The following is a 113,038-nucleotide window of genomic DNA, read 5'->3' on the forward strand; positions in this document are numbered from 1 at the left end:
GCCACAGCAACCAGCCGAGCAGCGGCAGCAGCAACAGCCACCAGGGGCGCAACCAGTGCGGCCACAAGGCGATCATCGACGCCTCCGCAAGCGCAGGCGCTTGAGGCGCTGGCGCCATTCCGGGCTCTGTGGCAGGAACATGCCCTTGCTCGACAGTTTGGTGTACAGCCGCTGCAAGGCGTTGTTCGGCCAGCGTTCGTGCACCACCAGCAACAGGCTGAGGAGCAGCGCCAGGGCCAGCGGGCCGCTGTACAACGCGTGGGCCGGGCGGGCCTGGGTGGGCTGCTGTTCGACGGGCTCGAGGGTGTCGAGGGTGGTCTTGACCTGTTCCAGCTCGTTGCCATCGCGGGCGCGGAAATACTGGCCGCCCGTCGCCTCGGCGAGGGCCTTCAGCGCCGGTTCGTCGAGGTCCAGGCTCGGGTTCACGCCGAGAATGCCCAGGGAGCCGGTTTGCTCAGGGTCGGCGCCGATGCCGATCGGGTAGATTTTCACGCCTTCTTCAGCGGCCAGGCGCGCGGCGGTGAGCGGGTCGATTTGCCCGGCGTTATTGGCGCCGTCCGTCACCAGGATCAGCACGCGGCTTTGCGCCGGGCGCTGGCGCAGGCGTTTCAGGGCCAAGCCGATGGCGTCGCCGATGGCGGTGTTCTTGCCGGCGATGCCGATGCGCGCTTCATCCAGCCAGGTGCGCACGGTGCGCCGGTCGAAGGTCAGCGGCGCTTGCAGGTAGGCCTGGCTGCCGAACAGGATCAGGCCCACGCGGTCGCCTTCTCGGCCCTCGAGAAAATCCCCGAGCAAGTGCTGGACCAGCGCCAGGCGGCTGACGTCCTCGTCCTGCCAGTGCATGTCGGGAAAATCCATGGAGCCGGAGACATCCACCGCCACCAGCAAGTCGCGGCCACTGGCGGCAATCGGCAGCGGCTCGCCGAGCCATTCCGGGCGGGCGGCGGCGGTCAACAGCAACAGCCACAGCACCACGAACGGTGCCTGCTGGCGCCAGCCCGGCAGGTTCACCCGGGCGCGACGCCGGGCCAGGCTTTCGAGGTCGTTGAGGTAGCTGACTTTCAAGGCGGGTTCGCCACTGTCGGCCGCTGGCAGGACCAGGCGCATCAACCACGGCAACGGCAACAGGGTGAAGATCCACGGCCAGGCGAACTCAAACATGTTTGCGAATCCAGGTGTCGACGGCTTGGGTCAGGCCCGCGATGGCCTTGTCGTCGAGTTTGCACTCGGGCTTGTAGGCGCCTTCGACCAGCACCATCCAGCGCGTGAGGCCGGCGGCGGGGCAGCGGTTATCGAGGAACGCCAGCCATTTGCGGCCGTTGAGGGTGTGGCTTTGGCTGTAGGGATAGTCGTTGCGGCACAGGCGCTTGAGCAAGCCATTGAGTTGCTGCAGCCAGGCTCCGGCGGGCGCGCCGTCATAGGGTTTGGGCATCAGCGCCAGCTCGGCCAGGGCGGCAATGCGCAGCGGGTCCAGCGGTTGTTCGGCGCGGGCCACGGGGCGGCGCGTGGGCAGGAAACGGCGCAGCCACCACAGGCCCCAGCCCAGCATCGGGAGCAGCAGCAACAGCAGCCACCAGCCCGGCGCGGGCGGCCAGAAGCCGATGGCTGGCGGAGCGATCAGCGGTTGCAGTTGGTCAAGGCTGCTCATTGTTTTCTGACCGGGCGCTGTGGGTTGAGGTATTCACGCAGTTGCTCGACCATTTCACTCTGGGTGCTCAATGGCATCAACAGCACGCGCAATTTTTGCGCAAGCAGCTCCCAGCGGGCGATGCGTGCTTCGGCCTGAGCCTTGTAGGCCTGGCGCAAATCGAAATTGAGCGTATCGAGTTCCAGTTGCGCGCCTCGTTGCGCGAAGCGCAGCAGCCCGGCGGCGGGCAGGGCGTGGTCCAGCGGGTCGGAGATGGGCAGCAGCAACAGGTCGCAATGGCGCGACAACAGGCTCAACTGCTGCTCGGCGCCTTCAGTCAGCGCCCGTTCATCACAGATCACAATGCCCAGGCTGCCGGGGCGCAGCACTTCGCGGCCACGGCGCAGGGCCATGCCCAGCGCGTCGGCTTCAGGAAGGCTTTCGGTGTTCAGGCTCTGGTTGACCCGCACCAGGCGGTTAAGCAGTTGCAGCAGGCTTTGCTTGCTGCGCCGGGGTTTGATTTCGTAATGCTCGCTGTCGCCGAACACCAGGCCGCCCACGCGGTCGTTGTGCCCCAGCGCGGCCCAACCGATCAGGCTGGCGGCTTGTGCGGCGAGCACCGACTTGAACATCTGCCCCGAGCCGAAGAACAGCCGGCAGCTTTGCTCGACCATGATGAAAATCGGCCGCTCGCGCTCTTCGTGGAACAGCTTGGTGTGGGGCTCCTGGGTGCGCGCGGTCACGCGCCAGTCGATGGTGCGCACGTCGTCCCCGGCCTGGTACACGCGCACCTGGTCGAAATCCACACCGCGCCCGCGCAGCTTGGAGTGGTGCAGGCCGATCAGCGGGCTGCGCTGGCCGGGGGTGGAGAACAATTGCACTTCACGCACGCGATGGCGCATCTCGATCAGCTCACTGAGCGTGACGTGGATACCCGCGCTCGCGTTCATCGGCTTCAAGCGACGGCAACGACGTCAAGAATGCGTTGCACCACGCGGTCCTGGTCAACGCCTGCGGCTTCGGCCTCGAACGACAGAATGATGCGGTGGCGCAACACGTCGAACAGCACTGCCTGGATGTCTTCGGGGCTGACGAAGTCGCGCCCGGCCAGCCAGGCATGGGCGCGCGCGCAACGGTCGAGGGCAATGGAGCCGCGCGGGCTGGCGCCGTAGGCGATCCACTCGGCCATTTCCGGGTCGAACTTGGCCGGGGTGCGCGTGGCCATGACCAGCTGCACCAGGTATTCCTCCACCGCATCGGCCATGTACAGGCCGAGAATTTCCTTGCGCGCGGCAAAGATCGCCTGCTGGCTGACGCGGCGCTCGGGCTTGGTTTCGCCGTTGAGCGCTTCGCCACGCGCCTGCTGCAGGATGCGCCGTTCGACGGCGGCATCCGGGAAACCGATCTTGACGTGCATCAGGAAACGGTCGAGCTGGGCCTCCGGCAGGGGGTAGGTGCCTTCCTGCTCGATGGGGTTTTGCGTGGCCATCACCAGAAACAGCGGCGACAGCTCGTAGGTGCTGCGGCCCACGCTGACCTGGCGCTCGGCCATGGCCTCAAGCAGCGCAGATTGGACCTTGGCCGGTGCGCGGTTGATTTCGTCCGCCAGCACCAGGTTGTGAAAGATCGGCCCCTGCTGGAAGACGAAGCTGCCGGTTTCCGGGCGATAGATTTCGGTGCCAGTGATGTCGGCGGGCAACAGGTCGGGGGTGAACTGGATACGATGGAACTGCGCTTCGATACCTTCGGCCAGCTCTTTGATGGCCTTGGTCTTGGCCAGGCCCGGTGCGCCTTCGACCAGCATATGGCCGTCGGCGAGCAGGGCGATCAGCAGGCGATCGATGAGTTTTTCCTGGCCGAGAATCTGCGTAGAAAGAAAGGTTCGCAGCGCAAGCAGCGCTTCACGATGTTCCATCGATGACGGTTCCTGGAAAGATGAGCCCGGGTGTCAGGGAAAAACACCGGCCTGGGGCGCTTACTTTAATGCATCGTGGGGTGCGGCGACTAACGGCGTGACGGGTATTTTTGGCAAAACTTGTAGGAAATTTGTGTAGGTGGTGCGCTTTCTGTTGTGAAGGCCGTCAATGTGGGAGGGGGCTTGCTCCCGATTGCGGCGGGCCAGTCATATAGAAGTGCCTGACACACCGTCATCGGGGGCAAGCCCCCTCCCACATTGGATTTCTGGTGGTCTTAAATCCGCGTGTAGGTGCCAGTGCCTTTGAGGATGTTCTGCAGGGTTTCTTCGACCTCGGCCAGGTCGGAGGCGGCCGTGGCGTGGGTGATCTGCAACTGATCCTTGCCCCCCAGCGCATCCGCATCGCCGGCCGCCAGTTCGATCAATAAGCTGGTGTCGCCCAAGGTGACTTTCAGCCCATCCAGGGTCGAAGGCTCGTAATCCCAGGTCAGTTCCACCTCGTCTTCATCCGGATACCGGCTCAGCATGAACATCTCGCCGTTCTTGCCGTGGCAGCAGAGCATGGCCATGCGGTCTTCTTCGTCGTCGCACGGCGTCGCTATCAGGGCATCGGTTTTCAGCTGCAGCATGGGGAATCCTGTGTGGAGGAGGGCGTTTGCGCCGGGCAATTGTGCCATTTCGGCGAATTTTATGCTGCATTGTGTGTCAGACCGAGTGCATGACCTGGCGGGCCAAAGCAGTCATTTTTGATACTGGCGGGCCTGAATATTGCCGGTTGCCCAAGTCGCAACCCCACACCTGCTTACCGATGACCGAATATGTCGCAGCACCGCAAGCAGCGGGCTTCCTACACTCGTTAAGCTGCGCAACGGATGTGCCCCGCGTCAGGCGCCTGACCTGCCCGTCGTACCGTCACCCGGCGCGGTGTGCATCTTGTGGAAGTTGTATGTGACCTGACTGTCTTGTCCAGCTTCACCCACCTGTCACTCTGATTGGTTTATGGTGCTTGTCATCACTACCAGAACAGAGCTGACGGTCTCCCCGCAAGGGGATAACACGCGACGCTTCCATCAATAACAAGCCCAAGCGGAGTACCACAGATGGCGTTCTTCACCGCAGCCAGCAAGGCCGACTTCCAGCACCAACTGCAAGCGGCACTGGCGCAGCACATCAGTGAACAGGCACTGCCACAAGTGGCGCTGTTCGCTGAGCAATTCTTCGGCATCATTTCCCTGGACGAACTGACCCAGCGTCGCCTTTCCGACCTGGCCGGTTGCACCCTGTCTGCCTGGCGCCTGCTTGAGCGCTTCGACCACACCCAACCGCAAGTGCGGGTCTACAACCCCGATTATGAACGTCATGGCTGGCAGTCGACCCACACCGCGGTCGAAGTGCTGCACCATGACCTGCCATTTCTGGTGGACTCGGTACGTACCGAGCTCAACCGCCGTGGCTACAGCATCCACACCCTGCAAACCACCGTGCTCAGCGTGCGCCGTGGCAGCAAGGGCGAGCTGCTGGAAATCCTGCCCAAGGGCACCCAGGGCGAAGGCATCCTGCAAGAATCGCTGATGTACCTGGAGATCGACCGCTGCGCCAACGCCGCCGAACTGAATGTGCTGAGCAAAGAGCTTGAGCAGGTGCTGGGCGAAGTGCGCGTGGCCGTGGCCGATTTCGAGCCGATGAAAGCCAAGGTCCAGGACCTGCTGGCCGGTGTCGACGCCAGCGCGTTCGTGATCGACGGCGAAGAAAAAGCCGAGATCAAGAACTTCCTTGAATGGCTGGTGGGCAACCATTTCACCTTCCTTGGCTACGAAGAGTTCGTGGTACGTGACGAGGCGGACGGCGGTCATATCGAATATGACGCCAGCTCTTTCCTCGGTCTGACCAAACTGCTGCGCGCCGGCCTCACCGCCGAAGACCTGCGCATCGAAGACTACGCCGTGGCCTACCTGCGCGAACCGACCGTGCTGTCGTTCGCCAAGGCTGCACACCCCAGCCGTGTGCACCGCCCGGCTTATCCGGACTACGTGTCGATCCGCGAGATCAGCGCCGACGGCAAGGTCATCAAGGAACACCGCTTCATGGGCCTGTACACCTCCTCGGTGTACGGCGAAAGCGTGCGGGTGATCCCTTACATCCGCCGCAAGGTCGCGGAAATCGAGCGCCGCTCGGGCTTCCAGGCCAAGGCGCACCTGGGTAAAGAACTGGCCCAGGTGGTTGAAGTACTGCCGCGTGACGACCTGTTCCAAACCCCGGTCGATGAGCTGTTCAGCACGGTGATGTCGATCGTGCAGATCCAGGAGCGCAACAAGATCCGCGTATTCCTGCGCAAAGACCCGTACGGCCGTTTCTGCTACTGCCTGGCCTATGTGCCGCGTGACATCTATTCCACCGAAGTGCGCCAGAAAATCCAGCAAGTGCTGATGGATCGCCTGAAAGCCTCGGACTGCGAATTCTGGACCTTCTTCTCCGAATCCGTGCTGGCCCGTGTGCAGCTGATCCTGCGGGTTGACCCAAAGAATCGCCTGGACATCGACCCGCTGCAGCTGGAAAAAGAAGTGGTGCAGGCCTGCCGCAGCTGGCAGGACGACTACGCCAGCCTGGTGGTGGAAAGCTTCGGCGAAGCCCACGGCACCAATGTGCTGGCGGACTTCCCGAAAGGTTTCCCGGCCGGCTACCGCGAGCGTTTCGCCGCGCACTCGGCCGTGGTCGACATGCAGCATCTGCTCAGCCTCACCGAAGCCAACCCGCTGGTGATGAGCTTCTATCAGCCGCTGGGCCAGGTTTCCGGCCAGCGCGAGCTGCATTGCAAGCTGTATCACGCCGACACCCCGCTGGCGCTGTCCGACGTGCTGCCGATCCTGGAAAACCTCGGCCTGCGCGTGCTGGGTGAGTTCCCGTATCGCCTGCGCCACGCCAACGGCCGTGAGTTCTGGATCCATGATTTCGCGTTCATCGCCGCCGAAGGCGTGAACCTGGATATCCAGCAGCTCAACGACACCCTGCAGGACGCGTTCGTGCATATCGTCCACGGCGATGCCGAGAACGATGCGTTCAACCGCCTGGTGCTCACCGCCGGCCTGCCATGGCGTGACGTGGCGCTGCTGCGCGCTTACGCCCGTTATCTGAAGCAGATCCGCCTGGGCTTCGACCTCGGCTACATCGCCAGCACCCTGAACAACCACACCGACATCGCCCGCGAGTTGACCCGGTTGTTCAAGACCCGCTTCTACCTGGCGCGCAAGCTCACCGCCGATGACCTGGAAGACAAGCAGCAACGCCTGGAACAAGCGATCCTCAGCGCCCTGGACGACGTTCAGGTGCTCAACGAAGACCGCATCCTGCGTCGCTACCTCGACCTGATCAAGGCGACCCTGCGCACCAACTTCTACCAGTCTGACGCCAACGGCCAGAACAAGTCGTACTTCAGCTTCAAGTTCAACCCCCATGCAATCCCCGAGCTGCCCAAGCCGGTGCCGAAGTTTGAAATCTTCGTCTACTCGCCACGCGTCGAAGGCGTGCACCTGCGCTTTGGCAACGTGGCCCGTGGCGGCCTGCGCTGGTCCGACCGTGAAGAAGACTTCCGTACCGAAGTGCTCGGCCTGGTAAAAGCCCAGCAAGTGAAGAACTCGGTGATCGTGCCGGTGGGCGCCAAGGGCGGCTTCCTGCCGCGTCGCCTGCCGTTGGGTGGCAGCCGTGACGAGATCGCGGCCGAGGGCATCGCCTGCTACCGCATCTTCATTTCCGGCCTGTTGGACATCACCGACAACCTCAAAGACGGCGCCCTGGTACCGCCGGCCAACGTTGTGCGCCATGACGACGATGACCCGTACCTGGTGGTGGCGGCGGACAAAGGCACTGCGACCTTCTCCGACATCGCCAACGGCATCGCCATCGACTACGGCTTCTGGCTCGGTGACGCGTTCGCCTCCGGCGGCTCGGCCGGTTACGACCACAAGAAAATGGGCATCACCGCCAAGGGCGCGTGGGTCGGCGTGCAGCGTCACTTCCGTGAGCGCGGCATCAATGTGCAGGAAGACAGCATCACCGTGGTGGGCGTCGGCGACATGGCCGGTGACGTGTTCGGTAACGGCTTGCTGATGTCCGACAAGCTGCAACTGGTCGCGGCCTTCAACCACCTGCACATTTTCATCGACCCGAACCCGAACCCGGCAACCAGCTTCGTCGAGCGCCAGCGCCTGTTCGAACTGCCGCGTTCGGCCTGGACCGACTACGACACCAGCATCATGTCCGAAGGCGGCGGTATCTTCTCGCGCAGCGCGAAGAGCATTGCCATCTCGCCACAGATGAAAGAACGCTTTGACATCAAGGCCGACAAACTGACCCCGACCGAACTGCTCAACGCCTTGCTCAAGGCGCCGGTGGACCTGTTGTGGAACGGCGGTATCGGTACCTACGTCAAGGCCAGCACCGAAAGCCACGCGGATGTGGGCGACAAGGCCAACGACGCGCTGCGCGTCAACGGCAACGAGTTGCGCTGCAAGGTGGTGGGCGAGGGCGGTAACCTGGGCATGACCCAGCTGGGGCGTGTGGAATTCGGCCTCAATGGCGGCGGTTCCAACACCGACTTCATCGACAACGCCGGTGGCGTGGACTGCTCCGACCACGAAGTGAACATCAAGATCCTGCTCAACGAAGTGGTGCAGGCCGGCGACATGACCGACAAGCAACGCAACCAGTTGCTGGCGAGCATGACCGACGAAGTCGGCAGTCTGGTGTTGGGCAACAACTACAAGCAGACCCAGGCCCTGTCCTTGGCCGCGCGCAAGGCTTACGAGCGTGCCGCCGAGTACAAGCGCCTGATGAGCGACCTGGAAGGCCGTGGCAAGCTGGACCGCGCCATCGAGTACCTGCCGACCGAGGAGCAGCTCGCCGAGCGCGCTGCAGATGGCAAGGGCCTGACGCGTCCAGAGCTGTCGGTGTTGATTTCCTACAGCAAGATCGACCTCAAGGAAGCGCTGCTCAAGTCCCAGGTACCGGATGACGAGTACCTGACCCGTGACATGGAGACCGCGTTCCCGCCGAGCCTGGTGGCCAAGTTCTCCGAGGCCATGCGTCGTCACCGCCTCAAGCGCGAGATCGTCAGCACCCAGATCGCCAACGACCTGGTCAACCACATGGGCATCACCTTCGTTCAAAGGCTCAAAGAGTCGACCGGCATGAGCCCGGCGAACGTGGCTGGCGCCTATGTGATCGTGCGCGACATCTTCCACCTTCCGCACTGGTTCCGTCAGATCGAAGCCCTGGATCATCAGGTGTCCGCCGATGTGCAACTGGAGCTGATGGATGAGCTGATGCGCCTGGGCCGTCGCGCCACGCGCTGGTTCCTGCGCAGCCGTCGCAACGAGCAGGACGCCGGGCGTGATACCGCGCATTTCGGTCCGCACCTGGCGGCGCTGGGCCTCAAGCTCGACGAACTGCTGGAAGGCCCGACCCGTGAAGGCTGGCAGAACCGCTACCAGGCCTACACCCAGGCCGGCGTACCGGAGTTGTTGGCGCGCATGGTTGCAGGCACGACCCACCTGTACACCCTGCTGCCGATCATCGAAGCCGCCGACGTGACCGGGCATGACGCCGCCGAAGTGGCCAAGGCCTACTTCGCCGTCGGCAGCGCCCTGGACCTGCCGTGGTATCTGCAGCAGATCAGCGACCTGCCGGTGGCCAACAACTGGCAGGCCCAGGCCCGCGAAGCCTTCCGCGACGACGTGGACTGGCAGCAACGGGCGATCACCATTTCGGTACTGCAAATGGCCGACGCGCCACAAGACATGGAAGCCCGCGTGGCCCTGTGGCTTGAGCAGCACCAGGACATGGCTGATCGCTGGCGCGCAATGATGGTGGAAATTCGTGCAGCGGTTGGCACGGACTACGCCATGTATGCAGTGGCCAACCGTGAGTTGCTGGACCTGGCGTTGAGCGGTCAGTCGGTGTTGCAGCCGGCGTGATGCGTTTGTAGTACCCATGTGGAAGGGGGCTTGCTCCCTCCCACACTGATCGTTCCCACGCTCTGCGTGGGAATGCCTCCCGTGACGCTCCGCGTCGCCCGCTCTCAGTCGGGACGCGGAGCGTCCCCAGCGGCATTCCCACGCAGAGCGTGGGAACGATCAGCTCAAGGGTGTTTGAGCAATTTGCTTTCCAGGTGATCCAGATGCTGGGTCATCAAGCCCACCGCAGTGCTTATGTCGCGCTGCTCGATCGCATCCACAATCGCTACATGCTCCTGCCACGCGCAATACGTGCAGGCTTTCGCTTCATATTGGGCAATCACCAACGACGTCAACGGCACCAGGCTGTTGAGGAACTGGGCCAGCGGGCCATTGCCTGCGATAGCGGCCAATAACAGGTGAAACTCCCCGGACAAACGCAGCGCAGGCCCGCGCTGGTCACGCTCGATGCAGTCGCGTTCGCGGCCGATCAATTCCCGTAACTGACGTAGTTGTGCACCGGTGGCCTGGGCGCACACCAGTTGCACCACGGTAATTTCAGTCAGGCGCCGCGCTTCGAGGATCTGCCGCGTCTGGTGCGGGTCCGGCGCCGCCACCTGGGCGCGCTGGTTGGGGCGCAGGATGATCACTTGCTGGTGGGACAGTTTGGCCAGCACCCGACGAATCACACTGCGGCTCACCCCAAAGGTTTCACCCAGGCTTTCTTCGGTAAAGCGGCTGGCCGGGGCGATGCGCTGCTCAAGGATCGCATCGAACAGGCGTGGGTAGATGTCATCCACCGAGGGCTTTTTGCCCGCTACCAGACGCAGTGCGGGGAGGAGGGGGTCGCGTTGCAGCGCGTGAGCGTTCATGGCTGGTCTCCAGAGTATCAACTGCCCAGATGGTCGTCCGGGATGTTCAAGCGGATGCCCATGCGCAGGCCTTCCTGCAGGATGTGCCGACGCATTTCGGCACTGGCCAGGGCGCTGTTCTTGTTACGGATGGCTCGCACCACCGCCTCGTTCTCGCGCAGGCGCTCGGCCAGGTGTTCAGGGGAATTGCGCAGCACCTGGGCGCTTTGCTTGAGCGCATTGCTGGTTTGTTGCACCACGTTCTGGAAGATCGGGTTGGAGGTCAGGGCGAACAGTTCTTCGTGAAAGCCGATATAGGCGTTCATGCCGGCTTCGGCATCGTCGGCATCGAGGGCTTCGCGCATGTCCATCAGGGTCAGGCGCAGTTGGCCAATTTCCTTGCTGCTGATGGACTGGGCGACCAGGCCGACGATGAAGGGCTCGAGGGTGTAGCGCAGTTGCAGGATGTCTTCCAGGCTGGCGTCGGCCACCGCGTCGCTCGACTGCGGCCCGCTGACACTGGTTTCCAGCACCACCACGCCTTTGCCAGGCATGGAGCGCACCAGGCCGAGGGTCTCCAGCACGATCACGGCTTCACGCAGGCTCGGGCGGCTGATGCCCATCTGCTCGGCCAGTTCACGCTGGCCGGGCAGCATTTCCCCACGCCGCCACTGGCCGCGCGCCAGGGCGGCGCGCAGTTTTTCTACGACTGAATTGACGACGGTTGAGGTGCTGATCACGTCGTTATCTCCTTAATGTTGCGAATACGGCAGTAAATCTTGTGATGAACCAATGTGGGAGGGGGCTTGCCCCCGATAGCGGAGTGTCAGACAACACTTCTGTAACTGAACTACCGCTATCGGGGGCAAGCCCCCTCCCACAGTTGATAGGTGTGGTACATGAGATCAGTTAGAACTCCTGACGCGCCGGCACCACCGGCTTCTTGGCCTGGAAGGCATATCCTTGCTGGCCGTCGAGCACCTTGTTGGCACGCTGGATATCAATGTCTTTTTCCCAGCGCGCAATCGCCACGGTAGCGACGCAGTTGCCGATCAGGTTAGTCAAGGCGCGGCCAATGCCCATGAACCAGTCCACCGCCAGGACCAGCACCAGGCCGACCACCGGAATCGCCGGGATCGCCGTAAGCGTTGCCGCCAGAATCACCAGCGCCGAGCCCGGAATACCGTGGGCACCTTTGGACGTGATCAACGATACCAGCAGGATGGTCAGCAGGTCGGTCATCGACAGCGGGGTGCCGGTGGCGTTGGCGATAAACACGATGGCCAGGGTCAGGTAGATCGAAAAGCCATCCAGGTTGAACGAGTAACCGGTAGGAATCACCAGGCCAACGGTGGAGCTGCCGATACCCAGATGCTCCAGCTTGCGCATGATCTGCGGCAGCACCGCGTCGGAAGAAGCCGTGCCCATCACGATCAGCAGTTCTTCGCGCAGGTACTTGAGCAGCGGCAACATGCGCAGTCCGGAAAGGCGCATCACCAGGCCCAGGATCAGCCCGACGAAGGCAAAGCAGGTCAGGTAGAACAGGCCCACCAGGCTGCCCAGGTGTTGCAGGGAGTCCAGGCCGTAGGTGCTGGTGGTGAACGCGATTGCGCCGAACACGCCAATCGGCGCCAGGCGCACGATCATGCCCATGATGCGAAAGATCACATGGCTCAATTCATTGATCAGCCGCGAGATCCCGGAAGCCGCTTCACCTACCAGGTTCAGCGCGCTGCCGAACAACACGGAGAACAACAGCACCTGCAGCACGTTATTCTCGGCAAAGGCACCGATCACTGAGTTGGGAATCAGGTCCATCAGGAACTGGCTGGTGCCGCGAATGTGCTGGCCCTTGTCGGCCAGTTCATTCAGGCCGGCGGAGGACAGTTGCTCCAGATGAATATTCGCGCCGCTGCCGATGCCGGTGCTGAAGGCCATGATCAGGCCAAGCACCAGGGCGACGGTGGTCAGCACTTCAAAGTAGATCACTGACTTCAAGCCGATGCGCCCGACTTTCTTCAAGTCGCCGGCGCCGGAAATGCCGCTGACCACTACGCAGAACACGATCAGGCCGATCAGCATTTTGATCAGCTTGATAAAGCCATCACCCAGGGGTTTGAGTTGCGAGGAGAATTCGGGAAGGGCCAGGCCGCAAATGACGCCGAGCATCAGGCCAATCACGACTTGCAGGAAAATCGAACGCGAGCACCATCTGAGCATGGGAAGGATCTCTATTCGGTGCCCTGGTGGATCCAGGGCTTAATTGTTGTGGTCTTACCGGTAAGTCCAGTGCGCGGCCAGTCTACGCTCGGTTTTTTTCAAACCACAAGCAAATATTCCGCGGTCGACGGATGCCGGTCTGACCAGTGCGCCTGCAACCGCGATGCTTGAGCGGTTGACGGGGCGCAAATTTTTTTGCGTATCATCCGCGCTCGGCATGCGAGGTGATAAATGGACCCATCAGGGCTGACAACGGACGAAACCGGGCGCACCCACTGCGCTTGGCGCAACGCCGCGCCGCAATACCCGCAGTACCACGACCACGAGTGGGGCGTGCCGGTGGCGGATGACATCCAGTTGTACGAGAAGATTTGCCTGGAAGGTTTTCAGGCGGGTATGGCCTGGATCACCATCTTGCGCAAACGCGAGCAGTTTCGGCAGGCATTCGACGGCTTTGATTTTCACAAGGTGGCGCAGTACGGCGAGGCGCAGATCGAACGCTTGATGAACGACCCCGGTATCGTGCGTAACCGGGCGAAGATCCTGTCCACGATCAACAATGCGCGCCGCGCCTGTGAGCTGGTCAGCGAGACCGGTTCCCTGGCGCGCTGGGTATGGTCTTTCGAGCCCGGCCCCGAGGAGCGCCCGGCGCTGGTGGACATGGCGTACTGGACGGCCAACCCGACGTCACCGGCTTCGGTGCGACTGTCCAAGGCGCTGAAGAAACGTGGCTGGACCTTTGTCGGCCCGACCACGATGTATGCGTTGATGCAGGCGATGGGGATGGTCAATGATCATCTGCAGGGTTGCGTTCGCCGTGAGCAAATCGAAGTGCTACGCCGCCAATTCGAACGACCCTGAGTCATTGCCTCAAAGATATTTGAGCCAAGTGATATCCCTGCGCCGCGCCTTAAGCCCGGCAAACCAGCGCACCGGCCGATACAACGCCAGGGGCAGCGCCAACGCCGCCAACCACACGGCGCCCATGCTGTCGAAACCGAAGTAATTGCCGTGGTTAAGCCCAAACACCGCGACAGCAGCGACATACAACAGTTTGAGCACATACAGGTGCAACAGATAAAAGAACATCGGCGCCGCGCCAAATACCGCAAGGATGCTGATCCAGCGTTTCTGCCCGGGCCGTTCGAACGCCAGCAGCAATAGCAGGCCGACGCCCAGCGTCAGCGCCAGGAACAACAGCGAAGGCGGGTATTTGGTGATGTTCAAGAAGCTCATCACTGTCTGCACGCCGCTGTCATAGGCCTGCCAGGGTTTTTCGCCATAGCCGTTGGCCGCCCGCAGCAGCACAAAACCCAGCAACGCACCGGCACCCGCCAGCAGCAAATAACGCTGGCGTATGGCGGGCAGGGCGGCATTTGCAAACCATGGGCCGAGGCCGTAGCCCAGGGCGATCACGCCGATCCACGGCAGCACCGGGTACGTCACGCGCAGGCGCAGGGTATCGGACACCTCGATCCAGCTGCGCTCATGCAGGATCGACCAGGCAACCTGCAGGGCCGATCCGGGCGCGAAATGCACGCCGTCGAGCAGGTTATGCCCGGCGATGATCGCCAGCGCCAGGGTGATCAGCAACGGGCGCGGTAACCACACCAGCGCGGCGAGGGCGAGCATGCTCACGCCAATCGCCCAGATCACCTGCAGGTAAATCACACTGGGCGGCAACTGGAAGGTCCAGGCGAAGTTGACCAGCGTGAACTCCAACACCACCAGAAACAGACCCCGCTTGAACAAAAATGCCGACACCGCGCGCCGGCCCTGGTATTTCTGCCCATACAGCCAGGCCGACAAACCGGTGAGCAGCACAAACACCGGCGCGCACAAATGGGCGAGGGTACGGCTGAAAAACAGCGCCGGCTCGGTCGTGTCGATGCTCATCGGGTCGCCCACCTGGCGATGCAGCAGGAAGGTTTCGCGCACATGGTCGAGCAACATGAACAGGATCACCAGGCCGCGCAGGGCGTCAATGGAAAGCAAGCGTGGGCGTAGCGCAACGGCATCAGTCATGGGGCGGTTCACAAGGCTGGGCGGAAAAGAGGCGTTATTCTATAACATTAAGCAGCACCTTGCCGTGCTGCGCAGGGGCACGCTCCGGCGCGCTTAATCAGCTTTTGCACTATTCCCACCAGGAATGCCCCCATAAAAACCGCGCATTGTCTTTATCGTCCCGGATCTCGTAGCGTTAGGCCTCATTTCAAGGAGATCGTCCATGAGCCACCGTCCGCTGCGCCTCTACGTTGATTCGCTGTTTACCAGCCCTTATGCCCTGTCGGTGTTCGTCGCGCTGCAGGAAAAAGGCTTGGCATTTGAAACCCTGCCGATGGACTTGGGCGCCGGCCAGCATCAGGCTGCGCAATACGCGCGTTTGTCGCTGACCCAGCGGGTGCCGACGCTGGAGGACGGCGAGTTCTCCCTGTCGGAATCCTCGGCAATCACTGAATACCTGGACGAAGCCTACCCCGAGACGAGCGTTTACCCCGTCGACCTGCAGCAGCGGGCGAGGGCGCGGCAGGTGCAAGCGTGGCTGCGCAGTGACTTGCTGCCGATCCGCCAGGAGCGTTCGACGCTGGTGGTGTTCTGCGGGCAGAAGATGCCGCCCTTGTCGCCACTGGCCGGCGCGGCGGCAGACAAGTTGATCAGCGTGGCGCAGGGGTTGCTGGCGGGTAACCCGGATTACCTGTTCGGCAGCTGGTCGATCGTCGACGTGGACCTGGCGCTGATGCTCAATCGCCTGATCCTCAACGGCGACGCAGTGCCTGCCGAGCTGGTGGCGTACGCGCGGCGTCAGTGGCAAAGGCCATCGGTGCAGGCGTGGGTCAACCAGCCACGCCTTGGGGTGTAGCGCTCTTGTTGATTTGCGCGACGCGCCGGTCCAGGTCTTCCCAGTCGGCCATGCCCAGCACGCGCGTGGTATTCAAGCCGCGCAGGTAGCCACGCAGTTGCTGGGCACTGGAGGCTTGCTCGTCGGCGCCACTGGCCTCGTTCAGCAGCACATTTTCATATTCGACCAGGTAATCGGCGACCCGCTCGCGAAACTCCGGCAATACGGCTTCGCGGATGCGGTCGAAGGTTTTCTGGTGAGGCTTCATGGCGTCGTCCTTATAGGTTTTATGGGGCTGGGCTGCCTGACACTATCGGTTCAAATGATAGTCACCATCAAGGATCACAAGTTCTGTTTTTATGGCAAAGGCGCAGAATCCGCTCATCGAAACGCTGCTCAAGGAACTGCGCGATGAGGACAATAATCCAGCTGGCTTTGATGACTCTGATGCTCGGCACTGTGGTGCTGGCCAACCCGGCGATTGCCGATGAGCTGCGTACAGGCCATTTGCTGCCACTCGTTGCTAGCGTAGACTCCCTGCAGCGCGCGCAGTCGGTGGGGGTGTTGTACAGCGAAAACACGCGCGACAACCTCAGCTACCTCGAGCGCTACCACGCCATGGCGCTCAATGGCGCCAAGGATGCCCTGGATGCACGCATTCGCGAGGCGTTCGTCAACAGCTCCGATCCGGAACTGGCCATCGACTGGCTGATGCATTCGCTGCAAGGCACATTTGTCTCGGTCACGGTCTATGCCAGCCTGGATGACTTGGTGCAGGCGCATCCGGACGTGGTGGTGGTGCTCGATACCCATAACCAGCTGCTGACCCCGCGTAATGACGTGGTCGAGGCGCGCTTTACCGCGCGGTTCTATGACGCCGACCTGCAATACATCGCCAAGGCCGAAGGCTCGGTGGATAAGCAGGTGCCGTCGGTGTGGGTGCATGACAAGTCAGCACTCGAGATTGCCGCGCAGATCGAGCAGCAGCGAGATGTACAACAAGATGCCTTGAAGCAGTTCGATGCGTCGCTAAAAGCCTTGGTCCGCGCCGGTTGATACGCGGGCCGATGCAAACCTATCTGTTATTTTCAGGAATGTTTATGCGCTCTTTTTTCGCCCCGGCCCTGGCCTTTGCTTCGCTGCTGCTGACCGGTTGTATCACGGCGCCCAATGCTCCCTCGCTGACCCTGCAAACCACCAAGACCCCCGAAGGCTATGTGCAATGCGTATTGCCCAAGCTTGAAAAGCACGGCATCACCTCGACCGTGACCCAGAACTCACGCCACGCCAAGGTGCTGTTGACCAGCAAGGTCGCGGCCGATGATGTGCTGGAAGCCTACAAATCCCAGGATGGCACTAAGGTGTTCCTGTATGAGCGCAAGCCCCTGGCTTCGGCACTCAAGCCGTCGCGGCTCGAGCAGGCGGCGCAGGATTGCCAGTAATCTCAGCCACTGCACAAACAAAATGTGGGAGGGGGCTTGCTCCCGATGGCGGTGTATCAGCTATACATAAGCTGACTGACACACTGCTATCGGGAGCAAGCCCCCTCCCACATTTACTGTGTACTTAGCTAGGGTTTTGCTTCGTTGCTGAAGTTGTTCACCGTTTTGACCAACCCTTGCGCCGCCAATGCCACTAATTCACCGCCTTTCTCCACCGTCGCCAATGCCGGGTCCGAGCCCATGCGCCCGTCGGGGAAGCGTGCGCGGAAGTCCAGTGCTTCGCGGATCGGGCCGGTGTTGGCGATTTTCGGCGAGTAATCGGCTGACTTGATCGAGTCCGGGTAGGCCCATTGCGTCACGGCAATCTCCGACGGCGTCGCGTGGCTGCCATGGCCCACCGGGAACTGGCGCTGCGCCAGGTCGGTGACGCCCTCCAAATCCCACCAGTTGACCAGCTTCAGCGCGAAGCCGGCCGGGCGGCGGGCATAGCTGGCTTCGGCATAGAGCTCGGAAAACGCCGCTTCGATGGTGGCAATATTGCCGCCGTGGCCGTTCAGGAACAGGATCTTGTCGAAGCCATGCCCGGCCAGCGAGCGCACCCAGTCGCCGATTGCGGCGATAAAGGTGGAAGGGCGCAGCGAGATGGTGCCGGGAAAGCCCAGGTGGTGCTGGGCCATGCCGATATTGAAGGTGGGGCCGACCAGGATGTCGGCATTCTTCTGCGCCTCGACGGCGATGATCTCCGGGCACATCCAGTCGGTACCCAGCAGGCCGGTGGGGCCGTGTTGTTCGTTGGAGCCGATGGGGATCACCACCGTGCGGCTGCGCTCCAGAAACTGTCCGATCTCGATCCAGGTGGATTTATGTAGAAGCATGCGACGCTCTCTTTTATCTGTGGGGACAGGCTATCCGCCACGGATTGTACGACTACTCGCCACCTGTTGGGGTTTGCAATTGAGATAGGTCGAAGACTTCAACCAGCGCTGGTCGGGGTACCAGGAGAACATGAACTGCCCGTCCTTGAGCTTGTCCACCACTTGGCGCGCGACTTGCGGGCGCACCGCCGGGCAGCCCTGGCTGCGGCCGATACGGCCTTCGCGCTTGCTCCACAACGGACTGACGTAGTCGGCGGCATGAATCACGATAGCGCGGTCGCGGGCCAGGTCATTGAAACCGGGCTCCAGGCCGTCCATGCGCAGCGAGTAGCCGTGGGTGCCGAGGTAACTTTCCTGGGTGCGGAACAGGCCCAGGCTGGACTGGTGGCTGCCTTCGAGATTGGAAAACGCGGTGGCGAAGTTTTCACCGGACTTGGCACCGTGGGCCACCAGGTCGCGCAGGACCAAGGTTTTTTTGCGCAGGTCGAAGATCCACAGCCGACGGGCGGTCGAGGGCTGGGAGTAGTCAATCACCGCCAGGCGATCGGAACGTTCCTCGCCATTACTGACCGCGCACTGCACCGCGTTCAGCGCGCTTTTCAGCACGATGGGATTGAGTTCTGGAGCCGAGCGCGCCAGGCTGCTATACAAAGAAGGAGGGGGGCCATTGGCGGCGAGCGCAACATTGCTCAGTAACGCCAGGCTCCCGGTGATCAAGCCCAGTTTGGTGATGCCGAGCCGGCGGATAAAAGTCAGCATCTACAGTCGATTTCCCCGCTGTGGAGTGGAGCTAAGTCAATTGTTCAAAAAACACGCATGTTACTTGAGCATTTGCCTGCTCGTTACACCACTGGTCGCCACAGCCGAAACGCTGCCGCTGGAACCGCTGCCGGTCACGACGCCTGCGCCGGTTGACCTGGCGCCGCTGCAACAGGCGCTGGCGCAGTTGCCCAGTGTCTGCCCGCAGCTCGCGCCGCGTATCGATGCCACCGCGCAATTGCGTCTGCAAGCCTTTTACCAGCAGCAGGGCGACACGCCGCTGTGGTCGGATGATGCGCGCCGGCAAGCCTTGCACAGCCAGTTGTTGATGCTGGCCGACGACGGCCTGGACCCCACCCACTATAGCTTGCCTACCGCAGATGCCACGGCCAACGTGCTGTGCAGCGATATCGCGGTCAGTCAGCAGTACCTGCAAGCCCTGCAGGACTTGCATTACGGGCGCCTGCAGCAGTCGCGCTTCGAACCGCTGTGGCACGCCCAGCCGCCGGCCGTCGATCCAAACACCGCGTTGCTTGCCTTCGCCGCCACCGGCCTGCGGGACATGGCCCAGGCGTTCGACCAGGCGCGGCCCAGCGCGGATTTGTATCGCAGCCTGCGTAACGCTTATTCCAGCGTGCGCCAGCAGCCGTTGCCGCATTGGGAGGCGGTCGGCGACGGGCCGCTGTTGCGCCCAGGCATGGAAGACCCACGGGTGCCGGAACTGGCCCGGCGGCTCTACAGCGGCGGTTACCTGACCCAGGAACCCAAGGGCAGCGCCAAGCAGTACCGCGCCGAATTGGTCGCTGCGGTCAAGGCCTTCCAGCTCAGCCATTCCTTGCAGTCCGACGGGGTGATCGGCGCCGGCACCGTGGCCGAACTGAATATCAGCCCGGCGATGCGCCGCGACCAGTTACGCATCAACCTCGAGCGGTTCCGCTGGCTGGCCCAGGACCTGGAGCCCGAAGGCGTGGTGGTCAACGTCGCGGCCGCGCAACTGAGCGTGTACCAGAGCGGTATTCCAGTGTGGCAAACCCGCCTGCAAGTCGGCCGCGCCGAGCGCCAGACACCGTTGCTCAAGTCACGTATCACGCGGTTGACCCTCAACCCCACATGGACCATTCCACCCACCATCATGCGCGAGGACAAGCTGCCGGCCATCCGCCTCAACCCGGAATATCTGCGCCAGCAGAACCTGCAAGTGCTCGACGCCGAAGGGCACCCGCTGGCACCCGAGCAGGTCGACTGGGCTCACCCTGGCAATATTTTGCTGCGCCAGGAGGCGGGGCCGCGTAACCCGTTGGGCAAGATCGTGATGCGCTTTCCCAACCCGTATTCGGTGTACCTGCACGACACGCCGAGCCAGCCGCTGTTTACCAAGGGGCCACGGGCGTTCAGTTCGGGGTGCGTGCGCGTTGAGCAACCGTTGTTATTGCGCGACCTGCTGGTCAGCCCGGCCGAACGCACGCGCACCGACGAGTTACTGGCCACCGGCGTGACCCATGAATTCAGGCTGGCCACGCCGGTACCGGTGCTGCTGGGCTATTGGACGGTGGAAGTGGATCGCCAGGGCAGCCTGGTGTACGCGCCGGATATCTACGCGCGCGACCCGGTGTTGATCAAGGCGATGGGGGTTGTGCTGTAGAACTGAATGGCTTGGTAGCAATATGGAAAAGGGCTTGTGTGGGAGGGGGCTTGCTCCCGATTGCGGTATGTCAGTCAGTTTATCTGTAGCTGACACACCCTCATCGGGAGCAAGCCCCCTCCCACATTTGGATCTGTGTTCATTCAGTTAATTATTCCGGCATCAGTTGCTGACGGCATTCCAGCACAAGCCGTGCGCCGCCCAGTTCGCTGGTGCCGACCTCCAGCTTGAAGCCGTGCAGGTTGATGATCGCCGCGACAATCGACAAGCCCAGGCCAAAACCGCCTTGCTGATCACTTTCATCGACCCGGTAAAAGCGCTGGAACACCGACGCGCGTTCGGCGGCCGGAATGCCTGGCCCGGAGTCGAGGACGTCAATCCGCGTGCTGCCCAGGTCATTGACCGCGCGCAGGATCACCTTGCCTTGGGGCGGGGTGAATTTGATCGAATTGCTCAGCAGGTTGGCCAGGGCCTCGAACAACAGGGCGCGGTCGCCGGTAATCCAGGGCAGTGAGTCCGGGGTCTGCAGCACCAGTTCCAACTCACCTTCTTCTGCCAGGGGCAGGTAGAAGTCGTGCAGTTCGCGCAACAGCGGCAGTGGGTCCATCAGCAAAAAGCCGGAACGGCGCTGGTGGTCTTCCAGTTCGGAAATGCGCAGTAATCCGCGAAAACGTGCCATCAGCGTGTCGGTTTCGGCAATCGCGTCATCGAGTTTCACCGCATGGGCCGAGTCTTCCTCCGCCTGCTGCTTGATGCGGTACAGCTGCGCGCGCAGGCGCGTCAGCGGGGTGCGCAAATCGTGGGCGATGTTGTCGCACACGCCCTTGACCTCGTTCATCAGCTTTTCGATGCGGTCGAGCATGGCGTTGACGATGGCCGCGAGCATGTCCAGCTCGTCGCGCCGGTCGGACAGGGGCAGGCGGTGCGTCAAGTCGCCGGCGACGATGGCTTCGGCGCTGGCCTGGATCCCGCGAATGCGGCGCAGCGGACGCCGACGCAGCAGGTGCCAGCCGGCGGCGCCGGGGATGATGGTCAATGACACGGCCCACAGCAGGGCATGCCAGATGATCCGGGTCACCCCAAACAACGAACCGTTGGCGCGCACCAGCACCAGCCAACGGCCGTCTTCGGTGTGGGTGGCCACGGCGTCGCAGCTGTCCTTAGGCAGTTTCGGGTCATCGGAGTCGACGCAGTTGGCCAGGGCGTGAATCTTGCCATCCAGGGGCAGGTCGGGCGGTACGGCGCGGATCGGCCCGCTCAAGGGACGAAACTGCTCGTCGAACAGGCCATAGGCATCCACGCCCTTCATGTCGAAGGTCATGCTGGTGGTCAGCGCGTCTACCAGTTCTTCCCCGTCGAAATGCTGGAATAAATGCTGGCGCTGCATCAGCGAATGGCGCGACAAGTCGCTCAGATACCCCGACACTTCGTAATACAGCACCCCCATGAGGATGCAGCTCCACGCCACGAACAGCGAACTGTACAGCGCCAGCAAGCGGCTGCTGGAAGAGCGCCAGCCCTTAGAGGGGTTCAGCAATGACATAGCCCGAGCCTCGTACCGTGCGGATCAGCGGCGGCAGGCCCGGTGGGTCGATTTTCTTGCGCAGGCGACCGATGTGCACGTCGATCAGGTTGGTGCCGGGGTCGAAGTGATAACCCCAGACTTCCTCGAAGATCATCATTCGCGACAGGATCTGCCCGGTGTTGCGCATCAGAAATTCGAGCAACTTGTACTCGGTGGGCAGCAGGCTCAGCGGCTGCTCGGCGCGGCTGGCTTCGCGGCTGATCAGGTTCAATTCGAGGTCGGCCACGCGCAGTGCGGTTTCGAATTCCTTGACCGTGCTTTTACGCCGCAGCAGCACCTCGACGCGGGCGGCCATTTCATCGGACGCGAAGGGTTTGGTCAGGTAATCATCGCCGCCGGCGCGCAGGCCGCGCACGCGTTCGTCGACATCGGAGAGGGCGCTGATCATCAGGATCGGCGTCGATACCCCGATGGTGCGCAGAGTGGTGACGATGGCCAGGCCATCCAATTCGGGCAACATGCGGTCGAGGGTGATCAGATCGTAATCACCACTCACGGCACGGACCAGGCCTTCGCGGCCATTGTCCACCCAGTCTACGTCCAGTCCATGGCTACTCAGCTCGGCGACGATCTCGCGGGCCGTTACGGCGTCATCCTCGATGGTCAAAATGCGGGTCATAGGATTACCTGGTGAGCGTTCACACTAGAAGTGCGGACATTTTGCCAAGAAGTTGCTGAATGTTTCCTAAATAAAACTTCATCTACGCAAATCGGTACTTCCAAGCCTTGCCCAATTCAGTGTGGGAGGGAGCAAGCCCCCCTCCCACAGGGAATGCATAACGCCCGCTCTCTATAGGCAATTCTTGCAACTTGCATGACTTTAGGAAGTTCAATTTAGTTAACTTGCTGAAATATAAGGATTTTATTTTTTGTTTGCACTGGCACGCTGCCTGCACTGTCCTTTTTGAGACTTGTAACACTATTTTTCATGCCTGGAGCAAAACAACAATGATCACATCCTCATCCACGCTGCAAGAGTCGAGCGCGCTCTCCGGGGTTTCCTGGGGGGCGATTTTCGCTGGTGCCGCTGCGGCGGCTGCGCTGTCCCTGATCCTGGTGCTGCTGGGCTTCGGCCTGGGCTTTTCGGCGGTATCGCCGTGGGCCGACAGCGGCATGAGTGCCAAGGGGCTTGGCATTTCCACGATTGTCTGGCTGGCTTTCACCCAAATCGTCGCGTCGGGCCTGGGCGGCTATATTGCCGGCCGGTTGCGCGTGAAGTGGGCCAACATGCATGGCGATGAAGTGTACTTTCGTGACACCGCCCACGGGTTCCTGGCCTGGGCAGTGGCGACGCTGATTACCGCGATGCTGGTGGTCGGTTCGGTCAGCAGTGTGGTCAGCGGCGGCGTCAAAGCCGGTGCCAGCGTTGCCTCGGGTGCCGCCAGCAGCATGACTCAAGCCGCCGGCAACGCAGCAAAAGGCGCGCACAGCGGTGATTTTGGCTACTACGTCGACAGCCTGTTCCGCGATGATCGCCCGGCAGCTGTCAGCGATGACGCCGCCCATGCCGTGGTCGGTCGCATCTTCGCTCGCACCCTGAGCAATGATGGCCAACTCGCACCGGAAGACCGTACCTACCTGGCCCAGCTGATCAGCCAGCGCACCAACCTCAGTCAGGCCGATGCCGAAGCGCGTATCGACAAGGTGTATGGCGATGCCCGCAAAGCCATCGAAGATGCCAAGGTCAAAGCCAAGCAAGCCGCTGATACGGCCGCCAAAGTGGCTGCCTACACGTCGCTGTGGACCTTCGTCGCCCTGCTGATCGGCGCATTCTTCGCCAGCTTCGCCGCCACCTTCGGCGGTCGCCGCCGCGATGCTGTGGTGTACGTCGAAACCGAAACCTACGTTCGTTAATTCAAGGAGAACATGATGCGCTCATTACTGCTGTGGTTCCTCGGCATTCCAATTCCGTTGATCATCCTGATCGCAATTTTCATGCACTAAACCCGAGCATTACTCGGTCCCATGTCGGAGGGGGCTTGCTCCCGATGGCGGTGGAACAGTCGATGCTGCAAGCGACTGACACACCGCCATCGGGAGCAAGCCCCCTCCCACATTTGGTTTGCGGTGAGCCTCGCTTCAGTCGTCGAACCCTACCTGCTCGTGAATCTCATCCACCTTCAGTTCCAAGCGATACGCCACCGCGATGAACAGCGCCTGGCACAGGCACAACGTTGCGCTCAGTGAGCGGAAGGCGAACGACGAGCCTTCATTGACCAATAACACCGCGTTGGCCCGCTTGGCCAGGGGCGACAGGTTGCTGTCGGTGATGATCAGGGTCTTGGCCTGATGGTGCTGGGCGATGCGCAGGCAGTGCTGGGTCTCTTTGCCATAGGGCGTGAAGCTGATGGCGATCACCAGGTCATTGGCGCGCACGCTGCGCATCTGTTCGCGGTAGCTGCCGCCCAGGCCCGAGATCAGGTGGATACGCTTGTTGGTGTGCTGCAGGTTGTACACCAGGTAATCGGCCACCGCGAATGAGCGGCGCACGCCGACCACGTAGATATTGTCGGCATTCACCACCAGGTCCACGGCCTTGTCGAAGGCCACGTCGTCGAGCTCCATCCCCAGGCGTTCGATGCCCGACAGCGTTGCGTTGACGCATTCACGCGCCAGGTCGCCGCCGCTGGCCTTCTGCGACTTGTTGGCGATCATGCTGCGGATGCGTTGCTGATAGTTCTGCACCGGTGTGGTCTTGTGGGTGTACGCCTCGCGAAACAGCGCCTGCATCTCACTGAACCCACTGAAACCGAAGCGCTGGGAAAAGCGCACGATGGCCGAGGGATGCACTTCGCATTCACGGGCGATGTCGCTGATGCGGTCGACCATGATCCGGTCGCTCTGCTGGCTCATGTAGCTGGCGATGCGCTTGAGTTGGCGCGGCAGGCTTTCGTATTCGTCGGTGATCAGCTGCAACAGGCGTTCGGCATTGATCGGAGGGCTGGCGATCGTATCTTCCAGGTGGGTCTCGGGATCGGTGCGGGACATGGGCAATCCTTCTGGCGTGTTCGTCTGGTGCGCTGATGGGTGGCGCAAGTCTACAGGGTAGGCGCAAAAAAATACCTCGGCATCACGGCCCGCCTGGGCTGCTGAAACGATGCACGACGGCTATCGCAGCATTATGCTGGCTTATTGGAAAAAATATTCCACTAAAAATAATTATGGAATAAATATTGATTGCCGCCGCCGGACGTTCTAGTCTGCTCCACCAAGAGCGTTTGCCGTCGCCACGGCGGCACAACGCAGGCTGATAAAAATAACAGGAGCCAGCATGGGCCAGACTCGTTTTGCCAGTGGGCGTCAATTGGATCTGATTTGCCTCGGACGCCTGGGCGTCGACCTCTATGCGCAGCAAGTGGGGGCGCGGCTTGAGGACGTGTCCAGTTTCGCCAAATACCTCGGCGGTTCCTCCGCCAATATTGCCTTCGGCACGGCACGGCTGGGGCTCAAGTCGGCCATGCTCAGCCGCGTGGGCGACGACCACATGGGCCGCTTCCTGCTGGAATCCCTGGCCCGTGAAGGCTGCGACGTCAGCGCGGTCAAGGTCGACCCGGAACGCCTCACCGCCCTGGTGCTGCTTGGCCTCAAGGACCGTGAAACCTTCCCCTTGGTGTTCTACCGCGAAAACTGCGCCGACATGGCCCTGCGCGCCGAAGACATCAGCGAAGCCTTCATTGCCTCCAGCAAGGCGCTGTTGATCACCGGCACGCATTTCTCCACCGATGGCGTTTACAAGGCCAGCATCCAGGCGCTGGACTACGCGGCCCGGCATAACGTCAAGCGCGTGCTCGACATCGACTACCGCCCGGTGCTGTGGGGCCTGGCCGGCAAGGCTGATGGCGAGACCCGTTTCGTCGCTGACCAGCAGGTCAGTGAGCATGTACAGAAGATCCTGCCGCGCTTTGACCTGATCGTCGGCACCGAAGAAGAATTCCTGATCGCCGGCGGCAGTGAAGACTTGCTCACCGCGCTGCGCAAAGTGCGTGAACTGACGCCCGCGACCCTGGTGGTCAAGCTCGGCCCACAGGGCTGCACCGTGATTCACGGCGCGATTCCTGCGCGGCTCGAAGATGGCGCCATCTACCCCGGCGTGCGCGTGGAAGTGCTCAATGTACTCGGCGCGGGCGATGCGTTCATGTCGGGCTTCCTCAGCGGCTGGATCAATGATGCCAGCGATGAGCGTTGCAGCCAGTTGGCCAATGCCTGCGGCGGCCTGGTGGTGTCGCGCCACGCCTGCGCACCGGCCATGCCCACCCCTGTCGAGTTGGAATACCTGTTCAACAGCCCGGTGCCGATCACCCGGCCTGACCAGGACGCGACCCTGCAACGCCTGCACCGCGTCAGCGTGCCGCGCAAAACCTGGAAGCAGCTGTTCGTGTTCGCCTTCGACCACCGCTGGCAGTTGGTGGACCTGGCTCAACGCGGCGGCCAGGACGTGGCGCGCATCAGTGATGCCAAGCAACTGTTTATTCAGGCCATCGAACGCGTCGAGAAAAAACTGGCTGATCAAGGCATTGAAGCCGACGTCGGCCTGCTCGCCGACCAGCGCTTCGGCCAGGACGCGCTCAATGCGGCCAGCGGCCGGGGCTGGTGGATCGCCCGCCCGGTGGAAGTGCAGAACTCGCGGCCCTTGGCGTTCGAACATGGCCGCTCCATCGGCAGCAACCTGATCGCCTGGCCCCAGGAACAGATCATCAAGTGCCTGGTGCAATTTCATCCCGATGACGCGCCGCTGCTGCGCCTGGAGCAGGAAGCGCAGCTCAAGGCAGTGTACGAAGCGTCGATCGTCAGCGGGCATGAACTGCTGCTGGAGGTCATCCCGCCCAAGGATCACCCCTCGACCTATCCCGACGTGCTCTACCGCAGCCTCAAGCGCCTGTACAACCTGGGCATCTACCCGGCGTGGTGGAAGATCGAGGCGCAATCGGCCGAGGACTGGAAAAAACTCGACGAACTGATCGAAGAACGTGACCCGTACTGCCGTGGTGTGGTGCTGTTGGGCCTGAACGCCTCGGCCGAATGCCTCGCCGACGGCTTCCGGCAAGCCAGCCAGAGTACGACCTGCCGAGGATTTGCCGTGGGCCGCACGATCTTCCAGGAACCGAGCCGCGCGTGGATGGCGGGGGAGATTGATGATGAGGTTCTGATTCAGCAAGTCCAGGCCACGTTCGAACAGCTCATCAACGCCTGGCGCAGTGCCCGAACCTGATCACAGGTCTAAATGTGCAAAGCAATTCCAATGTGGGAGGGGGCTTGCTCCCGATAGCGATAGTTCAGTTACAGAAGTGTTGCCTGACACTCCGCTATCGGGAGCAAGCCCCCTCCCACATAGAGCAGATCTCATGCAACTTTGAAAAACAATAAGGTGCAGCCATGCCCGCAATCCGAATTGGCATCAACCCGATCTCCTGGAGCAACGACGACCTGCCGGCCCTCGGCGGTGAAACGCCGCTGAGCACCGCCTTGAGCGAAGGCAAGGAAATCGGCTACGAAGGTTTTGAACTCAACGGCAAATTCCCCAAGGACGCCAAAGGTGTCGGCGACGTACTGCGCCCCTACGATCTGGCGCTGGTGTCCGGCTGGTATTCCAGCCGCCTGGCGCGGCGTTCGGTGGCTGAAGAAATCGAGGCCATCGCCGGCCACGTCGAGTTGCTCAAACAGAACGGCGCGAGCGTATTGGTCTACGGCGAAGTCGCCGATTCGATCCAGGGTTCGCGCATCCGCCTGATCGAACGCCCACGCTTTCACAGTGAACAGGCGTGGCAGGATTACGCCGATAAGCTCACCGAACTGGCGCGGTTCACCCTGTCCCAGGGCGTGCGCCTGGCCTACCACCACCATATGGGCGCCTATGTCGAATCCCCCGAGGATATCGATCAGTTGATGGCACGCACCGGCCCGGAAGTCGGCCTGCTGTTCGACTCGGGCCACTGCTACATGGGTGGCGGCGAACCCCTTGAGGTGCTGCGCAAACATATCGCGCGCATCTGCCATGTGCATTTCAAGGACGTGCGCAAACCGGTGGTGCAACTGGCGCGCAACCAGATGTGGAGCTTTCCCGACTGCATCGTCAACGGCACCTTCACCGTGCCCGGCGACGGCGATATCGACTTTGCCGAATTGCTCGATGTGCTGTTGGCCGCCAACTACGCGGGCTGGCTGGTGGTCGAGGCCGAGCAGGACCCGGCCGTGGCGCCCAGCTACATCTATGCAAAAAAGGGCTATGACACCTTGCGTGCGCTGCTCAACGAGAGGACTTAACCATGAGCTTGCTGGTCAAGAGCAATAAACGTGGGCAGACCATGGTCGCCCTGGAAGCCGGGCGCTTGGAGTATGTGGGTTTTAGCGCCTATCGCCTGAGCCTGGGCGAAACCCTGCCGGTCAGCGCGGGTGATAAGGAGCTGTGCCTGGTGCTGCTCAGCGGCCGGGTGAATATCGAAGGCGAGGGCTTCGACTGGCAGAACCTGGGGACCGTCAATCGGTGTTCGAGGACAAATCCCCGTTCGCCGCCTACTTGCCGCCGGGCACCCAGGCCCAGGTCAGCGCCTTGAGTGACGTGCAGATCGCTGTCTGCGCCGCGCCCGGTGCGAGCGGTTACACACCGCGCCTGATCCGCCCGGAGCAGTGCAAGCGCAGCGTGCGTGGCAAGGGCGCCAACACCCGCTACGTGTGCGACATCCTGCCCGACAGCGAGCCGGCGCATTCGCTGCTGGTGGTGGAAGTGCGCACGCCGTCCGGGCATTCGTCGAGCTACCCGCCGCACAAGCACGACACCGATGACCTGCCGCACCAGAGCTTCCTGGAAGAAACCTACTACCACCAGGTCAACCCGCCCCAGGGCTTCGTGTTCCAGCGGGTGTACACCGACGATCGCAGTATCGACCAGGCCATGGCCGTGGAAAACAGTGACCTGGTAGTGGTGCCCAAGGGCTATCACCCGGTCAGCGTGCCGTACGGCTACGAGTCGTATTACCTGAACGTCATGGCCGGCCCCAAGCGTGCCTGGCACTTCCATAACGACCCGCAGCACAGTTGGCTGCTGGACCTCTGAACGGTTTTGCACGGAGAACAACAACAATGAAGTCGCCGTTACGTTTTGCCCTTAACCGCATGGTCGCGCCCAACCTGTCCCTGCCGGAGTTCATCCAGTTGGCCGTGGCCTTGAAGTGCGATGCCATCGAGATCCGCAATGACCTCAAGGACCGCCAGATCGAATACGGCGCCCCGGCCAGCCGCGTGCGCCAATTGTGCGCAGCCCAGGGCATCACGGTGCTGTCGATCAACGCGCTGTACCCCTTTGATGTGTGGAATGACCAGCGCCGTGCCCAGGCGATCGAGCTGGCCACCTATGCCCGGGAATGTGGCGCGCAAGGCCTGGTGATGTGCCCGTTCAACGAGCCGGGCGACACCCGCAACGAAGCCCAGCGCGCCGCCGGTTTGCGCACGGCGTTAAGCGAGTTGGCGCCGATCCTGCGCGAGCACGGGATTCTCGGTTTTATCGAACCGCTGGGCTTCGAAGAATGCGCCATGCGCCGCAAGTGCGTAGCGGTGGACGCGATCCAGTCCATCGGCGGCCTGGATGTGTTCCGCCTGGTGCACGACACCTTCCATCATCACTTGGCCGGCGAGCACGAGTTCTTCCCTGAGCTGACCGGGCTGGTGCACATCTCCGGCGTGGAAGATGCCGAGGCGCCGCTCAATTCGATCCGCGACGGCCACCGCGTACTGGTGGGCGAGGGCGACATCCTCGGTAACGCCGCGCAGATCGACACTTTGCTCAGCACTGGCTACAGCGGCTACCTGTCGTTCGAGCCGTTTGCCACAAGTGTGCATGAACTGGCGGATATCCAGCAGGCCTTGGGGGCAAGCATCGCCCACCTGCAAAAACGTTAAGGGGCGCGACATGACCACAACCCGACTGACCATGGCCCAGGCCCTGGTGAAGTTCCTGGATAACCAATACATCGAAGTCGATGGCGTGCAGAGCAAGTTCGTCGCCGGGGTGTTCACGATATTCGGCCACGGCAATGTGCTGGGCCTGGGCCAGGCGCTGGAGCAGGACAGCGGCGACCTGGTGGTGCATCAGGGCCGTAACGAGCAGGGCATGGCCCACGCTGCCATCGGTTTCGCCAAGCAGCACCTGCGGCGCAAGATCTACGCGTGTACCGCATCGGTCGGGCCCGGCGCGGCAAATATGCTCACCGCTGCGGCGACCGCGACCGCCAACCGTATTCCGTTGCTGCTGTTGCCGGGCGATGTCTACGCCAGCCGTCAACCGGACCCGGTGCTGCAACAGGTCGAACAGTTCCACGACTTGAGCATCAGTACCAACGATGCGTTCCGCTGCGTGAGTAAATACTGGGACCGTATCAACCGCCCCGAGCAGTTGATGACGGCGGCGATCCAGGCCATGCGCGTGCTCACCGATCCCGCCGACACCGGCGCGGTGACCCTGGCGCTGCCTCAGGACGTGCAGGGTGAAGCCTGGGACTATCCCGACTATTTCCTGCAAAAGCGCGTGCACCGTATCGAACGTCGCCCAGCCACCGCCGCAATGCTTGGCGATGCGCTGGCGGCCTTCAGCGGCAAGCGCAAACCATTGATCATCTGCGGTGGCGGGGTCAAATACTCCGGCGCGAATGCCGCGTTGCAGGCCTTTGCCGAGCGCTTCGAGATTCCCTTCGCCGAAACCCAGGCGGGCAAGAGCGCGGTGGTGTCCAGCCACCCGCTGAACGTTGGCGGCATTGGTGAGACCGGCTGCCTGGCGGCCAACCTGCTGGCACCCGAGGCGGATCTGATCATCGGCATCGGCACGCGTTATACCGACTTCACTACGTCGTCCAAATCACTGTTCAAGCACGCCGAGGTGAAGTTTCTCAACCTCAATATCTGCCCCGGCGATGCGTTGAAACTCGACGGCGTGCAAGTGCTGGCCGACGCCAAGGTTGCCCTCGAAGCGTTGGCCGATGCCCTCGGTGATTACCGTTCCGGCTGGGGCGAGCAGATTGCTGACGCCAAGGCGCAGTTGGATGCCGAGGTCGACCGCGTGCATCAGGTCGAATACCACGGTGATGACTTCGTGCCGGAAGTCGACGACCACCTGGACCGCGCCGTACTGCGCGAATTCATCGAGCTGACCGGCTCATGCCTGACCCAAAGCCGTGTGCTCGGCGTGCTCAATGCGACGCTCGCCGATGACGCAATCATCGTCGCCGCCGCCGGCAGCCTGCCCGGCGACCTGCAGCGCGCCTGGCGCAGCAAGGGCGTTAATACCTACCACGTCGAGTACGGCTATTCGTGCATGGGCTACGAGATCAACGCCGCCCTAGGTGTAAAGCTGGCCGAGCCGGGCAAAGAGGTGTACGCGCTGGTCGGCGATGGCTCCTACATGATGCTGCATTCGGAGCTGGCCACCTCGATCCAGGAGCGCCGCAAGATCAACGTGGTGCTGCTCGACAACATGGCCTTCGGTTGCATCAACAACCTGCAGATCGGCAACGGCATGGACAGCTTCGGCACCGAGTTCCGCTATCGCAACCCCGAGAGCGGCAAGCTCGACGGCGGCCTGGTACCGGTGGATTTCGCCATGAGCGCGGCGGCTTACGGCTGCAAGACCTACAAGGTCAGCAGCGTGGAACAGCTTGAAGGGGCTCTGGCCGATGCGCGTACTCAAACCGTGTCGACCCTGATCGATATCAAGGTGCTGCCCAAGACCATGGTGCACGGCTACCTGTCGTGGTGGCGGGTGGGCGTGGCGCAGGTGTCCACCAGCGAACGCACCAACGCCGCCGCGAAAAAACTCAATGAACACCTGGCCAAGGCCCGGCAGTACTAATAACAAGAGGAGTGTTTGTATGTCGTTGAAGCTTGGAGTGATCGGTACCGGTGCCATCGGCCGTGACCATATTCGTCGTTGCAGCCAGACCCTGCTCAACAGCCAGGTGGTGGCAGTCACCGATATCAACCTGGAACAGGCGGCCAAGGTGGTCGCCGAGTTGAAGCTGGACGCCGAGGTGTACCCGGACGGCCACGCGCTGATCAACTCGCCGCAGGTGCAAGCCGTGCTCGTGACCTCGTGGGGGCCGAGCCACGAGGAGTTCGTGCTCGCCGCCATCGCTGCGGGTAAACCGGTGTTTTGCGAGAAGCCCCTGGCCGTCACCGCTGAAGGCTGCCGCAAAATCGTCGAAGCCGAAGTCGCCCACGGCAAACGCCTGGTGCAAGTCGGGTTCATGCGCCCGTACGACGAAGGTTATCGCGCCTTGAAGGCCGTGATCGACAGCGGCCAGATCGGCGAGCCGCTGATGCTGCACTGCGCGCATCGCAACCCGACGGTGGGCGAAAACTACAACACCGACATGGCGATTACCGACACCCTGATTCACGAACTGGATGTACTGCGTTGGCTGCTCAACGACGACTACGTCTCGGTGCAGGTCGTGTTCCCGCGCAAGACCAGCAAAGCCCTGGCCCATCTGCGCGACCCGCAGATCGTGCTGCTGGAGACCGCCAAGGGCACGCGCATCGACGTCGAAGTGTTCGTCAACTGCCAATACGGCTACGACATTCAGTGCGAAGTGGTGGGGGAGAGCGGCATCGCCAAATTGCCCGAGCCTTCCCAGGTGCAACTGCGCAGCGAGGCCAAGCTGTCGAATGCGATTCTGATGGATTGGAAGGATCGCTTCATTGGCGCTTATGACGTGGAATTGCAGGCGTTCATTGACAGCGTGCGGGCCGGGCAAGTGGGCGGGCCGTCGGCGTGGGATGGCTATGCGGCAGCGGTGGCGGCGGATGCGTGTATCGAAGCGCAGGGCAGTGGGCAGATTGTGCAGGTTAGCCTGCCGGATCGCCCGCATTTCTACGGCTAACACTCGGTCAATGTGGGAGGGGGCTTGCTCCCGATTGCGGTGTGTCAGTTGGCAAATCAGGTGACTGATCCACTGCCATCGGGAGCAAGCCCCCTCCCACATTTGATTCAGTTTCCACTTCCAGTAAGGAGTGACTTCATGCGAATCGGACTGGTCGGCTATGGCCATGGAGGGCGCTTTTTTCATGCGCCACTGATTGCAACATTGCCGGGCGCCACGTTTGTGGGGGTGGTGACCCGTTCACCCGAGCGGCGTCAGCAACTGAATACCGATCTGCCAGGGGTAAAGGCCTTCGACAGCATCGGCCAGATCGTCGAAGCCGGCGTCGATGCCCTGGTCATCTCCACCACCCTCAAGGGCCGCCCGGCGCTGGTGCTGGAAGCCATCGAACACGGCGTGGCGGTGGTCAGCGACAAGCCCTTCGCCGCCAACGCCGAGCAGGCCCAGGCCTTGATCACCGCCGCTGAACGCCAAGGCACGCTGCTCAGCGTCTATCAGAACCGACGTTGGGATTCGGATTACCTGACCCTGCGCAAACTCATCGATGCCGGTGCCTTGGGTGAGATCACCCGTTTTGAGTCCCGTGTCGAACGCTACAGCCCGCAGGCAGTGGGCAATGCCAGCGGCGGCGGCTGGTTGCGCGACCTCGGCAGCCATTTGGTGGATCAGGCCCTGCAATTGTTCGGCCCGGTGGACAAGGTATTCGCGCAATTGCAATTCACCCCTGAGCACCCCAACGTCGATCACGGCTTCTTCGTGTCCCTGACCCACGCCAACGGGGTGGTCTCCCATTTGTGGGGCAATGCCTTGCAGAACTGCCAGGCCCCACGTTTTCGCGTCAGCGGCACCTTGGGTTGTTACACCGTGGACGGGCTGGATGGCCAGGAAGAAGCACTGATGGCCGGCAAGTCGCCGAAAACCGAAGGCGAGCACTGGGGCGCGGAAGAGCATCGACGCTGGGGCTGGTTCGAACAGGGGCCGGAGCGTGAACGGGTGCCCTCTGAAAAGGGCTGCTGGACCCAGTTCTATCGGCAGTTGCAAACGGCGGTGCAAGGCCAGGGCCCATTGCCCGTGGACGCCTATGACGCGCTGGAAACCACCCGTATATTGGACGCCGCACGCCTCAGCGCCGAGCGCCAGCAGGTGGTTTCAACAAAAATAGAATAAAATTCTAAAACAGGTTGATATGGAAATTATTTTCCAATAAAGTCTTTTCCAGGTTGCATAAAGTACGTCTTGGGCTCGACCCCGGCGACTCAACAAAAACAAGATCAAAAACAACCAGGTACCGTCAGATGAAAATCTTCAACGCTGTACTGCGAGTTTTACGCCCTGCCCACACGCCACGCGCACTGCCCCGCGCCCGGCCGTTCTACTTCTCCTTCCTCAATGTGCTGTGCGTCGAAAACCAGGGCGCGCTGGTCTGCTGCATTCCAGGCGCGCCGGTGGTGCGGGTGCCCGCTGAACGCTGATAAAACGCAACGTCCATAAAACCAACAAGAAAGTGGAGACAGACCGTTCATGAAGACCCCGATCCGTTTTACCGCGCTGGCCCTGTCGATGCTGCTCGCCAGTGGCGTCGCCACGGCCGCCGACATCAAGGTGGGCGTGAGCATGTCCGCCTTCGATGACACCTTCCTCACCTACCTGCGCGAAGACATGGACAAGCAAGCCAAGTCCTATCCCAAGGGCGACGGCGTGCAACTGCAGTTCGAAGACGCCCGCGCCGATGTGGTCAAGCAACTGAGCCAGGTCGAGAACTTTATCAGCCAGAAAGTCGACGCCATCATCGTCAACCCGGTGGACACCGCCTCGACAGCCAACATCATCAAGGCCGCCACCGCCGCGAAAATTCCGCTGGTGTTCGTCAACCGCCGCCCCGACCAGAAAGACTTGCCCAAGGACGTGGTCGCGGTGACGTCCGATGACGTTGAAGCCGGCAAGCTGCAAATGCAGTACATCGCCGAAAAACTCGGCGGCAAGGGCAAGATCGTGATCCTGCTCGGCGATCTGGCGAACAACTCCACCACCAACCGCACCAAGGGCGTGAAGGAAGTGCTGGCCAACTACCCGGGCATCAAGATCGAGCAGGAACAGACGGGTACCTGGTTGCGCGACAGGGGCATGACCCTGGTAAACGACTGGCTGACCCAGGGCCGTGAGTTCAATGCCGTACTGGCCAACAACGACGAGATGGCGATTGGCGCGGCCATGGCGCTCAAATCCGCAGGCACCAAGCCCGGCACCGTGTTGATCGCCGGGGTCGACGGCACGCCGGACGGCCTCAACGCAATCACCAAGGGTGAGATGGCCGCCTCGGCGTTCCAGGATGCCAAGGGCCAGGCCGTCGGCTCGGTGGAAGCGGCGCGCAAGATGGCCAGGAACGAGCCGGTGGAGCAGAACGTGGTGATCCCGTTCAAGCTCATCACCCCGGACAACGTCAAAGACTTCAAGTAGCCCTGACCTCACAACCCTAAGCTGGCAGGGCGGTCACGGCCGCCCTGCAGATGGAGTACCTTCCTATGCTCGCTCATGCCACTGTCTCGCAGCCGCCGGGTATCCAGCCGCTGGCGCAGGACGAACCCTACCTGCTGGAAATTCTCAACATCAGCAAAGGCTTTCCCGGCGTCGTGGCCCTGGACGATGTGCAGTTGCGGGTGCGCCCCGGCACGGTGCTCGCGCTGATGGGCGAGAACGGTGCGGGCAAGTCGACGCTGATGAAAATCATCGCCGGCATCTATCAGCCCGATGCCGGCGAAATTCGCCTGCGCGGCAAGCCGATTGTGTTTGAAACCCCCCTGGCGGCCCAAAAGGCCGGGATTGCGATGATCCACCAGGAACTTAACCTGATGCCGCACATGAGCATCGCCGAGAATATCTGGATCGGCCGTGAGCAGCTCAACAGCCTGCACATGGTCAACCACCGCGAAATGCACCGCTGTACCGCCGAGCTGCTGGCGCGGCTGCGCATCAACCTCGACCCGGAAGAACAGGTCGGCAACCTGAGCATCGCCGAGCGGCAGATGGTCGAGATCGCCAAGGCCGTGTCCTATGACTCCGATATCCTGATCATGGATGAACCGACCTCGGCGATTACCGAGAAGGAAGTCGCCCATCTGTTTTCGATCATTGCCGACCTCAAGTCCCAGGGCAAAGGCATCGTCTACATCACGCATAAAATGAACGAAGTGTTCGCCATCGCCGATGAAGTGGCGGTGTTTCGCGACGGCCAGTACATCGGCCTGCAGCGTGCCGACACGATGAACAGCGACAGCCTGATCTCGATGATGGTCGGCCGTGAGCTGAGCCAGTTGTTCCCGGTACGCGAGACGCCGATCGGCGACTTATTGCTGTCGGTGCGCAACCTGAGCCTGGACGGTGTGTTCACGGACGTTTCGTTTGACCTGCACGCCGGCGAAATCCTCGGCATCGCCGGGTTGATGGGCTCGGGCCGCACCAACGTGGCGGAAACCATTTTCGGCATCACCCCAAGCAGCAGCGGGCAGATCACCCTCGACGGCAAACCGGTGCGCATCAGCGACCCGCACATGGCCATCGAGAAGGGCTTTGCGCTGTTGACCGAGGACCGCAAGCTCAGCGGCCTGTTCCCGTGCCTGTCGGTGCTGGAGAACATGGAAATGGCGGTGTTGCCGCACTATTCGGGCAACGGTTTCATCCAGCAGAAAGCCCTGCGCGCCTTGTGCGAAGACATGTGCAAGAAGCTGCGAGTGAAAACCCCCTCGCTGGAACAGTGCATCGATACCTTGTCCGGCGGCAACCAGCAGAAGGCGCTCCTGGCGCGCTGGCTGATGACCAACCCGCGACTGTTGATCCTCGATGAGCCGACCCGTGGCATCGATGTGGGCGCCAAGGCCGAGATCTACCGCCTGATCTCCTTCCTCGCCAGCGAGGGCATGGCGGTGATCATGATTTCCTCGGAACTGCCCGAAGTGCTCGGCATGAGCGACCGGGTAATGGTGATGCACGAAGGCGAACTGATGGGCACCCTGGATCGGGCTGAGGCCACCCAGGAAAAAGTCATGCAATTGGCCTCCGGTATGACCGTGGTCCACTGACTCCAGAATAAGAAGGTAATTGGCTATGAACGCAATAACAGACAACAAGCCCGCGATGGCACCGGTCAAGAACCGTCGACGCATGCCCACTGAATTGAGCATCTTCCTGGTGCTGATCGGCATCGGCCTGGTGTTTGAACTGTTCGGCTGGATCGTGCGCGACCAGAGCTTTTTGATGAACTCCCAGCGCCTGGTGCTGATGATCCTGCAAGTGTCGATCATCGGCTTGCTGGCCATCGGCGTGACCCAGGTGATCATCACCACCGGCATCGACCTGTCGTCCGGCTCGGTGTTGGCCTTGTCCGCGATGATCGCTGCCAGTTTGGCGCAGACTTCCGATTTTTCCCGTGCAGTGTTTCCGTCCCTGACCGATTTGCCGGTGTGGATCCCGGTGGCGATGGGCCTGGGCGTGGGGCTGCTGGCGGGGGCGATCAACGGCAGTATTATCGCGGTGACCGGTATTCCGCCGTTCATTGCGACCCTGGGTATGATGGTCTCGGCCCGTGGACTGGCGCGTTACTACACCGAAGGCCAGCCGGTGAGCATGCTTTCGGATTCGTACACGGCCATCGGCCATGGCGCGATGCCGGTGATCATCTTCCTGGTGGTGGCGGTGATTTTCCATATCGCCCTGCGCTACACCAAGTACGGCAAGTACACCTACGCCATTGGCGGCAACATGCAGGCGGCGCGTACTTCGGGGATCAACGTCAAGCGGCACCTGATCATCGTCTACAGCATCGCCGGCCTCCTGGCAGGCCTGGCAGGCGTGGTGGCCTCGGCCCGTGCGGCGACCGGCCAGGCCGGCATGGGCATGTCCTATGAGCTGGACGCAATCGCGGCGGCAGTGATCGGCGGCACCAGCCTGGCGGGCGGGGTAGGGCGCATCACCGGCACCGTGATCGGCGCGCTGATCCTCGGCGTGATGGCCAGTGGGTTTACCTTTGTCGGGGTGGATGCGTATATCCAGGACATCATCAAGGGGCTGATCATCGTGGTGGCGGTAGTGATCGACCAATACCGCAACAAGCGCAAGCTCAAGCGCTGAGACAATATTGAGGACAGCACCGGTCAAATGTGGGAGGGGGCTTGCCCCCGATGGCGGTGGCTCAGTCAAACAGATGGCGACTGACACTCCGCAATCGGGAGCAAGCCCCCTCCCACATTGAGTAATGCGCCAGCTTGTTCAACCGTTTGTCTTCTATATAGCTCACCTGGACTGAATTTCTTGCTATAAACGCACTCCGATGACCGTTCGCCAAGCCCGTCCTGGTGCTTTTGGGGGTTGATCGGGAAAAATGCCTGTCATTTCAGTTGCTGCGCCTTCAAGTCGGCCTTAGACTGCCGCCCCTCGTAAATTGAGTGCCGGGTGGCGCTTGGAACGGATGGCGCCTTTCCGAGACCTGCAGAGGTCGGCCGGAACGCTCCCTTATTCGCCTTAATGCACGTATTTTTTATAGAGAAATCAATGACAAAGGAAAAGTTGCTGGCCATGCCGGCGGATGACTACATGAATGCCGAACAGCACGCTTTTTTTGAGAAGTTGCTGCAAGACATGAAAGTGGAACACCACGAGCGCATTGAACAGAACCGTATCGCCATTGAAAGCCTGGACACGCCTGCCGACCCGGCTGACGCTGCTTCCGTGGAAGAAGAGCGCACCTGGCTGGTCAATGCCATCGATCGCGACCAGCGCATGTTGCCGCAACTGGAGCGTGCCCTGGAACGTATCAAGGAAGATTCCTTTGGCTGGTGTGATGACAGCGGCGAGCCTATCGGCCTCAAGCGCCTGCTGATCAGCCCCACCACCAAATACTGCATCGAAGCGCAAGAGCGCCACGAGCAGATCGACAAGCATCAGCGTCAAGCCTGATGTGCTGCACGGGGGGCCGCAGGCTCGGCTCCCCAAAGAATTATTCGTTACGCCCTGGTTATTGATCTACTGCATGCACTTGCACTAAAGGCCCATGGATAATGGCCCGATAGTGGCGTTTAATGCAGACACAATAACGACAAGCAGCGGGGTAACGACAATGGCTGGAGACGGATCTCTGACGGGCGCAGCAGTGCCACCGCAATCGGTGGCGCGCGTGCTGCCCGGCTGGCTCACACCGCTCGCGCAGAGCGCCGCCCTGGTGCTGCTACTGCTGGGCCTGGCGTTTACCCGCTTGCCGATTTATGTGTGCCTGCCGCTGGCCTTGCTGGTGATCTGGCTACCCCGCCTGAAAAGTCCCAAACCTGGGGTGGCGCACGCTGCGGCCAGCGATGCGATTGGCGAGCTGACGCGCGATCTGTCCTATACCACCAGCCATAACGCACTCTCCGCTGCGGGCGTGGCCTATTCGGTCAAGCAGCTGGCGGCGCGTTTGCAGTCGCAGCTGGGCGCCTCCCAACAGATCGTCAGCAGCGCGCAAGTGATGATCAGCACCGAACAGGTCACTTCCCAGCTAAGCCGCCAGGCTTTGGGCGCGGCCAGCCAAGCCCATCAGCGCAGCAGCGAAGGCCGGGAAGTGCTGGTGCAGTCCATCACCCGCATGCATCAACTCAGCCAGCGTGCCGATGCCAGCCGCGAGCTGATCGAAGCCTTGAGCCAGCGCAGCGAGGAAATCCAGCGTGTGACGCTGGTGATCCAGTCTATTGCCAGCCAGACCAACCTGCTGGCGCTGAACGCGGCGATCGAGGCGGCGCGGGCCGGTGAACATGGGCGTGGCTTTGCCGTGGTCGCCGATGAAGTACGCGGCCTCGCTGGCCGTACGGCCACGGCCACGGATGAAGTTGGGGTGATGGTCGCTGATATCCAGCAGCGTACCGCCCAGGTGGTGGAGCAGATTCGCCAACTGTCGGCGGACCTGCACACCGGTGTTGAACAGGTGGAACATGCCGGCGAGCACTTGGCGAGCATCGCCAGCCTGGCGGCGGATGTGGAAACCCAAGTCAGTGAAATCGCCCAGGGCACCGACACCAATCGCACGCAACTCGACAGCCTGTTCCACGCCGTGGAGCAGATGCGCAGCGACCTTGCGGTAAGCGATCAGCAAACCCGCCAGCTCGCCGACGCCGCTGTGCAAATGGAAGGGCAGGCGGAAACCATCAGCGAGCGCCTGGCGCAAGTCGGCCTGGATGACTATCACCAGCGTATCTACGACTTGGCTCGCGAAGGCGCCAGGCGCATTGCCGATCAGTTCGAGGCGGATGCGCTGAGCCGCCGGATCAGCCTCGAGGATCTGTTTGACCGCAACTACACACTGATTGCAAATACCCGTCCGAGCAAATATAAAACCCGTTTTGACGCTTACACCGACCAGGTGTTGCCCGCCATTCAAGAGGCGCTGTTGCCACGTCATGAAGGCTTGGTGTTTGCCATCGCCTGCACCCAACAGGGCTACGTGCCGACACATAACAAAGCGTTTTCCCACGCCTTGACCGGGGATGACCAAGTGGACGCAGTGCAGAACCGCACCAAGCGCAAGTTTGACGACCGTACCGGCATACGCTGCGGTAGCCATCAACAGCCCATGTTGCTGCAGACTTACACGCGCGATACCGGCGAGCTGATGCACGACTTGTCGGTGCCGATCATGGTCCAGGGGCGTCATTGGGGTGGTTTGCGCCTGGGCTACAAGCCGCAAGGTGCAAAGCCAGGGCGATAATGATTACTGTTGTTCGCCAGCCGTGAGGATGCGCAGGAATGCAAGGCTGCCTGGCAAGCGCTGATGCGCCGGAGCAATCAGGCAGCCTGCATTGCATCAAGCGGCGGGAGACTCGTGCAGCAGGGCGTTGAGGTCATCGACCGCAGGCGCCCATTCGGCGTCGATATGCAGTTGTTCCCTGAGGAAGGCCGCCTGTTGCTCGCTCCAGAACGGCGCGTCGATGAGTTTGACGTCATCCGGCAAACGGTGTTCGGCGGTGAAGCGTTCGATGGCTTCCTGGCTGGAATCCAGGCCTAGTTGTTCGAACAGGGTTTCAAGTGTCGGGGTGGTGGTGTCCATAACATTCTCCATGCGGGCTGATCATCGTCCTGCATGTGAGGGGTATGGCACGCCAGAGTTCTATCGGATTATCAAGAACTGAGTGCGCCTGAATCCACGGCGGCTTTCAGCTCCTTGGCGGCCTCTTTCGCTGCGATGGCCGCAGCGTCGACGGTTTTGAACCAGCGGTCTTTCTCTACCTGATGCGTTGTCACTGTGGTCAACGGCGGTTTGGCCCGCATGATGATGACCGCTTGGAACTCACCGTCTACTTCCCTGGCATCGCCATGGATAAAAAATTCGCCAATATCAAATTCCGTCACGTATAGGCTTCTCTTCAAGGTAACTGCACTGATGAAACCTGACCCGCACGGGGCAAACTCCAATGGACGGGTCAGTATGGCAGTTGTTGAAGGGCCGCTGTGCAGTAAAGTCAGCCAGGTGACGAAACGAGTGTGCCGTGCAGGCTATACAAGTTGGCTTCCAAGGCTTTGGCCAGTGCACAGGCCTTGGTGTGATCGCTGCGAAAGCCTTTTATCCTGCCGCTGGTCACTTCCTGGATATGGTAAAAATTCCTTCCGGCCGGCACAACGCGATAAAGCACGGAATGGGAGTACCCATCGGGCGTAGGTAAGCAGTAGTATTGCGGTTCGCCTGGACATGATGAATGCGAGTGGAAGGACGTATCGTCGTGTTGACGTCGTAGCATGCTCAGCTCCTGTCGATCGACCTTGTTGATATAGCCGCCACGTTTCGGGTGGTTTGACTTGTGTTGCTGTTTTAGTATTGTCGTTGGCGGCCCGTGCCTGGTTCCATGCCCAGGTGTTTTCTTTTGTGATGCGTGTCGGAAAACTGCGTTTTTAATCGGGTTATTCTCTGAAGTTGTTCGACCCGTATTCTCGGGTCGTTGAACCTGTGATTTGCTGTGTTGCCGGATGACCTCGCATAAGGGCCACCGCGCTTATCTGTACGGGTCTTATGGGTTTTCTTCAGGTTTTTAACGAGTCTGTGATCGTGCCGTAACGGCCGTTTTTTTGTGCTGCCCGCTCAAGCGGCCAGTGCTATTTCGATGTGGGGGCGTTTCCTTGGCAGTCAGTAATCTGGATATGCACGCGTTATTCGTGCTGGGTGATTTGCGCGCAAAGTTGGTCAAGCAGTTTCAATCTCGTTTTGTCTACGTCACCGAGCAGACACCGGAAGGTATCTACATCGCTGAGATCGATACCGAAGCGGCGTTGGTGGTGGACGACAAGCCACGCCTGGAACTCAAGGTCGGCGATCATTTTCGCGCGGCGGTATTGCCCAGCCGCGAAGGTGGCAAGTTCGAACTGAAATTCCGCGATATCAAGTTGACCGTATATGGCCTGGGCGACTACGCGTTTGTGTCATCGGCCGAGGGCGAGGGGATTGTGTTCAAGGAAGGCCACAGCGTCATGCTGGTATTTGCTGCTCACGAACAGCTGCAGGAAGGCCTGACCAAAACCCTCAAGGCCGTGACAGGCAAAGCCGCCAAGTGGCGCAAGGGCGAACTGGTGACGTTCAAGGCCAGCGAATAAATATCACCACGGCGAACTTCTTTTATCTTCCGGAACCTCTACTACAGTTGAGTTGACTTAACTATTCAGAGGCTTCGCGCTTAGCAGCAAAGCCGTCCGCTGATGGCTGCGATATCGCGAGGTGCGAGGGGATGAAAGGATTGCGAACACTGTTGGCTGCATCGTTGACGGCCCTGGGCCTGTCACTGGCGTCAATGCCGGTATCGGCCGCCCAGGCGCCGGTGCACTTTGCCGACCTGAACTGGGAAAGCGGCAGCCTGATCACCGAGGTGCTGCGGTTCATTGTCGAGAAGGGCTACGACTTGCCCACCGACACCTTGCCCGGTACCACCATCACCCTGGAAACCGCCCTGGCCAAGAACGACATCCAGGTGATCGGTGAAGAGTGGGCGGGCCGCAGCCCCGTCTGGGTCAAGGCCGAGGCTGAAGGCAAGGTAGTGGGCCTGGGCGATACGGTCAAGGGCGCCACCGAAGGCTGGTGGGTGCCGGAATACGTGGTCAAGGGAGACCCGAGCAAAAACATCAAGCCCCTGGCCCCTGACCTGAAAAGCGTAAATGACCTGGCGCGCTACAAGGATGTGTTCCAAGACCCTGAGTCTCCCGGTAAAGGGCGCTTTCTTAACAGCCCCATCGGCTGGACCTCGGAAGTGGTCAACAAGCAAAAGCTCAAGGCGTACGGCCTGGACGACAGCTACGTGAACTTCCGCAGCGGCTCGGGGGCGGCACTGGATGCCGAGATTGCGTCGTCGATCCGCCGGGGCAAGCCGGTGCTGTTCTACTACTGGTCGCCCACGCCGCTGATGGGCCGTTATAAATTGATTCAGCTGCAAGAGCCGCCGTTCGACGCCGAGGCCTGGAAGACGCTGACGGATGCGGACAATCCTGATCCCAAGCCGACGCGCTCGCTGGCCTCGAAATTGAGCATCGGCGTGTCTACGCCGTTCCAGAAGGAGCATCCGCAGATTGCGCAGTTTTTCGAGAAGGTTGAGTTTCCTATTGAGCCGCTTAATCAGGCGTTGGCGAAAATGAGTGAGAACCATACGCCACCTCGGGACGTGGCCCAGGCGTTTCTCAAGGCTCATCCCGAGGTGTGGAAGGCGTGGTTGACGGAGGATGTGGCACTCAAGGTTGAGTCGGCCCTCAACTGATCGACAGTATTGCTACCTGATGGAGATCAAAATGTGGGAGGGGGCTTGCCCCCGATGGCCATAGGTATCTACACAACTGTGTAGCAACCTACGGTAACCACGATGCGAAGCGAGTCGCTCTTGATCTTGCTCTTGCTCTTGATCTAGGCGCCCCGTTAAACCACGCTGGCCGGAATTCGATATTGATTTGGGGGGTAAACCGGCAGGGATGCCGGTTTAGCCGCCCCGCGCCATGGATGGCGCGTGGCGGCGGCCCCCCAAATCAATGTCGGATTACGGGCACACCGAGCCTGGGCGAGGTGCCGAGTGGTGGGGCAAGAGCGTTTTGCTTACTTTTGCGCTTTTCAAAAGTGAGACGCCGTAAGGGCGGAACCCATAGCAGCCGTTACCGCAGCAAGGGATATGTACTCGCTCTGATCCAACATCTTGGTCGGCTGTCAGGCCGCCATCGAGGGCAAGCCCCCTCCCACATTGCTTGTATTCCAGCTTTAGAATCGGGTTTGTACAGCAACCTCGAACGTTCGCGGTGAGCCGAGGTAATACGCCGGTGAAACGTGGGCGAATTCAGCATACACCTCATTGGTCAGATTGCGCACCCGGCCGGTTATCGAGGTGTGTGTGTCCACTTTATAGCGCAGAAAACTGCCAAACAGCGTGTAGGCCGGCACCGTCTGGGTGTTGGCATTGTCGGCATACACCTGGGCGACATGGCGCGCGTCTACGCCGCCTTGCCAATTTTCTGAAAAGTCATAGGTCAGCCATAGATTGCCCACGCGCTTGGGCACGTTGGTCGGTGTATTGCCTTGACGCGACACCACGGAGCCGCTGGCAGTTTTCTCGTTGAAGTCGTCGTATTGCGCGTCCACCCAGGCGACGTTGCCTTCAGCCAGCAATTGGGGGGTGATGCGCAGCGAACTGGCCAGTTCGATGCCCCTGGATGACTGCGCACCCACAGGAATGCTGCGGGTGGGGTCCAGTGGGTCGGTCACCGCAAAGTCCTTGCGCTCTATCCTGTAGACGGCAAGCGTGGCGGCGCCACGACCCTCGAGGTAGTCGAACTTGCTGCCTATTTCCCATTGCTTGCCGGTCGATACGTCGAACACCTGAGTCGTGGTGCTCGGCTGTTCGGCGGCGGTGCTGTATTGCACGTAGACGTTGGCGGATGGCACGAACTGGTAGGTCAAACCCACGCGCCCGGTCACCGGTTCCCAACTGCGCTGGAGGTGCCTTGGGTTGGCGGCTGTCACCGTTCTGTGGTTGGTCACGTCCAGGTCGATGGCGTCGTAGCGCAGGCCGGTGAGCAGCGACAATGTGTCGGTCAAGCCCAGGCGGTTTTCCACGAACAGCGCTTTTGTAGTCACTGCATTGGTCTTGTCTTTGACGAAACCGGGTCGGGTGCCCGGTATGTCGTAGAAATGGCCGGGCTGATAGCCGTTCGGCTCGACTGTGCTGTTGCCCGGCACGTTCAACGGGCTATTGGTGGTGCTGTTGACCTTGTATTCGAAGCCTGCGGACCAGGTGGTGGCCAGGCCGAAGACGGTGTCCTCATGGCGCAGCTCGAACTGGTTGCCGTTCTGCTCACCCTGATGCCGCACCTGATAGGCGGTGGAGCGGTTCACCGCGCTGTTGTCGGCGTTGTACTGGTAGGTTTCCAGGTTGCGGTAATCGCGCTGGCTGTCGAGGTGGTAGAGGGTGTTTTTCAGGGTGGTGCTGTCGTTGATCCGGTAGTCAATGATTGAACGTGCCCAGCGTGTGCGCTGTTCATAGCGACCGTCCGCGACGTTGTAGTTGTTGAAGCGGTTGTGCCTGTCGATCTTCAACTCGCCGGCCTTGGGGTTGAGCACGGGAGTGCCCCAGTAGGGGCTGTCTTCGTGCTCGTCCTGATATTCCAGCGCCAGGGTATGGGACAGGTCCGGGGTCAGGTCGCTGAGCAGGGAAAACGCCACGCTCCAGGCTTCGCGTTGATCGAGGTCGATATAGCTGTGCTGCGTGTTGCGGCTGACATCCAGGCGCGCGTAATGCTGCACGGCGGCCCCGGGCTCGGTAAGCGCATGGTTGAGGCCCAGCGCCAGGCCGGCGGTGTCATGGCTGCCATAGGTCAACTGGCCTTCGACGGCGTGCTCCTCACGGCTGGCCAGCCTGGTCACGTAGTTCAGCGAACCGCCTACGGAGCCTGCGCCATTGATCAGGGAGGAGGGACCGCCGACCAGTTCGACACGGTCGTAGATCCACGCATCCACCGGTCGCGCGAGGCCGGTGGCGACGTTGATACCGTTGAACATCTGGGTGATCTGGCTGCTGGTGAACCCACGGTATGAGACGAACCCGCCAAAACCCGGTGGCGCGCTGGCGTTGACGCCGGGCAGGGTATTGGCCGCATCGCGAAAGGTCTTGGCGCCATGGCGTTCGATGTCGTTGCGCGTGGCGATGGCCACCGACGCCGGGGTGTGGCGCACGCTCAATCCCAGCCGCGACGCCATGCCGCTGGGTTGATCCAGGGCCAGGCCGGGATCGACGGTTTGCTCGCCTTCGATGGTGGTCGGGGCCAGCTCAAGGGCTGGGGCGCAAACAGGCAGGCAGCCGCACAGGCCCGCCAGCAAGGGTAAGTGTTTCATGGTTGAATCCTGAAAACTTGGCGTGAAAATGACGCACGACCGCGCGTATTTCCGGATGGAAACAGGGGGCTGTGCGCAGGGACAGCGCAGGGATCAGGCGAAGGCGGGCGGCGCGCGCGGGTGGGCTGTGGGCCAGGTGAGACGGGTGGGGATGTCAGCGGCAAGTACCACGGCCGCAGGCGGGGCGTGCGGCTGTGGCAACACCGCTACATTCAGGTGACTGCTGAGCGCGGGGCCCATGCCGCCGGTGGAGCACAGGGGGCAACCGAACGCCTTGGACAGTGTTGGCAGGCTCTCATCGGTAGAGTTTGATTGCACGGGCGCCTGCGTGCGCGGGTCGACCGTACAGAACTGACCGCTGATGCCGTTGAGCTGCATCCCGACCATTTGCCCGTGCCCGATGCTGCAGGCGAACACATTGAATAGGACGCAGCCATACAGCATCCAGGCAATGAGCGAGCGGTCGATTCGGGCAAGTTTCATGGGGCGGCACTTTAACATCAGCTGCCGACGAAATACCTGCAAAAAATATCAGGGCGTCTATGCTCAGTCCCACCATTTCTGGGGACGCCCGCCATGAGCTTCGTCGTTGCGCGCTGGATCGTCGCAATTTTCACCTGCATCAGCATGGTGCATCTGTACTGGGCCGCGGGCGGCAAACTCGGCAGCCTGGCCGCCATTCCTCAATTACCGGGCGAATTCGCCAGCGGGCCAAGGCCGGCGTTCAAACCCTCGGCGCTGGGCACCTTTCTGGTCGCCATGGGGCTGGTGGCGATTGCGCTGCTGGTCTGCCTGCGCGCCGGACTATATTTTTCGCCGGTGTCCCATGGGGCGCTGCAATGGGGGATCAGTGCGATTGCTGTGGTGATGTTTGCCAGGGCGATCGGCGATTCGGAGCTAGTGGGGTTTTTCAAAAAGGTGGTGGGCTCAAGGTTCGCCAGGCTGGATACCTACTTTTATTCGCCGCTGTGTCTGGTGTTGGGCGCTGGCCTGTTGGTAGTGGCATGGGCCTGAGATAAGGCAATCTGATGGCCCCTCTATAACAAAATTCTCGCCAGAATCACTTTTATTTTCAGGTGGTTAGGTGAGGAAGCTAATGCGCACTGTTGGAATCATGCTGATTGCCTGTTCCCTGGCCGGCGGCGCGGCAGCCGCGCAGGCTCGGGAGTTGCGCGAGGGCGACAAGTATATGTGCAGTTGGGGCGCAGGCACGGCTGCCAGGGCCCAGGAACTCAAGCTTTCGGGGGTGTCGCTGTACGCCGCGCGGCAAAAGATCCAGACCATCAAATTCAACAAATCGTGGATGCGCATGATGGCCATGGGCATTACCGAGCAGACCTATGACAGCCGTTCACGGCTCAAACCCGAGGCGATTCGCCAGAGTTTCTACCAGGATTGCGTGCTCTATAAAGTGGCGCGTAAATAGTCCGGGACACGCACGGTGCAATGAACAACAGTGTTGGAAGTATAAAAGTGGAATAACTAATAACCCTTTTTTATAAGTGGATTAAGTTCAAAGCTTGCCCCTAACTTGCACCAAAAAGTGGCACTAATCTGCCTCTTTCCTTAAAAAACATGTGGTTATTGAATGACTTACGATGCTTTCAATCCGACGAAAGGAAGAAAATAATCTTGTGACGCGTTTTTGCAATCGCTACTATAGCCGTGCGTTCACCTCCCACGGTTTATGCATTTTTAAATCCCAAGTTTCCATCAGCTACTTGGGATTTTTTTTGCCTGGAATTTGGCACAACAGCGTCGGCAAAGCCGTCGCGTCAGAGGCGGCGCAGGAAAGATTTGACGATGTGCCGCGTGGCGTCAGTGGTGTCTAACTCATCGAGAGCGTTGTAGGCGTACCACTGGCAGTCGACGATCTCGTTGCACGGTCGCGCCTCGTCGATGTTCACCACTGAGGCCTCAAACACATGGTGCAGGGTGTCGCGGGCCTTCAGCTCCTGCAGGTACAGCAAGCCGTCCACGTTCAACCCGGTCTCTTCTTCCAGCTCGCGCTCTGCCGCGCCCACTGGGCGTTCACCGCGTTCGACCTTACCGCCCGGCAACGCCCATTTCGATCTTGCCTTGCGCACAAAGAGGATATGCCCCTCGTGTTCGCATATGACCGTGGCCCGTATTTTCATCATCTGTGCCTGTAACGAAATCTTTGTCATAAAAGTGTAATGCAATTGTCATGCTAAGTGGTTATGGCGCGCCAGGGTGTGTATGTGGATACTGCCCGATTGACATAAACGAACGAGGAGAGCAGATGAGCACCGTACGTTGGGGCATGATCGGCTGTGGCAGTGTCACTGAATTGAAGAGTGGACCCGCTTTCTACAAAGCGCCAGGTTCCGCCCTGGTGGCCGTGATGGGGCGGCGCGAGGACGCCGTGCGCGATTATGCGACACGCCATGGCATTGCCCGCTTCTATACCGACGCCCAGGCCCTGATCGACGACCCCGAGGTGGACGCGGTGTACATCGCCACGCCACCCGACAGCCACCTCGAGTACAGCTTGATGGTGGCGGCGGCAGGCAAGCATTGCTGCGTCGAAAAGCCCATGTCGTTGAACGCCGAGCAGAGCGCATTGATGCAACGCACCTTCGAGCGCGCCGGGCTGCACCTGTTCGTCTCCTACTATCGGCGCTCATTGCCACGCTTCCAGCAAGTGCGCAGTTGGTTGCAGGAAGGCCGTATCGGCGAGCTACGCCACTTGACCTGGACTCTATGCAAGCCCGCAGCGGAGGCCGACACCAATCCCGCCAATTGGCGCACGGATCCGGCGATTGCCGGCGGCGGTTATTTTGCCGACCTGGCCAGCCATGGGTTCGACCTGTTCCAGTACCTGGCAGGAGATATCGTCGAAGTCTCGGGCTTCAGCGCGCGGCAAGCGGAGCGCTACGTGGCGGAGGACGCAGTGACCGCCTGCTGGGCCTTCGCCAGCGGAGCGTTAGGCATGGGCTGCTGGAACTTCGTGGCAGACCGCCGCGAAGACCGGGTCGAGCTGATCGGCAGTCATGGGCGCATCACGTTCTCGGTATTCGAAGACCAGCCGCTGCGTCTTGAAGGCGCGTGCGATGAGGTGCTGGAAATTCCTTGTCATGCGCATATCCAATGGCACCACGTGCTTGCGATGAATGCCCATATCCGTGGGGAAGCCAAGCACCCTTCGCTGGCAATCGAGGCGTTGAAGACGGATCGAATCCTGGACAAGGTGCTACAACGTTACTCTCAACATCCCTAGCCGTCGCGATAGCGTGGTGATTCACTTTGTTTAAACGGATATCGCGATGAAATACTGGATGGTGGGGTGGCTGCTGATCGTCACCGGGGCAACGGCAGCGCCGCGCAGCCAAGGGCTGCCGGGGGAATTTGATTTCTATGTATTGTCGCTGTCATGGTCGCCGACGTTTTGCCTGACGCACCCGGACAATGAACAGTGTTCGGGCAAAGGCTACGGGTTTGTCCTGCATGGCTTGTGGCCGCAATACGCGCGAGGCGGGTGGCCGGCATCCTGTGCCCCTGATGTGCGATTGACCGACGAGGAAATGCGCAAGGGCGCGACGCTGTTTCCCACCCGTGCGCTGCTCAAGCATGAATGGGCCAAGCACGGCACCTGCAGCGGGCTCGTGCCGCTGGAATACCTGGAGAAAACCGATACGGCACTGGGGGCGGTGGTCATTCCGCCACAACTGCAGCCGTTCAATACGCCGCCGTCATTAGCGGCCAGCGAGATTGAGGCGCTGTTTCGCGACAGCAACCCACGCATGGGCAATCACGGGATGGCCGTCATCTGCAAAGGCAAAGTGCTGTCTGAAGTGCGGGTATGCCTGACCAAGGACCTGGCCTTCGCCGGTTGCCCGCGCAGTGTGAAAAGCCAGTGCCGCAGCGGCGATATCCGGATCCCCGCGCAGCGCTGAGCCTGGACGCCTCGCGCAGCTTGAGGGGCATTTTGTTCAATACCGAGTTCGCTCCAGCCTATACCGTGATGCCATCCCGTCTGGCATCACGAAAAGGAACCGCAATGAGCTTGATCATTTCCATGGCTGCCTTCGCCCTCGCCACTTCGATTACGCCAGGGCCGGTCAACGTGGTCGCCCTGAGCAGCGGCGCGCGCTTCGGGTTTGCCGCCAGCCAGAAGCACGTGTTCGGCGCTGCGCTCGGCTTCACGTTGCTGTTGATACTGATTGGCCTGGGCCTGCACGAGGTGCTGCTGCGCTGGCCGATCCTGACCCAGTTGATCCAGTGGGGCGGGGTGGCCTTTTTGCTGTACATGGCCTGGAAGCTCGCCGTGGATAATGGCCAGTTGCAGGCCGATGGCGCCGCCACGGCGCCATCGATGGTGTACGGCGCGATCATGCAGTGGCTCAACCCCAAGGCCTGGCTGGCCTGTGTGGCGGGGATGGGACTGTTTGCGGCGGATGGCGATGCCGGGCAAGTCTGGTTGTTCGCCGGCCTCTACCTGGTGATCTGCTACCTGTCGGTGGCGTGCTGGGCCTATGCCGGAACATTTCTGCGGCGCTACCTGCACAATCCCCAGGGTGTCAGAGTATTCAACCGCTCGATGGCCGCGTTGCTGGTGGCCAGTGTGGGTTATTTGCTGATGGCTTGAGTATTTCGCGGTATTGCCCGGGCGTGGCGGCGAAATGCTGTTTGAACGCACGCTGGAAATGCGCCTGGTCGGCAAAGCCTGCGGCCAGGGCCACGTCGGCGATCAGCTCGCCATTGCGCAGTTGGGTGCGGGCGAACTGGATACGGCGATTGACCAGAAACGCATGGGGCGTCAGCCCGTAATACTGCTTGAAGGCGCGGATCAGATAAGACGGCGACAGCTCGGCCGCCTGGCAAATGTCCTCGAGCTTCAGGGCCTCGGTGCAGTGTTCACGGATGTAGTCAGCAGCTCGCTCCAACTTGTGATTGACCTCCCGTACCGGTGCGAGCGAAGGGTTCAGGCGCTGCTGCACCTCGCTGAAGTAGCTCACCAGCGCGCTCTGTTTGTGCAGCAGTTCAGCCCGCTCATCCACCAACAGGCGGTACAACGCCAGCAAGCCGTTGTACAGCGACGGGTCCCGCGTATGGGGGGTGTTGAACGGGCGGTAACCCTGGTCGGTACTGAAGCCCAGTTGATGCTGCAGGTCGGTCAACCAGGGCGTGTCGAGGTAGAGCATATGGTAGGACCAATGCTCGTTTTCGATAGGATTGCAGGCATGCACATCGCCGGGGTTCATCAACACCACGGTGCCGGCGCTGATCTGGTAGGTCTGCGCGCCATGGTGGTAATAGCTGCGCCCGTGGGTGATTGCGCCGATGGAGAAATGTTCATGGGCATGCCGCGTATACGTCACCTTGCGTCCGTCGGCGATGGTGCGCGCCTCGATGAACGGCAAGCGCTCGTCGCGCCAGAACCGCGGCGAGTGCGAAGGGTGGGCGCGAGTGTTCAACGACATGGCGAGGGCTCCGACGTTAAGCGGGCACCAGAAAGGCCGCTTCCAGTAATTGCCGAGTATAGGGGTGTTGTGGGTTGGCGAAAATCGCCCCGGCATCCCCTTGCTCCACCACCTGGCCCTGCTTGACCACCATCAACTGGTGACTCAGCGCCTTGACCACCGCCAAGTCATGGCTGATGAACAGGTAGGTCAGGTTGTACTTGGCCTGCAAACCGCGCAGCAGTTCCACCACCTGGCGTTGCACCGTACGGTCCAGCGCCGACGTCGGCTCATCCAGCAGGATCAGGCGCGGTTTGAGCACCAGGGCGCGGGCGATGGCGATGCGCTGACGCTGGCCGCCGGAAAATTCGTGGGGGTAGCGATGCCGCGACTCCGGGTCCAGGCCGACTTCCTTGAGGGCGGCAATAATCGCCGCCTCCTGCTCGGCGGGCGTGCCCATTTTGTGGATGCGCAAGCCCTCGCCGACGATCTCGCTGACGCACATGCGCGGGCTCAGGCTGCCGAAGGGGTCCTGAAACACCACCTGCATTTCGCGGCGCAACGGGCGTACCTGTTGCTGGGTGAGGCGGTCGAGTTGCTGGCCTTCGAAACGAATGCCGCCCTGGCTTGCGATCAAGCGCAGGATCGCCAGGCCCAGGGTGGACTTGCCCGAGCCGCTTTCGCCGACGATGCCCAGTGTTTGCCCCTGGGGCAGGCTGAAGTTGATGCCGTCCACGGCCTTGACGTAATCGACGGTGTTGCGCAAAAAGCCTTTCTTGATCGGGAACCAGACTTTCAGGTCGTCCACTTCCAGCAGCGGTGGCCCGGCGTCGTTGGTGGCCGGCCCGCCGCTGGGTTCCGCCGCCAGCAATTCCTGGGTGTAAGGGTGTTGCGGCGCCTGGAACAGCGCCTCGCAATCGGCCTGTTCGACGATGCAGCCCTGTTGCATCACGCACACCCGGTGCGCGATCCGGCGTACCAGGTTCAGGTCGTGGCTGATCAGCAATAACGCCATGCCCAGGCGCGCCTGCAGTTCCTTGAGCAGTTCCAGGATCTTCAATTGCACTGTCACATCGAGGGCCGTGGTCGGCTCATCGGCGATCAGCAGCTCCGGCTCGTTAGCCAGGGCCATGGCGATCATTACCCGTTGGCGCTGGCCGCCGGAGAGTTCGTGGGGCAGTGCCTTGAGGCGTTTGTGCGGCTCGGGGATGCCCACCAGCTCCAGCAGTTCCAGGGTGCGCTGGGTGGCGACCTTGCCGGTGAGGCCCTTGTGCAGGCCGAGCACTTCGTTGATCTGTTTTTCGATGCAGTGCAGCGGGTTCAGCGAGGTCATCGGCTCCTGGAAGATCATTGCGATGCGGTTACCGCGAATGTGCCGCAGGGTCTTTTCCTTGAGCGTCAGCAGATCTTGCCCGGCGTAGTGGATGGTGCCGGACGGGTGCCGCGCCAACGGGTAGGGCAGCAGGCGCAGGATCGAATGGGCGGTCACCGATTTGCCCGAGCCGCTTTCGCCGACCAGGGCCAGGGTTTCGCCGCGCTTGATATCGAAGCTGACGTTATTGACCACGCGATGGTGATGCTCGCCGGTGACGAACTCGACACTGAGGTCGCGGATTTCGATCAGATTGTCCTGATTCATCTCATTTCCTCGGGTCGAAGGCATCGCGAGCGGACTCGCCGATAAACACCAGCAGGCTCAACATGATCGCCAGCACGGCAAACGCGCTCATGCCCAGCCACGGCGCCTGCAGGTTGGATTTGCCCTGGGCCACCAGTTCACCCAGTGACGGTGAGCCGGCCGGCAGGCCGAAGCCCAGGAAGTCCAGGGCGGTGAGGGTGCCGATGGCGCCGGTGAGAATGAACGGCATGAAGGTCATGGTCGAGACCATCGCATTGGGCAGGATATGGCGGAACATGATCGCGCCGTTCTGCATGCCCAGCGCACGGGCCGCGCGCACGTACTCCAGGTTGCGCCCGCGCAGGAACTCGGCGCGCACCACGTCCACCAGGCTCATCCACGAGAACAGCAGCATGATGCCCAGCAGCCACCAGAAATTGGGCTGCACGAAGCTGGCGAGGATGATCAGCAGGTAAAGCACCGGCAACCCGGACCAGATCTCCAGGAAACGTTGCCCGGCCAGGTCCACCCAACCGCCATAGAAACCCTGCAGGGCGCCGGCGATCACGCCGATGATCGAGCTGAGCACGGTCAGCGTCAGCGCAAACAGCACCGACACGCGAAAACCGTAGATGACCCGCGCCAGTACATCGCGGCCCTGGTCATCAGTGCCCAGCAGGTTGACGCTGGACGGCGGCGCCGGGGCCGGCACTTTCAGGTCGTAGTTGATGCTCTGGTAGCTGAACGGGATCGGTGCCCACAAGGTCCAGGCGTCCTTGGCCTTGAGCAATTCCTGGATATACGGGCTCTTGTAGTTGGCTTCCAGGGGAAACTCGCCGCCGAAGGTGGTCTCCGGGTAGCGCTTGAGCGCCGGGAAGTACCAGTCACCGTCGAAGTGCACGGCCAGCGGTTTGTCGTTGGCGATCAACTCGGCGCCCAGGCTCAGCCCGAACAGGATCAGGAACAGCCACAGCGACCACCAGCCACGCTTGTTCGCCTTGAACCGCTCGAACCGGCGGCGATTGAGGGGGGACAGGTTCATCTCAATGCTCCCGGCTGGCGAAGTCGATACGCGGATCGACCAGGGTGTAGGTTAGGTCGCCGATCAATTTCACGATCAGCCCCAGCAAGGTGAAGATAAACAGCGTGCCGAACACCACCGGATAGTCGCGGTTGATCGCCGCTTCAAAGCTCATCAGGCCGAGACCGTCGAGGGAAAAGATCACCTCCACCAGCAGGGAACCGGTAAAGAAGATGCCGATGAAGGCCGAGGGAAAACCGGCGATCACCAGCAGCATCGCGTTGCGGAACACATGGCCGTAGAGCACGCGATGGTTGGTCAGGCCCTTGGCCTTGGCGGTGACCACGTACTGTTTGTTGATCTCGTCGAGAAAGCTGTTCTTGGTCAGCAGGGTCATGGTGGCGAAGTTACCGATTACCAGGGCGGTCACGGGCAGGGCCAGGTGCCAGAAGTAATCGAGCACCTTGGCGCCCCAGCTCAATTCGTCGAAGTTATTCGACGTGAGCCCGCGCAACGGGAACCAGTCCAGGTAACTGCCGCCGGCAAACACCACGATCAACAGAATGGCGAACAGGAACGCCGGGATCGCATAGCCGACGATGATCGCCGAACTGGTCCACACATCGAAATGGCTGCCGTGGCGCGTGGCCTTGGCGATGCCCAGGGGGATCGACACCAGGTACATGATCAGGGTGCTCCATAACCCGAGGGAAATGGACACGGGCATCTTTTCCTTGATCAGGTCGATGACCTTGGCGTCACGGAAAAAACTGTCGCCGAAATCCAGCCGGGCATAGTTCTTGACCATGATCCACAGGCGTTCCGGCGCCGACTTGTCGAAGCCGTACATTTTTTCGATTTCCTTGATCAGCGCCGGGTCCAGCCCCTGGGCGCCGCGATAGCTGGAACCGGCCACCGCGACTTCGGCGCCGCCACCGGCGATACGGCTGGTGGCGCCGTCAAAGCCTTCGAGCTTGGCGATCATCTGTTCCACCGGCCCGCCGGGGGCGGCCTGGATGATCACGAAGTTGATCAGCAGAATGCCGAACAGCGTGGGGATGATCAGCAACAGGCGACGAACAATATAGGCCAGCATTCAATCGCCTCCGCTCGCCGCTTCGGCGCTTTGTGTGGTGTCCAGGGGGATCGCCGGTTTGACGTCGGGTTTGGCCCACCAGGTGGCGGTGCCGACGTCATAGCGCGGCGAAACTTGCGGATGGCCGAGGTGGTCCCAATACGCCACACGGAAGGTCTTGATGTGCCAGTTGGGGATCACGTAGTAACCGAACTGCAGCACGCGGTCCAGCGCCCTGGCGTGGGCGATCAGGCTTTTGCGCGAGTCGGCGTCGATCAACTGCTCGACCAACTGGTCGACGGCGGGGTCTTTCAGGCCCATGTAGTTGCGGCTGCCGGGTTTGTCGGCGCTGGACGACTTCCAGAACTCACGCTGCTCATTACCCGGCGAGGTGGATTGCGGAAAGCTGCCCACCAGCATGTCGAAATCCCGCGAGCGCAGGCGGTTGATGAACTGCGACACGTCAACCCGGCGAATCACCAGGTCGATGCCCAGGTCGGCCAGGTTGCGCTTGAACGGCAGCAGGATGCGCTCGAATTCGGTCTGGGCCAGCAGGAATTCAATGGTGACCGGTTTGCCGGTGGTGTCGACCATCTTGTCGTCGACGATCTTCCAGCCGGCCTCTTGCAACAACTGATACGCCTCGCGCTGCTGCGCACGGATCATGCCGCTGCCGTCGGTTTTGGAGGGCTCGAAGGACTGAGTGAAGACTTCGGCAGGGATCTTGTCGCGCAGGGGCTCGAGAATCGCCAGTTCATCCGGGCCGGGCAAGCCGGTGGCGGCCATTTCCGAGTTTTCGAAGTAACTGCGCGTGCGGGTATAGGCGCCATTGAACAACTGTTTGTTGCTCCATTCGAAATCCAGCAACAGGCTGATGGCCTTGCGCACCCGGACATCCTGAAACATCGGTTTGCGCGTATTGAACACGAAACCCTGCATACCGGTGGGGTTACCGTTGGGGATTTCCTCCTTGATCAAACGGCCCTCGGCTACCGCCGGAATGTTGTAGGCGTTGGCCCAGTTTTTCGCGCTGAACTCCAGCCAATAATCGAACTGCCCGGCCTTCAGGGCTTCCAGGGACACGGTGCTGTCACGGTAATAATCGGTGATGCGGTTATCGAAGTTGTAGAAACCCTTGGCGACCGGCAAGTCCTTGGCCCAGTAGTCCTTGACCCGCTCGTAGCGAATCATGCGCCCGGCCTTGACCTCAGCCACCTTGTACGGGCCACTGCCCAGCGGAATTTCCAGGTTGCCCTTGGAAAAATCCCGGCTGGCCCACCAATGCTTGGGCAGTACCGGCAACTGCCCGAGGATCAGTGGCAGCTCACGGTTGTTGGTGCGCTTGAATTTGAACAGCACGCGCAACGGGTCCTCGGCGACCACTTCATCCACGTCGGCGTAGTAAGTGCGGTAAAGCGGCGTGCCATCCTTGATCAGGGTCTGGAAGGTAAACACCACGTCTTCGGCACGGATCGGGTGGCCATCATGGAAGCGTGCCTCGGGCCGCAGATAGAAGCGCACCCAACTGTTGTCCGGTGCCTTTTCGATCTTGCCGGCTACCAGGCCGTATTCGGTGATGGGCTCGTCCAGGCTCTGCATGGCCAGCGTGTCGTAGATCAACGGCAGATTGTCTGCGGGCACGCCTTTGCTGATGTAGGGGTTGAGGCTGTCAAAGCCGCCCATGGCCGACTCGCGGAAGGTGCCGCCCTTGGGGGCGTCGGGGTTCACGTAGTCGAAATGCTTGAAATCGGCGGGGTACTTGGGCGGCTCGTTATAGAGCGTCAACGCATGTTGCGGGGCGGCCTGGGCCGCACTGCACAGCAACAGGCTGGCGAATAGAGTACTGCGCAAAGACATCATTGGGCTTTCTCCGAAGCTTTCAGCCACCATGCGCTCAAGCCCAGGCTGTAGGGCGGCGTGGTGACAAAGGCGAACCGGTTGCGGTACGCCAGGCGATGATAGTTGAGGTACCAATTGGGAATGCTGTAGTGCTGCCACAGCAGCACCCGGTCCAGGGCGCGGCCGGCGGCCAGTTGTTCTTCGCGGGTCTGGGCCGCGAGCAGTTGTTCCAGCAGGTGGTCGACTACAGGGTTGGCGATGCCGGCGTAATTCTTGCTGCCCTTGATGGCAGCCTGGCTGGAATGGAAGTACTGCCACTGTTCCAGCCCTGGGCTGAGGGTCTGGTTGAGGGTGACCAGGATCATGTCGAAGTCGAACTGGTCGAGGCGCTGCTTGTACTGCGCACGGTCAACGGTGCGCAGGTGCGCGTCGATGCCGATACTGATCAGGTTCTCGACATACGGTTGCAGGATGCGCTCCAGGTTCGGGTTGACCAGCAGGATTTCCAGGCGCAGCGGTTGCCCGTCCTGGTTCAACAAGCGTTGGCCGGACAGCTTCCAGCCGGCCTCGCCGAGCAGGCCCAGGGCCCGGCGCAGGGTGTCGCGGGGGATGCCGCGACCGTCGGTCTGCGGCAGGCTGAAGGCCTGGGTAAACAGCTTGGCCGGCAGTTGGTCGCGGTAGGGCGAGAGCATCAGCCACTCGTGACCGACCGGGACGCCGGTGGCGGAAAATTCGCTGTTGGGGTAGTAACTCAAGGTGCGTTTGTAGGCATTGCTGAACAGGGTGCGGTTGGTCCATTCGAAGTCGAACATCAACCCCAGGGCTTCGCGCACCTGGGTCTGGCTGAAGGCCGGGCGCCGGGTGTTGATGAACAGGCCCTGGCTCTGAGTGGGGATGCGGTGGGCGATCTGTGCCTTGATAACCTCGCCGCGGTTCACCGCCGGGAAGTGGTAACCGGTGTCCCAGTTCTTGGCCTGGTGTTCGATATAAATGTCGAATTCGCCCGCCTTGAAGGCTTCAAAGGCGACGTCGCTGTCGCGGTAGAACTCCACCTCGACCTTGTTGTAGTTATACAAACCCTGGTTGACCGGCAGGTTCTTGCCCCAGTAATCCTTGACCCGTTCGAACACCAACTGGCGGCCGGGGGTGACCTTTTTGATTCGGTACGGCCCGCTGCCCAGTGGCGGCTCGAAGGTGGTGGCCTTGAAGTCGCGGTTCTTCCAGTAATGCTGGGGCAGCACGGGCAACTCGCCCAGGCGCAGGATCAGCAGCGGATTGCCGGCGCGCTTGAACACAAAACGAATGCGATGGCGATTGAGAATGTCGACCCGCGCCACTTCCTGCAGGTTGGTGCGGTATTGCGGGTGGCCTTCGGTCAACAGGGTTCGGTAGGAAAACGCCACGTCATCGGCAGTAATCGGTGCCCCATCGTGAAAACGCGCCTCGTGGCGCAGGTTGAACACGACCCAGCTGCGGTCCTCGCTGTATTCCACCGATTGGGCAATCAGGCCGTAGCTGGACGTCGGCTCATCGCCGGAAGGGGCGTACTGGCCGGTGCCGACCATCAGCGGTTCGTTCAGCTCGTTGACGCCGTACTGCAGGAAGTTACCGGTGGAAACCGGGCTGGTGCCCTTGAAGGTATAAGGGTTGAGGGTGTCGAACGTGCCAAAGGCCATCACCCGCAGTGTCCCGCCTTTCGGCGCTGCAGGGTTTACCCAATCGTAATGGGTGAATTTGGCCGGGTACTTGAGTGTGCCGAACTGCGCGTAACCGTGGCTCTCGGTAATCGTCGCGTTCGCAGCAAAGCTCAAGGCCAGACTTATTAGTAGAAGGAGGGAACGCTTCAAGTCAGAGATCCGATCCGGGCGGCTTGGGCTTTATGATCGGTACAGTAACAGCTTGTTCCGGATGGAAAAAGGCTGCTGAGAGCACTGAAGATCCAATGTGGGAGGGGGCTTGCCCCCGATAGCTTTGTGCCAGTCAGTACATAGGCTAACTGACCCACCGCTATCGGGAGCAAGCCCCCTCCCACAATTAGCTCTTCAGTGTTCTTGAGGTATCAGCGCGGCCCGGAAACCACCAGCATCTGCCCAGGCTTCAACGCCTGCCCGGTGCGTGGGTTCCAACGCTTGAGATGTTGCATCTCGACGTTGAAGCGCTTGGCGACCATGTACAGCGAGTCGCCTTTCTTGACCTTGTACTGCACCGGTTTGGTCGCGGCGGCTTTGCGCGTGTCCTGCATCACCAGGGTCTGGCCGACCTTGAGCGCCTGGCCGTTGAGCTTGTTCCAGCGCTGCAGGTCATGCACATCGACCTTGTTGGCCTTGGCGATCAGCGTGAGGTTGTCGCCAGTGCGCACCTTGTAGCTGCGGGTACGCCCGGCCACCGCCTTGGTCTCGACTTCGTCGAACACCGGCTTTTTCGGGCGCATGCTCAACAATTCTTCCGGCTTCATCGTCGACAGGGTGCTGGTGAGCAGTTGCGCCTTGGAGGTGGGCACCAGCAAATGCTGGGGGCCGTCCAGGGTGGTGCGTTGTTTCAGGGCCGGGTTGAGCTGGAACAGCTCGTCTTCATCGATTTCCGCCAGCGCGGCGACCCGGGACAGGTCCATGCTTTGCTTGACTTCAACCACTTCGAAATACGGCGTGTTGGCGATCGGGTTGAGGTTGACGCCGTACGCCTCGGGGGCCAGCACCACCTGGGACAACGCCAGGAATTTGGGTACGTAGTCCTTGGTTTCCTGGGGCAGCGGCAGGTTCCAGTAGTCCGTCGGCAGGCCGAGCTTCTCGTTGCGCTCGATGGCCCGGCTCACCGTGCCTTCACCGGCATTGTAGGCCGCCAGGGCCAGCAGCCAGTCGCCGTTGAACATGTCATGCAGGCGGGTCAGGTAGTCCAGGGCGGCGGTGGTGGAGGCGGTGATATCGCGGCGGCCATCGTAGGCGCGGGTCTGGCGCAGGTTGAAGTAGCGCCCGGTGGACGGAATGAACTGCCACAAGCCGACCGCATCGCTGCGCGAATAGGCCATCGGGTTGTAGGCACTTTCAATCACCGGCAGCAGCGCCAGCTCCAGGGGCATGTTGCGTTCTTCAAGGCGCTCGACGATGTAATGAATGTAGAGGCTGCCGCGTTCGCCGGCATTTTCCAGGAAGGAGGGGTTGCTGGCGAACCACAGGCGTTGTTGCTCGATGCGCGGGTTGACCCCTACGCCGTCCTGCAATTGAAAGCCCCGACGCATGCGTTCCCAGACATCCTGGGGCACTTCGGGGCTGGGCTTCTCTGAGAGCCAAATAGGTTTTTGCTTGATCTTGGCAGCAAGATTGGGTTTGGGTTGCACGGTGGATTGTGCAGCGTAATGAGTCGATTGGCAGCCCGCCAGAGTTGCGGAAACGGCCACCGCCACGGCTTGAGCCAGGCGGGTCAATGCGTCTGAAGAAATGGATTTACTAATAGATGACGACATTGGCTGGAAGTAAGTTCCGGGCAAAAATGTCGGGCGATTCTAGAAAGCGCTTCGGTTCCGGTCAACCATTCAGAAATTACGTATCAGATTGCGTCCGCTTAGAACTTATCTTTCCAAGCCCTCAAGCTAGCAAACACCTCGGCCCCAGAGCGGTTGTCGCGTCCGTTCCGTTCGTCCGCTTTTTGTTTAACGGATGTTTCAGAGGTGCGTAGAAAAGGGTTAGTGCGTTTTTCCAGGGCCAGGTTGGACGGCAGCGTCATCTCGCCACGGGCGCGCAATTGAGCGACTTGCGCGACCCGTTCAGCGATGTCGGCATTATCCGGTTCCACGGCTTGGGCAAACTTGAGGTTACTTTGTGTGTATTCGTGGGTGCAGTACACCAAGGTGTCGGCAGGCAGTGCAGCCAGGCGTTCCAGGGACGCGTACATCTGTTGCGGCGTGCCTTCGAACAGGCGACCGCAACCGGCGGCAAACAGGGTGTCACCACACAGCAGCACGCCTTGATGGTAATAAGCGATGTGGCCGAGGGTGTGGCCGGGTACTGCATACACATCGAAATCCCAGCCGAGCACGGTGATGCGGTCGTTATCCTGCAAGTCGACGTCCCGAGCCGGGATTTTTTCGTTTGCGGGGCCGTAGACGTTGGCGCCGGTGAGCTTTTTGAGTTGCTCGACACCGCCGACATGATCATGGTGATGGTGAGTGACCAGGATGTCGCTGAGTACCCAGGCCGGGTTCTGCTCAAGCCAGGCGATTACCGGCGCGGCATCACCGGGGTCGACTACGGCGCAACGGTGGGTTTGCTCATCCTGTAACAACCAGATGTAGTTATCGGTGAAGGCGGGCAGGGCACTGATCTGTATCATTCTTCGATTCGCCAAGCTGAACACATTGGTGCATCTTAGAACGTCTAGGCGAGTTGGAGAATGCAATGACTGATAAAGCGTTCGCCCAGGCCGATCCTGAGTGGCTGGCCCTGATCGGCGCAGCCCGCGAATGGTTGTCCGGGCCGCTTGGGCAATTTCTGCTGGATGAAGAGCGGCGCATGCTCGACGACGAGCTGGGCCGGTTCTTTGGTGGCTATCTGGTGCATTACGGCCCGTCGGCCGAAACGCCGCCGTGCGCACCGCAGGTACAACGCAATGTACGCCTGGGGGCGCCGTTGCCGGGTGTGGAAATCGTCTGCGAGGAGCAGGCCTGGCCGTTGAGCGAACACGCCGCCGATGTGGTGGTGTTGCAGCACGGCCTGGATTTTTGCCTGTCTCCCCACGGCTTGTTGCGCGAAGCCGCCAGCAGCGTGCGTCCTGGTGGCCATTTGCTGATTGTCGGCATCAACCCCTGGAGCAGTTGGGGCCTGCGCCACGCGTTTGCCCAGGACGGCCTGCGCCAGGCGCGCTGCATCGCGCCTTCTCGGGTGGGCGACTGGTTGAACCTGCTGGGCTTCGCGCTGGAGAAACGCCGCTTCGGGTGCTATCGTCCGCCGCTTGCGTCCGCCAAATGGCAGGGGCGCCTCGCCGGTTGGGAACGCCGCGCAGGGGCCTGGCAACTGTCGGGTGGGGGCTTCTATTTATTAGTGGCGCGCAAGATCGCGGTCGGGCTGCGGCCGGTGCAGCAAGTGCGCCGCGAACCGCTCGCCAAGCTGGTGCCGATGCCCCTGGCCAAGGTCAACCGCGAACAGCGCGAACCGTAAAACCTCTTTTGATTCAGGCTCAATAACCGATGACCGATAGCGTAGAACTCTTCACCGATGGCGCCTGCAAGGGCAACCCCGGCCCCGGCGGCTGGGGCGCATTGCTGGTGTGCAAGGGCGTGGAGAAGGAGTTGTGGGGCGGCGAAGCCAACACCACCAACAACCGCATGGAGCTGATGGGCGCCATTCGCGGCCTGGAAGAGCTCAAGCGGCGCTGCAACGTCCTGCTGGTGACCGATTCGCAATATGTGATGAAGGGCATCAACGAGTGGATGGTCAACTGGAAGAAGCGCGGCTGGAAAACGGCGTCCAAGGAACCGGTCAAGAATGCCGACCTGTGGCAATTGCTCGACGAGCAATGCAACCGGCATGACATCACCTGGAAATGGGTGCGTGGGCATATCGGTCATCCCGGCAATGAACGGGCTGACCAGCTCGCCAACAGGGGCGTGGATGAAGTGCGCGGCTACAAGCAGAGCTGAAGCCGGCTGACGTGTTAACATCGCGCCCTTTGACTCACCCCACACCGTTGAGAGCTGAACCCTGATGGCCATCCGATCCGTTGTACTCGATACCGAAACCACCGGCATGCCGGTGACCGATGGTCACCGGATCATCGAAATCGGCTGTGTCGAACTGATGGGCCGCCGTCTTACCGGTCGTCACTTTCACGTCTACCTGCAACCGGACCGCGACAGTGACGAAGGCGCGATCGGCGTCCACGGCATCACCGACGAGTTCCTCAAGGGCAAGCCGCGCTTTGCCGAAGTGGCCGATGAGTTTTTCGAGTTCATCAACGGCGCCCAGCTGATCATTCATAACGCGGCGTTCGACGTCGGCTTCATCAATAATGAATTTTCCCTGATGGGGCAGATGGATCGAGCGGATATTTCCCAGCACTGCTCGATCCTCGACACCTTGATGATGGCCCGCGAGCGTCACCCGGGCCAACGCAACAGCCTCGATGCCCTGTGCAAACGTTACGGCGTGGACAACTCTGGCCGTGAACTGCACGGCGCCTTGCTCGACTCCGAGATTCTGGCTGAGGTCTACCTGGCCATGACCGGTGGGCAGACCAGCCTGTCGCTGGCCGGTAATGCCTCCGATGGCAACGGTTCGGCAGAAGGCTCGGGCAATCGTCCCTCGGAGATCCGTCGTCTGCCGGCTGATCGCAGGCCTACGGCTATCATCCGTGCCAGCGAGCAGGATCTGGCCGAGCATGCCGCGCGATTGGACGCGATCGCCAAGGCAGCCGGTGCGCCGGCGTTGTGGACTCAATTGACCCAACAATGATCCTGGTTTGATGCAGTAAAAAAATGTGGGAGAGGGCTTGGCCCCTCCCACAGGGTGCTCATGACATGGGCGTCAGACTTTGAACTGGCGCAAGAGCCCGTCAAGCTGCTCACTCAAGCCGCGCAATTGCGCGCTCGCCACGCTCGACTGTTCAGCCGCCAGCGCGGTGCTGTGGGACAAGCCGGCCGCCTGGGTGACGTTCTGGTTGATGTCTTCCACCACATGCGCCTGTTGCAGGGTGGCACTGGCAATCGAGGCGTTCAGGCCGTTGAGATTATGCAGCGCCTGGCCGATGGCACTGAGGCTTGCACCGGCCAGGCCGGCTTGTTCGATGGTCAGTTGCGAGGCGCTGTGGCTGTCGCTGATGACCTTGACCGCCGCTTCCGAATGGCCCTGCAACCGCTCGATCATCGCCTGGATCTCAGCTGTGGATTTCTGCGTGCGCTGGGCCAGCAAGCGTACCTCATCGGCCACTACGGCAAACCCGCGACCCTGCTCGCCGGCGCGTGCGGCCTCGATGGCGGCATTGAGGGCGAGCAAATTGGTTTGGTCGGCAATTGAACGAATCACTTCCAGCACGCCGCCGATCTGGGTGCTCTCGCTGGACAGCGTGCGGATAACCTCCACGGCCTGGCTGATGGTGCTGGAGAGCTGGTCGATCTGCTGCAAACTGCCGTCGATGTTGACCTGGCCTTGTTGCGCCTGGGCCTGGGCGTCGCGCATTTCGCTGGCGGCGTGCTCGGCGTTCTTGGCCACGTCCTGCACGCCGTAGGTGACTTCATTGATCGCGGTGGCCACCAGTTCCATCTGTTGCGACTGCTGCTGGCTGCGGTCGTGGGCCTGGCTGGCGTTGTGGCCCAACTCGGTGGACGACTCGCCCAGGGCGTTGGCGCACACCTGCAATTGGCCGACCACCTGGCGCAATTTGGCGGTAAAGGTATTGAAGTGCTGGGACAGCTGGGTGACCTCGTCGCGCCCGTGGGTATCGAGGCTGCGGGTCAGGTCGCTTTCACCGCTGGCGATGTTGCCCATGGCATTCACCGCCGCCTGCAACGGTTGCAGGATGCTGCGCGCGATCAACAGCACCAGCAGGGCCATGATCAGCGCGATGCCCAGGCCGATGGCCGAGGCTTTCCACACCTGGACGCTGAACTCGGCCTGCACGTCGTCCACGTAGACGCCCGAGCCGATAATCCAGCCCCAGGGTGCGAACAACTGGATGTAGGAGGTTTTCTGCACCGGCGCATCGGCCCCCGGTTTCGGCCAGCGATAATTGACGATGCCGGCGCCCTTGGCCTTGGCCAGGCTCACGAACTCGTTGAACACCGCGAACCCGTCCGGATCGCGGATCGCCGAGAGGTTCTGGCCGTCCAGCTTGGGATTGGCCGCGTGCATGATCATCACGGGGGTGAGGTCGTTGATCCAGAAGTAATCGTCATGGTCGTAACGCAGGCCGCGCACTGCGCTCAGGGCTTGCTGCTGCGCCGCTTCGCGGGTGAGCACCCCGGTTTTTTCCAGGTTCTGGTAGTAGCCCAACACGCCGCTGGCAGTTTGCACCACGTGCTGAGTCTGTTGACGCTTGGCCTGGTAGAGGTCGTCATGGATCTGTTTGAGCATCAACGCGCCCAAGGTCAGCAGCATCAGCACGGCGACTACCAGGATCAGCCAGAGACGTCGGCTGATCGACATATTGCGCAAACTGTTCATCGTCCTGTCACTCCGTGCCTTTTATAATTGTGGGTGTTGCATCGACTTTTTCGGCTTGTCTGATAGGCTTTCGGCCCGTAATCGAAAAACCTGAGTACTGCCTGATTTTTCACGGAATTTTTGCAGTCCGGCATTGAGAATCGATGCCGGGCGCTGCAGCGCGCTCGTTGTCAGTGAACTTAAAAAACATAAGAGGCATGCCAGGCGCGTGACCTTTGGAGAAAGCATGGATTTTTGGACTGCCATACAGGCATTGATTCTTGGCGTGGTCGAGGGGCTGACGGAGTTCCTGCCGATCTCCAGCACCGGCCACCAGATCATCGTCGCCGACCTGATCAACTTCGGCGGCGAGCGTTTCGAGGCATTCAATATCATTATCCAGCTGGGCGCGATCCTGGCCGTGGTCTGGGAATTTCGCCGCAAGATCCTCGACGTGGTCATCGGCTTGCCCACTCAGCGCAACGCCCAGCGCTTCACCGTGAACCTGATCATTGCCGTGTTGCCGGCGGTGGTGCTGGGGGTGATTTTCGCTGACCTGATCAAGCATTACCTGTTCAACCCGATCACCGTGGCCACGGCCCTGGTGGTGGGCGGCGTGGTCATGTTGTGGGCTGAACGTCGCCAACATGCCGTTCATGCCGAAACCGTGGACGACATCACCTGGAAAGACGCGCTCAAGGTCGGCGTCGCCCAGTGCCTGGCGATGATCCCAGGCACTTCGCGCTCCGGTGCGACGATTATCGGCGGCCTGCTGTTCGGCCTGTCGCGCAAGACCGCCACCGAGTTTTCGTTCTTCCTGGCCATGCCGACCATGGTCGGTGCAGCGCTGTACTCGGGCTACAAATACCGCGACCTGTTCCAGCCGGCGGACCTGCCGGTGTTCGCCATCGGCTTTGTCACCTCGTTCATCTTCGCGATGATCGCGGTCAAGGGCCTGCTCAAGTTTATCGCCAACCACAGCTACGCGGCCTTTGCCTGGTACCGGATCGCGTTCGGCCTGGTGATCCTGGCGACCTGGCAATTCGGCTGGATCGACTGGTCCGCCGTCAAGCCATGAACATTCAGCATCCGCGTCTGAAGGCGTTGGTCCTGCTAGTGCTGTGCGCCGCGCCGCTGCTGGGTGCGGCGCTGCTGTGGCAGCGCGGCGAGACGGTCATCCCACTGGCGGCCTACGGGGTGGTCAGCGTGGTGGCGTTCTTTCTGTACTGGAGTGACAAGCGCAAGGCCCAGACCCAGGGCCGGCGCATTCCGGAAAACATCCTGCACGCCGTCGAACTGGCGGGCGGTTGGCCGGGGGCGTTGATCGCCCAGCAGGTGTTCCGGCACAAGACGCGCAAGGTGTCTTACCAGGTGCTGTTCTGGGTAATCGTGCTGCTGCACCAGGTGTTCTGGCTGGACCAGCTGTTTCTCGGCGGCACGCTGCTGTCGATCCTATAGCAACAACCCCACCTGCGTGCGCTTGGGCAACTTGCTCACCACCAATTGGTGGGAGCGCTGCAACAAGCCACGCAGTTCCTCGGGCGCCAGCGGGTAGGGCGTGTTCATGATGATCCATTGCGCGCGTGCCAGGTACGGCGCCGGGTGGATGCCTGGGCGGTCGACGTGGCCGAGGAACAGTTCCTTGTCGACCTTGAACGCCAGCGAGTCGCCGCGCAGGTTCTGCAGCGCGAACATCTTGTTGCCGGCAATCGAGAACACCCGTACGCCGCCCCATTTGTAGTCCTCGCGTGCGCCCGGCAGGCTCAGGCAGAATTGCGCGACTTGCGCTTCGGTCATGCTCATAGCAGGCGATCTCCACAGCCTTTGAAACCTTCTTCCAGGTAGTCGATCCAGGCGCGAATGGCCGGCAGCACGCCGCGCCGGTGCGGGTACACGGCCTGCAACCAGCCGCCGGGTAACGACCATTGCGGCAGCAGCTGCACCAGTCGGCCGCTGGCCAGTTCCTCTTCGCAATACATCATCGGCAGCACCGTGAAGCCCACGCCCATGAGGGCGCTGGTCTTGCGTACGATAAAGTCTTCGATGCCCAGGCGCGCCTCCATGACCAGCTCGTGAGCGTTGCCCTGGGGGTCGATGATGCGCTGGTGCACCATGCGGTCCGCCTCGAGTGCGCCCATTATCGGTAATTGCCTGAGGTCGTCCAGGCTGTCGACCTGTCGATCACGTAGCAGTGCCGGGCTGGCCACCAGCACGGTCTGCGCCTGGCGCAGGCGTTTGGTGACCAGCAACGGGTCTTCGTCGCCCAGTTCGCGCACGCGCAAGGCTACGTCGATCCCTTCGCCCACCAGGTCGACGCGGCGGTTGACCAGGGTCATGTCCAGTTGCACCAGCGGGTGGGCGGCGAGAAAACCGGCCACCAGTTCCGGCAGGATCTGCTGGGCCAGGCCGACCGGGCAAGTGACCCGCAGACGCCCACGGGGCTCGGTGGACATGCTGGCCACGGCCTCATCGGCCATCTCCGCTTCCAGCAACATCGCCTGGCAGTGGCGCAGGTAGCGCTCGCCGACGGCGGTCAGGGTCAGTTGCCGGGTTGTGCGTTGCAGCAGGCGCGCGCCCAGGCGTTCCTCCAGCTCGGCAATGCGCCGCGACAGGCGCGATTTGGGAATTCCCAGCAGGCGGCCGGCGGCGGCGAAACCGCCGGCTTCGACGACTTTGGCGAAATAGTAGAGGTCGTTGAGGTCTTGCATGGTCAGCCTATTGTCCTGTCAGTGGGACAATCTATCGCATTCCAGATGGCTTATCGACTATTAGTTGGATGCGTAGCATCAACACCATCTGATCGCCCCTGTCGATCCCACCCTCGGAGATCCACCATGAAACTGTTGCATATCGATTCCAGCATCCTCGGCGACAACTCCGCTTCCCGTCAGCTCAGCGCCGGTGTGGTCAAGGCATGGCAGGCCACCGAGCCGGGCGTGGAAGTGACTTACCGTGACCTCGCCAGCGAAGGCATCAATCACTTCTCCGGCGCCACCCTGGGGGCATTGGGCACCGCTGCCGAACTGCGCGATGCTGCGCAAAAACATGAAGCCGAACTGAGCGCATCGTCGCTGGCTGAATTCCTCGCCGCCGATGCCGTGGTGCTAGGTGCTCCGATGTACAACTTCACCATCCCGACCCAGCTCAAAGCCTGGATCGACCGCATCGCCGTTGCCGGCCAGACCTTCCGCTACACCGAAGCCGGCCCTGAAGGCCTGTGCGGCAACAAGAAAGTCATCATCGTCTCCACCGCCGGCGGCCTGCATGCCGGCCAGGCGTCCGGTGCCGCCCATGAAGGCTACTTGAAGTTGCTGTTCGGCTTTCTCGGCATCACTGATATCGAAATCGTACGTGCTGAAGGCCTGGCCTACGGCGACGAAGTGCGCAGCAAAGCCTTGAGCGACGCCAACGTGCTGATCAGCGAGCACTTGTTCGCCGCTGCGTAAGGCTTGTGTAAATGTTCGTCGCGGCCGGTTTCAATCTGAAGCCGGGCGTCTAAACTCTGTATTCTGTTCGCCTGAGCGCGAGCGGAGTACGGAGTTTTTGCATTTATGGCCCAGGTTATGCACGCTTGGGTTCACTACCCTGGAATTTTCATACGGCATGCCGGTTCTCACGCAGCAAAGGTGGACATCCCCATGATGCGTCTCTGTGCTGTTTTGGTTCTTTCCCTGTGCGGCGGCCTGCTTTCAGTGCACGCCGCGCCTGCGCCGCACCCGCATTGGAGTGTGGGCTTTCATCGCATGAGCGTCCTGGACCCGCTGGATTCGCAGCCGATGAAGGCCATTGCGTTCTACCCCTCCACCGACACCGAGCACACCACGACGTTGGGCGCCTACCATGTAGCTGCCGGCGAAGACGCCAAGGTCGCCATCGGCCGTTTCCCGATGCTGATGCTGTCGCACGGCAATACCGGTACGCCGCTGGCCCTGCATGACCTGGCCACCTCGCTGGCGCGCAAGGGCTTTGTGGTGGTGGCGGTGCTGCACCCCGGCGACAACTACAAGGATCACAGCCGCCTGGGCACCGTGAGCAATCTGTACGGCCGGCCGATCCAGATTTCCCAGGCAATCACCGCGACGCTGGACGACCCGATGCTGTCGCCCTTCGTCGACATCGACCAGGTGGGCGTGATCGGCTATTCGGCCGGCGGTGAAACTGCGCTGATCCTGGCGGGGGCCAAGCCGGATTTCGAGCGCCTGCGCCGCTATTGCCAGCAGCGCCCCCAGGACCGTGACGCCTGCAACACCAAAGGCGAACTGGTGGTCGACCGTGACGACTTGCAACCCCAGGCCGACCCGCGCATCCATGCTCTGATGCTGATGGCGCCGCTGAGCCTGATGTTTGGTCGCCACACCCTGGCTGACGTGCACGTACCGGTGCTGCTCTACAGTGGCGATGGCGACAAATTGGTGGCGGTGGACAAGAACGCCGCCGCCCTGGCGCGCAAACTGCCGGAGCCGCCGGACTTCAAACTGTTGGCCGGGGCAGGGCACTTCGTGTTCATGGCGCCGTGCGACAGCGACCAATTGGCGACGATGCCGGCCATCTGCACCGATGCCGACGGTGTCGACCGTGAGGGCATCCACCGCGATCTGGTCTCCGAGGCCGGGCGCTTTTTCAGTCACACCCTCGGCGAGGCCACCCGTGCCGGGTTACAGACGGCCGATCAGTAAGCGCGACGCTTGAGCAGCACGGTCAGTGCCAGCGCCGTGACTGACAGCAGCGCCGCGCAGAAGAATATCCAGCCATAGCCGAGGTTCAGCGCCACCGCGCCCATCAACGGGCCGGCAATCGCCAGGGCCAAGTCGAAAAACACCGCATACGCACTCAGCCCGGCGCCACGGCTACTGTCCGGCACGCGCTTGATGGCCTCGACCCCGAGCGCCGGGTAGACCAGTGACAAGCCAAAACCGGTCAACCCCGCGCCAATCAACGCCACGCCGGTCGACGGCGCCAGCCACAGCAGGGTGAGGCCCAGGGTTTCGATGAGCATGCAGGCGATGGCGGCGGTGAAGCCGCCCACGCGGCTGATGGCAGAAATGAACACCAGGCGCGACGCGATAAAACACACGCCAAATACCGTCAGGCAGTACGCTGCGCCGGTCCAGCCGCGATTGAGGTAGTACAAGGTAATAAAGGTGGTCAGCGTGCCGTAGCCAATCGAGGCCAGGCACAGGCTGGCGCCAAACGGTGCGATACGTCCGAACACCGCCCAGAACGGCAGGCGCTCGCCGCGCACCACCGGCACCGAGGGTTTGTTGCGGATCAGCACCAGGCCCAGCGCGGCCAGCCCCGTCAGCGCCAGGCCCAGGCTGGCGAAGCCATAGTCGGCCACCATCACCACCCCAGCGGCGCGCCAATGGCGATGGCGCCGTAGGAAGCGATACCGTTCCAGGAAATCGACCGGGCCGTGTGTTCGGTGCCGACCGCGCCCATGCACCAACTGATGGTGCCCACGCCAATCAAACCCTGGGCCACGCCCAGCAACAGCCGACCGGCGATCAGGATGGTCAGGCTCAGCGCCGGCAGGTGCTCCAGCAGCACCGCGATAAACGTCAGCACGCCACTGATCAGGATGCCGGCCAGGCCCAGCACAATGGCGCGCTTGGTGCCGACGTTGTCCGACATGCGCCCGGCCATCGGCCGGCTGAGCAAAGTGGCCAGGTATTGCGAACCGATGGTGACCCCGGCCACGACGGCGCTGTAGCCCAGGTGTTCGTGAACATAGCCTGGAATTACCGCAATCGGCAGGCCGATGCAGATAAAGGCAATGAAGGTGTAGAAGACGATGGAGACGATCTGCAAGGTGATCGACAAGGAGGAGGGGGCGGTGGCGGGCATGGGTACTCATTCGCTGGCAGGCGGTACGGCCATGATGGCATAACACGGTAGCAAATGTGGGAGGGGGCTTGCTCCCGATAGCGGGGTGTCAGTCAATGGATGTATTGACTGAACCACTGCCATCGGGGGCAAGCCCCCTCCCACATTTGAACCTGTTTGGCCCGGCAGCTATGCGCTGTTCTTAGAACACCACACCCTGGCTACGCAGGTAATCGTCATAGGTGCCGCTGAAGTCGATCACGCCGTCTGCGCTCAACTCGATGATGCGGGTAGCCAGGGACGATACGAACTCACGGTCGTGGCTGACGAAGATCAGCGTGCCCGGATAGTTCTCCAGCGCCAGGTTCAGCGCTTCGATGGATTCCATGTCCAAGTGGTTGGTCGGTTCGTCCATGATCAGCACGTTCGGCTTTTGCAGGATCAGCTTGCCGAACAGCATGCGGCCTTGTTCACCACCGGAGATGACCTTCACCGACTTCTGGATTTCGTCGTTGGAGAACAGCATGCGGCCCAGGGTGCCACGGATCATCTGCTCGCCCTGGGTCCACTGGCCCATCCAGTCGAACAGGGTGAGGTCGTCTTCGAAGTCATGGGCATGGTCCTGGGCGTAGTAGCCCAGTTCCGCGGCGTCGGTCCACTTGATGCTGCCGGCGTCCGGGGTCAGTTCGTTGACCAGGGTGCGCAGCAGGGTGGTCTTGCCGATGCCGTTCGGGCCGATGATCGCCACGCGCTCGCCGGCTTCAACCTGGAAGCTGAAGTCTTTGAACAACGGCTTGCCGTCAAAACCTTTGGCCATCTTCTCGACCATGACCGCCTGGCGGTGCAGCTTTTTGTTCTGTTCGAAACGGATGAACGGGCTCACACGGCTCGAAGGCTTGACCTCGGCCAGTTGGATCTTGTCGATCGCCTTGGCGCGGGAAGTGGCCTGCTTGGCTTTCGAGGCGTTGGCCGAGAAGCGGCTGACGAAGGACTGCAGCTCGGAGATCTGCGCCTTCTTCTTGGCGTTGTCCGACAGCAGTTGCTCGCGGGACTGGGTCGCCACGGTCATGTACTCGTCGTAGTTGCCCGGGAACAGGCGCAGCTCGCCGTAGTCCAGGTCAGCCATGTGGGTGCACACGCTGTTCAGGAAGTGACGGTCGTGAGAAATGATGATCATCAGGCTGGAGCGCTGGGTCAGGATGTTTTCCAGCCAGCGAATAGTGTTGATGTCCAAGTGGTTGGTCGGTTCGTCGAGCAACAGCACTTCCGGGTCGGAGAACAGCGCCTGGGCGAGCAATACGCGCAGCTTCCAGCCGGGCGACACTTCGCTCATCGGGCCGAAATGCTGTTCCAGGGGAATACCCAGGCCCAGCAGCAGCTCACCGGCGCGGGATTCGGCGGTGTAGCCGTCCATCTCGGCGAACTCGGTTTCCAGCTCGGCCACGGCCATGCCGTCTTCTTCGCTCATTTCCGGCAGCGAGTAGATGCGGTCGCGTTCGGCCTTGACCTTCCACAGCTCTTCGTGGCCCATGATCACGGTGTCGAGCACGGTGAATTCTTCGTAGGCGAACTGGTCCTGGCGCAGCTTGCCCAGGCGCACGTTCGGCTCGAGCATGACCTGGCCGCCGGACGGTTCAAGGTCGCCGCCGAGGATTTTCATGAAGGTCGACTTGCCGCAACCGTTGGCACCGATCAAACCATAGCGGTTGCCGGCGCCGAACTTGACCGAGACGTTCTCGAAGAGCGGCTTGGCGCCGAACTGCATGGTGATGTTAGCTGTGGAGATCAATTACTTTACCTATCAATGGGTTGCGAGCGTGACGGCAGGAGCCTTCAGGCATGCGTCAACAGCGACATCGAGGCGCGAAACCCGGTCGCTGAGCGCAAAATCTGGAATGTGTGTTGGAATTTGGCGCGCATTGTCGCATATGTCAGGCAACAGGTGTATGGCGAGCGAAGGTTGGTTTTGCCAGTGTCTCGGGCATGGCCAGCCCTACCAGCAGCAACGCGACGGCCGCCACCCCGGCCAAGGTCAGGAAGGCGGCGTTGTAGCCGGCCATTTGCACCACGAAGCCGGCCAGGCTGCTGCTCAGCGCCGCGCCCAGGCCAAATACCGTGGACAGCGCGCCGAGGCTGACATTGAAGCGGCCGGTGCCTTGGGTCAGGTCCTTGACGATCACGGGGAACAGCGCGCCGAAAATGCCCGCGCCGATGCCGTCGAGCATCTGCACGGCAACCAGCCAATAAGGATCGCTGGACAAGGTATAGAGCACGCCGCGCAGCGGCAGAATCATGAAACCGGCCATCAGCAGCGGCTTGCGCCCCCAGAGGTCGGCCTTGGCCCCCACCAGCATAGCCGTCGGCACCATCACCAATTGCGCGGCGACGATGCAGGCCGAGGTCAATGGCGTGGCCATCTGCAGGTTGATCTGCGACAGCTTCTGGCTGACCAGCGGCAGCATCGCGGCATTCGCCAGGTGAAACAGCGCACAGCAGATGGCGAACAGCAACAAGGGGCGGTTGGCGAGCAAGACGTTCAGGCCCGAGGGCTGCTCATGGTCAGTATGATGCGCGGGGTCGAAGCCGCGGGCCACCTCATGGTCGATCGCCTTGCCCGGCACGCAACCGACCGCGATGACACTGGCGACGGCCATAAACGCCATCAGGTAAAACACCACCACCGGCCCGAACAGATAGGCCAAGCCCCCGGCCAGCAGTGCTGCCACGGCGTTACCGGCGTGATTGAAGGTTTCGTTGCGCCCGGTCCGCCGGGTAAACGCGCGCGGCCCGGTGATGCCAAGGGAAATCGCGGAAATCGCCGGGGCGAACACCGACGCGGCGATGGCGCTGGCGGCCTGGGTCAGCGCCACCCAGCCAAACGAACTGACGAAGGGCAGCATCAGGCAACTGAGCGTGACCAGCAGCGCGGCAAGTGCAATCACCGCGCGTTTGCTGCGGGTACGGTCGATCAATGCGCCTGCCGGACCTTGGGTGATCAGCGCGGCAATACCCGCCAGGGTCATGACCACGCCAATGCTGGCCGGGTCCCATTGATGGACCGCCAGCAGATATATCGCCAGGTACGGGCCCAGGCCGTCGCGCACATCCGCGAGGAAGAAATTCAGGCTGTCCAGGGACAAGGCAGTGCGCAGGTCTGAGTGATGGGCCACGATGCAACCTTCCAGGGCGCAGTCCAGGGGCCGGACACGCGTTGGGCTAGTGACCTGCGCGCCTGGCGATAAGTTTCGCGCTGGCCCAGGGCGTTTTTCTGCGCGCAAAAAAAAAGCCCGCACATAACGGCGGGCCAAGGGAATCACTGGAGTAGGTAGGCTTCACCCTATAAGCCGGAACGTGAAGGCCTTGTGAAAATGCGGTGATCAAAGTGGATAAGAGCGCCGTTCATGCCCGGCGTACGAAGGTGCGCATGGTTTGCCCCGGGCCGGTACTGAACACGGTGGGCCGGGGCATGCCCTCATCGGCAGCGATAAATACAAAATGATCACCGTCGAGCCGGTAGCTGGCCGGTAGCGACTTGCCGGCGTCCGCGCCGATGGCGTCCACCCAGGTAATGCTCTTGGGCGTGGTGTCGGCGTCGAGGACAAAACGCCCCGCCAGCAAGAGGTCGCCCTCGACCGTGACGACTTCAAACGTGTCCCCGCTGATCCTGGTGATGGCACCTGGCGCGCTATGTGCATCGGCAGGATTGAGTACGCCATTGTCTTCCAGGGCGGTTTGCTCCCAGGCACCTTGCAGGGCGTGGTAATCCGTGACTGAAGGGGATGACATGCAACTTCCTTTTGCTGAAGGGGGGAGGGGGATTGTATCCGCACAGGATCAGTGCTTTCAGGTGGCAGGATTTTTTCTTTATAGGACAGCTATTTGACAGCATTTTCATGTTGTATTAGCTACGCTTGTAGCGTGATTAATCCCACATCAAAATATCTTTTTGGCTACACATCGACATAAAGCAGAAATAATCCTTAAATACGCGGGATTTTTCGTCAGACTCAGTAGTCAGATTGCCATTGGTCCGCCGTGCTCAGGGCGTTGTCCCTGATTTGAAGCTTTTAGGGTTTCTTCGAGTGATGGCCTTTTAGTATTAATTAAGGTGTGCTTATTTTGAATCGTACTTCCCCGCCTGCGCCCGCTGTAGCGTCTGATGAAATTGATCTGTTTGAATTGTTTCACGCCATCTGGCGACAAAAAAAGCTGATCGTGGGTTGTACGGTTCTGGCGGGCGTTCTAGGTGCGGGGTATGCCTTCCTGGCGCCCAAGACCTACGAGGTCAGCAGCGTGCTACGGCCTGCGGCGATCAACGAGCTGGACGCGTTGAACCGCTCTGAAGTGTATAAATTGCCCCCCGCCGATGCGTTGCTCAAAGTGGGCGCGCAGTTGGACTCCTACGAGGCTCGCCTTGGGTTCTTCAAGGATCACGAGGAATTGTTCAAGGCGTTTCAGAAACCGGGGCAAACCCTGGAGCAGAGTTTTGAAGCCTTCAATCGGAACTCGGTCAATCTGATCCTGCCGGACCCGAAGAAGTCCGACTCGCTGAGCAACTACATCCGTCTGGAATTGCAGTACCCGACCGATGTTGATGGGGTGAAAATTCTCAACGGGTTTGTCGACTACGCCATTGCCGCAGAGCGTCAGCAGGTCGGCGCCGACCTCAAGGTAATCGTGAACAACCGGCTGGCTGAGCTCAAGGGCAAGATCGACGCCGCCCGGGCCAACTACGACACCGAAAAGGAATCGAAAATCGCCAAGTTGCTCGAGGCGGACCGTCTCAAGCGCGCCCAATTGCAGGACGAACTCAGCGCCCTGCGCTTGCAGATGAAAATGGAGCGGACCAACCGCCTGGCGGAATTGGCTGAAGCCATCGGCATCGCTCAGTCCATGGGGATCAGGACACCGACCACGCCATCCTCCATGGCCGACTCCGCGCGAACCGGCTCGAGCCAGGTGATGCGCACCGAAGTCAACAATCAGAAAATTCCGCTGTACTTCATGGGTACCGAGGCCCTGGAGGCCGAACGCGCCGCGCTGCAAAAGCGCACCAGCGATGACTTCACCAATCCGCGTATTGCCGAAATTGGCAAGGAGCTCCAGCTGTTGGACGCCAACCGCGAAGTTGAAGTGCTGCGCAAACGTGGCAATGAAGACATCTTCCTGCAGGACGTCGAACCGCTTCGCGCCGAAGTCGCCAGGTTGCGTGGTTTGAACATCGACATGAGCAACCTGAAGCTGGTGACAATTGACCGTCGCGCCCAGGAGCCTCTGGCACCGATCAAACCGAAAAAAGCCCTGGTCATTGCGTTGAGCCTGGTGGGCGGGTTACTGCTCGGACTGATGGTCGCGCTGGTCCGCCACCTCATGCTTACCCAGCGTGGTGCAGTACCGTATTCGGCATTGGAAGACAGCAGTTTTTCACGCCGCGAACGTAAGGACGATCAGCTTTAAGCCGTAGCGACGTCTCTGGCCGGCGGGTCCTGGGGGCCCGCCAGCACAACCTTCCTAACACACTCAGTGGACAGCTTTTCACAATTCTTAGTTAACCTTTGGTTACAAAGTATGGCTAAATAACGGCCAATGGTCACACATCGGAAGGTCATCCTGCCGGTCGTGTCGCCTGTATGTGAATTGTGATTTCAGGTGCTGCTTATCCATCCTCGGCCGTTGTGGGCCCGTAGGAGCAGCCTGTTCTCTCCCTGACGTGTGACGAATCCCTTGAAACTCATCATTGTTGCTCTCTACGTTGCCTCCATCGCGTATGTACATTTGCGTGGCCGGGTGCGACATAAGTTGGGCCGCCAGCTTAGCGATCACTCGACGTTCCTGGCGCCGGTCAACTGCTTGCTCTATCTGTTCTCCAAGCAACCGAGCCGCCCCTTTCTGTCGCCCAGCGATTTTCCGGACCTGAGCCCGTTGCAGGCGCACTGGGAAGAGATCCGCCAGGAAGCCCAGAACCTGATGCGCGCCGGAGAGATCAAGCGCTCGGAGCAATACAATGACGTGGGCTTCAACTCGTTCTTCAAGTCCGGCTGGAAGCGCTTCTATCTGAAGTGGTACGGCGACAGTCATCCTTCGGCAATGAAGCTGTGCCCGCGCACCACCGAACTGGTGCAAAGCATCGGCTCGATCAAGGCCGCGATGTTCGCCGAGCTGCCGCCGGGCTCCAAACTGGTGCGTCACCGTGACCCCTATGCGGGCTCCTACCGTTATCACTTGGGGCTGGATACCCCAAACGATCCGGGCTGCTATATCAATGTGGACGGCGAGAGCTATTACTGGCGCGACGGCGAGCCGGTGATGTTCGACGAGACCTATATCCACTACGCGGAAAACACCACTGCCCACAACCGCATCATTCTGTTCTGCGACATCGAGCGACCGATGAAATACCGCTGGGCAGCCGCGTTCAACCGCTGGTTCAGCCGCAATGTGATGGCCGCTGCGGGTTCGCCCAATGATGAAGGCGACAAGACTGGCGGCCTCAACCGCGCCTTTACCCGCTTGTACAAGATCCGGTTGCGCGGCAAGGAGCTGAAAAAGCGCAACCGCACGCGCTACTACCTGGAAAAGTGGGCGATCTTCGCTGGCCTCGCGCTGATCTTCATCCTCATCTGAACCCCACTCATGGCGCGGCTCACTTCGGTGGCTTCGCGCCCAGCTTGTCCCACATCTTCTTGCTGATCTTCTGTCGGTTGGCATAGCCGGCCCAGGGGTCGGCCTTCAAACTCTGCAAGCGTTCGTGCAGGTTGGCGACCGTCCATTGCTGGGAACTGCGCAATCCATTCAACTCTTCCCGGCTGACCGGTACCGAAACCGGCAGCCCGGGTCGTGCGCGCACGGAGTAAGCGGCAACCGTACTGGCGCCCCGGGCGTTGCGCAGATAATCGATGAAGATTTTGCCCACGCGGTTTTTCGGGCCGCTGGTGGCCGTGAAGCGCTCGGGCAGTTGCTGGGTCATGAATTGGGCGATCGCCTTGGCGAAGGCTTTCACGTTGTCCCAGTCATCTCGCCGGGCCAGCGGTACGATCAGGTGCAAGCCTTTGCCACCGCTGGTTTTGACGAAGGCCTGCAAGCCCAATTCATCCAGCACCGAGAGGGTCAGTTGCGCAGCTTCCAGCATGGCCTTCCAGGGCAGGGCAGGGTCCGGGTCGAGGTCGAGTACGAACAGGTCGGGGGTTTCGATCTTGTCCGTGGTGGCGCCCCAGGTGTGCAGCTCGACCGTGCCCATTTGCACGGCGCCGACCAGGGCGTCTGCAGTGTCTATTTCCATCAGGCGTGCATGGCCGGGGTCCAGGGCCTGGTCCAGTTGCTTGATGTGGGGGATCGTCATGCGTTCGATGTGCTTCTGGAAGAACTGTTCGCCTTCGACGCCCTCCGGCGCCCTGAGCAGCGACACGGGCCGGTTGCGCAGGAACGGCAGGATCCACGCGCTGGTGTCGGCGTAGAACTGTGCCAGTTGCTGCTTTTGCGTACCGCTCTGCTTGTCGATGACGCGATCAGGGTGGGTGATTTTCAGGTCCTTCACGGTTTTCACCTGCTTCTCGGTTTTTTTCGCCACAGGCGCCTTGACCGACTTGGCCGCGCGCGGCAGTTCGTGAATGATCTGCGCGGCCGGCTTGTCGGTGCGCATGCCCACAAACGCGGCCTGGCGCACCACGCCTTCACGGGTCCATTCGGCAAATTGCACCTCGCCGACCAGGCTCGGCTCGACCCAGTGCACGCCACGCGCCTGGGCGCTGGTCAACGGCTTTTGCAGTGGCGAGTCGTCGCGTTCGAGCGCGGCAAGCTTGGTGTAGATGGCTTTCAGCGATGCCTGGTCGAAGCCGGTGCCCACGCGCCCGGCGTATACCAGCCCGGCGTCGTCGTTGACCGCCAACAGCAGCGCGCCAAACCCGGTGCGCGAGCCTTGGGGGCGGGTATAACCGATAATTACGAACTCCTGGCGCAAGCGGCATTTGAGCTTGATCCAGTCGTCACTGCGCCTGGACACATAGGGGCTGCCGGCACGTTTGCCGATGACGCCTTCCAGGGCCAGGTCGCAGGCGCTTTCGAAAATGTCGTGGTGGTTGGCCGCAAACGCCTCGGAGAAGCGCAGCAGCTTGCTCTTGCTGGCGGACAGCGCGGATTTGAGCGCGGCGCGACGCGTTTCGACCGGGTCTTCGCGCTGATCGCGGCCATTCAGGAAGGGCGCGTCGAACAGGTAATAGACAATGTCGAGGCTGCGGCCGATGTCGAAGGCATTCTGCAACGCCTGGAAATCCGGCAGGCCGTCGCCGTTGAGGCTGACCACCTCGCCGTCCAGCCAGCTGTCTTTGAGCTTGAGCGCTTGCAAAGCCTTGGCCTGACGCGGCAGGCGCTCGGTCCAGTCGTGCCCGTTGCGGGTGAACAGGCGCACTTCACCTCCTTGGATGCGCGCGAGGATGCGGTAACCGTCGAACTTGATCTCGTACTGCCAGTCACCTTCCGGTGCCCGATCGACCAGGGTGGCCAGTTGCGGGGAGAACTGCTCGGGCACGGCGGTGGCCTGCTTGCGCGTGATCGCCTTGGGAGCAGCCTTGGCTGCCGCTTTGGTTTTCGCCTGAGCCTTGGCCTTGGGCTTGCCGACCACCGCGTCGCTTAGCACGCTGGCGGGTTCGGCCTGGACGATATCGTATTCGGCGATGGGCCGTGCCTGCTGGTCTTTTTCCTTGATCAGCAGCCATTGTTGCTTGTCGCCGCTGCCCTTGAGCCGGGTGCGCACCAAGGTCCAGTCCCCCGAGAGTTTTTCGCCGACCAGGCTGAATTTGAGTTTGCCGGCCGCGTAGGCCTTGTGCGGGTCGTCATGGGGTTGCCAGATGCCGCGATCCCACACGATGACATCCCCGGCGCCGTATTGGCCGGCGGGAATACTGCCCTCGAAGCCACCGTAACTCAGTGGGTGGTCTTCAACGTGGACCGCCAGGCGCTTCTGGCTCGGGTCCAGGCTCGGGCCTTTGGGCACCGCCCAGCTCAACAGCACGCCGTCGAGTTCCAGGCGAAAGTCATAGTGCAGGTTACGCGCGTCATGCTTCTGGATCACAAAGCTCAAGGCCGAGGCTTTGCGCTTGCCGGCCGGTGAGTCGCCGGCGGGTTCGGCGGTAATCCCGAAGTCGCGTTTACGGTTGTACTCGCTCAGGGGCTTTGCCATATCGTTCTCCAGCCAATGGCAGGCTCAAGAGGCCTTTTTGTTGGATTTCTTCGCAGCGGGTTTTTTCGCCGCAGGTTTGCCCGCAAGGCTGCGCTTGAGCAGTTCCGTCAGGTCGATCACATCGGCCGATTTGCGCTCTTCGCTGCCTTCGGTCGATTCCACGTCTTCGATCTTGCCGGCCTTGGCCTTTTTCTCCACCAGCGCCATGATTTTTTCCTGGAAGCTGTCGCGGTATTCCTCGGGTTGCCAGTCGGCGCTCATGTCTTCCACCAGGCGCTTGGCCATGTCCAGCTCGCCCTTGGCCAGGGTGGGTTTGGTCACATCGCTGCCCAGCTCCAGCTCATCCAGGCTGCGCACCTCGGCGGGCCAGCGCAGCATGACCAGCACCAGGGCCGACTCCAGTGGCATCAGTGCGGCCAGGTGCTGCTTGGTATGCAACACCACATTGGCCAGGGCGACCTTGCCGGTTTTTTTCAGGGTTTCGCGCAGCAGCGCGTAGACCTTGCCGCCGCGTTTATCCGGGGCCAGGAAGTAGGGCGTATCAATGTTCTGCAGGGGGATCTGGTCGCTGGCGACAAAGGCGATGATTTCGATGGTTTGGGTCGACTTGGGGTGGGCTGAGCGGATCTCATCTTCGCTGAGCACCACGTAGCGGCCTTTTTCGTAAGCTACGCCCTTGACGATATTTTCCTTGGTGATTTCCTTGCCCGTGGCCTTGTTGATGCGCTTGTAGCCCACCGGGTCCATGCTGCGTTTGTCCAGCCAGTCAAAATCGACGCCTTGGGCAGACGTCGCCGATACCAGCGACACCGGGATGTGAACCAAACCGAAACTGATGGCGCCTTTCCAGATTGCCCGGGGCATAAGTGCATCTCCTACAAAGATAAGTCTGTGTTCTGGTGACTCGTGGGCCTGGGCAAAAGTTTCGGCGAGCGGATGCTCGGACAGATCGTGTTACACCTGATGAGCAACTATTTAATGTCGCCAGACGAACCCCTGGGGTAGCGTGTTATCGAAAGCACGTACTCCTCGGCATAGAGAGGCATCGTCATGAACCGTTATGTGCGTCATCTTGCAGCGCTGGTTGCAGTGCTGGCCTCGGGCCTGGCCCTGGTGCCATTGGCCCAGGCGCAAAACTTGCCGGGTCGTTACGGCTCCAACAACAGCCCTATCCACCGGGCCAACCCCAACAGCATGCAGGGCACCCAGCCCAATACCCCGGCCGTTCGCGGTATCCAGACCGCGCCGACCCAACCTCGGCCTACCGTGGAAAACGGCGGGATCGGCAACAGTTATCCCAAACGTGACGCCGCGCCCAGTCGCCCGAACACCGAAACCAAAGCTCCCACCTATGATGCCAACGGCAATCGCCGGTAAGGATCCGTCTTATGTTTCTACGCAAAACCCTGCTAGCCGCTCTTTGCGCAACCACGCTGCTGCCAATGGCTGCGGTTCAAGCCGCCGATGCCCAACAGTTTCCCAGTGAGCAAGGCAGCATTACCGCGACGCCCGTCGCCAAGGGGCTGAATCGCCCCTGGGCGGTGGCGTTCCTGCCGGACAGGCAAGGTTTCCTGGTGACCGAGCTTCCCGGCCAGCTGCGCTTTGTCAGCCCGGACGGCAAGCTGTCCGCGCCGTTGACCGGCGTGCCCCAGGTGTGGGCCAAGGGGCAGGGCGGTTTGCTTGATGTGGTGCTGTCGCCCGACTTCAAGCAAGACCGCATGGTCTACCTGTCGTACGCCGAAGGGGGCGGCCAGGATGGCAAGGCCGGGACCGCCGTGGGGCGAGGGCGCCTGGCCGATGACTTGAGCGGCTTGAAGGACTTCACGGTGATCCTGCGCCAGGAGCCCAAGCTGTCCACCGGCAACCACTTCGGCTCGCGCCTGGCGTTTGACCGTGATGGCTACCTGTTCGTGACCTTGGGCGAAAACAATGTGCGGCCCACCGCTCAGGACCTGGACAAGCTGCAAGGTAAAGTCGTACGCATTTATCCGGATGGTCGCGTACCCGACGACAACCCGTTTGTCGGCCAGCCTGGGGTACGCCCCGAGATCTGGTCCTACGGCCAACGCAACCCACAGGGCCTGGCGTTGAACCCCTGGAGCGGAACGATCTGGGAAAACGAACATGGGCCACGGGGCGGTGATGAAATCAACATCATCGAACGCGGCAAGAACTACGGCTGGCCGTTGGCGACGCACGGCATCAACTATTCTCTCACCCCGATTCCCGAGGCCAAGGACAAGACCGCCGAAGGCACAGTGGCGCCGCACCACGTGTGGGAGAAATCACCGGCGATCAGTGGCATGGCGTTCTACGACGCCGACCGTTTCAAGGCCTGGCAGCACAACCTGTTTATCGGCGCGCTGGCCAGCAAAGAGCTGATCCGGCTGCAGTTCGATGGCGACAAGGTCGTCCATGAAGAGCGTCTGCTGGGTGATTTGAACGCGCGGATTCGCGATGTGCGGCAGGGGCCGGATGGCTATCTGTATGTGCTCACGGATGAGGATGATGGGGTGCTGTATCGAGTTGGGCTGAATCAGGACTGAGTAACAGCCGCGCGGATCGTTCCCACGCTCCCGCGTGGGAATGCAGCCCCTGACGCTCCGCGTCACCTGTGTGTATTAGGGCGCGGAGCGTCCCGGGAGGCATTCCCACGCAGAGCGTGGGAACGATCGGGCTACAGACTTAATTCGGACAACCCCGGATGATCATCCGGACGCCGCCCCAGCGGCCAGTGGAACTTGCGTTCACTTTCCTTGATCGGCAGATCGTTGATGCAGGCAAAACGATTGGCCATCAGGCCGTTTTCGTCAAACTCCCAGTTTTCATTACCGTACGAGCGAAACCAGTTACCGGAGTCATCGTGCCATTCATAGGCATAGCGCACGGCGATGCGGTTGCCGGTGAAGGCCCATAGCTCTTTGATCAGTCGGTAATCCAGCTCTTTGGCCCATTTGCGCGTGAGGAAGCCCTTGGCCTCTTCGCGGTTATGGGCAAACTCGGCGCGGTTGCGCCACTGGGTATCCAGCGTGTACGCCAGTGACACCCGTTGCGGGTCGCGTGAGTTCCAGCCGTCTTCGGCCAGGCGCACTTTTTCGATGGCCGACTCGCGGGTAAAGGGCGGCAGTGGTGGGCGGACTTCTGGGTTAGAGGACATGCAACGGCTCCTGAAAAGTTATGAAAGTGCATCGACAGTAGTTCAAAGCCCCAATAGGGTCCGCGCCATCGCTTGCGCAGTATCGGCAGCCGTTGAATCGCCCATCACCAGGGCAACGGTAATGGCGCCATCGATCAGGATCAGCAGCTGCGCGGCCTGCCGCTTCGGGTCGGGGGTGCCATGTGCTTGACACAGTTCAAGCGCGTACTCGAACAGTTTCTGTTTGTGGGCCTTGGCCAGCAGGCGTACCGGGGCTTGCGCGTTGCCGGTTTCGCCACTGGTATTGATAAAGGCGCAGCCGCGAAAATCCGCCGAGCCGAACCAGCTTTTCAGCGCGCTGAACAGTGCCAGCAGGCGTTCGCCACTGTCTTCATGGCGCTCGACTTGCGTGCGCAGCCAGCGCATCCAGCGTTCGTCGCGGCGCTGCAGGGCGGCAATCACCAGTTCATCCTTGTTGCTGAAGTAGCGATAAATGCTTTTTCTCGAGACGCCGGCGGTTTTCACCAGCAGGTCCATGCCGGTGGCGGCGATACCGTGGCGATAAATCAACTTCTCGGTGACGTCGAGAATAATGTCGCGGGTTTCATTAAGAGTCATATCGTTCATGCCTCAGACAGTAGAACGATCGTTCTTCTTGGTCAACGGGCATTTTTCCCTGTGCGGCGACGAGACCTGAGCACCCCCATGGTGTAAGCTTTGGGCCTCTTCGGATTCGACCCATTGCGAGCCTTATGCCGTCGTTCTTCAAACGCTCCCTGTTGCCTAAACTGCGCGGTTTCCCGCTGTCCACCGATGCCATCGAGGTGCTGCCCAGCGCCGATGCCTATCGGCGTTGCCTGCTGGAGAAAATCCCCCAGGCCACTCGGCGCATCTACATCGTTGCGTTGTACTTGCAGCAGGATGAGGCGGGGCAGGAGATCTACGACGCACTGCACGCCGCCAAAGCCGCACGGCCGGAGTTGGACATCGTCGTGATGGTCGACTGGTTGCGTGCCCAGCGTGGCCTGATCGGTGCCGGCAAGCAGCCGGGCAATAGCGCCTGGTACCAAGCTATGACCCAGCGTCACGCCAGTGAAGTGCCGGTGTACGGCGTGCCGGTGCAAACCCGCGAGCTGTTCGGCGTGCTGCACCTCAAGGGGTTTGTGATCGACGACACGGTGCTTTACAGCGGCGCCAGCCTGAACAACGTGTACCTGCACAAATTCGACAAGTACCGCTTCGACCGTTATCACCTGATCCACAGCCAGGCCCTGGCCGACTCCATGCAGCACCTGGTGGAGCATGGCCTGGTCGCGTCCAAGGCGGTGCATCGCCTCGACCTGCCCAACCCGCCCACCACCCGCAGCCTGCGCAATGACATCGGCGACCTGCGCAGCCGCCTCAAGCATGCGGCGTATGACACCAGCGCCGGGCAGTTGCCCAATGGGCACTTGCAGGTCAGCCCGTTACTCGGTGTCGGCAAAAACAACCCGCTCAGCCGGGTGATCCTCGAGCTGATCGCCAGCGCCCAGCAGCAACTGACTATCTGCACGCCGTACTTCAATCTGCCGCTGCCGGTGACGCGCGAGATCAACCGGGCCCTGGCGCGCGGGGTGAAGATCGACATCATCGTCGGCGACAAGACCGCCAACGACTTCTACATTCCGCCCAGCGAACCCTTCAAGGTGATCGCGGCGTTGCCGTATCTGTATGAAATCAGCCTGCGTCGCTTTGCCAAGCGCCATCAGCCGATGATCGACAGCGGCCAGTTGAACCTGCACCTGTGGCACGACGGTGACAACAGTTACCACCTTAAAGGCTTGTGGATCGACCAGCGCTACACCCTGCTGACCGGCAACAATCTCAACCCCAGGGCGTTCCGACTCGACCTGGAAAACGCCTTGCTGATCGACGACCCCCAGGGCCAGTGGTTGGCGCCGCGTGCGCAAGAGCTTGCGCATATTTTTCAACACACCACGCGCATCGCCGGCTATCAACAGCTGCAGACGCTGGTGGATTACCCGGTGGCGGTGGGCAAGTTCCTGCGCCGGGTCAGCCGGGTGCGCATCGAGCGGTTGCTCTACCGGATTCTGTAAAACCACCAGGCAAAAAAACACCCAGGCTCCGAACGGGGCCTGGGTGTTTTTTTTGCGCGGGGGCTTAGTTCAGGCCCAACTTGCCGCGCAGCATCGACAGGTCTTCCGCCAAGGTATTGACCGGGCCCACCAAGGCCTTGCGGTCGTTATCCTTGACCTTGTCGTAGGTCTGAAAACCACCGTCCGGGGTCTTGTACTTGGCCAGGATCTTGTCCACGGTGGCAAAGTTCTTGTCGACCTTGGCCAGGAATACCTTGTCTTGTTTCTCGATCTGGCCACGGAACAGGTCAACGATTTTCTTCGCACCGTCGATGTTGCCTTGGAAGTCGTACAGGTCGGTATGGCTGTAGCGGTCTTCTTCGCCGGAAATCTTGGTAGCGGCGACTTCTTCGAGCAGTGCTGCGGCGCCGCCGACGACTTTTTCCGGTGGGAAGGTCAGGCCGTCGACCCGGGTTTTCAGGTCGAGCACGTCGCTGTTGAGCTTGTCGGTGAGGGCGTCGAGGCCCTGGGTGGTGTTTTCGGAGAACAGGCTGTATTCGATGCGGTGAAAGCCGGTGAAGTCTTCGGCCTTCACGCCTTTTTCGTGATCGTCGACCCGTGAGTCGATGGAGGCGTCGAGGTCACTGAACAGCTCGGCGATCGGCTCGATGGATTCATAATGCACGCGGGTCGGCGCATAGAGTTTCCGGGCGGTGGGCAGGTCGCCTTTTTTCACGGCGTCGGTGAAGGCCTGGGTTTGGGTGACCAATTCACCGATCTCTTCGGTGACGTAGATCTTGTAGTCCGACACCGGACCGACCAGGTCCAGCGGCGCCGTGGCGGCAAAGGCGGACAGTGGCGAAAGGGTCATCAGCAACGACAACGCGAGGGTCGACTTCTTCATGGGGCGGTATCCGCTCTGAGTGAGTTTTAGGTAGAGGCAGTGGTTTGAGGGTGCGTTGCCGCAAGCAGCGTGCGCCCGATGAAATCGTCGGGCCCCGTGACCCCCGGCAAGGTGAAGAAATAGCCGCCGCCGACCGGCTTGAGGTATTCCTCCAGGGGCTCGCCGTTGAGCCGGGTTTGCACGCTGATAAAGCCTTTCTCCAGGTCAGCCTGGTAACAGATGAACAACAGGCCCATGTCCAGCTGACCGTTTTTATTGACGCCGTTGGAGTAGTTGAACGGCCGCCGCAGGATCAGGTTGGCCTGGGTCTGCGGAGTGCGCGGGTTGGCCAGGCGGATGTGGGCATCGAGCTTGGTCAGCTTGCCTTGCGGGTCCTTGCTGTAATCAGGGACCTCGGATTCCTTGTGGCCATCCATCGGCGCGCCGGTGGGTTTGACGCGGCCGATGATGCTTTCCTGTTCCTGCAGTGGAGTACGGTCCCAGCGCTCGACGAAGTTGCGGATGATGCGCACCGCCTGGTAGCTGCCGTTGGCCGCCCAGGCCGGTTCGTCACTGCCTGGCTGCACCCACACGATCTGGTCCATGGCCTTGGCGTCGTTGGAATTGGGGTTGGCTGAACCATCGCGAAAGCCCAGGAAGTTACGCGCACTCTGCGCCGGCTCGCCGGGTTTGGCCGGCGCCTGGGGCGGTACGCTGCCTTCCTGTTTCCAGCGCACCAGCAGCAGGTCGGGCAGGTTCTTTACGATGTCGCGCAGGGCGTGGATGTTGGTGTCCGGGGTGTTGGAGCTGAACTGCAGGCTCAGGTCGCCGTGGCACTGTGAAGGTTCCAGCGCATCGTTAGGGAAGCCGACCATGCGCGTCAGGCGCTTGGGCTTGGCCGCGCCGAGGCCGAAGCGTTCATCGAACAACGACTCACCGACCGAGACCGTGATAGTGAGGTTATCCGGTGTCACCACCGGGCCGAGGATGCCGGAGTCGGTGGGCGGCAGTTTCGGGTCGACTTGCGGCACGGTGCCGCCGGTCATCAGGAAGGCGATGCGCTCGTTCAAGGTGCGGAACAGGCGCTCCAGGTCTTCACGGTCACTGGCTAACACGTCGAATGCCACGAGCATGCCGCAGGCGGGACGTGGGGTGACGATGCCGCTCTGGTGCTTGCCGAAGAACGCGTGGTGGTCCTGGGTCTTGTCACTGCGTGGCGCGGTGGTGACTTGCTCGGCGGCCGCCGCCATGGCCGGGCAGGTCAGGGTGCTACCGGCAATCGCGGCGCCGGTGGCGGCCATGCCGAGCAGGACACGGCGGCGTTGGAGGTCAAATTGTGCTGAATCACTCATGTATGCGTTCGTCTCACTGCAGGCCGGAAAGGCCAAGGGCGGGGTCGATTCCATCGAGTGCGGCGGCCAGGGCCTTGGCCTTGTCGGCGATCTGCTTGCGCTGATCGGCGTTCACGCTGTCATAGGTGGCGTAGCCGTTGTCGACCTTGAAGCCTTGGAGTTCGGCATCAAAGGCGGCGAGGGCACTGTCGACGTTGGGGAGCAGCTCGGCGGCGGACTTGGCCAACAGCGGCCGCATCAGCGCGACAACCTTGTGGGCAACCTCCAGGTTGGCGGCGAAACCGTTAAGGTCGATGTGGCTGTAGCGTTCTTCTTCACCGCTGGCGGCACGAACATCGGCCAGGCTATTGAGGTTGCGCACCACAATGCTCACCAGTTGCTCCGGCGGCAGGGATTGGGCCAGCAGTTGTTGCTTGAGCGTGCTGACGTCGTTGACCAACCGTTGCGCGACGGGCGCCAGGCCGTTGAGGCTGCGCTGTTGGAACAGGCCGTATTCCAGGCGATGGAAGCCGCTGAAGGCCGGGTCCTGTTCGCGCTTTTCAAAATAATCGGCGCGGGCGTTGATCGCGTTGTCCAGCTCGGCCAGGCGTTGCGATGCCGGCGCCAACCGTTGGTAGGCTTCGCGGGCCGGTACATACAGGGCCTGGGCCTGGGCGAGGTCGCCGGCATCGATCGCGTGTTGCAACGCGCTGACCGCCTTCACCAGTGCAGTGCCCTGGCCGCTCAGGTAAACGCGGAACTCCGACAGCGGCCCGATAAACGCCACCATCGACGGCTTGGCCTTGGCCTGGGCCTCGGATTGCGCAGTCGGCGTGACATGCAAGGTGCCGCGGGGGTTGCTCAGCAGGCCGCAGGTGATCGCGTAGTCGCCGGGCTGCAGGTTGGCATTGATCACCTGGCTCAGGCCGGGGGCAATATTTTCCCGCTCTTCGACGACCAGGACGCCATCGAGGATTTCCCATTCCACCGCGCGGTCGGAGCGGTTGATGATGCGAAAACTCGCACGCCCGGCGGGCACCGTCAGGGCGTTGGGCTCGCAAGCGTGGCCGTGGATGGTCACCGCGATCTCATTCTGGTTGGCCTGGCGCTTGCTGGCAGCCAACTGCGCGGCGTAATAGAACAGGCCACCGGCGGCGATCATCACGACCACCGAGCCGGCCACGGCCCAGCGCAGCGCGCCGGACGACGGAGCCGGTTGAGGGGTTGGGTTGGACAAGGGACGGTCCTTACTGGCTGGAGACGGAAGAAGTGGAGGTGACAGGCTTGGCCGAAGGCGACGGCAGAAAGAACATCACCAGCGCCACCACCAGGTAAATCAGATAGGCGCCGAGGGTGCTGACGGTCGGTGCTTCCTGATAACCGAACATACCGGCAAGCACTGAGCCCAGCGGGCTGTCCATGGGCAGCGCGGCGCTGAAATCGAACAGCACGGTCTGCAGGTGATTCCACACGCCCGCTTCGTGCAAGGCTTGCACCGAGTTGGCGAGAATGCCGGCCGCCACCACGAGGATGAACAGGCCGGTCCAGCGGAAGAACGCACCGAGGTTCAGGCGCATGCTGCCGGTGTAGATCAGGAAACCGACGATGATCGCCAGGATCAGGCCGAGCAGGGCGCCGATAGGTGCACCCGGGCCCTCGCTCTGCTGGAACACGGCGAGCAGAAAGAACACCGTTTCCAGCCCTTCGCGGGCCACGGCGAAGAACACCATGGCGATCAGCGCGAAGACTTGATGCCGCGAGCCGGCCAATGCGTGGTCGAGGGATGCATGCAGCGAATGTTTGATCGAGCGCGCCACCTTGCGCATCCAGAACACCATGGAACTGAGAATGCCCACCGCGACCAGTCCGACGATGCCTTCGAACAATTCCTGCTGTTTCTGCGGGAATTCGGCACTGACCAGTTCCAGCCCGCCGCCCACCAGCAACGCCAGCGCCGCCGCAAGAAACACACCGATCCATACAGCGGGCATCCATTGACCGCGCCCGGTCTGTTGCAGGTAGCTGGCGATGATGCCGACGATCAACGCCGCTTCAATGCCTTCGCGCAGCATGATTAAAAAAGGAACGAGCATCGGGCACCAGGGCGTAACTAGATAGGAGGCTAAGTTGTAACATAATGATACTCATTGCCAAACAAGAAATATTGACCTTTGCTGAACGTGGGCTGAACGGTGGTGGCGAAGCGCAACCGCCCTTATCATGCAGGCCACCCGAACCGCAGCCGGATTGCCCAACAGCCCATGTCGGAAAAAGACACCATCTCCATCCACCTCGTGCGCGAAGCCCTGCTGCAGAGCTGTGCGCCGGGCGCAGCCACCGTCGAGGCGTTGAGCAAAGTCGGGATTGACCCGGTGCTGCTGGAACAGCCCGGCGCACGCGTGGTCGCCACCGCTTATGCGCGCTTGTGGCGTTTGCTCGCACGGCGCAGTGATGACGAGTTTTTTGGCATGGACCCGCGCAAGCTCAAATCCGGCAGCCTGGCGTTCCTCTGTCGTGCCTCTATGGCACAACCGAGCCTGGTGGCCGGCCTGGAAACCGGCCTGGATTTTCTTTCACTGATGTTTGAACGCCTGCCTGCCCAGTTGGTGCGCCAACAAAGCCTGGCGGAAATCGTGTTGCTCGAACCGGAGCCCGAGCCCAAGCGCGCGTTCACCTATTTCACTTACTGGATGATCGTCCACGGCGTCGCCTGCTGGCTGGCGGGGCGGCGCATCCCGATTCTGGCCATCGAGTTGCGCTGCGCACGGCCGGACTTTTGTGATGATTACCAGGTGATGTTTTCCGACAACCTGCGCTTTGATCGGCCACGCACCCGCATGATCTTTTCCGCCGAGTGCCTGGACCTGCCGATCAAACGAACCCCGCAGGAACTGCAACGTTTCCTCAGCCAGGCCCCGGCGAATATCCTGGTCAAATACCGCGACCCGCAAAGCCTCGCCAGCCGCATCAAGCATGACCTGCGCCACATGCCCCCACACACCTGGCCGGAGACCGACGGCCTTGCCGCCACCCTGTGCATCTCCGCGTCCACCCTGCGCCGCCGCCTGGCGGAAGAAGGCCAGACCTACCAAGGCCTCAAGGACAGCGTGCGCAAGGAGCTGGCGATTGTGTGGCTGGCTGAGCCTCAGATCAGCTTCGCCCAGATTGCCGAGCGGTTGGGGTTTGCCGATACGAGTTCGTTTTATAAGGCGTTTCGTAAGTGGAGCGGGTCGAATCCGGGGCATTATCGGAGTTTGATTTTGAATGAAGCAACGCCGCACACGTAGCGCTGGTGCGGGACTAGGAAAGAACTGACTAATTCCTACTCTTTGGTATGACAGACCGGTCCTTCTTGTTTTTAGGATGTGACTGGCATACTTGGAACAACAAATCGTGCACCGTTTTAACCACGGTCTTACTTGGTGGTGGTGTGTGGCCTCATGCTTGCTGTGACTGAGCGAAACCAACGTTGGGTAAACCGTACATGTTGAGTGATTAATCAATCCACGTAGGGTGAGCTTATGAACCGTTTCGTTACGTATCCTTTTGCAGCACTGATGTTGTTGTCCTTTCAGGCTTCTGCACTCTGCTTGAATATTTCCGAGAGTTTCACTGGAGTGATAGGGCCTGGCGATCAGGCTATCGCTCACGGCCCTTTCAATATAACAGGAGCAAATGGCTGCTCTAGCGCGAATATAGATGCAATGGTTTTCGCTGGAGGCGCAGGAAGAGGACCGCAGATTTTTATTGATCAAGAGGTAGGCGGTTCCTGGAAAACGGTGGGCGGTAACTCTTTGTCAACCAACGCGTCCTGGCTAGGGCCCTTGGGGACCTATCGAGTGAGACTTTACAATCCCGATGAGGCATCGAAACCCTATTCGGGCACCGTAAGATATGGTCGCTGAGGCTTAGATGGATCAAGTGTGCCAAAGGACTGGCACACTTGGACTGGCGCTTGCTGGGCCAGAATCAGGCGCGTTCCTCCACCGAAAGATCGGGTCTTGACGAGTTCGCGAAATACGCCAGCGCGTTGATTGCACGGTTTGCGTCCACCATACCTTGTATATATTCAGGGATGCCTTGCGAGCGGCCGACACCCGGGTTGCTCTTAACAAACGCAAGGTAGTCATCCAGCTTTTCATCGAACAAGGCGATCGCATTGAATTTCACGTGTGTATCGGTTTGATGGCCGTCGGCGTCAAATGCGCCGTCTCCTAAGGTAAACATACTAAAGGCGCTGGCATCAATGATATCGCTCTCGTACAACCGCCTCCCCACCTTCTTCAGTTCATCGGTACTGATAGACGTCATATCGTATTTCTTCAAAAACTCTTTCAGTTCTGCAAGTTCGCCTTGGTGCCTTATTTTGAGTTCGTCAGCGGCTGTAGTCGCGTTGGTTATGGTGAACGAGTTTGTAGTCTTTTCTGGATTCTTGATTACAAACGCATTCTCCTGCTTGGAAAGCGTGTTAGGCAGTATCACCCTCATGTCCATGCTAGTGTCCTCGTAGGATTAACGGTACATCCTGTTATCGACTCATCGAGGCTAATATTTAATTCGTTTGGATATTTGGGAAGTGTCTTACAGATAAGTATTACTAACAGTTCAAGTCAGTTCTTGATGTCAAAAAAAAGCCCCGCAACCGAATGGATCGCAGGGCTAAAAATTGGCTGGATGCGACCAACCAAAGGAGCTCTTTACATCACTTGGCGGTAGCGACCACCGTGTCCGGCTGCCAGCCACCTCCCAGCGCCTTGTAGATCGCAACGATGCCGCGATACAGATCCACTTCGGCCTGGGCCTGGGAGTCTTCGGCGGCCAGGCGTTCGCGTTGGGCGTCGAGCAGGACCAGGAAGTCCACGGTGCCTTCGCGGTAGCGGATTGCGGCCAGGTCGGCGGCGGCGCGGCTGGATTCGCTTTGGCGGATCAGCGAGACCAGGCGTTGCTGACGCTTGCCGTAGTCACTGAAGGCGTTTTCGGATTCTTCCAGGGCCAACAGCACTTGCTGTTCGTAGTTCGCCAGGGCGCCGTCGGCTTCGGCGTCCGCGCCGCGCAAGCGGGCGCGTACGCTGCCCAGGTCGAAGGCGGCCCAGGTGATGCTCGGGCCCAGGGCCCAGGCATTGGCGGCGGACGAGCCGATCTGCGAGCCGCGCCCGGCGGTGAAGCCGAGGAAGCCGCTGAGGCTGACCCGTGGGAACAGGTCGGCCTTGGCCACGCCGATGCGTGCGGTGGCGGCCGCCAGTTTGCGTTCGGCGCTGAGGATGTCCGGGCGCCGTTGCAGCAGTTGCCCTGGGTCGCCGATCGGCAATGCCTTGGCAATCGCCGGCAGGTCTTTCGGGCTCAGGTCCACGCTGAGTTTGTCGGGACGCTGGCCGAGGAGGGTGGCGATGCGGTTACGCTCGCGCACTTGCTCGGCCTGCAGTTGCGGCACGCTGGCTTCCACCGACGCAAGGCGCGCATCGGCGCGTTCCACGTCGAGTTGGTCGCCCACGCCGGCATCGCGCAGGCTGACGGTGATGCCGCGGGAGTCCTGCTGGTTTTTCAGGTTGTCCAGGGCAATGCGCTCACGCAGTTGCGCGCCACGCAGTTGGCCGTAGGCATCCACCAGTTCAGCGATCATGGTGACTTGCAGCTGGTACAAGTCAGCCTCGGCGGCCTGCTGGTCGGCGTCGGTGGCTTCCAGGTTGCGCTGGATGCGACCGAACAGGTCCAGTTCCCAGGCCATGTCCAGGCCGAGGTCGTAGCGCTCGGTCTTGACGCGGCGGGTGGTCTGGCCGGGAATCTGGCCCTTGCCCTGGTCACTGCTGACGCGGCTGGTGATGGTCGGCATAGCGTCGTTGCTGGCGTCATCGCGGATCGCACGGGACGCACGCAGACGGGCAAAGGCGACGCGCAGGTCGCGGTTGCCCTGCAGCGACTGGGTGACCAATTGGTTGAGGGTCGGGTCCTCGAACTGCTGCCACCAGATGCCTTCGAACCTGGCATGGTCATATTGCTTGGCATCGGCGGCGGCCGTGATGTTGGCCGCTTCCGGGGTCTGGGCTTTGTAGTCCGGGCCCACGGCACAGGCGCTCAGCGCCAGTACCAGCAAGCTCGGCAGGAATACTTTCACGCTCATTGCTGTGTCTCCAGCTTCAAGGCCTTGGCCGCTTTGCGTGCTTCGCTGCGCTCCACATAGCGACGGATCAGTACGTAGAACACCGGCGTCAGCAACAGACCGAAGAAGGTCACCCCGATCATCCCGGAGAACACCGCCACGCCCATGGCATGCCGCATCTCGGCACCGGCACCGCTGGACAACACCAGTGGCACCACACCCATGATGAAGGCGAATGAGGTCATCAGGATCGGCCGCAGACGCAAGCGGCAGGCTTCCAGTACCGCAGCGAGCGGGTCGAGGCCTTCCTGCTGTTTATCCTTGGCGAACTCGACGATCAGGATCGCGTTCTTGCAGGCCAGGCCCACCAGTACGATCAGGCCGATCTGGGTGAAGATGTTGTTGTCGCCGCCGGAGATGATCACCCCGGTGATGGCCGACAGCAGCGTCATCGGTACGATCAGGATCACCGCCAATGGCAGGCTCCAGCTTTCGTATTGGGCGGCCAGTACCAGGAACGCCAGCAGTACGCAGAGCGGGAACACAAACAGCGCGGTGTTGCCCGAGAGGATTTGCTGATAAGTCAGGTCGGTCCACTCGTAGGTCATGCCGTTGGGCAGTTCATCCTTGAGCAATTTCTCAATCGCGGCCTGGGCCTGGCCGGAGCTGTAGCCCGGTGCGGCGTTGCCGTTGATTTCAGCGGTGATAAAGCCGTTGTAGTGCATCACGCGGTCCGGGCCCGAGGTGTCGCTGACCTTGATGAAGGTCGCCAGCGGGATCATCTCGCCTTTGTTGTTACGCACTTTCAGCTGGCCGATCTGGTCGGAGTCCTGGCGGAACTGTTGCTCGGCCTGCACGTTGACCTGGTAGGTGCGCCCGAAGCGGTTGAAGTCGTTGGCGTACAACGAACCCAGGTAGACCTGCAGCGTGTCGAAAATGTCGCTGATCGCCACGCCGTGGGTCTTGGCCTTTTCACGGTCGATGGCGGCATCGACCTGCGGCACGTTGACCGTGTAGCTGGTGAACAGGCCGAACAGCTCAGGCACGCCGTGGCTCTTGGTGATGACGTTCTGCACTTCTTTGTACAGCTCGTCATAGCCGAGGTTGCCACGGTCTTCGATCTGCAGGCGGAACCCGCCGATCGTGCCCAGGCCTTGCACCGGCGGCGGCGGGAAGATCGCCATATAGGCTTCTTCGATACTGGCGTACTGGCCGTTCAGCGCACCGGCAATCGCACCCGCCGACATGCTTGCGTCTTTACGCTCGTCGAACGGTTTCAGGGTGACGAACACGATGCCGCTGTTCGGGCTGTTGGTGAAACCGTTGATCGACAGGCCAGGAAACGCAATCGCGCTTTCCACGCCGGGTTGCTTCAGGGCGATGTCCGACATGCGCTTCATCACGCTTTCGGTACGGTCCAGGCTCGCGGCGTCGGGCAGTTGGGCGAAGGCCACCAGGTATTGCTTATCCTGGGCCGGTACGAAACCGGTCGGCGTGTGGGCAAACCCGAAGAATGTCAGCACCATCAGGCCGGCGTACACGAACAGGGCGATACCCGTGCCGCGAATCACCCGGCGCACGGTACCGACGTAGCCATGGCTGGCCTTTTCGAAAAAGCGGTTGAAGGGACGGAACAGCCAGCCGCCGAAGAGCTTGTCGAGGAACCTGGAGAAACGATCCTTCGGTGCGTCATGGGCGCGCAGTAACACGGCCGCCAGGGCAGGGGACAGCGTCAACGAGTTGAATGCCGAGATTACCGTCGAGATGGCAATGGTCAAGGCAAACTGTTTGTAGAACTGCCCGGTCAAGCCACTGATAAAGGCGGCCGGAATGAACACCGCACACAGCACCAGCGCCGTGGCGACGATCGGGCCGGTCACTTCACGCATGGCTTTTTCGGTGGCCGGGAACGGCTCCAGGCCCAGTTCGATATTACGTTCGACGTTCTCCACCACCACGATGGCGTCGTCCACCACGATGCCGATGGCCAGTACCAAACCGAACAGCGACAAGGCATTGAGTGAGAAGCCGAACAGGTGCATCACCGCAAACGTACCGATCAACGATACCGGTACCGCCACCAATGGAATGATCGAGGCGCGCCAGGTCTGCAGGAACAGGATCACCACCAGCACCACGAGGATCAGCGCTTCGAACAGGGTGTGCACCACCGCTTCGATGGAGCCGCGTACAAAGATCGTCGGGTCATAGGCGATGCGGTAATCCATGCCGGCCGGGAAGCCCTTTTTCAGCTCGGCCATCTTGGCGCGCACATCGTTGGAGATATCGATGGCGTTGGAGCCTGGCCGCTGGAAAATCGGAATCGCGACGGCAGGCTGGTTATCGATCAGCGAGCGCAGCGCGTATTGGCTGGAGCCCAGCTCGACCCGGGCGATGTCCTTCAGGCGGGTGATCTCACCGTTGGCGCCGGCGCGAATCACAATGTTCTCGAACTCTTCCTCGGTGACCAGGCGGCCCTGGGTATTCACTGACAACTGGAAGCTGGTATCACTCGGCGCCGGCTGGGCGCCCAGGGCACCGGCGGCCACCTGGCGGTTCTGTTCGCGGATCGCGTTGACCACATCGGTCGCGGTCAGGTTGCGCGAAGCGGTCTTGTTCGGGTCCAGCCACACGCGCAGCGAGTAGTCGCCCATGCCGAACAACTGCACGTCGCCGACGCCGCCCAGGCGGGCCAGCTCATCCTTGATATTGAGGATCGCGTAGTTGGACAGGTACAGCATGTCGTAACGCTGATCCGGGGAGGTCAAGTGCACCACCATGGTCAGGTCGGGAGAGGCCTTGTCCACGGTGATACCGATGCGTGTCACTTCCTCAGGCAGTTTTGGCTGAGTCCGCGTCACCCGGTTTTGCACCTGCACCTGCGCGTTGTCCAGGTCGGTGCCCAGGGCGAAGGTGATGGTCAGGGTCAGCTTGCCGTCGGCGGTCGACTGCGAGGACATGTACAACATGTTCTCGACGCCGGTAATGGCTTGCTCCAGCGGAGCCGCCACGGTTTCGCCGATGACTTTAGGGTTGGCACCGGGGAAGTTGGCGCGTACCACCACGGTCGGCGGTACCACTTCCGGGTATTCGCTGATGGGCAGTTGGAACAGCGAGATTGCACCGGCGATCAGGATCAACAGCGACAGCACCGCTGCGAAGATCGGCCGCGAAATGAAGAACTTGGAAAAATTCATCTTGAGTCGTATCCCTTAACCGCGTGGAGTCGCGCTGCTGGCGAGCTTGGGCGCGGGTTTTTCCGGCGCCACTTGCTCCAGGTTGCTGGCTTCAAGCGCTTGTCGTTGTTGGGCCAAGGCGGCGAGGGTTTCCTGGCTGGCCATCGGAATGGTTTCCGGTGCGACCGGCGAACCTGGGCGTGCGCGCTGCAGGCCCTTGACGATAATGGTGTCGTCCTTGTTCAAGCCGCTGCGCACGATGCGCAAACCTTCGATCTTCGGCCCCAGTTCGACGGCTCGATAGGCGGGCTTGTCGCCCTCCATCACCAGCACGAACTTCTTGCCCAGGTCGGTGCCCACGGCTTCGTCGTTGATCAGCACGGCGGAGTAGGTGCCGCTGCCCACCAGCTTCAAGCGCGCATACAGGCCAGGGGTGTATTCGCCCTTGCTGTTATCGAACACCGCGCGCCCACGGATGGTGCCGGTAGCCGGGTTGACCTGGTTGTCGACGAAGTTCATCTGGCCCAGGTGCGGGTTGCCGGTTTCATTCGACAGGCCCAGGTATACCGGGGTGGTCGCGCCGCGACGGCCTTGGCGGGCCAGCTCGGTGTACTTGAGGAACACCCGTTCATCGGCGTCGAAGTAGGCGTAGACCTTGTCGGTGGAGACCACGCTGGTCAGCGCGGTGGTGTCGGCGGTCACCAGGTTGCCGGCGGTGATCTCGGCACGGCTGACGCGGCCGCTGATCGGCGACGTGACGCGGGTGAAGCTCAGGTTCAACTTGGCCAGGTCCAACTGCGCCTGGATCCCGGCAACAGCGGCGCGGGCTTCCTGGGCGGCGGTGGTGCGCGAGTCGGCCAGTTCGGCGGAGATCGCATTGCTCTGGCGCAGGCGGTCGCCGCGTTGCGCTTCGTTATCGCTGCGGGTGGCGGCGGCCTTGGTTTGCGCAAGCTGGGCTTCGAGGCGGCGTACCTCGGCCTGGAACGGACGTGGATCGATCTGGAACAGCAGGTCGCCTTTCTTGACCAAAGCGCCTTCGGTGAAAGCGACTTGGTCAATCTGGCCCGACACGCGTGGACGAATCTGTACGGTTTCCGGTGCTTCCAGGCGCCCGGTGAATTCATCCCACTCGTTGACCGGCTGCTCGAGTACCTTGGCCACGCTGACTTTCGCCGCTGGCATGGCGGCCGCTTGGTCCGGGGTCTTGCCGCACGCGCTCATCACCACCACGGCCAGGATCGCCAGGGGGAAGCGCAAATGTTTGAGTGACTGTTCCATGAGGTGCATCCGCCAATGTATTGAGATGGGCGGATCATGCGCGGGGAGACGGTATGTCACGAATCGAATGAAGCAAAGGTAACTATCATTCGGAATGATATAAGCGCGCGGACAGCCCTCTAGCATGGGGGTTTCGTTAGGGTGCTATCAATGCGCGTGATGGCAATAGTCTGTTGCGCAGGCTGCAAGAGACTCGCGCGAGAGCGCCGTTATCCCTTCAACACCAACGACATGCCCGGATAGTGGGCGCAGATGAACTCAACAAACGCGCGAACCTTCGGCGCCGCAAGGCGCCGGGAAGTGTGCAGCACCCACAGCGCGGGTTCCATTCCGTGCACCGTACCCCACTGGACCAACTCGCCACGGGCAAGCTGGCTCCCTGCAATGGACTGTGGAATCAGGGCGGCGCCCGCACCGGCCACAGCCGCATCCCGCACCATCAGTAATGAAGAGAACCGTAGCTTCGGGTTGGGTTCCAGCACCAGCTCCCCGCCATCGAGATGCCAGTGGGTGGGCTCGAAACTCGACGTCACGATAGCGGCAACGGGCCGGACCGCGCCGGGCAGCGGCTTGACCACCGCCGGTGCCGCCACCACGATCAGTCGGTCTTTGGCGAAGCAGCGGCCAACCAGGCTGCTGTCCGGGCTGGGGTTGATGCGGATGGCAACGTCAAAGCGTTCCTCTACAAGGTCAACCAGGCGGTCCTCGGCGACGACTTCGATCTCCACTTCTGGGTAGGCGGCGCAGAACTCGGCGCCAATGCGCCCCATCGCAAGCTGCGAGAACAAAACCGGGGCAGCCACGCGCAAGCGTCCGCGCGGTGTCGAGATGCCCTCACGGGCCGCCTTCAAGGCTTCGATCACCTCGCCCAGCGGACCTTCCGTGCGTGTCATCAGCACCTCCCCGGCTTCGGTGAGTTTAAGGCCGCGTGCACTGCGCTCGATCAGCCTGACGCCCAGTTGCTCTTCCAGGTCAGCGATGCGGCGCGACAAGGTCGCCTTGGCTATACCGCTCGCACGGCTGGCCTTTCCGAGCCCTTCATTGGTGGCGACGAGGGCAAAATCGATCAGCGCGTTCAGGTTCATGGTGTTCCACATTTGAAACGAAGTGTCTGGATTTTGGTGTCTGTGCTCCGCCTGCGCAACAGCATATCGTTGAACACATCGCAGCGAGCGTTGCGGATTTCACTCACTAACTTATCTAAACCCACCGCAGGAGTTTCACCATGAGCATTTTGGTTATCGGCGCCACCGGCACGATTGGTTCACTCGTCACCCAAGGCCTTGCCGAGGCGGGCGCCGAGGTCAAGGCCCTGGTTCGCCAGGCGGGCAAGCGCGATTTCCCGGCAGGCGTCATCGAGGTTGTTGCGGACCTTACCGATGTCGTCTCCCTGCGCGCCGCGCTGTCGTCGGTGCGCACGCTGTTTCTGCTCAATGCCGTGACGCCCGACGAGGTCACCCAAGCCCTCATCACGCTGAACCTCGCGCGTGAGGCGGGGATCGAGCGCATCGTTTACCTGTCGGTGATCCATGCCGACACCTTCACCCATGTGCCGCACTTCACCGGCAAGCACACGGTTGAGCGCATGCTCGAAAGCCTCGACATGCCCGCGACGATCCTGCGTCCCGCTTACTTTATGCAAAACGACCTGATGGTCCGGCAGACGATCCAGGACTACTCGGCATACCCGATGCCCATTGGCTCGGCCGGGGTTTCAATGATCGATACGCGCGACATCGCCGATGTAGCCGTGGCAGAACTGTTGCGACGCGATAAAGCACCTTCCGCACTTGAGCGCGTAACCCTGGAATTGGTCGGGCCAACCGCCCTGACGGGTGCCTCCGTGGCGAAGATCTGGAGTGCCGCCCTGGGCCGCGAGATCGCCTACGGCGGTGACGACGTGGTGGCCTTCGAAGGGCAATTGGCGGCCTACGGCCCCGCTTGGTTGGCGTACGACATGCGCCTGATGATGGCCGCTATCCAGACGTTCGGCATGCACGCCGCCGAAGGTACCGTGGAGCGGTTAGAGGCGATCATCGGGCATCCGTTGCGTGCCTATGAGGACTTTGTGCGTGAAGCGACGGCCGGCTTCGTCAGCCAACCGCACTAGCAGCGCCGGATAGCCGTCGAACCGCAGCGCTGCAGTAATTCAATCTGGTCCGCCGGCACCAGCGTCCGCAGCGTCTTGTACAGCACTCGGGTTTCCAGCAGGTTCCACACCCGCAGCATGGTTTCCAGTGCGTCCAGGGGTTTGCTGATGAAATCCCGGGCGCCCAGGGCCAGGGCGCGCAGGCGTGTGTCGCGGGTTGCGTCGGCGGTGAGTACCAGGATCGGCAGGTATTCACCCTGGGGGATGCGCCGGTTGAGTTGTTCCAGCACGGCAAAGCCGTCGAACTCCGGCATGTGCAGGTCGAGGATCACCAGGTCCGGCTCGAAGCTGTTGAACAACTCCAGGGTGCGCAGGGGCTGGGTGCTGCTCAGCACGTTGGTCAGCCCCTCGCGCGCCAGCAGTTGCTCCACCAGGTCGAGGTTCGGGCGTTGGTCGTCGATGATCAGGATACGCAGGTCGAGGTTCACGCAGGCTCCGGAAAAGCTTGGTCGAGGTGGGCAAGAAACCCAGGCACGTTGATCGGTTTGTTCAATACGGCGGTGGCGCCGGCCTGCAGCAACGCATGGCGGGTCAGGTCGCTGGCGTCGGCGGTGATCATCAGCACCGGTGTGTCGCGGCTGATCGGTGACTGGCGCAAGCGTTGCAGCACCTTCAAGCCATCGATGTCGGGCAGCGCCACATCCAGCAGGATCAGCTGTGGCGCGTGCTGCGCGGCGAGGTCCAGCCCCAGTTGGCCTTGCATGCTCGACAGCAGGCGTATGCCGGGCCTGCGTTGCAGCAGGGTTTCGATCAGCGCCAGGCTGGAGAGGTTGTCTTCGATGCACAACACCTTGCCCTGGAACGTGCTGACGATGGGGGCAGGGCGCTGCAATTCGGGCTCGATGCCGGGTGCGGCGCCACTGTGGACGTGGGCCATGCGCACGAAGGGCAGTTCCAGGGTGAAGCGCGAACCAATGCCGGGCTGGCTCTGCACCTTGAGTTGGCCGTCCATGTTTTCCAGCAGGCTTTTACTCAGGGCCAGGCCCAGGCCGCTGCCTTCCACATTCGGGTCGGCCCCCAGGCGTTCGAACGGCTTGAACAGTTGCCCGATGTGATCGGCGGCGATGCCGTTGCCGGTATCGCACACCGACACGCTGATCCGCTGCCCCTGGATGCCAATCTCAAGGCTCACCTGGCCATCGCGGCGGTTGTATTTGATTGCATTGGACAGCAGGTTCAGCAAAACCTGGGTCAGGCGTTGGCGGTCGGCGACGATGCCGGTATCCGCCGCCAGTGCCGGCAGCGGCTGGAGCTGCACGCCCGCGTCGGCGGCCATGGGCGACACCAGGGTCAACGCCTCTTGCAGGGCACTCGCCAGCGGGATCGGTGCGATGTTCAACGCCAGGCTGCCGGCCTCGATCTTGGCGATGTCCAACACTTCGTTGATCAGCGTAAGCAGATGCTGGCCGGCGCGCAGAATGTGCCCGACATTGGCCTGTTGCGCCTTGGGCACGTCCATGTCCAACAACTGTGCGAAGCCCAGGATCGAGTTGAGCGGGGTGCGCAGTTCATGGCTCATGCGCGAGAGGAATTCACTTTTGGCACGGCTGGCGCGTTCGGCTTCCTCGCGGGCGGTGCGCAGGGCGATCTCCGCCGCACGGCGGTCGGTAATGTCGCGGGTGATCTTGGAGAACCCGCGCAGCGCGCCGGTAGCGTCGTGTTGCGCGGTGATCACCACGCTGGCCCAGAACCGCGTGCCGTCCTTGCGGCAGCGCCAGCCTTCTTCGGTGTAGTCGCCGTTGCGGGTGGCTTCGCGCAATGCCAGGTCGGGGTGCTGCGGGCATTCCTCGGGCAGGTAGAACAGGGAAAAATGCTGACCGATGATCTCCTGTTCGGTATAGCCCTTGATCCGCTGCGCGCCGTTGTTCCAACTGGTCACATGGCCCGCTGTGTCGAGGGCGAAGATCCCGTAGTCCTTGACCCCGTCGATGATCAGCCGCAGGCGCTCTTCGTTGTCGCGCAATGCGCGTTCGCGTTCGGCCAGCAATAACCCGGCCTCCACCAGGCGGGTGCCCAACTGGCCGATTTCGTCTTTTTCCGGGGGCTGTGGCAGCAGCGGCGAGCCCTGGGCCAGGCGCTGGGCGTTGCGCTGCACATTCTGCACCCGGGCGACAATGCCCTTGGACAGAAACAGCACCGCGACTATCGCCCCGAACAGCCCGCAGATCGCCGCCAGCCAGGTGGACAGCAACAGCCTCTGGCGGGTGTCGGACGCTGCAGCGCTGCGCTCGGCCAGCAGCGAGTCTTCAAGGGTGAGCATGGTGCTGATGTGTTGGCGCAGGGCATCGAGGATCTGCTTGTTGCTGATCAGGATGGCGCTGATGGCTTGCGGTGTGGCCTTGCTGTCCTTGAGCATCTGCTCCAGCCCGTCGACCTTGGCCTCGATCAGCGGTTTGATCGCGCTGAGCTGCTCGCGCACGCGCGTGTCTCTCACATTGCGGTCAAGCCGGCGCAGGGCTGACTCGATCTGCGGCTTGGCGTTCAGGTAGGTGGGCAGGAAGTCTTCGCGGTGGGTGAGCAGGTAACCGCGCACACTGGCGGCGGCTTCGGCGAGCAGGGTATGCACGGCCTGGATATCGCCTTGCACGCGCAACACGCGGCGCACATCTTCTTCGGCGCGGGCGGTCTGGCGCTCCGTGGTATAGATCAGCACCAGGGACAGCAACAGCACCACCAGGGGCAGCGAAATGACCACCAGCGCTTTGCCGCGTAACGGCAGGTCGGCCCAATATTTTTTCATCGGCAGCGCTTCATGGTGGCGTCACCAGGCCCAGGGCGATGCCCCGCACGGCGGCCTGGGTGCGGTCGGCCGCGCCGAGTTTGCCGATCACCCGCTCGACATGGGCCTTGGCCGTGCCGGTGGTGATGCCCAACTGTTCGCCGATGGCCCGGTTGCTCATGCCGTTGGCGACCAGGCCGAGCACCTGGCGCTCCCGTGGGGTGAGTGGCTCGCCGGGGGCGGCGCCGCTGGCCTGGCGTTCGGTCATGCGCCGCAACAGCCGGGCGCTGACCGCCGTGTTAAGCGCTTCGCCGCCGGCGGCCACCTGTTGCAACGCCTGGATCACCTCGGCGCGGCCGGCATCTTTGAGCAGGTAACCCACTGCACCGGCTTGCATGGCCGCCTCGAGGTACTCGGGGCTGTCGTCCATGGTGAACATCACCACCTTCACCTCCGGCAGGCGTTGTTGCAGCAAGCGGGCGGCGCCCAAACCGTTGAGGCCCGGCATGCGGATGTCGAGGATGACGATGTCCGGCAGCAGTCGCTCACACAGCTCCACCGCTTGCAGGCCATCGCTGGCTTGACCGACCACTTCGAACTGCGGATGGCCGGCCAGCAGGGAGACGAAGCCGGTGCGCGTGACTTCATGATCGTCCGCCAGCACCAGGCGCAAGACGTGAGTCATTGAGGGACTCCGATCCAGTGGGCTGGCACGCGAGCGTGCAGTTGGGTACCGCCGTCGACGGCGCTGGCGCAGGTAAAGCTGCCGCCCAGCAGGCTGGCGCGCTCCTGCATGGTGGCGAGGCCCAGGTGCTGGGCGTCATCGAGTGACGGCTCCGACGTGAAGCCCTTGCCATTGTCATCAACCCGCAGCGACGCGTGACCGTCACGCAGCGCCAGAGTCAATTGCACTTGGCTTGCGCGCGCATGCTTGAGCACATTGTTGATGGCTTCCTGGCCGATCCGGAACAAGGCGATCTCCACCTGGCTGGGTAAGCGCGTGTCACAGTCCGCCTGCCAGAGCACGTTGATGCCGGCGTCACGCAGGCGGTCGGCTTCTTTGTCCAGCGCTTTGAACAGACCGAAATCATCCAGCACCGTGGGGCGCAGGCCCGCGATCAGTTGCCGGCCCTCACCGACCGAGTGTTGGGCCAGGGTCAGTATCGCCTGCAGGTCGGCGGCCAATGCGTGCGGCAGCGGCGGGCAACGCCCGGCGAAGCCTTGCAGCCGTTGGTGCAGACCCGCGAGGGTTTGCGCCAGGCCATCGTGCAGGTCGTAGGCCACACGCTTGCGTTCATCCTCCTGGGCGCGAAGCAAGCGGTTGACCAGGTCGGACAGGGTTTTATCGCGCGTCTTGAGGGTGCTCAGCAGCCGATCGTTCTCAAGGTGAGCGGCCAGCAAGGTGGCGAGCAGTTGCAGCGATTCGCTGTCCTCATGCTCCGGCGTGCGCAGGCTGACGCTATTGCCCAGCACCAGTACGCCAATGGCAGGGCCGTCGCCGGCGCGCAACGGCACTTGCAAGACACTGGGCAAGTCCTCTGATGGCCGTTCCTGCCAACACGGCGTGCGCAGGCTGCGGTCGGCGAGGTGGGCGAGGCTGCTCAATCGCGCCGGGTTGCCATGGCGGGCGCTGGTGTGTGCGATGCCGTCGGCGTCCCACTCCTGCAGCAGCCCGTGGTCCATCGCCAGAAACCCACAGGCCCGCGCGAGTACGCGTTCGCGCATGGCGTCGGGGGCCAGTTCGCGCAATTGCTGCCCGGTATCCACCAACAGGCGCAGGCGCGCCGTACGACTTTCCGACTGGCGGAAATGCGCGCGCATGGCCAAGGCGCTGCCGGGGTCATGGGGGTTGTCATGCACGGATAATGCTCCAGTGGACGGCGGGCGCGAGGGGGATGTATTAAACATCGTTGAACACCTTGGCGCTATCTGCCAAATGGCATAGGTAAACACCTCCGGTTGGCCGATGGCGGGCGCGGGAGAGGAGGGCAAAGTGGGCTCAACGACGACCACTGGAGTAACACCATGAAATTCAAGTTCGCGCCGCTTGCCCTGATGTTTGCCCTGAGCGCACCGATTGTTCACGCTGCCGAGACAGCCCCGTATGTCTACCGTGAGGTGGCCCAGGCGCCGGCCAATATGAAAGACCGCGAGATTGCCGGGCTGTTCGACCGCTGGAACAGCGCCTTGCAGACCGGCAACGTTAAATCGGTAGTGGACCTCTACGCACCGGGCGCCGTGTTGCAGCCAACTGTGTCGAACCAGGTGCGCACCACGCCGGAGCAGATCACCGACTACTTCGCCCACTTCCTGGCGCTCAAGCCAGTGGGCCAGATCAACTACCGCGAGATCCGCCAACTGGGCAGCAACGTCGCCATGGACAGCGGTGTGTACACCTTCACCCTGACCGAATCGGACGGCAAGGTGCGCCAGGTGCAGGCACGCTATACCTTTGTCTATGAGCAGGTGGGCGGGCAGTGGAAAATTCTTAACCATCACTCTTCGGCGATGCCGGAAGTGCAGGTCAAACACGCCGGGAAGTAACCGCTTGAGCAAAAATGCCCATGCCTGTGCAGGTGTGGGCTTTTTGCGTTCAGCGCCGTTGAAGGGCTGGCGTTACGCGGCTGTAATGCACGAATGGCGTTTTTCTTGCGCCATTCTGTACTCTATAAATCCAATAAATCGTGGGTAATCGTATAGGTCCAGACGTTAACACCCAAAATACTGGATTTAACAAGCTTGTTAGTCACTGTGGTTAATTCTATAGTCACGGGGGTTAACTGGCAGAGCATGGGCTGGGTACACACTATGTTGGATTTAAGCTTCAGCAAGCCGAGCGAGGTCGTCAAGCGCCTCTGCGATCGCTTGCGCACAGAGCGCATGGCGCTGGACATGACACAAGCCGACCTGGCCGGACGTGCCGGCATCGGCACCAACACCGTGTCCAACCTTGAAGCCGGGCGCAATGTCGGGTTCGAGAACCTGGTCCGGGTGGCGATGGCCCTTGGCCGGACCAAGGAACTCGAAGGCCTGTTCCTGCCTAAGCTGGACAGCATCGAGGATATTCGACGCTACGAAAACAGCGCCAATCGTCTGCGTACCAAGAGGAAGCCCGGCAATGCTTGAGCAGGTGAACGTCTTCTACGAGGGCTGGGGCGAGCGGTGGCAATGGGGCACGCTGGTGTCCACGACCGCCTTGACCGGTCGCCCATTGATCCTGTTCGAGTACAGCCATCAAGCCAGGCAAAGGGGCTTGGAACTGTCCTCCTATACGCTGCCGTTAGAGGGGGCTCAACTGCGCCGCGACTTTCCAGACCACCAGCTGTACTTGCCAGGGCCTGTTTACGACGCGTTGCCGGATGGGTGGGGCATGTTGTTGATGGACCGACTGTTCCGGCGCCGCGGGCTCACCACCGCGCGCATCGGCCCACTGGAACGGCTGGCCTACGTCGGCAGCAGCGCGATGGGCGCTATGACATTCGAGCCCGTGGTACCCGAAGGGCTGGAATCCACTGCCCACATTTCGCTGGAGCAGCTTGCCACCGAAGTGCACCAAGTGCTCCATGGCGATGGGGGCGAGTTCCTGCAGACGTTGCTGCTGGTGGGCGGCTCGCCTCAAGGCGCCAGGCCCAAGGCCCTCGTCTATCGCGATCCGGAAACGGGAAGGTTCACCACCGCCGTCACGCCGGGTTTTGAAGCATGGTTGATCAAGTTCCCGGCCAAAGAAGAACAGGCCGAGGTGTGCGCCATCGAAATGGTGTATGCCCAATGCCTGCGCCTGTGCGGTATCGAGACCGCTGACACGCAGTACTTCAGTCTGCCCGGTGGGTTGGCAGCGTTTGCCAGCAAGCGATTTGACCGCCGGGACGGCGTGCGCATCCCCATGCAAAGCCTTGCGGCCTTTACGGGGGCCAATTACCGGTCTCCTGGGGTGTTGGACTATGTCAACTTCTTGCGGGCAACGCAGATGTGTACCAATGATGTGCGAGAAATGGCGGTGGCCTTTGAGCGTGCCGTCTTCAATGTTGCGTTCAACAACAGAGACGATCATCCCAAGAACTTTGCCTATGTCATGTCCAAAGGCGGTCAGTGGAGACTGTCCCCGGCTTATGACGTGACCTTCTGCGAGGGGCCAGGCGGTTACCACCAGATGGACGTGATGGGAGAAGCCCTGTCGATTTCTCGCGCACACATGCTCAGGCTTGCCGAGGAAGCCGAGCTGCCCCCGGAGGTTGCAGGCCGAGTGATTGACGGCATTTGCGAGGTAGCGAGCCGGTTTGCAAGCATCGCCGAAGACCTGTACCCGCAGGCGATTAACCGAGACACCTTGCGCATGATCCAAGGCCGCATCGATCAGAACGTGGCTCTGCTACAACTCGATCAAAAGGCAACCCTCGGCTCAGGATCGAAGCCGCCACGGCGAAAGAGCCCCTTCAAAAAGTAAAGCGGCTCGGTGCAGGAAACGGTTGAAGCGCGCGGCATCACGGCGCAGCCCTGCCTGTTGGCCGCCAATCAGGCACAGATGGGCCATCTGGCCCATCACTTCGGCTTCGCCGGGCTTGTTTACCACGCTGCGGCAGGTGCGTATGGCGAAGTCCAGGCGTCTTGCGTCCACACGCTGCTGGAATTCGCCCACCAACGGATCGTGCAGCGACCAGGCGCGGATGGAAATTTCCCGCCCGGGTTGTTTCTCAGCGGCAATACTCAAGTAGCGTTTCAAGGTTTCGCCGGCGCTATGACCTTGCGCGGCATAAGCGAGCATGCGCTCCGTGTAGTCTTCCTCCCAGGCGGCCAGCAAGGTGCGGACAAAGTCTTCGCGATTGCGGAAATGGTGATAGAAGGATCCACGGGTCACATTCAAGCGGCGCGACAGACTCTCGGCCGACACGCCAGAATGCCCCGCTTGGTCGAGCGCCTCAAAACCCGCCGCTATCCAATGCTGCCGCGTTAGTGTGCTCACCCGTTATTCACTCCCTATTTAGCGCCATACAGGCTGTGTATGGTGCGCAAACGATGGATAGGCTACGAACACCCGCATAGATGGCCGCTGCGTTTTGCAGGCCTGCCTGTTCATGGAGTTCGCCTTGAAGAAAATCGTTCTGGTTGCTTTCGACCACTTCACCGATATCGACCTTTTCCTGATGTGGGACATTCTAGGCCGCAATACGCAGGACTGGCACGTGCGAATAGTGGGGGCCAGTCCCACGGTGCGATCGGCGCACGGCCTGCCTGTTTCGGTGCACGGTCCGCTTCGCGAGGCCAACAGTGCCGACGCGGTATTGTTCGTCAGCGGTAAGGAAGGCATACCCGCTGCACTTGCCGCTCCGGATTTCCTGCCGACGTTTGAACTTGACCCTAAACGCCAGCACATCGGCGCCATCTGCGCCGGCGCTTTCATTCTCGAACGGCTTGGGCTGCTCAGCGGCCAGGCCACGACGCACACGGATGCACGATCACAGCTGCAGGCTCTTGGAATTGAGTGCATGGACCGGCCTCTTGTCTTCCAGGGAAACGTTGCAACCGCTGGCGGATGCCTTTCGGCGCTCTATCTGGTGGGATGGCTGGTGGAGTCCTGGTTCGATGTCGACAAGCGCCGTGCGACTTTGCTCCCGGTACTGCCAACCGGCCAGCAAGCGCTCTATGATGCCTTGATCGGGCTCAGTATTCGGCAAGGGGAAGTGGGCACCTTAACGACATCCCTTTGATCCATGCTCATGCCCCTTAGCACTCAGAAGAGATCCCCCGATGCCCCGAGAATTCGCGCTCGTTACGGCTGTGCCTGTCCCCTCAAGGTCCGGCATCACCCACCTTTATCAATCAATGCACCTGGCGGACGCTTTTGCGATTCGGCTCCCGGCGGGTACGTCCGGTAACGCGGATGTGCTGGCGCGATTCATCCTTTCCCACCAGCCAGCGTGGGTCGGCTGGCTCATGACGGTGCGCGACACGATCGTTGCCTGTTTTGGTCTCAAGACCGCCAGATACCTGGCATCACTGGCTGGTCGGGTGGGCGTCTTCAAGGTCTACAGCACCCACCGCAGCGAAATCGTGTTGGGCGAAGACGACAAGCACTTGGACTTTCGCATATCGGTCCTGTGCGCGGATGAGGCCGAGCCAGACGGCAGTCGCCAACTGGTTTTTTCAACCGTTGTCCACTGCCACAACCGCCTGGGTCGGGCCTACATCCTGGTTATCGCGCCGTTTCACCGCTGGGTTGTCAAGGCCAGTCTCGTCCGGGCGGCGCGCGTCGGTTGGCCGCTGGCTGGCTGCCCCTGAAGCGCAGGGCGCAGCGCTCCATTCATCAGCACTTCAGTTCAGCGAACGGCTGACATCATGCAGGCGCACGTCGCTCAGGTTGCCGGTGGAGGCCAACAGGTGCAACTGGGCCATCAGAATGGCATAGCGCTGTTGGACCAGACGTTGCTGGGTATCGGTGACCACTTGTTGGGCATCCAGCACATCGGTGTTGATGCGCGAACCGGCTTCGAAGCCGTGGGTCACGGTGGCGAGGTTGATCTGGCTGGAGTTCAGCACCTGCTTGAGTGCCTGGTATTGGCTTATGCCGTTAGTGACTTGCAGGTAGGCCTGACGTGCCATCAGCCCGGCGTTGCGGCGCGCCTCTTCCACTTCATCCGCGGCCTTGCTTTGCAGTGCGTGAGCCTCGCGCACGCGGCTGCTGGTACGGCCGCCGCTGTAAAGTGGAACGCTCAACTTGACCCCTACCACGGTCTGGTTATAGCGATTCTGCGGCAACGTGACGTCGTACACATCACCGCCGACCGAAGCGAAGCGGCCATGGGCGGCGATCAGGTCAAGGGTCGGCAAGTGGCCGGCCCGTTCCTTGTCGATGTCCATTTCAGCCAGGCGCTGGGCAATCTGTGCCGATTGCACGGCCAGGTTGCCTTGTTGCGCGGTGCTGGCCCAATCACCAATGGCGGCGGGCATCGGGGCACTGAACTGTGGCTCTTTGCTTGACCAAGGGCGCGCCTGTGTGGCAGTCAATTGGGTGAGCGTTTCGTTGGCAATGTCCAATGCTCCACGCGCGCCAATCTGTTCGGCAAATGCCTGGTCGTACTTGGCCTGCACCTGTGCGAGCGTGTTGGCGGTGGTGGCGCCATCGGCCAGCAGTCGTCGGCTGCGATCCAGACGCTCGCGCAGCGTTTGCAGTTGTTGCGTGCGTGTATTCAACAGTTCCTGGTTGAGCAGTACATCGAAATAAGCGCGAGCAACGCGCAGCATCAGGTCCTGGCGCGCCTGTTCGGTGTGGACTTCACTGGCGCTGATCAATAGCTTGCTCTGATCGTGGGCGATCACGTTCTGCCAGCGCAGCAGTGGTTGTGTGAGGACCACAGCGTAGGCGTTGGTGTTATTGCGATTGCGGTGGTAGTCGGATGAATCCTCTGCATCGACCCAGGCCGCGCCGCCGGTGACAGACAAGTCCGGCAGCAGGTCGGCGCGGCTTTGCGGTTCCTTTTCCGCCGTGGCCAGTTGCTGGGCCTGTGCAGCGGCGAACTGCATGTCATGGGTCAGCGCCTTTTGGTAGAGGTGATACAGGTCATCTGCCGACACCTGTGCGGGCGCGCAGGCCAGGGCCAGCAAGCACAGGGGCGTGAGCAGTGTGGTGGTTTCGAGACGCAGGCCTGGAATACGCAAGGGATGTGCTCCACTGAAAAATTTATCGACTGACGGTGCTTCTACGCATCATCAGCACCATTGGAATACCGATGGCCATCACGGCGCCCAAGGTGCCGAACAACATGCTGAACGCCAGCATTTGCCCCTGCTCGCGCGCTTGCAGGTAAGGCATCAGGGCTATGGCTTGCTGGTGGCTGGCCAGGCCCAGGGAGAGAAACAACGGGTCGGTCTCCACGCCTCCCCAGCCGCTCGCGACGAGACTGGATTCGGTGACGTGTTCGGAGAGCAGGCGATAGCGCTCCCACGAGAATCGCGTGAGCAGCGTGGCGGCGATGGCGATGCCGACACTGCCGCCCAGCTGGCGCATCAGGTTCAGGACCCCCGAGGCGCCGGAGATCAATGTCAGCGGCAGGCGGCGCATCGCCAGGTTGGTCAGCGGTACGAAGATCATGCCCAGGCCCAGGCCACGGATCACCAAGGGCCAGTAAAGCGTGTCCGGGTTACTGTCGAGGGTGAACTGGGTGTGCAGGAACATGGCATAGCAGTACATTACGATGCCCAAGGTCACGAACACGCGCTCGTCGATCCTGTTTTCCTGGGACAGCTTGCCGATCACCAAGGTGCTGATGGCGCTGGCCACCGCTCCTGGAAAAATCACCAGCCCGCTCTGGTAGGCGCTCTGTGCCAATAAGGTCTGCAGGAACAGCGGCACCATGAACAGGGTGCTGTACAGCCCGAAACCCACGCAAAAGGCACAGATGCAGCCCATCAGGAATTCTCGGTTCTGAAACAGCGCGACATTGACGATTGGGTTGGTCACCCGCCGTTCCCACCAGAAGAAGCCCACCAGGCTGAAGCTGCTGAGCAACAGGCAGGCGACGGTCCAGTTGGACGCCATCCAGTCCCAGTGTTCGCCGCGTTCGAGCAGGATCTGCAGGCTACCGACCCCCAGGGCCAGCAAGCAGAAGCCGCTGTAGTCGACGCTGGTGGGTTTTTGCTCGTTGGGCGAGTCATTGATACACATCCAGCACAGCAGCAGGGCCACGGCGCCGATCGGCAGGTTGATCAGGAAGATCCAATGCCACGACAACGTGTCGATCAGGTAGCCGCCGACGGTCGGGCCCAGAGTCGGCCCCATCATCACGCCCACGCCGTACAACGCCATGCCGCTGTTGACCTTTTCCTTGGGGAACACGTCGTAGATGATCGCCTGGGAAATCCCTAGCAACCCGCCGCCTGCCAGGCCTTGCAACACCCGGAACGCGACCAGTTGCCACAGTTCGGCCGACAGTGCGCAGCCCAGGGATGCCAGCACGAACACTGCGGTCGATACCAGGTAATAGGTACGCCGCCCAAACCACGCCGACAGCCAGCCACTGACCGGCAGAATGACCACGTTGGCCACGACGTAACCGGTGGAAACCCACGAGATTTCATCGACCGAGGCACCGTAGGTGCCCATCAGGCTGGGAATCGCCACGTTGACGATGGTGACATCCAGCAACTCCATCATCGACACCAGCGTGACGGTGAACGCAATCAGGTAGGGCGACCTCATAGCGTCTGGCTGCCGTTGTGGTGCGTGGCGACTTCAACAAAGGCACTCATGCCCGGGCTCAACAGCGCCTTGTAGTTATCCGGCACACCGGTAAGCGCGATGCGTACCTGCACACGCTGAACCACCTTGGTGAAGTTACCCGTGGCGTTTTCCTGGGGCAGCAAGGAGAACTTCGCCCCGGTGGCCGGTGCCAGGCTTTCGACGACGCCGTCGAAGGTGTGCCCGGGGAATGCGTCCACGGTGACGCGGGCATTCTGGCCGACGCGTACGCGGCCCACCTGGGTCTCCTTGAAGTTGGCGGTGATCCACAGCGGGTCGGTTGCAATCAGGCTCATGAGTTTTTGGCCGGCAACCACGAACTGGCCGGGCTCCACCTCTTTTTTCGAGACAATGCTGCGCACCGGCGCGGTCTGGCGGGCGTCGTTCAGCTTGATCCTGGCTTGTTCCACTTCGGCTTGCGCGGCGGCGATCCGGTAGTCCTGCACCTTGAGTTCAGCCTTGTTGGCCAAGGTGCTTTGAGCGGCGGCCTGGGTATTACTGCGCGCCACCTCCTGAGCATGACGAAGGGCGTCGAAACGCGCCTTGGCCACTTCCTGGTCCTGAATGCTCAGCGCGCCTTGAGCACCCAGGCGACGGGCACGTTGGTAGTCGTTACGCGCTTGCTCAAGGTTGGCGCTCGACTGCGCCAGGGCCGCCTGCGCGGCTTCGCGCAGGGCAACCGCACCGAGGACCTGGCTGTCCAGCGCACCCGGGGCTCCGGCGCGCCCGGCGGCGGCAAGCAACGCTTGCCATTGTGCTTCGCGCTGCTGCAGCTGGTAGTGATATTCACTGTCGCGGATTTGAAACAACAGGTCACCGCTTTGTACGGTGACGTTGTCCATCACCGGCACACTGATCACGACGCCCGATAGCTTGGCCCGCACCGGGATAATCACCCCATCGAGTTCTGCATTGTCGGTACTCACGT

Annotated in this window: 101 protein-coding genes and 2 pseudogenes (2 of these 103 running past the window's edge); 46 read left to right on the forward strand and 57 right to left on the reverse strand. The window is 61.4% G+C overall.

Translation table 11 applies throughout. The features are described 5' to 3' along the window. The 6 genes from C4J92_RS12480 to C4J92_RS12505 all read right to left on the reverse strand — a co-directional run. On the reverse strand, positions 1 to 76 hold the start of the coding sequence (locus C4J92_RS12480) for a tetratricopeptide repeat protein (protein ID WP_124404055.1). It extends 1,658 nt beyond the left edge of the window; the window shows 76 of its 1,734 coding nt (coding positions 1–76); the start codon lies at positions 74 to 76; the stop codon falls past the left edge of the window. Next, complete coding sequence (locus tag C4J92_RS12485; protein WP_124404056.1) at positions 73 to 1,161, reverse strand: VWA domain-containing protein; 1,089 nt, start codon at positions 1,159 to 1,161, stop codon at positions 73 to 75. The genes C4J92_RS12480 and C4J92_RS12485 overlap by 4 nt, the downstream gene beginning before the upstream one ends. Beyond that, the gene (locus C4J92_RS12490) at positions 1,154 to 1,648 is read right to left on the reverse strand and encodes a DUF4381 domain-containing protein (protein ID WP_124366887.1); all 495 of its coding nucleotides are present in this window, start codon (positions 1,646 to 1,648) and stop codon (positions 1,154 to 1,156) included. Before C4J92_RS12490 ends, C4J92_RS12485 begins: the two co-directional genes overlap by 8 nt. Continuing rightward, the gene (locus C4J92_RS12495; RefSeq protein ID WP_124362678.1) at positions 1,645 to 2,577 is read right to left on the reverse strand and encodes a DUF58 domain-containing protein; all 933 of its coding nucleotides are present in this window, start codon (positions 2,575 to 2,577) and stop codon (positions 1,645 to 1,647) included. The genes C4J92_RS12490 and C4J92_RS12495 overlap by 4 nt, the downstream gene beginning before the upstream one ends. Before the next feature lie 5 nt (positions 2,578 to 2,582). Continuing rightward, positions 2,583 to 3,542 (reverse strand): MoxR family ATPase, encoded by a 960-nt coding sequence (locus C4J92_RS12500; RefSeq protein ID WP_020301524.1) that lies wholly within the window; start codon positions 3,540 to 3,542, stop codon positions 2,583 to 2,585. A gap of 275 nt (positions 3,543 to 3,817) precedes the next feature. After that, on the reverse strand, positions 3,818 to 4,171 hold the full coding sequence (locus C4J92_RS12505; protein ID WP_124404057.1) for a hypothetical protein: 354 nt from the start codon (positions 4,169 to 4,171) through the stop codon (positions 3,818 to 3,820). Positions 4,172 to 4,642: 471 nt separating this feature from the next. Here C4J92_RS12505 and C4J92_RS12510 point away from each other — a divergent pair, with 471 nt between their 5' ends. Next, positions 4,643 to 9,511, forward strand: a complete 4,869-nt coding sequence (locus tag C4J92_RS12510; protein WP_124366889.1) for an NAD-glutamate dehydrogenase — start codon at positions 4,643 to 4,645, stop codon at positions 9,509 to 9,511. 164 nt (positions 9,512 to 9,675) lie between these two features. Here the strand turns inward: C4J92_RS12510 and C4J92_RS12515 are convergent, their stop codons facing one another. From C4J92_RS12515 to C4J92_RS12525, 3 genes are all read right to left on the reverse strand, one after another. Further along, positions 9,676 to 10,362 (reverse strand): GntR family transcriptional regulator, encoded by a 687-nt coding sequence (locus C4J92_RS12515; protein WP_124404058.1) that lies wholly within the window; start codon positions 10,360 to 10,362, stop codon positions 9,676 to 9,678. Positions 10,363 to 10,379: 17 nt separating this feature from the next. Then, positions 10,380 to 11,081: a FadR/GntR family transcriptional regulator gene (locus C4J92_RS12520; RefSeq protein WP_124362682.1), complete on the reverse strand. Its 702-nt coding sequence runs from the start codon at positions 11,079 to 11,081 to the stop codon at positions 10,380 to 10,382. A 169-nt stretch (positions 11,082 to 11,250) separates the two neighbouring features. Beyond that, entirely contained in the window at positions 11,251 to 12,561 is a 1,311-nt protein-coding gene (locus C4J92_RS12525; protein ID WP_124404059.1) for a C4-dicarboxylate transporter DctA, read from the reverse strand. 231 nt (positions 12,562 to 12,792) lie between these two features. Between C4J92_RS12525 and C4J92_RS12530 the strand changes: the two genes are divergently transcribed. Then, positions 12,793 to 13,422 (forward strand): DNA-3-methyladenine glycosylase I, encoded by a 630-nt coding sequence (locus C4J92_RS12530; protein WP_124404060.1) that lies wholly within the window; start codon positions 12,793 to 12,795, stop codon positions 13,420 to 13,422. 9 nt (positions 13,423 to 13,431) lie between these two features. On the opposite strand, the gene C4J92_RS12535 is transcribed toward C4J92_RS12530, so the two are convergent. Further along, entirely contained in the window at positions 13,432 to 14,586 is a 1,155-nt protein-coding gene (locus C4J92_RS12535) for a DUF1624 domain-containing protein (protein ID WP_124404061.1), read from the reverse strand. A 202-nt stretch (positions 14,587 to 14,788) separates the two neighbouring features. On the opposite strand from C4J92_RS12535, the gene yfcF reads away from it, so the two are divergent. Then, on the forward strand, positions 14,789 to 15,421 hold the full coding sequence (gene yfcF, locus C4J92_RS12540) for a glutathione transferase (protein ID WP_124404062.1): 633 nt from the start codon (positions 14,789 to 14,791) through the stop codon (positions 15,419 to 15,421). On the opposite strand, the gene C4J92_RS12545 is transcribed toward yfcF, so the two are convergent. Next, the gene (locus C4J92_RS12545) at positions 15,396 to 15,668 is read right to left on the reverse strand and encodes a hypothetical protein (RefSeq protein WP_124404063.1); all 273 of its coding nucleotides are present in this window, start codon (positions 15,666 to 15,668) and stop codon (positions 15,396 to 15,398) included. The two genes, yfcF and C4J92_RS12545, sit on opposite strands and share 26 nt — an antisense overlap. Positions 15,669 to 15,811: 143 nt before the next feature. On the opposite strand from C4J92_RS12545, the gene C4J92_RS12550 reads away from it, so the two are divergent. After that, positions 15,812 to 16,456, forward strand: coding sequence for an ATPase (locus C4J92_RS12550; RefSeq protein WP_124404064.1), 645 nt, complete (start codon positions 15,812 to 15,814; stop codon positions 16,454 to 16,456). A 44-nt stretch (positions 16,457 to 16,500) separates the two neighbouring features. Continuing rightward, positions 16,501 to 16,842, forward strand: a complete 342-nt coding sequence (locus tag C4J92_RS12555; RefSeq protein ID WP_124404065.1) for a hypothetical protein — start codon at positions 16,501 to 16,503, stop codon at positions 16,840 to 16,842. Between the two features lie 128 nt (positions 16,843 to 16,970). Here the strand turns inward: C4J92_RS12555 and C4J92_RS12560 are convergent, their stop codons facing one another. Next, positions 16,971 to 17,717, reverse strand: coding sequence for a creatininase family protein (locus C4J92_RS12560; protein ID WP_124404066.1), 747 nt, complete (start codon positions 17,715 to 17,717; stop codon positions 16,971 to 16,973). A 30-nt stretch (positions 17,718 to 17,747) separates the two neighbouring features. Then, the gene (locus C4J92_RS12565; protein ID WP_124362691.1) at positions 17,748 to 18,476 is read right to left on the reverse strand and encodes a murein L,D-transpeptidase catalytic domain family protein; all 729 of its coding nucleotides are present in this window, start codon (positions 18,474 to 18,476) and stop codon (positions 17,748 to 17,750) included. A 40-nt stretch (positions 18,477 to 18,516) separates the two neighbouring features. On the opposite strand from C4J92_RS12565, the gene C4J92_RS12570 reads away from it, so the two are divergent. Then, positions 18,517 to 20,118: a murein L,D-transpeptidase gene (locus tag C4J92_RS12570; RefSeq protein WP_124404067.1), complete on the forward strand. Its 1,602-nt coding sequence runs from the start codon at positions 18,517 to 18,519 to the stop codon at positions 20,116 to 20,118. 151 nt (positions 20,119 to 20,269) lie between these two features. Here the strand turns inward: C4J92_RS12570 and C4J92_RS12575 are convergent, their stop codons facing one another. Both C4J92_RS12575 and C4J92_RS12580 read right to left on the reverse strand, forming a co-directional pair. Next, positions 20,270 to 21,661: a HAMP domain-containing sensor histidine kinase gene (locus C4J92_RS12575; RefSeq protein ID WP_124366898.1), complete on the reverse strand. Its 1,392-nt coding sequence runs from the start codon at positions 21,659 to 21,661 to the stop codon at positions 20,270 to 20,272. Further along, the gene (locus tag C4J92_RS12580) at positions 21,639 to 22,322 is read right to left on the reverse strand and encodes a response regulator transcription factor (RefSeq protein WP_122539638.1); all 684 of its coding nucleotides are present in this window, start codon (positions 22,320 to 22,322) and stop codon (positions 21,639 to 21,641) included. The genes C4J92_RS12575 and C4J92_RS12580 overlap by 23 nt, the downstream gene beginning before the upstream one ends. A gap of 329 nt (positions 22,323 to 22,651) precedes the next feature. On the opposite strand from C4J92_RS12580, the gene C4J92_RS12585 reads away from it, so the two are divergent. After that, positions 22,652 to 23,557 (forward strand): hypothetical protein, encoded by a 906-nt coding sequence (locus tag C4J92_RS12585; RefSeq protein WP_124362694.1) that lies wholly within the window; start codon positions 22,652 to 22,654, stop codon positions 23,555 to 23,557. 225 nt (positions 23,558 to 23,782) lie between these two features. On the opposite strand, the gene C4J92_RS12590 is transcribed toward C4J92_RS12585, so the two are convergent. Then, positions 23,783 to 24,691, reverse strand: coding sequence for a MurR/RpiR family transcriptional regulator (locus tag C4J92_RS12590; protein ID WP_124362695.1), 909 nt, complete (start codon positions 24,689 to 24,691; stop codon positions 23,783 to 23,785). Between the two features lie 283 nt (positions 24,692 to 24,974). Here C4J92_RS12590 and iolC point away from each other — a divergent pair, with 283 nt between their 5' ends. The 13 genes and pseudogenes from iolC (at position 24,975) to C4J92_RS12650 (ending at position 40,294) form a co-directional block, all read left to right on the forward strand. After that, positions 24,975 to 26,912 carry a 5-dehydro-2-deoxygluconokinase gene (gene iolC, locus C4J92_RS12595; RefSeq protein WP_124404068.1) on the forward strand — a complete coding sequence of 646 codons (1,938 nt, stop codon included), beginning with the start codon at positions 24,975 to 24,977 and terminating at the stop codon, positions 26,910 to 26,912. A gap of 164 nt (positions 26,913 to 27,076) precedes the next feature. Next, positions 27,077 to 27,964 carry a myo-inosose-2 dehydratase gene (gene iolE, locus C4J92_RS12600; RefSeq protein WP_124404069.1) on the forward strand — a complete coding sequence of 296 codons (888 nt, stop codon included), beginning with the start codon at positions 27,077 to 27,079 and terminating at the stop codon, positions 27,962 to 27,964. Between the two features lie 2 nt (positions 27,965 to 27,966). Then, positions 27,967 to 28,754: pseudogene (gene iolB / locus C4J92_RS12605) on the forward strand (5-deoxy-glucuronate isomerase). A 26-nt stretch (positions 28,755 to 28,780) separates the two neighbouring features. Then, positions 28,781 to 29,596: a TIM barrel protein gene (locus tag C4J92_RS12610; RefSeq protein WP_124404070.1), complete on the forward strand. Its 816-nt coding sequence runs from the start codon at positions 28,781 to 28,783 to the stop codon at positions 29,594 to 29,596. A 10-nt stretch (positions 29,597 to 29,606) separates the two neighbouring features. Then, on the forward strand, positions 29,607 to 31,538 hold the full coding sequence (gene iolD, locus C4J92_RS12615; protein ID WP_124404071.1) for a 3D-(3,5/4)-trihydroxycyclohexane-1,2-dione acylhydrolase (decyclizing): 1,932 nt from the start codon (positions 29,607 to 29,609) through the stop codon (positions 31,536 to 31,538). Between the two features lie 19 nt (positions 31,539 to 31,557). Further along, on the forward strand, positions 31,558 to 32,568 hold the full coding sequence (locus tag C4J92_RS12620) for a Gfo/Idh/MocA family protein (RefSeq protein ID WP_124404072.1): 1,011 nt from the start codon (positions 31,558 to 31,560) through the stop codon (positions 32,566 to 32,568). A gap of 138 nt (positions 32,569 to 32,706) precedes the next feature. Next, a complete protein-coding gene (locus C4J92_RS12625) occupies positions 32,707 to 33,735 on the forward strand; it encodes a Gfo/Idh/MocA family oxidoreductase (RefSeq protein WP_124404073.1) in 1,029 nt (342 codons plus the stop codon). A gap of 128 nt (positions 33,736 to 33,863) precedes the next feature. Then, the gene (locus C4J92_RS26980; protein WP_163001556.1) at positions 33,864 to 34,040 is read left to right on the forward strand and encodes a hypothetical protein; all 177 of its coding nucleotides are present in this window, start codon (positions 33,864 to 33,866) and stop codon (positions 34,038 to 34,040) included. A 49-nt stretch (positions 34,041 to 34,089) separates the two neighbouring features. Next, positions 34,090 to 35,025: a sugar ABC transporter substrate-binding protein gene (locus C4J92_RS12630; protein WP_124404074.1), complete on the forward strand. Its 936-nt coding sequence runs from the start codon at positions 34,090 to 34,092 to the stop codon at positions 35,023 to 35,025. 65 nt (positions 35,026 to 35,090) lie between these two features. Beyond that, complete coding sequence (locus C4J92_RS12635) at positions 35,091 to 36,644, forward strand: sugar ABC transporter ATP-binding protein (protein ID WP_124404075.1); 1,554 nt, start codon at positions 35,091 to 35,093, stop codon at positions 36,642 to 36,644. A gap of 25 nt (positions 36,645 to 36,669) precedes the next feature. Beyond that, a complete protein-coding gene (locus C4J92_RS12640; RefSeq protein ID WP_124362706.1) occupies positions 36,670 to 37,692 on the forward strand; it encodes an ABC transporter permease in 1,023 nt (340 codons plus the stop codon). A 420-nt stretch (positions 37,693 to 38,112) separates the two neighbouring features. Further along, positions 38,113 to 38,517 (forward strand): TraR/DksA C4-type zinc finger protein, encoded by a 405-nt coding sequence (locus C4J92_RS12645; protein WP_003191666.1) that lies wholly within the window; start codon positions 38,113 to 38,115, stop codon positions 38,515 to 38,517. A gap of 544 nt (positions 38,518 to 39,061) precedes the next feature. Further along, entirely contained in the window at positions 39,062 to 40,294 is a 1,233-nt protein-coding gene (locus C4J92_RS12650) for a methyl-accepting chemotaxis protein (RefSeq protein WP_372238390.1), read from the forward strand. 96 nt (positions 40,295 to 40,390) lie between these two features. Here C4J92_RS12650 and C4J92_RS12655 read toward each other — a convergent pair whose 3' ends face one another. Both C4J92_RS12655 and C4J92_RS12660 read right to left on the reverse strand, forming a co-directional pair. After that, positions 40,391 to 40,633, reverse strand: coding sequence for a DUF2789 domain-containing protein (locus C4J92_RS12655; RefSeq protein ID WP_124362708.1), 243 nt, complete (start codon positions 40,631 to 40,633; stop codon positions 40,391 to 40,393). 71 nt (positions 40,634 to 40,704) lie between these two features. Next, positions 40,705 to 40,935, reverse strand: coding sequence for a hypothetical protein (locus C4J92_RS12660; RefSeq protein ID WP_124366909.1), 231 nt, complete (start codon positions 40,933 to 40,935; stop codon positions 40,705 to 40,707). 762 nt (positions 40,936 to 41,697) lie between these two features. Between C4J92_RS12660 and C4J92_RS12670 the strand changes: the two genes are divergently transcribed. Beyond that, complete coding sequence (locus C4J92_RS12670) at positions 41,698 to 42,168, forward strand: hypothetical protein (RefSeq protein ID WP_057725140.1); 471 nt, start codon at positions 41,698 to 41,700, stop codon at positions 42,166 to 42,168. Positions 42,169 to 42,299: 131 nt separating this feature from the next. Further along, a complete protein-coding gene (locus tag C4J92_RS12675; protein WP_124404078.1) occupies positions 42,300 to 43,316 on the forward strand; it encodes an ABC transporter substrate-binding protein in 1,017 nt (338 codons plus the stop codon). 488 nt (positions 43,317 to 43,804) lie between these two features. Here C4J92_RS12675 and C4J92_RS12680 read toward each other — a convergent pair whose 3' ends face one another. Together C4J92_RS12680 and C4J92_RS12685 are read right to left on the reverse strand one after the other, a co-directional pair. Then, entirely contained in the window at positions 43,805 to 45,931 is a 2,127-nt protein-coding gene (locus C4J92_RS12680; protein WP_124404079.1) for a TonB-dependent siderophore receptor, read from the reverse strand. Between the two features lie 93 nt (positions 45,932 to 46,024). Next, on the reverse strand, positions 46,025 to 46,414 hold the full coding sequence (locus C4J92_RS12685; protein WP_124370597.1) for a DUF2946 domain-containing protein: 390 nt from the start codon (positions 46,412 to 46,414) through the stop codon (positions 46,025 to 46,027). A gap of 93 nt (positions 46,415 to 46,507) precedes the next feature. Between C4J92_RS12685 and C4J92_RS12690 the strand changes: the two genes are divergently transcribed. Continuing rightward, a complete protein-coding gene (locus C4J92_RS12690; RefSeq protein ID WP_124370598.1) occupies positions 46,508 to 46,945 on the forward strand; it encodes a DUF3995 domain-containing protein in 438 nt (145 codons plus the stop codon). A gap of 82 nt (positions 46,946 to 47,027) precedes the next feature. Then, positions 47,028 to 47,357, forward strand: a complete 330-nt coding sequence (locus C4J92_RS12695; protein WP_124404080.1) for a hypothetical protein — start codon at positions 47,028 to 47,030, stop codon at positions 47,355 to 47,357. Between the two features lie 349 nt (positions 47,358 to 47,706). Here C4J92_RS12695 and C4J92_RS12700 read toward each other — a convergent pair whose 3' ends face one another. Beyond that, positions 47,707 to 48,069 carry an NUDIX hydrolase gene (locus C4J92_RS12700; protein ID WP_124365144.1) on the reverse strand — a complete coding sequence of 121 codons (363 nt, stop codon included), beginning with the start codon at positions 48,067 to 48,069 and terminating at the stop codon, positions 47,707 to 47,709. A gap of 125 nt (positions 48,070 to 48,194) precedes the next feature. Between C4J92_RS12700 and C4J92_RS12705 the strand changes: the two genes are divergently transcribed. From C4J92_RS12705 to C4J92_RS12715, 3 genes are all read left to right on the forward strand, one after another. Continuing rightward, positions 48,195 to 49,172 (forward strand): Gfo/Idh/MocA family protein, encoded by a 978-nt coding sequence (locus C4J92_RS12705; RefSeq protein ID WP_124404081.1) that lies wholly within the window; start codon positions 48,195 to 48,197, stop codon positions 49,170 to 49,172. Positions 49,173 to 49,218: 46 nt separating this feature from the next. Further along, entirely contained in the window at positions 49,219 to 49,848 is a 630-nt protein-coding gene (locus tag C4J92_RS12710; protein ID WP_124404082.1) for a ribonuclease T2, read from the forward strand. 104 nt (positions 49,849 to 49,952) lie between these two features. After that, positions 49,953 to 50,540: a LysE family translocator gene (locus C4J92_RS12715; protein WP_124366916.1), complete on the forward strand. Its 588-nt coding sequence runs from the start codon at positions 49,953 to 49,955 to the stop codon at positions 50,538 to 50,540. Here C4J92_RS12715 and C4J92_RS12720 read toward each other — a convergent pair. From C4J92_RS12720 to gloB, 8 genes are all read right to left on the reverse strand, one after another. Beyond that, positions 50,482 to 51,375 (reverse strand): AraC family transcriptional regulator, encoded by an 894-nt coding sequence (locus C4J92_RS12720; RefSeq protein WP_124404083.1) that lies wholly within the window; start codon positions 51,373 to 51,375, stop codon positions 50,482 to 50,484. The genes C4J92_RS12715 and C4J92_RS12720 overlap by 59 nt on opposite strands. 16 nt (positions 51,376 to 51,391) lie before the next feature. Then, the gene (locus tag C4J92_RS12725) at positions 51,392 to 52,993 is read right to left on the reverse strand and encodes an ABC transporter ATP-binding protein (protein ID WP_124404084.1); all 1,602 of its coding nucleotides are present in this window, start codon (positions 52,991 to 52,993) and stop codon (positions 51,392 to 51,394) included. Between the two features lies 1 nt (position 52,994). Next, a complete protein-coding gene (locus C4J92_RS12730; protein ID WP_124362721.1) occupies positions 52,995 to 54,014 on the reverse strand; it encodes an ABC transporter permease in 1,020 nt (339 codons plus the stop codon). A gap of 1 nt (position 54,015) precedes the next feature. Continuing rightward, positions 54,016 to 55,089, reverse strand: a complete 1,074-nt coding sequence (locus tag C4J92_RS12735; protein ID WP_124362722.1) for a microcin C ABC transporter permease YejB — start codon at positions 55,087 to 55,089, stop codon at positions 54,016 to 54,018. Continuing rightward, positions 55,090 to 56,928, reverse strand: a complete 1,839-nt coding sequence (locus C4J92_RS12740; protein ID WP_124366920.1) for an extracellular solute-binding protein — start codon at positions 56,926 to 56,928, stop codon at positions 55,090 to 55,092. Beyond that, positions 56,925 to 58,754, reverse strand: coding sequence for an extracellular solute-binding protein (locus tag C4J92_RS12745; protein WP_124404085.1), 1,830 nt, complete (start codon positions 58,752 to 58,754; stop codon positions 56,925 to 56,927). The genes C4J92_RS12740 and C4J92_RS12745 overlap by 4 nt, the downstream gene beginning before the upstream one ends. A gap of 212 nt (positions 58,755 to 58,966) precedes the next feature. Beyond that, positions 58,967 to 60,367 (reverse strand): transglycosylase SLT domain-containing protein, encoded by a 1,401-nt coding sequence (locus C4J92_RS12750; RefSeq protein ID WP_124404086.1) that lies wholly within the window; start codon positions 60,365 to 60,367, stop codon positions 58,967 to 58,969. Between the two features lie 98 nt (positions 60,368 to 60,465). Then, positions 60,466 to 61,233, reverse strand: coding sequence for a hydroxyacylglutathione hydrolase (gene gloB / locus C4J92_RS12755; RefSeq protein ID WP_124404087.1), 768 nt, complete (start codon positions 61,231 to 61,233; stop codon positions 60,466 to 60,468). Between the two features lie 65 nt (positions 61,234 to 61,298). Here gloB and C4J92_RS12760 point away from each other — a divergent pair, with 65 nt between their 5' ends. The 3 genes from C4J92_RS12760 to dnaQ all read left to right on the forward strand — a co-directional run bounded on the left by C4J92_RS12760 (position 61,299) and on the right by dnaQ (position 63,350). Then, on the forward strand, positions 61,299 to 62,057 hold the full coding sequence (locus C4J92_RS12760) for a class I SAM-dependent methyltransferase (protein WP_124362727.1): 759 nt from the start codon (positions 61,299 to 61,301) through the stop codon (positions 62,055 to 62,057). Between the two features lie 29 nt (positions 62,058 to 62,086). Continuing rightward, on the forward strand, positions 62,087 to 62,539 hold the full coding sequence (rnhA, locus tag C4J92_RS12765; RefSeq protein WP_057725161.1) for a ribonuclease HI: 453 nt from the start codon (positions 62,087 to 62,089) through the stop codon (positions 62,537 to 62,539). Between the two features lie 70 nt (positions 62,540 to 62,609). Next, a complete protein-coding gene (dnaQ, locus tag C4J92_RS12770; protein ID WP_164485286.1) occupies positions 62,610 to 63,350 on the forward strand; it encodes a DNA polymerase III subunit epsilon in 741 nt (246 codons plus the stop codon). A gap of 72 nt (positions 63,351 to 63,422) precedes the next feature. Here dnaQ and C4J92_RS12775 read toward each other — a convergent pair whose 3' ends face one another. Further along, positions 63,423 to 65,057: a methyl-accepting chemotaxis protein gene (locus C4J92_RS12775; RefSeq protein WP_124404088.1), complete on the reverse strand. Its 1,635-nt coding sequence runs from the start codon at positions 65,055 to 65,057 to the stop codon at positions 63,423 to 63,425. A 226-nt stretch (positions 65,058 to 65,283) separates the two neighbouring features. On the opposite strand from C4J92_RS12775, the gene C4J92_RS12780 reads away from it, so the two are divergent. Beyond that, the gene (locus C4J92_RS12780) at positions 65,284 to 66,114 is read left to right on the forward strand and encodes an undecaprenyl-diphosphate phosphatase (RefSeq protein WP_124404089.1); all 831 of its coding nucleotides are present in this window, start codon (positions 65,284 to 65,286) and stop codon (positions 66,112 to 66,114) included. Beyond that, on the forward strand, positions 66,111 to 66,494 hold the full coding sequence (locus C4J92_RS12785; protein ID WP_124404090.1) for a DUF1294 domain-containing protein: 384 nt from the start codon (positions 66,111 to 66,113) through the stop codon (positions 66,492 to 66,494). Before C4J92_RS12780 ends, C4J92_RS12785 begins: the two co-directional genes overlap by 4 nt. Here the strand turns inward: C4J92_RS12785 and C4J92_RS12790 are convergent. Both C4J92_RS12790 and C4J92_RS12795 read right to left on the reverse strand, forming a co-directional pair. After that, positions 66,489 to 66,839, reverse strand: a complete 351-nt coding sequence (locus tag C4J92_RS12790) for an MmcQ/YjbR family DNA-binding protein (protein WP_124362732.1) — start codon at positions 66,837 to 66,839, stop codon at positions 66,489 to 66,491. The two genes, C4J92_RS12785 and C4J92_RS12790, sit on opposite strands and share 6 nt — an antisense overlap. Further along, positions 66,836 to 67,744: a LysR substrate-binding domain-containing protein gene (locus C4J92_RS12795; RefSeq protein ID WP_124404091.1), complete on the reverse strand. Its 909-nt coding sequence runs from the start codon at positions 67,742 to 67,744 to the stop codon at positions 66,836 to 66,838. Before C4J92_RS12795 ends, C4J92_RS12790 begins: the two co-directional genes overlap by 4 nt. Positions 67,745 to 67,870: 126 nt before the next feature. Here C4J92_RS12795 and C4J92_RS12800 point away from each other — a divergent pair, with 126 nt between their 5' ends. Together C4J92_RS12800 and C4J92_RS12805 are read left to right on the forward strand one after the other, a co-directional pair. After that, positions 67,871 to 68,482, forward strand: a complete 612-nt coding sequence (locus C4J92_RS12800; RefSeq protein WP_124404092.1) for an FMN-dependent NADH-azoreductase — start codon at positions 67,871 to 67,873, stop codon at positions 68,480 to 68,482. 192 nt (positions 68,483 to 68,674) lie between these two features. After that, on the forward strand, positions 68,675 to 69,712 hold the full coding sequence (locus C4J92_RS12805) for a dienelactone hydrolase (RefSeq protein ID WP_124404093.1): 1,038 nt from the start codon (positions 68,675 to 68,677) through the stop codon (positions 69,710 to 69,712). Here C4J92_RS12805 and C4J92_RS12810 read toward each other — a convergent pair. From C4J92_RS12810 to C4J92_RS12825, 4 genes and pseudogenes are all read right to left on the reverse strand, one after another. Next, positions 69,706 to 70,880, reverse strand: a pseudogene (locus C4J92_RS12810) (MFS transporter). The gene C4J92_RS12805 and the pseudogene C4J92_RS12810 overlap by 7 nt on opposite strands. Before the next feature lie 181 nt (positions 70,881 to 71,061). Further along, on the reverse strand, positions 71,062 to 72,648 hold the full coding sequence (locus C4J92_RS12815) for an ABC-F family ATPase (RefSeq protein WP_124362737.1): 1,587 nt from the start codon (positions 72,646 to 72,648) through the stop codon (positions 71,062 to 71,064). 142 nt (positions 72,649 to 72,790) lie between these two features. Beyond that, positions 72,791 to 74,029, reverse strand: coding sequence for an MFS transporter (locus C4J92_RS12820; RefSeq protein ID WP_124404094.1), 1,239 nt, complete (start codon positions 74,027 to 74,029; stop codon positions 72,791 to 72,793). Between the two features lie 229 nt (positions 74,030 to 74,258). After that, positions 74,259 to 74,645: a TIGR03067 domain-containing protein gene (locus C4J92_RS12825; protein WP_124404095.1), complete on the reverse strand. Its 387-nt coding sequence runs from the start codon at positions 74,643 to 74,645 to the stop codon at positions 74,259 to 74,261. A gap of 333 nt (positions 74,646 to 74,978) precedes the next feature. On the opposite strand from C4J92_RS12825, the gene C4J92_RS12830 reads away from it, so the two are divergent. Both C4J92_RS12830 and lpxO read left to right on the forward strand, forming a co-directional pair. Further along, positions 74,979 to 76,316, forward strand: coding sequence for a Wzz/FepE/Etk N-terminal domain-containing protein (locus tag C4J92_RS12830; RefSeq protein WP_124404096.1), 1,338 nt, complete (start codon positions 74,979 to 74,981; stop codon positions 76,314 to 76,316). A 267-nt stretch (positions 76,317 to 76,583) separates the two neighbouring features. Beyond that, positions 76,584 to 77,483 (forward strand): lipid A hydroxylase LpxO, encoded by a 900-nt coding sequence (gene lpxO, locus C4J92_RS12835; RefSeq protein ID WP_124404097.1) that lies wholly within the window; start codon positions 76,584 to 76,586, stop codon positions 77,481 to 77,483. A gap of 19 nt (positions 77,484 to 77,502) precedes the next feature. Here lpxO and ligD read toward each other — a convergent pair whose 3' ends face one another. Next, positions 77,503 to 80,034 carry a DNA ligase D gene (gene ligD / locus C4J92_RS12840; RefSeq protein WP_124404098.1) on the reverse strand — a complete coding sequence of 844 codons (2,532 nt, stop codon included), beginning with the start codon at positions 80,032 to 80,034 and terminating at the stop codon, positions 77,503 to 77,505. 24 nt (positions 80,035 to 80,058) lie between these two features. Continuing rightward, entirely contained in the window at positions 80,059 to 80,898 is an 840-nt protein-coding gene (locus C4J92_RS12845; protein ID WP_124362743.1) for a Ku protein, read from the reverse strand. Positions 80,899 to 81,084: 186 nt separating this feature from the next. Between C4J92_RS12845 and C4J92_RS12850 the strand changes: the two genes are divergently transcribed. Beyond that, positions 81,085 to 81,411, forward strand: coding sequence for a hypothetical protein (locus C4J92_RS12850; RefSeq protein ID WP_124404099.1), 327 nt, complete (start codon positions 81,085 to 81,087; stop codon positions 81,409 to 81,411). 11 nt (positions 81,412 to 81,422) lie between these two features. After that, entirely contained in the window at positions 81,423 to 82,580 is a 1,158-nt protein-coding gene (locus tag C4J92_RS12855; protein ID WP_124404100.1) for a PQQ-dependent sugar dehydrogenase, read from the forward strand. A 131-nt stretch (positions 82,581 to 82,711) separates the two neighbouring features. On the opposite strand, the gene C4J92_RS12865 is transcribed toward C4J92_RS12855, so the two are convergent. Next, on the reverse strand, positions 82,712 to 83,191 hold the full coding sequence (locus C4J92_RS12865) for a nuclear transport factor 2 family protein (protein WP_124366944.1): 480 nt from the start codon (positions 83,189 to 83,191) through the stop codon (positions 82,712 to 82,714). A 42-nt stretch (positions 83,192 to 83,233) separates the two neighbouring features. Next, the gene (locus C4J92_RS12870; RefSeq protein ID WP_124404101.1) at positions 83,234 to 83,797 is read right to left on the reverse strand and encodes a TetR/AcrR family transcriptional regulator; all 564 of its coding nucleotides are present in this window, start codon (positions 83,795 to 83,797) and stop codon (positions 83,234 to 83,236) included. A 125-nt stretch (positions 83,798 to 83,922) separates the two neighbouring features. Between C4J92_RS12870 and pssA the strand changes: the two genes are divergently transcribed. Next, complete coding sequence (gene pssA, locus C4J92_RS12875) at positions 83,923 to 85,266, forward strand: CDP-diacylglycerol--serine O-phosphatidyltransferase (RefSeq protein ID WP_124404102.1); 1,344 nt, start codon at positions 83,923 to 83,925, stop codon at positions 85,264 to 85,266. 64 nt (positions 85,267 to 85,330) lie between these two features. Here the strand turns inward: pssA and efeO (C4J92_RS12880) are convergent, their stop codons facing one another. From efeO (C4J92_RS12880) to efeU, 4 genes are read right to left on the reverse strand one after another with little or no spacing between them, the layout of a single operon-like run. Continuing rightward, positions 85,331 to 86,149 (reverse strand): iron uptake system protein EfeO, encoded by an 819-nt coding sequence (efeO, locus tag C4J92_RS12880; RefSeq protein WP_124404103.1) that lies wholly within the window; start codon positions 86,147 to 86,149, stop codon positions 85,331 to 85,333. A 26-nt stretch (positions 86,150 to 86,175) separates the two neighbouring features. Next, complete coding sequence (gene efeB / locus C4J92_RS12885) at positions 86,176 to 87,480, reverse strand: iron uptake transporter deferrochelatase/peroxidase subunit (protein ID WP_124404104.1); 1,305 nt, start codon at positions 87,478 to 87,480, stop codon at positions 86,176 to 86,178. A 13-nt stretch (positions 87,481 to 87,493) separates the two neighbouring features. Further along, positions 87,494 to 88,696, reverse strand: coding sequence for an iron uptake system protein EfeO (gene efeO / locus C4J92_RS12890; RefSeq protein WP_124404105.1), 1,203 nt, complete (start codon positions 88,694 to 88,696; stop codon positions 87,494 to 87,496). A 10-nt stretch (positions 88,697 to 88,706) separates the two neighbouring features. Then, entirely contained in the window at positions 88,707 to 89,552 is an 846-nt protein-coding gene (efeU, locus tag C4J92_RS12895; protein WP_124404106.1) for an iron uptake transporter permease EfeU, read from the reverse strand. A 168-nt stretch (positions 89,553 to 89,720) separates the two neighbouring features. Between efeU and C4J92_RS12900 the strand changes: the two genes are divergently transcribed. Beyond that, the gene (locus C4J92_RS12900; RefSeq protein WP_124404107.1) at positions 89,721 to 90,746 is read left to right on the forward strand and encodes an AraC family transcriptional regulator; all 1,026 of its coding nucleotides are present in this window, start codon (positions 89,721 to 89,723) and stop codon (positions 90,744 to 90,746) included. 682 nt (positions 90,747 to 91,428) lie between these two features. On the opposite strand, the gene C4J92_RS12905 is transcribed toward C4J92_RS12900, so the two are convergent. The 5 genes from C4J92_RS12905 to C4J92_RS12925 form a co-directional block, all read right to left on the reverse strand. After that, positions 91,429 to 91,953, reverse strand: coding sequence for a hypothetical protein (locus C4J92_RS12905; protein ID WP_124404108.1), 525 nt, complete (start codon positions 91,951 to 91,953; stop codon positions 91,429 to 91,431). Positions 91,954 to 92,161: 208 nt separating this feature from the next. Further along, on the reverse strand, positions 92,162 to 93,577 hold the full coding sequence (locus C4J92_RS12910) for an efflux transporter outer membrane subunit (protein WP_124362754.1): 1,416 nt from the start codon (positions 93,575 to 93,577) through the stop codon (positions 92,162 to 92,164). Beyond that, positions 93,574 to 96,753, reverse strand: coding sequence for an efflux RND transporter permease subunit (locus C4J92_RS12915; protein WP_124366953.1), 3,180 nt, complete (start codon positions 96,751 to 96,753; stop codon positions 93,574 to 93,576). Before C4J92_RS12915 ends, C4J92_RS12910 begins: the two co-directional genes overlap by 4 nt. 15 nt (positions 96,754 to 96,768) lie before the next feature. Then, on the reverse strand, positions 96,769 to 98,010 hold the full coding sequence (gene mexE, locus C4J92_RS12920; protein ID WP_124362756.1) for a multidrug efflux RND transporter periplasmic adaptor subunit MexE: 1,242 nt from the start codon (positions 98,008 to 98,010) through the stop codon (positions 96,769 to 96,771). A gap of 209 nt (positions 98,011 to 98,219) precedes the next feature. Beyond that, positions 98,220 to 99,095, reverse strand: coding sequence for a LysR family transcriptional regulator (locus tag C4J92_RS12925; RefSeq protein ID WP_124404109.1), 876 nt, complete (start codon positions 99,093 to 99,095; stop codon positions 98,220 to 98,222). A gap of 140 nt (positions 99,096 to 99,235) precedes the next feature. Here C4J92_RS12925 and C4J92_RS12930 point away from each other — a divergent pair, with 140 nt between their 5' ends. After that, complete coding sequence (locus C4J92_RS12930; RefSeq protein ID WP_124404110.1) at positions 99,236 to 100,120, forward strand: NmrA/HSCARG family protein; 885 nt, start codon at positions 99,236 to 99,238, stop codon at positions 100,118 to 100,120. On the opposite strand, the gene C4J92_RS12935 is transcribed toward C4J92_RS12930, so the two are convergent. Genes C4J92_RS12935 through C4J92_RS12950 form a run of 4 tightly spaced genes read right to left on the reverse strand, consistent with a single transcriptional unit; the run spans position 100,117 to position 104,699 of the window. Continuing rightward, a complete protein-coding gene (locus C4J92_RS12935) occupies positions 100,117 to 100,587 on the reverse strand; it encodes a response regulator (protein WP_124362759.1) in 471 nt (156 codons plus the stop codon). The two genes, C4J92_RS12930 and C4J92_RS12935, sit on opposite strands and share 4 nt — an antisense overlap. Next, complete coding sequence (locus C4J92_RS12940; RefSeq protein ID WP_124404111.1) at positions 100,584 to 102,899, reverse strand: ATP-binding protein; 2,316 nt, start codon at positions 102,897 to 102,899, stop codon at positions 100,584 to 100,586. Before C4J92_RS12940 ends, C4J92_RS12935 begins: the two co-directional genes overlap by 4 nt. A 10-nt stretch (positions 102,900 to 102,909) precedes the next feature. After that, the gene (locus C4J92_RS12945; RefSeq protein ID WP_124404112.1) at positions 102,910 to 103,563 is read right to left on the reverse strand and encodes a response regulator transcription factor; all 654 of its coding nucleotides are present in this window, start codon (positions 103,561 to 103,563) and stop codon (positions 102,910 to 102,912) included. Continuing rightward, the gene (locus C4J92_RS12950; RefSeq protein WP_372238391.1) at positions 103,560 to 104,699 is read right to left on the reverse strand and encodes a sensor histidine kinase; all 1,140 of its coding nucleotides are present in this window, start codon (positions 104,697 to 104,699) and stop codon (positions 103,560 to 103,562) included. The genes C4J92_RS12945 and C4J92_RS12950 overlap by 4 nt, the downstream gene beginning before the upstream one ends. 204 nt (positions 104,700 to 104,903) lie before the next feature. Between C4J92_RS12950 and C4J92_RS12955 the strand changes: the two genes are divergently transcribed. The 3 genes from C4J92_RS12955 to C4J92_RS12965 all read left to right on the forward strand — a co-directional run bounded on the left by C4J92_RS12955 (position 104,904) and on the right by C4J92_RS12965 (position 107,322). After that, complete coding sequence (locus C4J92_RS12955) at positions 104,904 to 105,422, forward strand: SgcJ/EcaC family oxidoreductase (protein ID WP_124404114.1); 519 nt, start codon at positions 104,904 to 104,906, stop codon at positions 105,420 to 105,422. A gap of 264 nt (positions 105,423 to 105,686) precedes the next feature. After that, positions 105,687 to 106,004, forward strand: coding sequence for a helix-turn-helix domain-containing protein (locus C4J92_RS12960; RefSeq protein ID WP_124404115.1), 318 nt, complete (start codon positions 105,687 to 105,689; stop codon positions 106,002 to 106,004). Then, the gene (locus C4J92_RS12965) at positions 105,997 to 107,322 is read left to right on the forward strand and encodes a type II toxin-antitoxin system HipA family toxin (RefSeq protein WP_124404116.1); all 1,326 of its coding nucleotides are present in this window, start codon (positions 105,997 to 105,999) and stop codon (positions 107,320 to 107,322) included. The genes C4J92_RS12960 and C4J92_RS12965 overlap by 8 nt, the downstream gene beginning before the upstream one ends. Here the strand turns inward: C4J92_RS12965 and C4J92_RS12970 are convergent. After that, positions 107,278 to 107,838, reverse strand: coding sequence for a TetR/AcrR family transcriptional regulator (locus tag C4J92_RS12970; protein ID WP_124404117.1), 561 nt, complete (start codon positions 107,836 to 107,838; stop codon positions 107,278 to 107,280). The genes C4J92_RS12965 and C4J92_RS12970 overlap by 45 nt on opposite strands. A 124-nt stretch (positions 107,839 to 107,962) precedes the next feature. Here C4J92_RS12970 and C4J92_RS12975 point away from each other — a divergent pair, with 124 nt between their 5' ends. Next, positions 107,963 to 108,583, forward strand: a complete 621-nt coding sequence (locus C4J92_RS12975) for a DJ-1/PfpI family protein (RefSeq protein ID WP_124404118.1) — start codon at positions 107,963 to 107,965, stop codon at positions 108,581 to 108,583. Between the two features lie 40 nt (positions 108,584 to 108,623). Beyond that, positions 108,624 to 109,154: a DUF2867 domain-containing protein gene (locus C4J92_RS12980; RefSeq protein WP_124404119.1), complete on the forward strand. Its 531-nt coding sequence runs from the start codon at positions 108,624 to 108,626 to the stop codon at positions 109,152 to 109,154. A gap of 33 nt (positions 109,155 to 109,187) precedes the next feature. Here the strand turns inward: C4J92_RS12980 and C4J92_RS12985 are convergent, their stop codons facing one another. The 3 genes in view from C4J92_RS12985 to C4J92_RS12995 are tightly spaced (at most 22 nt apart) and all read right to left on the reverse strand, a layout consistent with a single transcriptional unit that may run on beyond the window. After that, positions 109,188 to 110,531 (reverse strand): TolC family outer membrane protein, encoded by a 1,344-nt coding sequence (locus C4J92_RS12985; protein ID WP_124366965.1) that lies wholly within the window; start codon positions 110,529 to 110,531, stop codon positions 109,188 to 109,190. A gap of 22 nt (positions 110,532 to 110,553) precedes the next feature. Next, positions 110,554 to 112,071, reverse strand: coding sequence for a DHA2 family efflux MFS transporter permease subunit (locus C4J92_RS12990; RefSeq protein WP_124404120.1), 1,518 nt, complete (start codon positions 112,069 to 112,071; stop codon positions 110,554 to 110,556). Then, a protein-coding gene (locus C4J92_RS12995) for an HlyD family secretion protein (RefSeq protein ID WP_124404121.1) crosses the window boundary here: on the reverse strand, positions 112,068 to 113,038 show its 3' portion. Its footprint extends 97 nt past the window's final position; 971 of the gene's 1,068 nt are visible here — the last part of the coding sequence; its start codon lies off the right edge, out of view — the gene reads right to left on this strand; it ends in the stop codon at positions 112,068 to 112,070. The genes C4J92_RS12990 and C4J92_RS12995 overlap by 4 nt, the downstream gene beginning before the upstream one ends.

It is taken from the genome of Pseudomonas sp. R3-18-08, from assembly GCF_003852065.1.
In the GTDB taxonomy this organism is placed as follows: domain Bacteria; phylum Pseudomonadota; class Gammaproteobacteria; order Pseudomonadales; family Pseudomonadaceae; genus Aquipseudomonas.

What these genes read in the sequence shown, in the direction of transcription:
- C4J92_RS12725 (WP_124404084.1), bottom strand. Translation starts at nt 52,993, where the DNA reads ATGAATCAGGACAATCTGATCGAAATCCGCGACCTCAGTGTCGAGTTC.
- C4J92_RS12505 (WP_124404057.1), bottom strand. Translation starts at nt 4,171, where the DNA reads ATGCTGCAGCTGAAAACCGATGCCCTGATAGCGACGCCGTGCGACGAC.
- C4J92_RS26980 (WP_163001556.1), top strand. Translation starts at nt 33,864, where the DNA reads ATGAAAATCTTCAACGCTGTACTGCGAGTTTTACGCCCTGCCCACACG.
- C4J92_RS12550 (WP_124404064.1), top strand. Translation starts at nt 15,812, where the DNA reads ATGAGGACAATAATCCAGCTGGCTTTGATGACTCTGATGCTCGGCACT.
- C4J92_RS12825 (WP_124404095.1), bottom strand. Translation starts at nt 74,645, where the DNA reads ATGTCATCCCCTTCAGTCACGGATTACCACGCCCTGCAAGGTGCCTGG.
- C4J92_RS12530 (WP_124404060.1), top strand. Translation starts at nt 12,793, where the DNA reads ATGGACCCATCAGGGCTGACAACGGACGAAACCGGGCGCACCCACTGC.
- C4J92_RS12720 (WP_124404083.1), bottom strand. Translation starts at nt 51,375, where the DNA reads ATGTCGTTGAACACTCGCGCCCACCCTTCGCACTCGCCGCGGTTCTGG.
- C4J92_RS12905 (WP_124404108.1), bottom strand. Translation starts at nt 91,953, where the DNA reads ATGGACATGAGGGTGATACTGCCTAACACGCTTTCCAAGCAGGAGAAT.
- C4J92_RS12690 (WP_124370598.1), top strand. Translation starts at nt 46,508, where the DNA reads ATGAGCTTCGTCGTTGCGCGCTGGATCGTCGCAATTTTCACCTGCATC.
- C4J92_RS12730 (WP_124362721.1), bottom strand. Translation starts at nt 54,014, where the DNA reads ATGAACCTGTCCCCCCTCAATCGCCGCCGGTTCGAGCGGTTCAAGGCG.
- C4J92_RS12855 (WP_124404100.1), top strand. Translation starts at nt 81,423, where the DNA reads ATGTTTCTACGCAAAACCCTGCTAGCCGCTCTTTGCGCAACCACGCTG.
- C4J92_RS12705 (WP_124404081.1), top strand. Translation starts at nt 48,195, where the DNA reads ATGAGCACCGTACGTTGGGGCATGATCGGCTGTGGCAGTGTCACTGAA.
- C4J92_RS12900 (WP_124404107.1), top strand. Translation starts at nt 89,721, where the DNA reads ATGTCGGAAAAAGACACCATCTCCATCCACCTCGTGCGCGAAGCCCTG.
- C4J92_RS12490 (WP_124366887.1), bottom strand. Translation starts at nt 1,648, where the DNA reads ATGAGCAGCCTTGACCAACTGCAACCGCTGATCGCTCCGCCAGCCATC.
- C4J92_RS12590 (WP_124362695.1), bottom strand. Translation starts at nt 24,691, where the DNA reads ATGTCCCGCACCGATCCCGAGACCCACCTGGAAGATACGATCGCCAGC.
- C4J92_RS12750 (WP_124404086.1), bottom strand. Translation starts at nt 60,367, where the DNA reads ATGTCGTCATCTATTAGTAAATCCATTTCTTCAGACGCATTGACCCGC.
- C4J92_RS12650 (WP_372238390.1), top strand. Translation starts at nt 39,062, where the DNA reads ATGATCAGCACCGAACAGGTCACTTCCCAGCTAAGCCGCCAGGCTTTG.
- C4J92_RS12580 (WP_122539638.1), bottom strand. Translation starts at nt 22,322, where the DNA reads ATGACCCGCATTTTGACCATCGAGGATGACGCCGTAACGGCCCGCGAG.
- C4J92_RS12645 (WP_003191666.1), top strand. Translation starts at nt 38,113, where the DNA reads ATGACAAAGGAAAAGTTGCTGGCCATGCCGGCGGATGACTACATGAAT.
- C4J92_RS12795 (WP_124404091.1), bottom strand. Translation starts at nt 67,744, where the DNA reads ATGCAAGACCTCAACGACCTCTACTATTTCGCCAAAGTCGTCGAAGCC.
- C4J92_RS12675 (WP_124404078.1), top strand. Translation starts at nt 42,300, where the DNA reads ATGAAAGGATTGCGAACACTGTTGGCTGCATCGTTGACGGCCCTGGGC.
- efeB (WP_124404104.1), bottom strand. Translation starts at nt 87,480, where the DNA reads ATGAGTGATTCAGCACAATTTGACCTCCAACGCCGCCGTGTCCTGCTC.
- C4J92_RS12500 (WP_020301524.1), bottom strand. Translation starts at nt 3,542, where the DNA reads ATGGAACATCGTGAAGCGCTGCTTGCGCTGCGAACCTTTCTTTCTACG.
- C4J92_RS12695 (WP_124404080.1), top strand. Translation starts at nt 47,028, where the DNA reads ATGCGCACTGTTGGAATCATGCTGATTGCCTGTTCCCTGGCCGGCGGC.
- C4J92_RS12785 (WP_124404090.1), top strand. Translation starts at nt 66,111, where the DNA reads ATGAACATTCAGCATCCGCGTCTGAAGGCGTTGGTCCTGCTAGTGCTG.
- C4J92_RS12625 (WP_124404073.1), top strand. Translation starts at nt 32,707, where the DNA reads ATGCGAATCGGACTGGTCGGCTATGGCCATGGAGGGCGCTTTTTTCAT.
- iolE (WP_124404069.1), top strand. Translation starts at nt 27,077, where the DNA reads ATGCCCGCAATCCGAATTGGCATCAACCCGATCTCCTGGAGCAACGAC.
- C4J92_RS12715 (WP_124366916.1), top strand. Translation starts at nt 49,953, where the DNA reads ATGAGCTTGATCATTTCCATGGCTGCCTTCGCCCTCGCCACTTCGATT.
- ligD (WP_124404098.1), bottom strand. Translation starts at nt 80,034, where the DNA reads ATGGCAAAGCCCCTGAGCGAGTACAACCGTAAACGCGACTTCGGGATT.
- C4J92_RS12955 (WP_124404114.1), top strand. Translation starts at nt 104,904, where the DNA reads ATGAAATTCAAGTTCGCGCCGCTTGCCCTGATGTTTGCCCTGAGCGCA.
- C4J92_RS12950 (WP_372238391.1), bottom strand. Translation starts at nt 104,699, where the DNA reads ATGCGCGCGCATTTCCGCCAGTCGGAAAGTCGTACGGCGCGCCTGCGC.
- C4J92_RS12850 (WP_124404099.1), top strand. Translation starts at nt 81,085, where the DNA reads ATGAACCGTTATGTGCGTCATCTTGCAGCGCTGGTTGCAGTGCTGGCC.
- C4J92_RS12710 (WP_124404082.1), top strand. Translation starts at nt 49,219, where the DNA reads ATGAAATACTGGATGGTGGGGTGGCTGCTGATCGTCACCGGGGCAACG.
- iolD (WP_124404071.1), top strand. Translation starts at nt 29,607, where the DNA reads ATGACCACAACCCGACTGACCATGGCCCAGGCCCTGGTGAAGTTCCTG.
- C4J92_RS12945 (WP_124404112.1), bottom strand. Translation starts at nt 103,563, where the DNA reads ATGACTCACGTCTTGCGCCTGGTGCTGGCGGACGATCATGAAGTCACG.
- C4J92_RS12545 (WP_124404063.1), bottom strand. Translation starts at nt 15,668, where the DNA reads ATGAAGCCTCACCAGAAAACCTTCGACCGCATCCGCGAAGCCGTATTG.
- C4J92_RS12640 (WP_124362706.1), top strand. Translation starts at nt 36,670, where the DNA reads ATGAACGCAATAACAGACAACAAGCCCGCGATGGCACCGGTCAAGAAC.
- C4J92_RS12740 (WP_124366920.1), bottom strand. Translation starts at nt 56,928, where the DNA reads ATGATGTCTTTGCGCAGTACTCTATTCGCCAGCCTGTTGCTGTGCAGT.
- C4J92_RS12565 (WP_124362691.1), bottom strand. Translation starts at nt 18,476, where the DNA reads ATGCTGACTTTTATCCGCCGGCTCGGCATCACCAAACTGGGCTTGATC.
- C4J92_RS12940 (WP_124404111.1), bottom strand. Translation starts at nt 102,899, where the DNA reads ATGAAAAAATATTGGGCCGACCTGCCGTTACGCGGCAAAGCGCTGGTG.
- C4J92_RS12980 (WP_124404119.1), top strand. Translation starts at nt 108,624, where the DNA reads ATGCCCCGAGAATTCGCGCTCGTTACGGCTGTGCCTGTCCCCTCAAGG.
- C4J92_RS12630 (WP_124404074.1), top strand. Translation starts at nt 34,090, where the DNA reads ATGAAGACCCCGATCCGTTTTACCGCGCTGGCCCTGTCGATGCTGCTC.
- C4J92_RS12575 (WP_124366898.1), bottom strand. Translation starts at nt 21,661, where the DNA reads ATGTCATTGCTGAACCCCTCTAAGGGCTGGCGCTCTTCCAGCAGCCGC.
- C4J92_RS12805 (WP_124404093.1), top strand. Translation starts at nt 68,675, where the DNA reads ATGATGCGTCTCTGTGCTGTTTTGGTTCTTTCCCTGTGCGGCGGCCTG.
- C4J92_RS12655 (WP_124362708.1), bottom strand. Translation starts at nt 40,633, where the DNA reads ATGGACACCACCACCCCGACACTTGAAACCCTGTTCGAACAACTAGGC.
- C4J92_RS12800 (WP_124404092.1), top strand. Translation starts at nt 67,871, where the DNA reads ATGAAACTGTTGCATATCGATTCCAGCATCCTCGGCGACAACTCCGCT.
- C4J92_RS12485 (WP_124404056.1), bottom strand. Translation starts at nt 1,161, where the DNA reads ATGTTTGAGTTCGCCTGGCCGTGGATCTTCACCCTGTTGCCGTTGCCG.
- C4J92_RS12635 (WP_124404075.1), top strand. Translation starts at nt 35,091, where the DNA reads ATGCTCGCTCATGCCACTGTCTCGCAGCCGCCGGGTATCCAGCCGCTG.
- C4J92_RS12960 (WP_124404115.1), top strand. Translation starts at nt 105,687, where the DNA reads ATGTTGGATTTAAGCTTCAGCAAGCCGAGCGAGGTCGTCAAGCGCCTC.
- C4J92_RS12870 (WP_124404101.1), bottom strand. Translation starts at nt 83,797, where the DNA reads ATGAACGATATGACTCTTAATGAAACCCGCGACATTATTCTCGACGTC.
- C4J92_RS12525 (WP_124404059.1), bottom strand. Translation starts at nt 12,561, where the DNA reads ATGCTCAGATGGTGCTCGCGTTCGATTTTCCTGCAAGTCGTGATTGGC.
- rnhA (WP_057725161.1), top strand. Translation starts at nt 62,087, where the DNA reads ATGACCGATAGCGTAGAACTCTTCACCGATGGCGCCTGCAAGGGCAAC.
- C4J92_RS12965 (WP_124404116.1), top strand. Translation starts at nt 105,997, where the DNA reads ATGCTTGAGCAGGTGAACGTCTTCTACGAGGGCTGGGGCGAGCGGTGG.
- iolC (WP_124404068.1), top strand. Translation starts at nt 24,975, where the DNA reads ATGGGCCAGACTCGTTTTGCCAGTGGGCGTCAATTGGATCTGATTTGC.
- C4J92_RS12925 (WP_124404109.1), bottom strand. Translation starts at nt 99,095, where the DNA reads ATGAACCTGAACGCGCTGATCGATTTTGCCCTCGTCGCCACCAATGAA.
- efeO (WP_124404103.1), bottom strand. Translation starts at nt 86,149, where the DNA reads ATGAAGAAGTCGACCCTCGCGTTGTCGTTGCTGATGACCCTTTCGCCA.
- C4J92_RS12535 (WP_124404061.1), bottom strand. Translation starts at nt 14,586, where the DNA reads ATGACTGATGCCGTTGCGCTACGCCCACGCTTGCTTTCCATTGACGCC.
- C4J92_RS12555 (WP_124404065.1), top strand. Translation starts at nt 16,501, where the DNA reads ATGCGCTCTTTTTTCGCCCCGGCCCTGGCCTTTGCTTCGCTGCTGCTG.
- C4J92_RS12910 (WP_124362754.1), bottom strand. Translation starts at nt 93,577, where the DNA reads ATGAGCGTGAAAGTATTCCTGCCGAGCTTGCTGGTACTGGCGCTGAGC.
- C4J92_RS12680 (WP_124404079.1), bottom strand. Translation starts at nt 45,931, where the DNA reads ATGAAACACTTACCCTTGCTGGCGGGCCTGTGCGGCTGCCTGCCTGTT.
- C4J92_RS12620 (WP_124404072.1), top strand. Translation starts at nt 31,558, where the DNA reads ATGTCGTTGAAGCTTGGAGTGATCGGTACCGGTGCCATCGGCCGTGAC.
- C4J92_RS12510 (WP_124366889.1), top strand. Translation starts at nt 4,643, where the DNA reads ATGGCGTTCTTCACCGCAGCCAGCAAGGCCGACTTCCAGCACCAACTG.
- C4J92_RS12865 (WP_124366944.1), bottom strand. Translation starts at nt 83,191, where the DNA reads ATGTCCTCTAACCCAGAAGTCCGCCCACCACTGCCGCCCTTTACCCGC.
- yfcF (WP_124404062.1), top strand. Translation starts at nt 14,789, where the DNA reads ATGAGCCACCGTCCGCTGCGCCTCTACGTTGATTCGCTGTTTACCAGC.
- C4J92_RS12685 (WP_124370597.1), bottom strand. Translation starts at nt 46,414, where the DNA reads ATGAAACTTGCCCGAATCGACCGCTCGCTCATTGCCTGGATGCTGTAT.
- C4J92_RS12780 (WP_124404089.1), top strand. Translation starts at nt 65,284, where the DNA reads ATGGATTTTTGGACTGCCATACAGGCATTGATTCTTGGCGTGGTCGAG.
- C4J92_RS12790 (WP_124362732.1), bottom strand. Translation starts at nt 66,839, where the DNA reads ATGAGCATGACCGAAGCGCAAGTCGCGCAATTCTGCCTGAGCCTGCCG.
- C4J92_RS12845 (WP_124362743.1), bottom strand. Translation starts at nt 80,898, where the DNA reads ATGCCCCGGGCAATCTGGAAAGGCGCCATCAGTTTCGGTTTGGTTCAC.
- C4J92_RS12915 (WP_124366953.1), bottom strand. Translation starts at nt 96,753, where the DNA reads ATGAATTTTTCCAAGTTCTTCATTTCGCGGCCGATCTTCGCAGCGGTG.
- C4J92_RS12515 (WP_124404058.1), bottom strand. Translation starts at nt 10,362, where the DNA reads ATGAACGCTCACGCGCTGCAACGCGACCCCCTCCTCCCCGCACTGCGT.
- pssA (WP_124404102.1), top strand. Translation starts at nt 83,923, where the DNA reads ATGCCGTCGTTCTTCAAACGCTCCCTGTTGCCTAAACTGCGCGGTTTC.
- C4J92_RS12760 (WP_124362727.1), top strand. Translation starts at nt 61,299, where the DNA reads ATGACTGATAAAGCGTTCGCCCAGGCCGATCCTGAGTGGCTGGCCCTG.
- C4J92_RS12585 (WP_124362694.1), top strand. Translation starts at nt 22,652, where the DNA reads ATGATCACATCCTCATCCACGCTGCAAGAGTCGAGCGCGCTCTCCGGG.
- C4J92_RS12610 (WP_124404070.1), top strand. Translation starts at nt 28,781, where the DNA reads ATGAAGTCGCCGTTACGTTTTGCCCTTAACCGCATGGTCGCGCCCAAC.
- C4J92_RS12775 (WP_124404088.1), bottom strand. Translation starts at nt 65,057, where the DNA reads ATGAACAGTTTGCGCAATATGTCGATCAGCCGACGTCTCTGGCTGATC.
- C4J92_RS12930 (WP_124404110.1), top strand. Translation starts at nt 99,236, where the DNA reads ATGAGCATTTTGGTTATCGGCGCCACCGGCACGATTGGTTCACTCGTC.
- mexE (WP_124362756.1), bottom strand. Translation starts at nt 98,010, where the DNA reads ATGGAACAGTCACTCAAACATTTGCGCTTCCCCCTGGCGATCCTGGCC.
- C4J92_RS12735 (WP_124362722.1), bottom strand. Translation starts at nt 55,089, where the DNA reads ATGCTGGCCTATATTGTTCGTCGCCTGTTGCTGATCATCCCCACGCTG.
- gloB (WP_124404087.1), bottom strand. Translation starts at nt 61,233, where the DNA reads ATGATACAGATCAGTGCCCTGCCCGCCTTCACCGATAACTACATCTGG.
- efeU (WP_124404106.1), bottom strand. Translation starts at nt 89,552, where the DNA reads ATGCTCGTTCCTTTTTTAATCATGCTGCGCGAAGGCATTGAAGCGGCG.
- C4J92_RS12495 (WP_124362678.1), bottom strand. Translation starts at nt 2,577, where the DNA reads ATGAACGCGAGCGCGGGTATCCACGTCACGCTCAGTGAGCTGATCGAG.
- C4J92_RS12990 (WP_124404120.1), bottom strand. Translation starts at nt 112,071, where the DNA reads ATGAGGTCGCCCTACCTGATTGCGTTCACCGTCACGCTGGTGTCGATG.
- C4J92_RS12700 (WP_124365144.1), bottom strand. Translation starts at nt 48,069, where the DNA reads ATGAAAATACGGGCCACGGTCATATGCGAACACGAGGGGCATATCCTC.
- C4J92_RS12560 (WP_124404066.1), bottom strand. Translation starts at nt 17,717, where the DNA reads ATGCTTCTACATAAATCCACCTGGATCGAGATCGGACAGTTTCTGGAG.